General features: G+C 57.2%; 115 protein-coding genes, 3 tRNA genes, 1 other RNA gene and 3 pseudogenes (1 of these 122 cut by a window edge). 50 read left to right on the top strand and 72 right to left on the bottom strand.

The genetic code is table 11. The features are described from left to right. Positions 1-474, top strand: partial view of a MobF family relaxase gene (gene mobF / locus GOB83_RS06760; protein ID WP_165925601.1) — the end only. The gene continues 2,568 nt to the left of window position 1, outside the view; 474 of the gene's 3,042 nt are visible here — the last part of the coding sequence; the start codon falls outside the window, past its left edge; its stop codon occupies positions 472-474. Positions 475-489: 15 nt separating this feature from the next. Here mobF and GOB83_RS06755 read toward each other — a convergent pair whose 3' ends face one another. The 6 genes from GOB83_RS06755 to GOB83_RS06730 all read right to left on the bottom strand — a co-directional run bounded on the left by GOB83_RS06755 (position 490) and on the right by GOB83_RS06730 (position 4,941). Then, positions 490-1,281 (bottom strand): hypothetical protein, encoded by a 792-nt coding sequence (locus GOB83_RS06755; protein ID WP_206752410.1) that lies wholly within the window; start codon positions 1,279-1,281, stop codon positions 490-492. A gap of 297 nt (positions 1,282-1,578) precedes the next feature. After that, positions 1,579-2,220 carry a hypothetical protein gene (locus GOB83_RS06750; protein WP_165925599.1) on the bottom strand — a complete coding sequence of 214 codons (642 nt, stop codon included), beginning with the start codon at positions 2,218-2,220 and terminating at the stop codon, positions 1,579-1,581. Positions 2,221-2,255: 35 nt separating this feature from the next. Next, a complete protein-coding gene (locus GOB83_RS06745) occupies positions 2,256-3,242 on the bottom strand; it encodes a hypothetical protein (RefSeq protein WP_165925598.1) in 987 nt (328 codons plus the stop codon). Positions 3,243-3,271: 29 nt separating this feature from the next. Then, positions 3,272-3,922 (bottom strand): hypothetical protein, encoded by a 651-nt coding sequence (locus GOB83_RS06740; RefSeq protein ID WP_165925597.1) that lies wholly within the window; start codon positions 3,920-3,922, stop codon positions 3,272-3,274. 42 nt (positions 3,923-3,964) lie between these two features. After that, positions 3,965-4,339 carry a hypothetical protein gene (locus GOB83_RS06735; RefSeq protein ID WP_094755498.1) on the bottom strand — a complete coding sequence of 125 codons (375 nt, stop codon included), beginning with the start codon at positions 4,337-4,339 and terminating at the stop codon, positions 3,965-3,967. 59 nt (positions 4,340-4,398) lie between these two features. After that, the gene (locus tag GOB83_RS06730) at positions 4,399-4,941 is read right to left on the bottom strand and encodes a hypothetical protein (protein ID WP_165925596.1); all 543 of its coding nucleotides are present in this window, start codon (positions 4,939-4,941) and stop codon (positions 4,399-4,401) included. A 176-nt stretch (positions 4,942-5,117) separates the two neighbouring features. Between GOB83_RS06730 and GOB83_RS06725 the strand changes: the two genes are divergently transcribed. The 4 genes and pseudogenes from GOB83_RS06725 (at position 5,118) to GOB83_RS06710 (ending at position 8,704) form a co-directional block, all read left to right on the top strand. Further along, a complete protein-coding gene (locus tag GOB83_RS06725; RefSeq protein WP_165925595.1) occupies positions 5,118-5,717 on the top strand; it encodes a recombinase family protein in 600 nt (199 codons plus the stop codon). Between the two features lie 262 nt (positions 5,718-5,979). Further along, positions 5,980-6,984, top strand: coding sequence for a hypothetical protein (locus tag GOB83_RS06720; RefSeq protein WP_165925594.1), 1,005 nt, complete (start codon positions 5,980-5,982; stop codon positions 6,982-6,984). 294 nt (positions 6,985-7,278) lie between these two features. Then, positions 7,279-7,425, top strand: a pseudogene (locus GOB83_RS06715) (IS5/IS1182 family transposase); the annotation flags it as partial. 238 nt (positions 7,426-7,663) lie between these two features. Next, positions 7,664-8,704 carry a hypothetical protein gene (locus tag GOB83_RS06710; RefSeq protein WP_165925593.1) on the top strand — a complete coding sequence of 347 codons (1,041 nt, stop codon included), beginning with the start codon at positions 7,664-7,666 and terminating at the stop codon, positions 8,702-8,704. A gap of 56 nt (positions 8,705-8,760) precedes the next feature. Here GOB83_RS06710 and GOB83_RS06705 read toward each other — a convergent pair. Next, positions 8,761-9,105: pseudogene (locus GOB83_RS06705) on the bottom strand (transposase); the annotation flags it as partial. Between GOB83_RS06705 and GOB83_RS06700 the strand changes: the two are divergent. Together GOB83_RS06700 and GOB83_RS06695 are read left to right on the top strand one after the other, a co-directional pair. Continuing rightward, on the top strand, positions 9,106-9,702 hold the full coding sequence (locus tag GOB83_RS06700) for a hypothetical protein (RefSeq protein ID WP_165925592.1): 597 nt from the start codon (positions 9,106-9,108) through the stop codon (positions 9,700-9,702). Continuing rightward, a complete protein-coding gene (locus GOB83_RS06695) occupies positions 9,702-10,283 on the top strand; it encodes a GIY-YIG nuclease family protein (protein ID WP_165925591.1) in 582 nt (193 codons plus the stop codon). The genes GOB83_RS06700 and GOB83_RS06695 overlap by 1 nt, the downstream gene beginning before the upstream one ends. A gap of 619 nt (positions 10,284-10,902) precedes the next feature. Here GOB83_RS06695 and GOB83_RS06690 read toward each other — a convergent pair. Together GOB83_RS06690 and GOB83_RS06685 are read right to left on the bottom strand one after the other, a co-directional pair. Next, on the bottom strand, positions 10,903-11,790 hold the full coding sequence (locus tag GOB83_RS06690; protein ID WP_165925590.1) for an MBL fold metallo-hydrolase: 888 nt from the start codon (positions 11,788-11,790) through the stop codon (positions 10,903-10,905). Between the two features lie 52 nt (positions 11,791-11,842). After that, positions 11,843-12,175: a YciI family protein gene (locus GOB83_RS06685; protein ID WP_003626994.1), complete on the bottom strand. Its 333-nt coding sequence runs from the start codon at positions 12,173-12,175 to the stop codon at positions 11,843-11,845. Positions 12,176-12,290: 115 nt separating this feature from the next. Here GOB83_RS06685 and GOB83_RS06680 point away from each other — a divergent pair, with 115 nt between their 5' ends. Then, entirely contained in the window at positions 12,291-13,202 is a 912-nt protein-coding gene (locus tag GOB83_RS06680) for a LysR family transcriptional regulator (protein ID WP_075624966.1), read from the top strand. Between the two features lie 40 nt (positions 13,203-13,242). Here GOB83_RS06680 and GOB83_RS06675 read toward each other — a convergent pair whose 3' ends face one another. After that, positions 13,243-13,989, bottom strand: a complete 747-nt coding sequence (locus GOB83_RS06675; RefSeq protein ID WP_165925640.1) for an SDR family oxidoreductase — start codon at positions 13,987-13,989, stop codon at positions 13,243-13,245. 149 nt (positions 13,990-14,138) lie between these two features. On the opposite strand from GOB83_RS06675, the gene GOB83_RS06670 reads away from it, so the two are divergent. Then, complete coding sequence (locus GOB83_RS06670; protein ID WP_165925589.1) at positions 14,139-15,053, top strand: helix-turn-helix domain-containing protein; 915 nt, start codon at positions 14,139-14,141, stop codon at positions 15,051-15,053. Positions 15,054-15,072: 19 nt separating this feature from the next. Here GOB83_RS06670 and GOB83_RS06665 read toward each other — a convergent pair whose 3' ends face one another. Then, positions 15,073-15,555, bottom strand: a complete 483-nt coding sequence (locus tag GOB83_RS06665) for a DUF2938 family protein (RefSeq protein WP_003618947.1) — start codon at positions 15,553-15,555, stop codon at positions 15,073-15,075. A gap of 103 nt (positions 15,556-15,658) precedes the next feature. Between GOB83_RS06665 and GOB83_RS06660 the strand changes: the two genes are divergently transcribed. Next, complete coding sequence (locus GOB83_RS06660; protein ID WP_165925588.1) at positions 15,659-16,111, top strand: Rrf2 family transcriptional regulator; 453 nt, start codon at positions 15,659-15,661, stop codon at positions 16,109-16,111. A gap of 74 nt (positions 16,112-16,185) precedes the next feature. On the opposite strand, the gene GOB83_RS06655 is transcribed toward GOB83_RS06660, so the two are convergent. Then, a complete protein-coding gene (locus GOB83_RS06655; RefSeq protein WP_165925587.1) occupies positions 16,186-17,112 on the bottom strand; it encodes an aromatic alcohol reductase in 927 nt (308 codons plus the stop codon). Between the two features lie 39 nt (positions 17,113-17,151). Between GOB83_RS06655 and GOB83_RS06650 the strand changes: the two genes are divergently transcribed. Continuing rightward, entirely contained in the window at positions 17,152-17,631 is a 480-nt protein-coding gene (locus tag GOB83_RS06650; protein WP_194301313.1) for a winged helix-turn-helix transcriptional regulator, read from the top strand. Positions 17,632-18,210: 579 nt separating this feature from the next. Here GOB83_RS06650 and GOB83_RS06645 read toward each other — a convergent pair. Together GOB83_RS06645 and GOB83_RS06640 are read right to left on the bottom strand one after the other, a co-directional pair. Further along, positions 18,211-19,302 carry a putative phage abortive infection protein gene (locus tag GOB83_RS06645; protein WP_165925586.1) on the bottom strand — a complete coding sequence of 364 codons (1,092 nt, stop codon included), beginning with the start codon at positions 19,300-19,302 and terminating at the stop codon, positions 18,211-18,213. A 214-nt stretch (positions 19,303-19,516) separates the two neighbouring features. Then, positions 19,517-20,407 carry a 3'-5' exonuclease gene (locus GOB83_RS06640; protein ID WP_165925585.1) on the bottom strand — a complete coding sequence of 297 codons (891 nt, stop codon included), beginning with the start codon at positions 20,405-20,407 and terminating at the stop codon, positions 19,517-19,519. An 82-nt stretch (positions 20,408-20,489) separates the two neighbouring features. Here GOB83_RS06640 and GOB83_RS06635 point away from each other — a divergent pair, with 82 nt between their 5' ends. Beyond that, a complete protein-coding gene (locus tag GOB83_RS06635; RefSeq protein ID WP_194301312.1) occupies positions 20,490-20,822 on the top strand; it encodes a hypothetical protein in 333 nt (110 codons plus the stop codon). Positions 20,823-21,173: 351 nt separating this feature from the next. Here the strand turns inward: GOB83_RS06635 and GOB83_RS06630 are convergent, their stop codons facing one another. The 3 genes from GOB83_RS06630 to GOB83_RS06620 form a co-directional block, all read right to left on the bottom strand. Beyond that, complete coding sequence (locus tag GOB83_RS06630; protein WP_165925583.1) at positions 21,174-22,769, bottom strand: tyrosine-type recombinase/integrase; 1,596 nt, start codon at positions 22,767-22,769, stop codon at positions 21,174-21,176. A gap of 221 nt (positions 22,770-22,990) precedes the next feature. Continuing rightward, on the bottom strand, positions 22,991-23,404 hold the full coding sequence (locus GOB83_RS06625; RefSeq protein WP_165925582.1) for a PIN domain-containing protein: 414 nt from the start codon (positions 23,402-23,404) through the stop codon (positions 22,991-22,993). After that, positions 23,404-23,601 (bottom strand): AbrB/MazE/SpoVT family DNA-binding domain-containing protein, encoded by a 198-nt coding sequence (locus GOB83_RS06620; RefSeq protein ID WP_061498081.1) that lies wholly within the window; start codon positions 23,599-23,601, stop codon positions 23,404-23,406. The genes GOB83_RS06625 and GOB83_RS06620 overlap by 1 nt, the downstream gene beginning before the upstream one ends. Positions 23,602-23,800: 199 nt before the next feature. Here GOB83_RS06620 and GOB83_RS06615 point away from each other — a divergent pair, with 199 nt between their 5' ends. Beyond that, positions 23,801-24,574 (top strand): hypothetical protein, encoded by a 774-nt coding sequence (locus tag GOB83_RS06615; RefSeq protein WP_165925581.1) that lies wholly within the window; start codon positions 23,801-23,803, stop codon positions 24,572-24,574. A gap of 49 nt (positions 24,575-24,623) precedes the next feature. On the opposite strand, the gene GOB83_RS06610 is transcribed toward GOB83_RS06615, so the two are convergent. The 14 genes from GOB83_RS06610 to GOB83_RS06550 form a co-directional block, all read right to left on the bottom strand. After that, entirely contained in the window at positions 24,624-27,809 is a 3,186-nt protein-coding gene (locus GOB83_RS06610; RefSeq protein ID WP_165925580.1) for a type I restriction endonuclease subunit R, read from the bottom strand. Beyond that, entirely contained in the window at positions 27,806-29,056 is a 1,251-nt protein-coding gene (locus tag GOB83_RS06605) for a restriction endonuclease subunit S (RefSeq protein ID WP_165925579.1), read from the bottom strand. The genes GOB83_RS06610 and GOB83_RS06605 overlap by 4 nt, the downstream gene beginning before the upstream one ends. A gap of 29 nt (positions 29,057-29,085) precedes the next feature. Then, positions 29,086-29,394: a nucleotidyltransferase family protein gene (locus GOB83_RS06600; RefSeq protein ID WP_165925578.1), complete on the bottom strand. Its 309-nt coding sequence runs from the start codon at positions 29,392-29,394 to the stop codon at positions 29,086-29,088. Next, entirely contained in the window at positions 29,391-29,792 is a 402-nt protein-coding gene (locus GOB83_RS06595) for a nucleotidyltransferase substrate binding protein (protein WP_061470498.1), read from the bottom strand. The genes GOB83_RS06600 and GOB83_RS06595 overlap by 4 nt, the downstream gene beginning before the upstream one ends. Further along, positions 29,792-31,405 carry a class I SAM-dependent DNA methyltransferase gene (locus tag GOB83_RS06590; protein ID WP_165925577.1) on the bottom strand — a complete coding sequence of 538 codons (1,614 nt, stop codon included), beginning with the start codon at positions 31,403-31,405 and terminating at the stop codon, positions 29,792-29,794. Before GOB83_RS06590 ends, GOB83_RS06595 begins: the two co-directional genes overlap by 1 nt. A 125-nt stretch (positions 31,406-31,530) precedes the next feature. Continuing rightward, positions 31,531-33,267 (bottom strand): hypothetical protein, encoded by a 1,737-nt coding sequence (locus tag GOB83_RS14925; RefSeq protein WP_242005759.1) that lies wholly within the window; start codon positions 33,265-33,267, stop codon positions 31,531-31,533. A 19-nt stretch (positions 33,268-33,286) separates the two neighbouring features. After that, the gene (locus tag GOB83_RS06580) at positions 33,287-33,676 is read right to left on the bottom strand and encodes a MobC family plasmid mobilization relaxosome protein (protein WP_165925576.1); all 390 of its coding nucleotides are present in this window, start codon (positions 33,674-33,676) and stop codon (positions 33,287-33,289) included. Positions 33,677-33,853: 177 nt separating this feature from the next. Further along, entirely contained in the window at positions 33,854-35,470 is a 1,617-nt protein-coding gene (locus GOB83_RS06575) for a DUF6538 domain-containing protein (protein ID WP_165925639.1), read from the bottom strand. Between the two features lie 86 nt (positions 35,471-35,556). Further along, positions 35,557-35,642: transfer RNA gene (locus tag GOB83_RS06570), tRNA-Leu, on the bottom strand. Between the two features lie 65 nt (positions 35,643-35,707). Then, positions 35,708-36,454, bottom strand: a complete 747-nt coding sequence (locus GOB83_RS06565) for a M48 family metallopeptidase (RefSeq protein ID WP_264802609.1) — start codon at positions 36,452-36,454, stop codon at positions 35,708-35,710. Beyond that, a complete protein-coding gene (locus GOB83_RS06560; RefSeq protein ID WP_165925575.1) occupies positions 36,384-36,857 on the bottom strand; it encodes a YcgN family cysteine cluster protein in 474 nt (157 codons plus the stop codon). Before GOB83_RS06560 ends, GOB83_RS06565 begins: the two co-directional genes overlap by 71 nt. Further along, complete coding sequence (locus GOB83_RS14830; protein ID WP_206752409.1) at positions 36,854-37,276, bottom strand: spermidine/putrescine ABC transporter permease; 423 nt, start codon at positions 37,274-37,276, stop codon at positions 36,854-36,856. The genes GOB83_RS06560 and GOB83_RS14830 overlap by 4 nt, the downstream gene beginning before the upstream one ends. Beyond that, entirely contained in the window at positions 37,273-38,385 is a 1,113-nt protein-coding gene (locus GOB83_RS06555; RefSeq protein ID WP_165925574.1) for an extracellular solute-binding protein, read from the bottom strand. The genes GOB83_RS14830 and GOB83_RS06555 overlap by 4 nt, the downstream gene beginning before the upstream one ends. Positions 38,386-38,421: 36 nt before the next feature. After that, positions 38,422-39,543: an ATP-binding cassette domain-containing protein gene (locus GOB83_RS06550; RefSeq protein ID WP_242005757.1), complete on the bottom strand. Its 1,122-nt coding sequence runs from the start codon at positions 39,541-39,543 to the stop codon at positions 38,422-38,424. A 72-nt stretch (positions 39,544-39,615) separates the two neighbouring features. Between GOB83_RS06550 and GOB83_RS06545 the strand changes: the two genes are divergently transcribed. From GOB83_RS06545 to GOB83_RS06520, 6 genes are all read left to right on the top strand, one after another. Continuing rightward, positions 39,616-39,918: a hypothetical protein gene (locus tag GOB83_RS06545; protein ID WP_086646386.1), complete on the top strand. Its 303-nt coding sequence runs from the start codon at positions 39,616-39,618 to the stop codon at positions 39,916-39,918. A gap of 40 nt (positions 39,919-39,958) precedes the next feature. Next, positions 39,959-40,384 (top strand): phage holin family protein, encoded by a 426-nt coding sequence (locus GOB83_RS06540; RefSeq protein ID WP_086646385.1) that lies wholly within the window; start codon positions 39,959-39,961, stop codon positions 40,382-40,384. A 134-nt stretch (positions 40,385-40,518) separates the two neighbouring features. Continuing rightward, positions 40,519-41,013, top strand: coding sequence for a MarR family winged helix-turn-helix transcriptional regulator (locus GOB83_RS06535; protein WP_086646384.1), 495 nt, complete (start codon positions 40,519-40,521; stop codon positions 41,011-41,013). 22 nt (positions 41,014-41,035) lie between these two features. After that, positions 41,036-41,230 carry a DUF1656 domain-containing protein gene (locus tag GOB83_RS06530; RefSeq protein ID WP_025827705.1) on the top strand — a complete coding sequence of 65 codons (195 nt, stop codon included), beginning with the start codon at positions 41,036-41,038 and terminating at the stop codon, positions 41,228-41,230. Between the two features lie 26 nt (positions 41,231-41,256). After that, a complete protein-coding gene (locus GOB83_RS06525) occupies positions 41,257-42,168 on the top strand; it encodes an efflux RND transporter periplasmic adaptor subunit (RefSeq protein WP_086646383.1) in 912 nt (303 codons plus the stop codon). 22 nt (positions 42,169-42,190) lie between these two features. Then, positions 42,191-43,705: an efflux transporter outer membrane subunit gene (locus GOB83_RS06520; protein WP_179290169.1), complete on the top strand. Its 1,515-nt coding sequence runs from the start codon at positions 42,191-42,193 to the stop codon at positions 43,703-43,705. 127 nt (positions 43,706-43,832) lie between these two features. Here the strand turns inward: GOB83_RS06520 and GOB83_RS06515 are convergent, their stop codons facing one another. The 6 genes from GOB83_RS06515 to hpnA all read right to left on the bottom strand — a co-directional run bounded on the left by GOB83_RS06515 (position 43,833) and on the right by hpnA (position 50,277). Further along, positions 43,833-44,558, bottom strand: a complete 726-nt coding sequence (locus tag GOB83_RS06515; RefSeq protein WP_165925573.1) for a phosphorylase family protein — start codon at positions 44,556-44,558, stop codon at positions 43,833-43,835. Positions 44,559-44,790: 232 nt separating this feature from the next. Further along, positions 44,791-46,089 (bottom strand): hydroxysqualene dehydroxylase HpnE, encoded by a 1,299-nt coding sequence (gene hpnE / locus GOB83_RS06510; RefSeq protein ID WP_165925572.1) that lies wholly within the window; start codon positions 46,087-46,089, stop codon positions 44,791-44,793. A 19-nt stretch (positions 46,090-46,108) separates the two neighbouring features. Beyond that, positions 46,109-46,987: a presqualene diphosphate synthase HpnD gene (hpnD, locus tag GOB83_RS06505; RefSeq protein WP_086646413.1), complete on the bottom strand. Its 879-nt coding sequence runs from the start codon at positions 46,985-46,987 to the stop codon at positions 46,109-46,111. Positions 46,988-47,083: 96 nt separating this feature from the next. Then, on the bottom strand, positions 47,084-47,944 hold the full coding sequence (hpnC, locus tag GOB83_RS06500) for a squalene synthase HpnC (RefSeq protein ID WP_095350172.1): 861 nt from the start codon (positions 47,942-47,944) through the stop codon (positions 47,084-47,086). A gap of 108 nt (positions 47,945-48,052) precedes the next feature. Beyond that, positions 48,053-49,267 (bottom strand): glycosyltransferase, encoded by a 1,215-nt coding sequence (locus tag GOB83_RS06495; RefSeq protein ID WP_165925571.1) that lies wholly within the window; start codon positions 49,265-49,267, stop codon positions 48,053-48,055. A 14-nt stretch (positions 49,268-49,281) separates the two neighbouring features. Next, positions 49,282-50,277, bottom strand: a complete 996-nt coding sequence (gene hpnA / locus GOB83_RS06490; RefSeq protein WP_086646377.1) for a hopanoid-associated sugar epimerase — start codon at positions 50,275-50,277, stop codon at positions 49,282-49,284. Positions 50,278-50,493: 216 nt separating this feature from the next. Between hpnA and GOB83_RS06485 the strand changes: the two genes are divergently transcribed. Together GOB83_RS06485 and GOB83_RS06480 are read left to right on the top strand one after the other, a co-directional pair. Beyond that, entirely contained in the window at positions 50,494-51,567 is a 1,074-nt protein-coding gene (locus GOB83_RS06485; protein ID WP_086646376.1) for a lysylphosphatidylglycerol synthase domain-containing protein, read from the top strand. Between the two features lie 3 nt (positions 51,568-51,570). Next, positions 51,571-52,470: a prephenate dehydrogenase/arogenate dehydrogenase family protein gene (locus GOB83_RS06480; protein WP_086646375.1), complete on the top strand. Its 900-nt coding sequence runs from the start codon at positions 51,571-51,573 to the stop codon at positions 52,468-52,470. A 6-nt stretch (positions 52,471-52,476) separates the two neighbouring features. Here GOB83_RS06480 and GOB83_RS14920 read toward each other — a convergent pair whose 3' ends face one another. The 3 genes from GOB83_RS14920 to GOB83_RS06465 form a co-directional block, all read right to left on the bottom strand. Continuing rightward, on the bottom strand, positions 52,477-53,265 hold the full coding sequence (locus tag GOB83_RS14920; protein ID WP_242005756.1) for a tetratricopeptide repeat protein: 789 nt from the start codon (positions 53,263-53,265) through the stop codon (positions 52,477-52,479). 3 nt (positions 53,266-53,268) lie between these two features. Next, positions 53,269-53,394, bottom strand: a complete 126-nt coding sequence (ykgO, locus tag GOB83_RS06470) for a type B 50S ribosomal protein L36 (protein ID WP_003625637.1) — start codon at positions 53,392-53,394, stop codon at positions 53,269-53,271. A gap of 154 nt (positions 53,395-53,548) precedes the next feature. Then, a complete protein-coding gene (locus tag GOB83_RS06465) occupies positions 53,549-54,478 on the bottom strand; it encodes a hydrogen peroxide-inducible genes activator (RefSeq protein ID WP_086646373.1) in 930 nt (309 codons plus the stop codon). Between the two features lie 166 nt (positions 54,479-54,644). Here GOB83_RS06465 and GOB83_RS06460 point away from each other — a divergent pair, with 166 nt between their 5' ends. Together GOB83_RS06460 and GOB83_RS06455 are read left to right on the top strand one after the other, a co-directional pair. After that, positions 54,645-55,187, top strand: a complete 543-nt coding sequence (locus tag GOB83_RS06460; RefSeq protein WP_086646412.1) for a peroxiredoxin — start codon at positions 54,645-54,647, stop codon at positions 55,185-55,187. 199 nt (positions 55,188-55,386) lie between these two features. Beyond that, positions 55,387-55,914 (top strand): carboxymuconolactone decarboxylase family protein, encoded by a 528-nt coding sequence (locus tag GOB83_RS06455; RefSeq protein WP_086646372.1) that lies wholly within the window; start codon positions 55,387-55,389, stop codon positions 55,912-55,914. Positions 55,915-56,043: 129 nt separating this feature from the next. On the opposite strand, the gene GOB83_RS06450 is transcribed toward GOB83_RS06455, so the two are convergent. The 3 genes from GOB83_RS06450 to ppa form a co-directional block, all read right to left on the bottom strand. Beyond that, positions 56,044-56,120: transfer RNA gene (locus GOB83_RS06450), tRNA-Asp, on the bottom strand. 158 nt (positions 56,121-56,278) lie between these two features. Then, positions 56,279-57,097 carry a DODA-type extradiol aromatic ring-opening family dioxygenase gene (locus GOB83_RS06445; protein ID WP_165925570.1) on the bottom strand — a complete coding sequence of 273 codons (819 nt, stop codon included), beginning with the start codon at positions 57,095-57,097 and terminating at the stop codon, positions 56,279-56,281. 191 nt (positions 57,098-57,288) lie between these two features. Next, entirely contained in the window at positions 57,289-57,816 is a 528-nt protein-coding gene (ppa, locus tag GOB83_RS06440) for an inorganic diphosphatase (RefSeq protein WP_165925569.1), read from the bottom strand. 157 nt (positions 57,817-57,973) lie between these two features. Here ppa and GOB83_RS06435 point away from each other — a divergent pair. The 3 genes from GOB83_RS06435 to GOB83_RS06425 all read left to right on the top strand — a co-directional run bounded on the left by GOB83_RS06435 (position 57,974) and on the right by GOB83_RS06425 (position 60,359). Then, positions 57,974-58,047, top strand: a tRNA-Ile gene (locus GOB83_RS06435). A gap of 76 nt (positions 58,048-58,123) precedes the next feature. After that, on the top strand, positions 58,124-59,803 hold the full coding sequence (gene ettA / locus GOB83_RS06430) for an energy-dependent translational throttle protein EttA (protein ID WP_086646370.1): 1,680 nt from the start codon (positions 58,124-58,126) through the stop codon (positions 59,801-59,803). A gap of 58 nt (positions 59,804-59,861) precedes the next feature. After that, positions 59,862-60,359 carry a GNAT family N-acetyltransferase gene (locus GOB83_RS06425; RefSeq protein WP_086646369.1) on the top strand — a complete coding sequence of 166 codons (498 nt, stop codon included), beginning with the start codon at positions 59,862-59,864 and terminating at the stop codon, positions 60,357-60,359. 68 nt (positions 60,360-60,427) lie between these two features. On the opposite strand, the gene GOB83_RS06420 is transcribed toward GOB83_RS06425, so the two are convergent. The 3 genes from GOB83_RS06420 to GOB83_RS06410 all read right to left on the bottom strand — a co-directional run bounded on the left by GOB83_RS06420 (position 60,428) and on the right by GOB83_RS06410 (position 62,994). Then, positions 60,428-61,051 (bottom strand): MlaC/ttg2D family ABC transporter substrate-binding protein, encoded by a 624-nt coding sequence (locus GOB83_RS06420; RefSeq protein WP_086646368.1) that lies wholly within the window; start codon positions 61,049-61,051, stop codon positions 60,428-60,430. Between the two features lie 25 nt (positions 61,052-61,076). Then, entirely contained in the window at positions 61,077-61,925 is an 849-nt protein-coding gene (locus GOB83_RS06415) for an MlaA family lipoprotein (RefSeq protein ID WP_165925568.1), read from the bottom strand. A 241-nt stretch (positions 61,926-62,166) separates the two neighbouring features. Then, positions 62,167-62,994, bottom strand: coding sequence for a TerB family tellurite resistance protein (locus tag GOB83_RS06410; protein ID WP_086646366.1), 828 nt, complete (start codon positions 62,992-62,994; stop codon positions 62,167-62,169). Between the two features lie 117 nt (positions 62,995-63,111). Here GOB83_RS06410 and GOB83_RS06405 point away from each other — a divergent pair, with 117 nt between their 5' ends. Together GOB83_RS06405 and GOB83_RS06400 are read left to right on the top strand one after the other, a co-directional pair. Further along, positions 63,112-64,041, top strand: a complete 930-nt coding sequence (locus GOB83_RS06405) for a ketopantoate reductase family protein (protein ID WP_165925567.1) — start codon at positions 63,112-63,114, stop codon at positions 64,039-64,041. A 54-nt stretch (positions 64,042-64,095) separates the two neighbouring features. Beyond that, the gene (locus GOB83_RS06400) at positions 64,096-64,968 is read left to right on the top strand and encodes a PhzF family phenazine biosynthesis protein (RefSeq protein WP_165925566.1); all 873 of its coding nucleotides are present in this window, start codon (positions 64,096-64,098) and stop codon (positions 64,966-64,968) included. Between the two features lie 42 nt (positions 64,969-65,010). On the opposite strand, the gene GOB83_RS06395 is transcribed toward GOB83_RS06400, so the two are convergent. From GOB83_RS06395 to queA, 4 genes are all read right to left on the bottom strand, one after another. After that, positions 65,011-65,259: a ribbon-helix-helix domain-containing protein gene (locus GOB83_RS06395; protein ID WP_086646363.1), complete on the bottom strand. Its 249-nt coding sequence runs from the start codon at positions 65,257-65,259 to the stop codon at positions 65,011-65,013. Beyond that, on the bottom strand, positions 65,256-66,323 hold the full coding sequence (gene queG, locus GOB83_RS06390) for a tRNA epoxyqueuosine(34) reductase QueG (RefSeq protein WP_165925636.1): 1,068 nt from the start codon (positions 66,321-66,323) through the stop codon (positions 65,256-65,258). Before queG ends, GOB83_RS06395 begins: the two co-directional genes overlap by 4 nt. A gap of 90 nt (positions 66,324-66,413) precedes the next feature. Next, positions 66,414-67,574, bottom strand: a complete 1,161-nt coding sequence (gene tgt, locus GOB83_RS06385; RefSeq protein ID WP_086646362.1) for a tRNA guanosine(34) transglycosylase Tgt — start codon at positions 67,572-67,574, stop codon at positions 66,414-66,416. 36 nt (positions 67,575-67,610) lie between these two features. Beyond that, positions 67,611-68,672 (bottom strand): tRNA preQ1(34) S-adenosylmethionine ribosyltransferase-isomerase QueA, encoded by a 1,062-nt coding sequence (gene queA / locus GOB83_RS06380; RefSeq protein WP_165925565.1) that lies wholly within the window; start codon positions 68,670-68,672, stop codon positions 67,611-67,613. A 169-nt stretch (positions 68,673-68,841) separates the two neighbouring features. Here queA and GOB83_RS06375 point away from each other — a divergent pair, with 169 nt between their 5' ends. Next, a complete protein-coding gene (locus tag GOB83_RS06375; protein ID WP_086646360.1) occupies positions 68,842-69,054 on the top strand; it encodes a hypothetical protein in 213 nt (70 codons plus the stop codon). A 15-nt stretch (positions 69,055-69,069) separates the two neighbouring features. Then, on the top strand, positions 69,070-69,564 hold the full coding sequence (locus GOB83_RS06370) for a kinase inhibitor (RefSeq protein WP_165925564.1): 495 nt from the start codon (positions 69,070-69,072) through the stop codon (positions 69,562-69,564). Positions 69,565-69,605: 41 nt separating this feature from the next. On the opposite strand, the gene GOB83_RS06365 is transcribed toward GOB83_RS06370, so the two are convergent. From GOB83_RS06365 to GOB83_RS06340, 6 genes are all read right to left on the bottom strand, one after another. After that, on the bottom strand, positions 69,606-71,753 hold the full coding sequence (locus GOB83_RS06365; protein WP_165925563.1) for a hypothetical protein: 2,148 nt from the start codon (positions 71,751-71,753) through the stop codon (positions 69,606-69,608). A 73-nt stretch (positions 71,754-71,826) separates the two neighbouring features. Next, entirely contained in the window at positions 71,827-72,576 is a 750-nt protein-coding gene (locus GOB83_RS06360; protein WP_086646357.1) for a methylenetetrahydrofolate reductase, read from the bottom strand. Beyond that, positions 72,573-73,484: a bifunctional methylenetetrahydrofolate dehydrogenase/methenyltetrahydrofolate cyclohydrolase FolD gene (gene folD / locus GOB83_RS06355; protein ID WP_095349665.1), complete on the bottom strand. Its 912-nt coding sequence runs from the start codon at positions 73,482-73,484 to the stop codon at positions 72,573-72,575. Before folD ends, GOB83_RS06360 begins: the two co-directional genes overlap by 4 nt. Positions 73,485-73,618: 134 nt before the next feature. Then, positions 73,619-74,779 carry a GNAT family N-acetyltransferase gene (locus GOB83_RS06350; RefSeq protein WP_165925562.1) on the bottom strand — a complete coding sequence of 387 codons (1,161 nt, stop codon included), beginning with the start codon at positions 74,777-74,779 and terminating at the stop codon, positions 73,619-73,621. Between the two features lie 18 nt (positions 74,780-74,797). Then, positions 74,798-75,259 carry a RidA family protein gene (locus tag GOB83_RS06345; protein WP_086646354.1) on the bottom strand — a complete coding sequence of 154 codons (462 nt, stop codon included), beginning with the start codon at positions 75,257-75,259 and terminating at the stop codon, positions 74,798-74,800. Positions 75,260-75,295: 36 nt separating this feature from the next. After that, positions 75,296-76,843 carry a TSCPD domain-containing protein gene (locus tag GOB83_RS06340; RefSeq protein WP_095349663.1) on the bottom strand — a complete coding sequence of 516 codons (1,548 nt, stop codon included), beginning with the start codon at positions 76,841-76,843 and terminating at the stop codon, positions 75,296-75,298. A 178-nt stretch (positions 76,844-77,021) separates the two neighbouring features. On the opposite strand from GOB83_RS06340, the gene GOB83_RS06335 reads away from it, so the two are divergent. From GOB83_RS06335 to GOB83_RS06305, 7 genes are all read left to right on the top strand, one after another. Further along, a complete protein-coding gene (locus GOB83_RS06335) occupies positions 77,022-77,402 on the top strand; it encodes an NADH:ubiquinone oxidoreductase subunit NDUFA12 (protein WP_165925561.1) in 381 nt (126 codons plus the stop codon). Positions 77,403-77,458: 56 nt separating this feature from the next. Further along, positions 77,459-77,995, top strand: coding sequence for an outer membrane lipid asymmetry maintenance protein MlaD (gene mlaD / locus GOB83_RS06330; protein WP_095349662.1), 537 nt, complete (start codon positions 77,459-77,461; stop codon positions 77,993-77,995). Between the two features lie 32 nt (positions 77,996-78,027). After that, on the top strand, positions 78,028-78,261 hold the full coding sequence (locus GOB83_RS06325) for a hypothetical protein (protein WP_408737426.1): 234 nt from the start codon (positions 78,028-78,030) through the stop codon (positions 78,259-78,261). Further along, on the top strand, positions 78,258-78,905 hold the full coding sequence (locus GOB83_RS06320; protein ID WP_242005755.1) for a DUF2155 domain-containing protein: 648 nt from the start codon (positions 78,258-78,260) through the stop codon (positions 78,903-78,905). Before GOB83_RS06325 ends, GOB83_RS06320 begins: the two co-directional genes overlap by 4 nt. 97 nt (positions 78,906-79,002) lie before the next feature. Then, positions 79,003-79,746 (top strand): trehalose-phosphatase, encoded by a 744-nt coding sequence (gene otsB, locus GOB83_RS06315; RefSeq protein ID WP_095349660.1) that lies wholly within the window; start codon positions 79,003-79,005, stop codon positions 79,744-79,746. Between the two features lie 2 nt (positions 79,747-79,748). Beyond that, positions 79,749-81,092, top strand: coding sequence for an alpha,alpha-trehalose-phosphate synthase (UDP-forming) (locus GOB83_RS06310; RefSeq protein ID WP_095349659.1), 1,344 nt, complete (start codon positions 79,749-79,751; stop codon positions 81,090-81,092). Beyond that, complete coding sequence (locus GOB83_RS06305; protein WP_233129113.1) at positions 81,089-81,595, top strand: disulfide bond formation protein B; 507 nt, start codon at positions 81,089-81,091, stop codon at positions 81,593-81,595. The genes GOB83_RS06310 and GOB83_RS06305 overlap by 4 nt, the downstream gene beginning before the upstream one ends. A 130-nt stretch (positions 81,596-81,725) precedes the next feature. Here GOB83_RS06305 and GOB83_RS06300 read toward each other — a convergent pair whose 3' ends face one another. Beyond that, the gene (locus GOB83_RS06300; RefSeq protein ID WP_369823039.1) at positions 81,726-82,208 is read right to left on the bottom strand and encodes an NUDIX hydrolase; all 483 of its coding nucleotides are present in this window, start codon (positions 82,206-82,208) and stop codon (positions 81,726-81,728) included. A gap of 116 nt (positions 82,209-82,324) precedes the next feature. Here GOB83_RS06300 and GOB83_RS06295 point away from each other — a divergent pair, with 116 nt between their 5' ends. From GOB83_RS06295 to GOB83_RS06280, 4 genes are all read left to right on the top strand, one after another. Then, positions 82,325-83,308: an aldo/keto reductase gene (locus GOB83_RS06295; RefSeq protein WP_165925560.1), complete on the top strand. Its 984-nt coding sequence runs from the start codon at positions 82,325-82,327 to the stop codon at positions 83,306-83,308. A gap of 157 nt (positions 83,309-83,465) precedes the next feature. Then, positions 83,466-85,721 carry an excinuclease ABC subunit UvrB gene (uvrB, locus tag GOB83_RS06290; RefSeq protein WP_194301311.1) on the top strand — a complete coding sequence of 752 codons (2,256 nt, stop codon included), beginning with the start codon at positions 83,466-83,468 and terminating at the stop codon, positions 85,719-85,721. Between the two features lie 78 nt (positions 85,722-85,799). Next, positions 85,800-86,459, top strand: coding sequence for a 2OG-Fe(II) oxygenase (locus GOB83_RS06285; RefSeq protein ID WP_095349657.1), 660 nt, complete (start codon positions 85,800-85,802; stop codon positions 86,457-86,459). A 42-nt stretch (positions 86,460-86,501) separates the two neighbouring features. Then, positions 86,502-89,243 carry a M16 family metallopeptidase gene (locus GOB83_RS06280; protein ID WP_165925559.1) on the top strand — a complete coding sequence of 914 codons (2,742 nt, stop codon included), beginning with the start codon at positions 86,502-86,504 and terminating at the stop codon, positions 89,241-89,243. Positions 89,244-89,323: 80 nt separating this feature from the next. On the opposite strand, the gene GOB83_RS06275 is transcribed toward GOB83_RS06280, so the two are convergent. From GOB83_RS06275 to GOB83_RS06265, 3 genes are all read right to left on the bottom strand, one after another. After that, positions 89,324-90,286 (bottom strand): transporter, encoded by a 963-nt coding sequence (locus GOB83_RS06275; protein WP_242005769.1) that lies wholly within the window; start codon positions 90,284-90,286, stop codon positions 89,324-89,326. Positions 90,287-90,807: 521 nt separating this feature from the next. Beyond that, a complete protein-coding gene (dinB, locus tag GOB83_RS06270) occupies positions 90,808-91,887 on the bottom strand; it encodes a DNA polymerase IV (RefSeq protein ID WP_165925558.1) in 1,080 nt (359 codons plus the stop codon). 105 nt (positions 91,888-91,992) lie between these two features. After that, complete coding sequence (locus tag GOB83_RS06265) at positions 91,993-92,592, bottom strand: hypothetical protein (RefSeq protein ID WP_086646344.1); 600 nt, start codon at positions 92,590-92,592, stop codon at positions 91,993-91,995. A 164-nt stretch (positions 92,593-92,756) separates the two neighbouring features. On the opposite strand from GOB83_RS06265, the gene GOB83_RS06260 reads away from it, so the two are divergent. The 3 genes from GOB83_RS06260 to GOB83_RS06250 are packed head-to-tail and all read left to right on the top strand — an operon-like array spanning position 92,757 to position 95,109. Beyond that, entirely contained in the window at positions 92,757-93,830 is a 1,074-nt protein-coding gene (locus tag GOB83_RS06260) for a quinone-dependent dihydroorotate dehydrogenase (RefSeq protein WP_165925557.1), read from the top strand. Further along, entirely contained in the window at positions 93,827-94,702 is an 876-nt protein-coding gene (locus tag GOB83_RS06255) for a TIGR01459 family HAD-type hydrolase (protein ID WP_165925556.1), read from the top strand. The genes GOB83_RS06260 and GOB83_RS06255 overlap by 4 nt, the downstream gene beginning before the upstream one ends. A 5-nt stretch (positions 94,703-94,707) precedes the next feature. After that, positions 94,708-95,109 (top strand): NUDIX hydrolase, encoded by a 402-nt coding sequence (locus tag GOB83_RS06250; RefSeq protein WP_264802417.1) that lies wholly within the window; start codon positions 94,708-94,710, stop codon positions 95,107-95,109. 72 nt (positions 95,110-95,181) lie between these two features. On the opposite strand, the gene GOB83_RS06245 is transcribed toward GOB83_RS06250, so the two are convergent. From GOB83_RS06245 to GOB83_RS06225, 5 genes and pseudogenes are all read right to left on the bottom strand, one after another. Next, complete coding sequence (locus GOB83_RS06245) at positions 95,182-95,997, bottom strand: TIGR00282 family metallophosphoesterase (RefSeq protein ID WP_165925554.1); 816 nt, start codon at positions 95,995-95,997, stop codon at positions 95,182-95,184. A 33-nt stretch (positions 95,998-96,030) separates the two neighbouring features. Then, a complete protein-coding gene (locus GOB83_RS06240; RefSeq protein ID WP_165925553.1) occupies positions 96,031-96,615 on the bottom strand; it encodes a 5-formyltetrahydrofolate cyclo-ligase in 585 nt (194 codons plus the stop codon). Further along, a non-coding RNA gene (ssrS, locus tag GOB83_RS06235) (6S RNA) lies at positions 96,602-96,757 on the bottom strand. Before ssrS ends, GOB83_RS06240 begins: the two co-directional genes overlap by 14 nt. Positions 96,758-96,916: 159 nt before the next feature. Then, a pseudogene (locus GOB83_RS06230) lies at positions 96,917-97,105 on the bottom strand (cell division protein ZapA); the annotation flags it as partial. A gap of 3 nt (positions 97,106-97,108) precedes the next feature. Continuing rightward, positions 97,109-97,405 carry a hypothetical protein gene (locus GOB83_RS06225; protein WP_165925552.1) on the bottom strand — a complete coding sequence of 99 codons (297 nt, stop codon included), beginning with the start codon at positions 97,403-97,405 and terminating at the stop codon, positions 97,109-97,111. A gap of 55 nt (positions 97,406-97,460) precedes the next feature. Between GOB83_RS06225 and GOB83_RS06220 the strand changes: the two genes are divergently transcribed. From GOB83_RS06220 to GOB83_RS06210, 3 genes are read left to right on the top strand one after another with little or no spacing between them, the layout of a single operon-like run. Further along, the gene (locus GOB83_RS06220; protein WP_165925551.1) at positions 97,461-97,976 is read left to right on the top strand and encodes a hypothetical protein; all 516 of its coding nucleotides are present in this window, start codon (positions 97,461-97,463) and stop codon (positions 97,974-97,976) included. Beyond that, complete coding sequence (locus tag GOB83_RS06215) at positions 97,973-98,887, top strand: class I fructose-bisphosphate aldolase (protein ID WP_086638149.1); 915 nt, start codon at positions 97,973-97,975, stop codon at positions 98,885-98,887. Before GOB83_RS06220 ends, GOB83_RS06215 begins: the two co-directional genes overlap by 4 nt. Before the next feature lie 38 nt (positions 98,888-98,925). Beyond that, a complete protein-coding gene (locus GOB83_RS06210; RefSeq protein ID WP_165925550.1) occupies positions 98,926-99,510 on the top strand; it encodes a thiamine phosphate synthase in 585 nt (194 codons plus the stop codon). 42 nt (positions 99,511-99,552) lie between these two features. On the opposite strand, the gene GOB83_RS06205 is transcribed toward GOB83_RS06210, so the two are convergent. The 3 genes from GOB83_RS06205 to epmA all read right to left on the bottom strand — a co-directional run bounded on the left by GOB83_RS06205 (position 99,553) and on the right by epmA (position 101,918). Then, complete coding sequence (locus GOB83_RS06205; RefSeq protein ID WP_165925549.1) at positions 99,553-100,374, bottom strand: fasciclin domain-containing protein; 822 nt, start codon at positions 100,372-100,374, stop codon at positions 99,553-99,555. Between the two features lie 12 nt (positions 100,375-100,386). Then, complete coding sequence (locus GOB83_RS06200) at positions 100,387-100,797, bottom strand: hypothetical protein (protein WP_086646334.1); 411 nt, start codon at positions 100,795-100,797, stop codon at positions 100,387-100,389. A gap of 95 nt (positions 100,798-100,892) precedes the next feature. Beyond that, positions 100,893-101,918 (bottom strand): EF-P lysine aminoacylase EpmA, encoded by a 1,026-nt coding sequence (gene epmA, locus GOB83_RS06195; protein ID WP_165925548.1) that lies wholly within the window; start codon positions 101,916-101,918, stop codon positions 100,893-100,895. A gap of 20 nt (positions 101,919-101,938) precedes the next feature. Between epmA and GOB83_RS06190 the strand changes: the two genes are divergently transcribed. Further along, positions 101,939-102,988 (top strand): lysine-2,3-aminomutase-like protein, encoded by a 1,050-nt coding sequence (locus GOB83_RS06190; RefSeq protein WP_095349645.1) that lies wholly within the window; start codon positions 101,939-101,941, stop codon positions 102,986-102,988. Between the two features lie 20 nt (positions 102,989-103,008). On the opposite strand, the gene ggt is transcribed toward GOB83_RS06190, so the two are convergent. The 3 genes from ggt to GOB83_RS06175 all read right to left on the bottom strand — a co-directional run bounded on the left by ggt (position 103,009) and on the right by GOB83_RS06175 (position 106,889). Next, entirely contained in the window at positions 103,009-104,808 is a 1,800-nt protein-coding gene (gene ggt, locus GOB83_RS06185; protein ID WP_165925547.1) for a gamma-glutamyltransferase, read from the bottom strand. Positions 104,809-104,813: 5 nt separating this feature from the next. Further along, the gene (gene map, locus GOB83_RS06180; protein ID WP_086646330.1) at positions 104,814-105,614 is read right to left on the bottom strand and encodes a type I methionyl aminopeptidase; all 801 of its coding nucleotides are present in this window, start codon (positions 105,612-105,614) and stop codon (positions 104,814-104,816) included. A 114-nt stretch (positions 105,615-105,728) separates the two neighbouring features. Next, positions 105,729-106,889, bottom strand: coding sequence for a D-alanyl-D-alanine carboxypeptidase family protein (locus GOB83_RS06175; RefSeq protein ID WP_244896411.1), 1,161 nt, complete (start codon positions 106,887-106,889; stop codon positions 105,729-105,731). A gap of 292 nt (positions 106,890-107,181) precedes the next feature. Between GOB83_RS06175 and clpS the strand changes: the two genes are divergently transcribed. Both clpS and clpA read left to right on the top strand, forming a co-directional pair. Then, positions 107,182-107,559, top strand: coding sequence for an ATP-dependent Clp protease adapter ClpS (gene clpS / locus GOB83_RS06170; protein WP_086646328.1), 378 nt, complete (start codon positions 107,182-107,184; stop codon positions 107,557-107,559). A 353-nt stretch (positions 107,560-107,912) separates the two neighbouring features. Further along, positions 107,913-110,258 carry an ATP-dependent Clp protease ATP-binding subunit ClpA gene (clpA, locus tag GOB83_RS06165; protein ID WP_086646327.1) on the top strand — a complete coding sequence of 782 codons (2,346 nt, stop codon included), beginning with the start codon at positions 107,913-107,915 and terminating at the stop codon, positions 110,256-110,258. Positions 110,259-110,321: 63 nt separating this feature from the next. On the opposite strand, the gene GOB83_RS06160 is transcribed toward clpA, so the two are convergent. After that, positions 110,322-110,822: a DUF3465 domain-containing protein gene (locus tag GOB83_RS06160; protein ID WP_165925546.1), complete on the bottom strand. Its 501-nt coding sequence runs from the start codon at positions 110,820-110,822 to the stop codon at positions 110,322-110,324. Positions 110,823-110,943 lie beyond the last annotated feature (121 nt).

Raw genomic sequence — 110,943 nt, 5'->3', positions numbered from 1 at the left:
ATGGCGCTTCTTTATCAAAAGAACCAGATCCGGCGTGACGGGGTGGTTGTGGATATTGATGGCGCAGGTCGGTTGGAGGCGCCTGATGCGCTGGATCAGGAGGACGAACAAACGCAGACCCTGACACCAGAAATGGCCATCAGGCAGATTATTCTGGAAGGACAGCAGTCTTCAGGAAAACAGAATGCGGCTGATTTCGTGGTGAACCGGCAGGCATGGGCCGAGGCGCGTTCGGCTGAAGAGGCCGTGGCGCATGAGATCAGGACGCGGACGATCGCGTCAGAGGCCGTATTTGCCCAACCAAGACAAGATCCCTCTTTTCTGCCGCAAATTTCCAGGTCTTTTGCAAAACAGAGATCTGATGGAGTGTCACATCGTGTGTCTGCACAGGACCAAAGACAAGAAGAGGTGTGGAAGAAGGAAGCGATAAAAGAAACGCGGCCTCAAGGGCCGCGTCATGAACCAGGGTGGTAATATGGGGTGGTGTTATCACCACCGGGGCCTTGGAGAACGAGAACGGACTTGTTTGGGGCCTGGTCCTTTGCTGGTTGTTATTCTGCCACTGCTTCCCAGAGGGGGGCGTGTGAAATGTGTCGGCGGAGTCGTGAAGGGCTGGAAATAGCAGTGGGGAATTGTGTCCAGAATGCTGAAAAGACGATTTTCGATCTCCCCTGTTCTGTCGAGGAAACCTTTGGAGCGCTCTGCAACATGATAAGCATCCGGCAGGTTTTCCATGACAGAAAACAGGACATTGGCCAAAAGGAACGACAAACGCCCGATCCTGTTGTCTCCGATGTCTGTTGCGCGGGCAAAAGCATCCAGCAGATCTTCCCAGTTTGGGACCTCCTCGGGTCGTTCTCCCAGAAACGCCATAAGGGTCATCGTATTAGGAAGGGCCGGCAGGATCCGGTCGACATCAACCTGTGCCCGATAGGTATGAAGCGCACCAGGGCGTGCGCCCATGAACAGGCGGGCGGCGATCATGGCGATGAAGATGTTTTCACCGTTCTGATCAAGGGTTTTTGAAGCCCATTGGAGGATTTTGGTTTCATGGACGGTCAGGATGTTCTGCTCATCCTTAAAGTCGAGGGCGGTGTGGGGGTGGTTGAGGGAGACCAGACTGGCACCTGAGAGACTTGTGAGAGGTTGGATCAGCAGTGTGTTTTCTGGATCCGGACGCAATGCTTCCAGATTGCCCAGAAGCTTGCGGACAGGTCTGTCGTCAAGGGTGATGAAGAGCAGATCATTCAGGAACGCGTTTTCGGCAGCCTGTGTCTGCATGGCCTGAAGGGTCTGCTGTGTTGTGACAGACAGGCGCAAGTCGTAACCATTCCAGTTTGGGTAAGTATTAGACATGATATAGGCTTCCTTAAAACGTTATACACTCCTTGAGTCTAAGAGATGTGCGGTTGGATCTCATTTTTCGTGCAAATTTTTTCTGTCAAAAAAATTGTTCAGAGAAAATAATTTTTCAGAAAATGGCGGATTTCTGGGATATTCTGACCATAAAATTCTCGTTTCCCGGGTGCAGACGCGCGGAATCGAAAGTTCAGATTTAAGAGAATAAGGATGCTGTTTTCAGGCGGCCTGTGGGGTCAGGGCCGCCAAGGAAAGGAGCATCTTGAGGTTAGGAGAAAGAGGAAGGGGGCAAATGTGTATAAGCCCTGAGCCCTTAATATATTTTTTTGCTGCATCAACACTCATGCCGGGTTTCCCCACAGATGGCCCAAAGACTTGCGCGATATAGTCAGTCAGCCAGCGTTCGGCCACTTCCTCCTCCGTGGTGACATAGCCAGCAAAGTCGTGGTCTTTATCCAGCATTGCAATAAACAGAGTGTCACCAACAGTCTGACCAACGACTGGGACGAGGAGTGGTGAGACAAGAGCTGTTATTTTAATGTCCGGATTGCTGAAATAATCATCAAGCGCGTGCTGCATCATGTCATCGAGCATGTCTGGATCAAGAGTTTCGTCAGAAGCCAGTCTGCGTATCTCTGAGTTTGTATAAACGCCTGAATACCAATAAGGGCAGAGCAATGCGGTATCAGGATATTTGCGCTGATCTTCAGCATGCATTTCAGCCATGGAGCAGATGAATGTCGCAATCATCTGGAGACAACGCCGCTTGGTTTCGGCCCCAAAGGGATAACACTGCCCGTCAACCGTCAGCCACCCGGCATAGAGGTTCATCGGAGAGGACGCATGATCAGTCTGTGCCATGGTTATTCCCTCATTTTATTCCGGTGTCAGGAGGATCAATCGGGTCTTTTTTCTTGGATCGTGACGGGACGGGTCAGGAAACCGCCTCTCTGTGCAACAGGGCAATGTGCGCTGACGAGGTGATCTGGGACATTATGGGCCGTCATCTCCCGCATCAGCGTTGCAAACCAAAGATACTCGCGCACGGTTAAAGGGTGACCGTCGACACGGTAATGCGACCCAAGAGAGTGCTCCATCATGGAAGGCTTGCCCTGAGCCGCCCACAACGCGCGTGTCTGTTCCATTAACGAGAGGGCCAACAGGGGGGCGGATGAAAGCGCTTCATTGACTAGGCGGGCGTCTCGAAGATCATGAGAAAGGCTCAGATGCTCGGCCTCTTCCTCTTGTAGAGCCTGTTGGCTTCGCGCCAGATCAGATTTCAGGTCTTTGCATTTTTGTTCAAAATGATCAGCGGCAGACAGGAACGCCGCGTTGTCCTCATGAAGACGCTGACGATCGCTTTCTGCCGCAGAAAGTGTTGCCCTCAATTTTTCATTCTCTGCCTGAAGAGCCGCCACCTTCTGCTGTTCAGAGGTCAGAGCCGCATGTGTCGTATCCAGAGTGTTGCTAAACCAATTCCAATCCTGTTTAAGCTGCGCGATTTCGTTATCCTTGCCGGCCGAACGGGACTTCTCATCCGCCAGTTGCTGTTCTACCGCGCGCTTCGCGTTTGTTTCCGCTTTCCGACCGGCGATTTCTTCATCCAGAAGACGCTTCGCCAAGACAGCATAGTCATCATGCTTCCTGACCAGATCGTTCGCAAAGGCTTTCCATTTTGCATTTTGCTCGCGTGCGTCATGGAGAAGCTGGTGATTTACAACCGCATATCGAGCGTTGGCGACTTCAAACGAATGGCGATGCTGGGCCAGACGGTTCGCCTCTTGGGTGCGTTCGAGCATCCCATAATACCAGTCTTCACCTGCGCGGAATGTCGCGTTGATGAACTGGGGACGCATGATGATCGCTAATTCTCCAGGCCCCATGATTCTGTCCCCTTATTCTTTACCGTTGATCAGCGTGCAATCGCGAGAGTGCCATCATTGAATTGCTGGAAGATTTCTTCCCATTTCCTGCAGACGGCTTCGGCGTTCTTGTCCTTGCCTGTATTGTAGAACCATTGCGGATGATCGAGATTTTTGACGGTCAACCGGATACCACTGTTTTTCATGGCTTTGAGGGTGGGCGCCAGATTGGCAAAGGAGTCATTGACAAAACCCTGAAATGCGTGGCCTGGGGAGCCTCCGGTCGTGGTTTGCTTCTGTGGCGTTATAATTGCCCAGTCCCACTGACGGACATCACTCCATTTCAAAGAGACCATCTTGTTCTTTTCAATGATGTAGAGGAATTCACCATCATAACAGATGGCGGTGAGGTAATCATCCACATCAAGCCGGTAATTGATCTGGATAGGCGGGTGAGCAAAAATCTCCCCATACATCTTTGAAAATGAAACCAGAGGATCACCGCTGATCGCTCTGGCAATTTTGCGAGCAAGCCATCCGCCGCCCCCGACGCAGAAAATGCCGAGAATAACACCGACTGGCCCGCCGTTTGAAAGTCCACCAAGAAGGCAGGTCAGGAGAACAATGGCAACGAAGCCGCCAGCAACGGCAAGGTATCCTTTTGCTGTGTAGAATTTCAGGTCAACATCTCTGATCAGCATCAATCAAATTCCTTTTTTGTGACTGGCGGATAATAAATCGCCTTATTCTTCGTATTGGCTCCACTTCCCTTCGATTTTGACGTAATCGAGCTTCTGTTTCTGCTGATCTTCCCCCACTTTGAAAGTCACATCACAACGGAAAATTGGCAGTTTTTCACCGTGAAACTCATAGGAACCCCGCGCTTCACATGTCCGTTCCGTGACCTTTACGACCGGGGGTGTCGGATGATTGTGACCCAGAATGTCTCCGAATGACCGGTTCCCTTCCACAGCATCCGCATAGTTTTGAGAGATTATGGACTGAAGTTCTTCCAGAGAAGGGCCACTCTCGCCACACCCGGCCAAGGGGAACAGTGCGAGAAGTCCAAATACAGGAGCGGCCATTCTGGAGATGGTGAGTATAGAGCGAGCGTTCATGATTCTCTCAGCAGATTTCGATTTAAGTGTGGGGAAAAAGATTAAAGATTAAGGTGAAATCACCCTTGGCAAACGCCATCATCCAGCTTGCAGGCAGCGGGGATGGTCTTGCCGTTCTTCGTCAGGATTCCGGTCGTAAGGTCGTAAACATCGACTTCGGCCGGCGTGGTGACGTATTTCCCGATATTGCGCGGAAATTTCAGTGTGATCTTGCTCCCGGAAATGGACGGCTTGGCAGTTGAGCAATTCCCGAAGAATAGTGTGGGCGTCTTGATTCCGTTTGGCGTGACCTGCAGGATTGAATACTGAGCGTTACAAGCCTGACCGCCAACGGATGTTAAAAGAACGACATCAATGTCGCTGGATTCCGCGATTTTCTGGAGGAAAAGCGCACTATTCCCGGCAATCTTCGGCGTTGTGGGCTGGCCGTTAATCAGCAAGGTATTGAGCGGACCGGTTCCAGAGGCCAGTCCGTAACGGGTCTGGGCTTCTCTCGGTGATTCTGCCAATGCCAAAGTCAAACTCACCCCGCCCATAGTCAAAAAGAACAGGGCTGCAATCGAGAGGTGCATAAAACGGGATTTCTTTAAATCACGACACATTATTTTCTGACCTTTACCAACACACTATGAGACGGCGTGCCGTGTTCCGGAAATATGAAATCCTTCTCACGCCACACTACACTGAATGGTGTGAGCAGAATCCGTGGTTTTTGAACATCTCTCGCGTCATGCGGAAGATGTAAGAAATTCCGGGGCAAAAAGGGGGTTTATGGGTCATGCGACGTTATGGGTATGTCAGGGTGTCGACAGAGCATCAGACCAACGATCCGCAGATTTTGGTTTTGCGGCAGGAAGGTCTTTCTGATGAGCAGATTACACAGGATGTGATTTCAGGGGGTGTGCCGGCCCTTCACCGGCCTGGCCTCTCCTGTCTTCTGAAAATTCTTCAGTCAGGAGATTGTCTGGTTGCGGCTAAACTCGATCGCCTTGGTCGGGATACCGTGGATGTCATTGGTCTGATCCGGATCTTGAATGAGCGCGGTATCAAGCTGAGGATTATCAATATTGGTGTTGAAACGCATACGCCCAATGGGCGGTTGTTTCTGACCATTCTTGCGGGGTTTTCGGAGTTTGAGCGCGAGATTATCCGGGAGAGAACCATTGCTGGTCTGGCAGCCGCCCGTGAGGCCGGGGTGAGGCTTGGGCGTAAACCCAAGCTCACGGCGGCGCAGAAATCCCATGTCAGAATGCTGGCAACAACAGGTCAGACCAATGGTCAGATTGCTCAGGTCATGGGGGTGTCTGTCTCAACCATCCAGCGTCTGACAGCAGCAATCGACTCATCAAAAAGCCGCATTTTGGGTATGTCATCATGACTGACAAAGATGGGTGCTTGACGGCAATCCGAAAACCACCGTTTTTGACTCCTTCTTCTTCCAAAACGAAGTCTGTCAGAACGGGTTCCAGCACCCCGATACTCTGTGGCGTATCACTGGTGACTGTGTTTCGCACACTGTCCGGCTTGGGGACTTTATATCTCTCCGAGCTTCCCTTGATGCCGACAAATCCCCACAGGCATGACTTTGTTCTGATTGACCAAACTGCCTGTGTTCAATTTGAACGCGAGGCGTCCATATCATGATGCTTGATCTTGAACGGCTGCGAAAAATCTGGACCCTTGTTGAGCGTGGTGGTTCAGCAGGGGAGTGCGCTGCGGCAAAGGACAGAGCATGCGCGATTGCTGGGCGGCATGGTTATGTGCTGGAGGATATTCCAGTCCTTCTGGCCGGTGGAAATGTGCACAAGGCTCGGGAGGTTCGGGAACGACAGCAACGTGCAAAAGAAACCCAGAGGCAGGAGGCCGAGGAGGCCTTAGCCAAAAAGGCGGCACTTAAGGCGCACCGTCAGGCTTTGCGTGATCAGGCGAATGAGATCACAGGACGTTATGAGGGAAGGCTGTTCCATGTGATGCCTGACGAGCATATTCTCGTTGAAGCTGTGCAAAGCTACGCTCTGCCAGGATGGCGTGCAGGATATGAGTGGTCCTCAAGCGCGTTGGAGGCGTTGCGGTCCGCTCTTCCATTCCCGAAGACGATTGATAACGCTCTTGCGGAACTGAACCACTGGACCACACTGCGAGAGGATCGCCAGTTTGTAAGGCGTGCCTACAGACAAGCCAGTCAGGACGAGGATGTCATGCCAGAGGCTGTTTTGAAGCGTATGGTGATTCTCGCTGACCTTGTTCAATTTGAACTCCCCATCAACACGATTGATGATCTGATGAAGCGGGTCAGTTTTCAGATGGATACAGCGAAAGGCCGCCAGATGTCGGAGGCGACAAATCTGGAAGCGATCCTGCGTGATCTGGCAGCTGTTCGGCAGACCCATATCAGTGAGACCGAAGAGCTGAAAACGCACATCAGGGAGAGTGAGGCTCCGGGCTCCCCCGATCCTGTGCAAATGACATGTCCGTCCAAGCCCAGACACAATACGGCTACAGGGCGCAGGAAGGAGATTGAGGCCATCCTCGCTTCCCCTGATAGTCAGAAAATGACGTTGCGTGAGATTGCCAGTCTGGTCGGTGTATCGCCAGCAACGGTTCTGAATATTCGGCGCAGGATGGAAAGGGGGCGTTCAATTTGAACATGAGGTCACAGAGGGTGAGAGGTCAGTCATGTTTCTCTTTCTGTGATCTCGTGCTCCAATCATCACTCGCTGTGGGCCAATAATATTGGCGGTTATGGGATGGAACTGCGCAGCCATGGGGTATTGCGCTGATTGGTGGGCTGCTGGCAAGTCAGGCCCAGCCCATGTTCACAATCAAAGCGTTTGATGGCAGATATGGCGGGGGGGGAAGCGGAATGTCCGGTTCCAGAAGCGCGTGAAAGAAACCAGACGTCGATGATCTATGTCTTGCTACCGAGACGATCCTGTGTCTTTGTCTCGAAAGTCCATAGGAAAAATTCTCATCTCAATCCTATGCGCCGGCATATCCAGAGATCCAATGCAGGCAAGTCCAGTATCCGACCCCGCGTCGAGCATGTCTTTAGTTTCGGCGTTGATCGGGCCAGCTTGAGGATCGGTTGTCTATAATATGCGCCGCTTGCGCTGACTCAGGGTTTCAGACCGTTCTTTGACTTTTCAAACGGTCATTTACTCTCCCATGTTCGTTTGTCCGACATAATCAGCCTCCATAGAATACTATCCCACGAAGTCATCCAAGAGATGCGGTTGCCAGCATCGTAAACTTCCAGGAGGCTGCCCATTACACGAATTTTCAACCGGCGTTGGCGATGATAGCCGCACAGGAGAGACTTAAGGCATGTCCTACATCATCACATCTGGACACAGATCGCTCAATTGCACGGGATTCCCATCCGGCTTCTCCCAACTGTTAAAGGTGACGACCATCGACGCTACTCGCCTTGAGTTGGCCCGCTCGCTTATTACGCTTGGACCAAGTCACCGGTCGCATCATCTGAACGGACCGTTTTGGTGGTCGTTGCGCGGCGTTTCGACGATTTTCAGTCTGCTGTCCTGCAATCTCGCTCCAACGCACGGTTTCATGGGCCTGTCTGCATCCCAGAGGAAATCTGACGCGTTCCTCCTTGGTGAAGCGCTGACACATTGGTTCGCGCAAACACATCTTGGTGCTAAATTCGTTGTACCGCTTGAGGCGCACACCGGTTCTTGGTTGCCCGCATCAGTTACCGCTTCATATCCTAAGCCGATGCCAAAATATTTCCGGCATTCGGTGAAGCCTGGCGCGAAATCTGAGCCCGACTTCCTGGCCTTTTCAGGTTTTGGTCAGGTTCATGTCTTGGAGAGTAAGGGCCGTGCATGTGCCGGGGTGCACGGCGTGACGGAAAAGGACATCAATGCGGCGCGCAACAAGGCACTTCGCCAAGCCTGCAAGGTCGCCACAGTGAACGGTCTTTCGCCGGTGACTCGAACTGCATGCGTATTTGGATTCGATCGCTCGGGAATGGCGGGGCAGATCACCGATCCGCCTGCAAGCCGCCCCTATCATTACACTGCTGAATGGCCTCAACTCGTTCGACAGGCCTATGCGACAGTCTTGGATCCTCTCTTCGAGATTGCAGCCAGAGACATCGGAGACGGCTTTATCGGGATTGAGTTCATGCCAGGCTGGAAGTTTGGCATCGATCGGCATGTCTACAAGCTTGTGCAGGACGTCAAGAATCCAGAATCTGCGGGCGCTCTGCTCAACTTCCTCGGTGACTTCACGGATGACTCACTCGCGGCACGATCAGCTGAGAATCGAAGTGTAGGCAAAGATGGCCTGATACTGGTCGGCAGTCCCGATTATTCCGAGACGCCTTGGCACCGAGAACTTACCTGATGAATTCCATGAACATGGCTGAGTGCCGAGATACCCGGCACTCGTCATTGGATTACCTGCACCTTTGCTCTGGTGAACTTCAGTGTCCAGCGCGCATAACGGTCCTTGTGCGACAGTTTGGTGAGCTTATATCCTGCCAGTCTTCTGGGAATGCGCCCAGCCCGGAAATCAGCCTTCTTCGTATTGGCATTGCGCTGTTTGGGAGCCGCCACCAGCGTTGCGTCCTTGATCTAGCCTAACATCGGCAGATTAACAGTGTTCCGCAGAGGCGTGTCAAAACGATTGAACAGACTATCAATCGCACTCGCTTGGGTCAGACGCTCCCGGAACAGCCAGACGGTTTTGGCATCCGGCACGCGGTCAGACAGTCCCAGGCCAAGGAAACGCAAGAAGGAGAAACGATGTCGACCAAAGCGGATATATTCATCATCGAATCCTTGTCGCCCGACGACGAGGGCAACGGGCGGTTTGAAGGGCAGGTGATCAGCCATGTCGCACGTCTGCACGGCAAACAGCCGGCTTACCATTACGTACGCACCCGCGATGCGTTCGAGAAAGCGATCAAGACGTTCCTGCGCTCGGATTTCCGCTATCTGCACATTTCAGCACATGCCGATCACGAGGGGCTTGCGACCACCAATCAGGACGAGGTCGGCAACCGTGAGCTTGGTGAGATGCTCGGAAGGCGTTTCGCCGATCGGCGGCTTTTCCTGTCGGCATGCAGCATGGTGCACAAGAAAATGGCAGCCGACATCATCCCCGCCACAAACTGCTATTCGGTGGTCGGCCCGCGCCAAGACATCGGTTTCGCCGAAGCCGCGGTATTCTGGCCGGCGCTCTATCATTTGATGTTTGAGCACGCTACCCACGCGATGTCGCGTTCGGCGCTTGCCACGAACCTCAAGAAGCTTGCGATGCTCTTCGACGTCGAGATCGGATATTATGCACGGTCAGCAAACAGGAAGCCTGGCTTCTCCACAAACATATTGAAAGCCTGATGGCGGTCTATTTCATCCACCAGGAAGAGAGCGGTCAGTGGCTAATGAAGATCGGTCGTGCTACCGACATTAGGCGACGGCTCGCTCAACTCCAGACCGGCAACCCCAAGCAACTTGCGCTAGTTGGCTGGATCAAAACGGCGGACGATGCCCGAACAGAGAAAGCGCTTCACCGCAAATATGCAGGCGCGAACGTCGGTGGCGAGTGGTTTGCCCTCCAGCCCGCCGACATTCTGACCGACTTGCAGGCCGCAGGGATCGAGGGTTTTGTCGCGAAGAACGCTGATGCATTCGAAATCATCGGGCGCGACTGCAATGCCGTGGCCGAATATCTCGGAGTTTGGGTCTGGTCCGATCTTGAGATCGACGAATGCTGTCCGTTTTGCGGGTGCCTGTGCGGCATGGCGTTCCAAGATGCCTCCCAAATGTATCATTGCCTGAGCTGTGACGCGTTGACCGACTTCAGCGAGCTCTCGCCTGATTTCGACAGTGAGGAAGACTACCTCGCCTGGAAAGAACAGGAAGCTGCACGCAAGGCGCGATTGCCGCCTCCACCGCCTCGACGCCGGTTTGTAACGTGAGCCACGGGAGATCCGGTTTCGGTATTAGCCGACCTGGGTGGATAGAGCCGGTAGGAAATAGGAAAGGTTGATGGCATGGATCTGTCGGGCGCGAATACCGAAGCGATGTTACGGTTTCACCGCTTTCACGAGCGGTTCAACCGCTCGTGAAAGGTGCAGGCTATAGGCCTCGGGCTGCTCGCCGACGAAGTTAATGCGGGGACGCCGGCCGAAACGATCAGGGATCACTTCTACGCTCGCCCCGACTGGCGGTGGGGCGGTATGCCCGACTGGACCAACCCACGCATCGAGATCGATGGCGCGCTCCGCGCCGTCGGGCAAGCCGGCGTGTTGCGCGTTCGTCGACCGATCGTTGGGAGCTTTGGGAATGGCGGGGGGTGGATATAAACCTGCTATTCTCGGCCATGAATGCGAGCGGCGAGTTTGTCCCAAACACGGTCTATCGCGGTTCACCTAAAACGTCCGCTTTAGGGCAGGCACCGTCACCACTTCGATGTCTGACTTGGAGGCGACTACTGACTGTCTGTTTCCACATCTTAGAACAGATAGGCAGTTCAGGGGGAAAGCAGAATGTCCGTAATGGAATTGAACGAGGTGAACAGCGGACATAATGGTCGATCTAGAGGGAGGACCAACCCCTTTTCTGATTGTATGTCATGACTTTTCCTGCCGATGTCATCGGGAAGTGTGATGTGAATACTGCCGCGTCGTGTTCGACAGCGTAATTCAAAGCCCATTTTCGCGATATGATGGCTGTCTGAGGATCTGCATCAAACACGGCACTCCACTCCGGAATACATACCTGAATGGGGTGATGCATGACATCACCCGTGAAGAGCGCACGCTCCATACCTGATTTCAGCACGAGAGACGCGTGATGGGGCGTATGCCCAGGTGTGGGGTGAAAGGAGATTCCTTCAAGAACTTCGGATCCGTTTACGTCAATCTGATCCGCAAGATCCGCCGAGATAATCGGATCAACGCTATCAATGCGTGTCATGAAACTGGTTTTATTGCGGACGCTATCATGAGCCGGATTACTGAAAAAATCATATTCGGCTTTAGAAAAGACATATCGGGCATTCGGGAAGGTCGGAACCCAGATGCCATTTTGCAGGCGTGTGTTCCACCCCACGTGATCAACATGCAGATGGGTGAGAAGAACAAAATCGATATCTTCTGGTCGGACGCCAGCGCGCATCAGATTTTCAAGCCACATGGTCTGCAAGTGATCGAAAAACAGAGCAGCAGGTCGAGCCTTGCTATTCCCCGCCCCCGTATCCACAAGAATGTTCCGCCCGCGATCCTTGATGAGCCAGCTATGAACGCTCAAAAGGACTTTCGTTTCTGAAGCATCCAGCGTTTCAGGTAGATCAGAATAGGCCTGAAGTGCCGTTGCATCATTCCAGTCAGGAAGCAACTGTTCTGGAGTGAGTGCTGCCAGCGTAAGATCCTGTATTTTTAGTATGCGGGCATCCCCTACAGCATACCACTGAAGATCGTTCATAATCCCAAGGCTCTCTTTTCGTTTTTATTTCTCAAAAAACACAGCGCTGTCGTCATGAAGGGAAAAGAGACTTCAATTCTTGCGGGAGTTTGCCTGTTGCATGATTTGACAGGCACCCGAATAGTGGGTCCCATTCTTCAATCCGCAGATCACAAATCAAACCTTCGGATGCAAAGGGATCACCGGCAATCATCGCGTCGATCTCTTGCCGATTGGCGCCTTTCATAATCAGAAAGCCGGAGCGCAATGGGGTCCCTTTCAACGGACCGGACGCCAGCAGGCTGCCTTCCTGAATAAGGCGCCTGAGATACAACACGTGTGCTGCGACATGCTGTCCCCATCCCTCGCCGTCAGGGTGGTCCATGCGCACAAGATAAACAGGCATTTCGAAAGTCTCCACCAGAACTGGACTTGCCAATTACTCGAAGCCTTCAGCATATTCCTCTTTTCCGCTGGATAAATTGTCGATACGAGACATCAGTCACAACTGAGGAGGATGAATGCTTGACCGGTTAACCAGCATGAAGATTTTTATCAAGGTCGTGGAATTGGGGTCCTTTGCTGCGGCCTCCCAGCATCTGACTTTGTCGCCGCAGATGGTCGCCAAGCATATAGAGGCTCTGGAGCATCACCTTGGTGCTCGCCTGTTGCATCGAACGACACGTCGGCAAAGTCTGACTGAAACAGGTCGGCTCTATTGCGAGCAATGTCGGCTTGTTCTGCAGGCTGCTGAACGAGCTGACAGTCTGGCAGCCAATACGCTTGGCACACCGCGCGGCACATTATCTGTCAGCGTCCCAGTCACCTTCGGGCGAACGGTATTTCTATCATTTATTCACAGTTTTCAAAAAAGATACCCAGAAATTCAAGTGCATTTATCCCTGACAGACCAACTGGTTCACCCCACAATGGATGGTCATGAGGCTGTGATCCGAATTGGTGAACTGGAGACGGACCTTACAGCGGTCAGTCGTCCTTTGACGGCCTATCGTCGGGTCATCTGCGCGGCTCAAACCTATCTGGAAAAACACGGTTTTCCAGGGCAGCCCGAAGATCTGATGCGCCACGAGTGTCTCCTATATGAAAACTCCGGCGGCCCTGTAACCACGTGGCACCTTTCTCAGGGGAGCGTTACGCGACCTGTCACCGTGTCCGGGAAGATAATCAGTAATGATTCAAGTGTTCTGCATTCTGCAGCTCTTGGTGGCGATGGCATTCTGCTGGGATATGAGCAGGCTCTGCTTCCAGATATTAAAAGCAAACGGCTTGTCCGGCTTATGCCCAGGTGGAAAGTTCCGGACAGGCCCGTGCACCTGCTCTATAACGCAGGTCCGGTTATGACACCAAAGCTGCGGGTCTTTGTGACCGAGCTTCAAGAGGCTTTCCAGCCTGAAGCCTCTTTTCGACGGTAGGGTGCCTGACTCCTAAGCTCAGTTGGCAATCAGTTCCTGTTCACCATCCCTGTTCAGTCGGAAGAACAAACAGTTCTGCAACATCCATACGTGCAGGTGATTTCAGAGCAAAAAGGATACTGTCTGCTATGTCCTCGCCCTCGAGAAAGGTCATGGACGCTGCAAGGTCATCCATCTGTTTGCGGTAATCAGCATCTGTAATTTGATCGTAAAGCTCTGATTTTACGGCTCCCGGCTGAATGCAGGTAACGCGGATATTATGCTTTGGTCCGATCTCCATTCTTAGGCCGTCTGAAAACGCTGTCACCGCAGCCTTGGTGGCACAATAAACGGCGAGACCCGTAAAGACCTTCCGGCCTGCAATCGAGGACATGTTGAAAATATGACCCGAATGCTGTGCGATCATCTGCGGAAGAACGGCTGCCGTTGCATTGAGAGCACCGGATATATTGACGTCCACCATCTGCTGCCATTCGTCCACTTTCAGGTTGTCAACGCTGGATAGGGGCATTAGGCCCGCGTTGTTGACCAGAACATCAATCCTTCCAAATTGGGCGATCAAGCTCTTTGCCGCTTCTTGACACGAGACAAGATCAGTAACGTCCGTCACCAGAGGAATAGCGTGACCGCCAGCCTTGGTAATCTCACTGACAAGCGTTTCCAGGCGATCATGACGACGTGCCGCCAGACCAACTGTGATTCCTGCTGTTGCGAGTTTGCGCGCTGTTGCCGCACCAATGCCACTGGATGCTCCGGTCACCAGAGCAACTTTTCCTGCAATATTCATAATCTTCTCCACACGACGAGCCTTCAATCGGCCTTCATTGTCGAAGGAGATGTAAATTATGCCAGAAGATATCTCTCATGGCTTCTTGCTGAAACTATCGCGATTTTGCGCTATAGATAGTCGCGCATGGAAATGAGAGAGTGTAGCAGATGGTTTTGTCCTGCCTTCCTTCTCGGCGTGCTGCCAGTTTGACACTGGAGCAACTTCTCCCCGGGAAGAAAGTCGCGCAAAGTGAAGGGGATGTCTGGAAGGATGTTGACGTCCAGATATTCACTCGCCCGGTACAAGAAGACGAAATTCTTGTACCTGCCGTCGCAGAACCCCTGCTTGTTTGTGTTATCCGCGGAGAAGCAAATATTGAAGAGCGTGAACTGACAGGGCCTTGGGAACAGAGCAAGGCAAGAGCAGGAACATTTTACCTCACGCAGACGGACACACCCTATCTGATGCGGTGGCAGGGCAAGGGAAACACTTGTTTTGAAGTGTTGCATCTCTATCTTGGACTTGAGCTTGTCGATCGAGCTGCCAAGTCATTAAATCTGACTTCATCCCGTATTCGAATGCGGGATGTTTCGGGCGGGGAGGATGCTTTCATATCAGGCATTTTGAGTGGTCTGATAGCTGAAGTGCAATCTTCCGTTATTACAAATTCCTTATTTGTAAATGGCCTTCTGGAAAGTCTGACAGTTCATCTTTTAAGACAGTATGCTGATGCCAGAGCTAAGATAAAGCTACGATCCACTCTCTTGCCCACATGGAAACTGCGTAGAGTTCTTGATCATATGGAAGCACATCTGGCTGAGCCATTTGATTTGGATTGTCTTGCTGCTTTGTGTGGCATGAGCCGTTTTCACTTCAGTCGCTCATTCCGTACAACCACGGGACAAACCCCCTCTGGTTGGTTCATGCAGCACCGCGTCCAGAAAGCATCAGAAATGCTTCGTAAGACCAATCTTTCCATTATCGAGATTGCCTTGGGGATCGGATACGACAGTCCAAGTCACTTTGCTCAGGTCTTCCGCAGAGTGACAGGTGTCAGTCCTCGTCACTATAGAAAACTGTAATCACTCTCTGAATAAGGTTTCAGAAAAAACCTTGGTAAAAAAGTTCACCTAAATACAGTCCCATTCCAAAGACAGCATGAGCGCTTATACTGAGAAATAGTCCTTTTCCAGGATTGGGAGCCCTAAGCCCGAAAAAACCGCCGCCCAGAGCAGGTTTCATAAACAGAAAAGGGGCTAAAAGGGTAACAAGTCCGAAGAGTAGACCATTTAGCAGTGTGGGGACTGTCTTTGCTATAACCACCACAAAACTGAGGTACAGTGCGGCATAAACAGCACCAATCAGATAATGAAATGCCCAGCCAACAGTGGCCTCTCCTTTCAGGGAGGGTCTTTTTCCAATCATTGGGTCATAGATCCTGCCGTCACGCCACCCTATGACCCAGCGGCCGGTGACAGACCAGTTGGCTGCAGGAATTCCAGTCAATGGTTTCTGGGCTTGTTGCCAGATATCGGATGCAGCAGTCGCCACGACGCCGACTGTCAGAATTTCGAGCAAATTCATACAGCATGTCCTCGAAGTAAGAGTATTCGCGCACACTTTCATGTCACTTTTCGAGTTTCATGATATACTGACGAAATCGTACTCTAGCAACACATGAAGTTACATGAGACAAGATAACAGATTATCCTGTGTGCTCCACGTACTCCTGCATATGGCAGAAGCAGGTGGTCCCATGACGTCAGAAGCCCTGGCTCGCGCCCTTAACACCAACCCCGTGGTTGTGCGACGTCTTATGGGCGGTCTGCGTGAGCATGGATATGTGCACTCCGAGAAAGGACATGGCGGGGGGTGGACGCTTTCATGCCAGTTGGATCGGGTAACGCTGCGAGATATTTACGAGGCTCTTGATGCCCCAAGATTATTCGCCATAGGGAACCGGAGTGAAAAGACTGAATGCCTTGTTGAGGAAGCCGTTAACGATGCAATGAGTGGCGTCCTTGCGGATGTTACGGCCCAACTTCTCGCGCGTTTTGGCCAGATTACACTTGCAGCGCTTCATGCCGCCTTCCATCAGAGGCTAGCAGCGTGCCATGCTCCGGCCACGCTCTGCAAGTAGACCAAGGGCTGATGGCCAGGATTGATGCTGACCTTGTGCCTCCCGGAATTCAGATGTCGCAAACAGTGAGTGGTTTAAGCTACATGACGTTGCTGGTGTTTTAGCCAGGTCATGGCGTCGGTTACTTCAATGCCCTGTAAAGCGTTGAAAGTCTGTTTCTTGTCCCATGCCACGCCAGTATCGCGTGCAAACGCAAGACGATATTTCCGTATTCCGTCATCAGGGTGTGCGGCGACTTCTGCGCGTAGCCTATCCATATCCCACAGTTCCCGAATGACAGGGTGGCCAAGGTAGTGCTCCATCTTTTCGGCGAGTTGAGCGTAGGAGAACGTATCCCCGGCAACGTAAACCACCTCGTTCTGGATCGGCGGTTTATGGGCGAGGATGCTCGCTGTAAGTCGTCCTATATCTTCGGAAGTGGTCACCGTCAGACGGTTATCCCAACTGCCGAGTGCGCGAACCTTGGCGCCTTGAAGATCCACCAAACCGAAAGCTGGCTCAAACAGAAAGCTGGTGAAGATTCCTGTCGAAATGATTATCCATTGGGTCGCAGATTGACCGCGCAGCATGTCCCTTACGTCTGATTGCTCATCAAATACTGGCTGCCCGCTACCACGTCCAACAACATCGTAATCGACACCAAACTGCCACGGCACATAACGGTCCACCCCAGCCTTCAGGACAGCACTGGTAATTTTACGCTGTGTACCGGGGCCACCAACAAACCCGGTACAACATATAATTGTATTGAACTTGGCGAAGAGGGCGGAGAGGTCCTCTACCGTTTCCGTCGAAAGATCAGCATAAACGATCTGCAGGCCTTTTTGCTTTAATTGTCGCGCAATATCCGTTCTGGTGCTTCCGCTTGATGGTCTGAGAAGAACGCTGATTGACCGAGTGCATTCCGGGTTCTGTTCAAGCAGGCCGGTGATGACGGTCTGACCAAGCTCTCCGGCGCCGATGACAAGGGTTTCAATGACAGGGGTCTTCATCGCTGGCATCAGGAATTCCTTATGGTTATAAAGTTAAAATAAGACGCGATGCGGGAAAGCGAAGAAGGTACACGAGTGATACCGTTCTATAATCTGGACTTCGATGCCGTGATGGCTCAGTCGCAGGCAGCCTGTGCTGCTCTCAGTGACAACGATGGCGGGTTGAAGCGAGAAGTGCTTGCGCATGCCGGCAACAGATGGTCACTCGGTATTGTCCATATTCTTGGTGTTGCTGGTACTCTGCGGCACGCAGAGCTGGCGCGGCGGCTTGATGGGGTTACGCAGCGTATGTTGACGCGTTCTCTTCGTCAGTTAGAACGCGACGGTCTTATTATTCGCCATGATTACGGTGAGGTCCCGCCACGGGTGGATTATACTCTCACTCCGTTGGGAAAGGGGCTGCTCGTAGGAATGATGCCTCTTTGGCGGTGGATTATTGACAACGCTGCGGCATTCAGAACGGCACGCGATCGGTTCGACAGTGAGAGGAATAGCACTTTCGTTGAGCCTCGTGACGGTCTGAATTAAGATCACTGTATTGGGGCCAGCTTCTCCGGCAAACGCGTCTTTTGTCGTTTAGTCACCCGTTTTCTCGTGGCTCTTGTCACAGGGGCATCACTTGAAAACTGCTGACATCGAGCATGAAGCTGCCATTGGCTCCGGTCGTAGAATAGCACTTCACCTCTTCCGAGGTCGCCTGTTGTAGAGAACAGATAGTCACGACAGATTCAGGGAGGCGTCCGCGACACCCGGCTTGGGAAGTCCAAACGCAAACAATGGCTTCCGAAGGTTTGTAGAACAAAATCTGCTGTCCCAAAAAGGTCACTCATTCTGCTGCGGCACAATTATGGCTGTATGCAACCTTGTCAGGGACACGAGCCGAAATTAGCTGCGAACAAAAATAGTGGGGGCACAGCATACACGAGCATATCGGACTTGCTACGAGCGCATGTCCGGTTTGGGGAATTCTTTATGGCGCGTTGTATGTCTTAAAAGAGGCGACTGCCGCCTGTCTGCTCTACATCACTGAGCGGACAGGCAGATTAGGGGGGAGATGAGAATGTCTGCTTTCAATAAAATAGGCACTTATAAGTGTAAATAAAAAAATTATTTTTGAAGTCTCTTAATTGTCGATAACTTTTTCTTTTCGATGTATTTCTTTAAGAATAAATTTCTTATACTTTTTCTTTCAGAAAAAGCTTTTTCCGGATAGAACATTGCTAAATGTTTTTTAATATGTGGGTTTGTTACATACTTCAAAAGCCTAAAGTATATAACTATATCATATAAATCTTTCGAAAAAGGAGCTAGTGCGTTTATAGCTATAATACTACACTCTGGAGAAGACATTTGCCCTCGAATTAAATTTCCATATTCTTCCTTTTCTCTATTTGATAGATATTTTTCATTCATTATTTTTTCTAAAATATAGTATAGAGTTCTAAAATAAGCACCATTTTTATATTCATTATTTTTATGAAATGCATCTATGTATATGGAAACCATTGCCTGAGTATCTATTTTTTCTTTTTTCTTCTCTTTTTGGCTTATTTTTACTGATATATAATGCTCCAAAAGCCTAAGAGCTTCTTTTCCTTGAGATATTGATATATTATTTTTTCGTTTTGATATTATGATCGGAATTTCACCAAAAAAATATTTCTTCTCTCTATATAGTAAAGAAATAGGATTTACGCATATTTTAAATATTTTTTTCCCAAAAACGCTATACTCTACAACAACATCATCCTTTTTTTGCTTTGCAATAAAATATGTTATGCTTTTATTAAAATCGGAATCGTTATTTGGAAAAGAAAAAGTTATTTCCTTTCTAAGTTCGTTTATCACACTTATTTGTTTAAATATTAAAGACTCTATATTTTGTTTGTTTGTATTCTTTTTATCGTTTTTAAACGATATATATTGCAAAATAATTGTTATAACAATTCCTATAAAGCCTAATGCTGTTATAAGTGCATTAAACGCTCCAAATGTATCCCCCCACGCTCCAAATATAGAATAGTCGTCAAACTTAGATGTCGATTTTGTAATATAGTTGTAGATTAGGCTTTCATCTGCCCCCCAAAAAAGCCATACGAAACATATCAGAACAAAAAGAATTGGAGAAATTATAAAAATAAAAAAAGATAAAATTATACTATTTATTTTATCGAATAAGCATATGACCTTATAAATCATAAAAATAAACTTCCTTAAAAATACTATATTACAATTAAATTGCCAGTGAAAATACCTTATATCAACCAAAACAAACCATGAAAATAGGAATCATTTATGTCTGCTTTCCGAAGGTTATTGAGAGGTCCGAACGTCTAATATGAGGGCGATTGCCGCCTGTCTGCTGTTACCATGCCGAGGAATAAGGGAAGTGGGGAATGGAAAGGGGCGTGTTTCAGGCGCGGGCTGAGAAACGATCCCATGCGGTAATTTCACGGGTGAGCAGGGCGACCTCACGAAGATAGATTTCTGTTTTCAGGAAATGCTGTTCGTCTTCTTTTTGCGCCTGCGGCACTTCGGTAAACCACGCTTTGGGGCGACTATCTGTGCCGTCATTCCAGCGGTAGCCACGGGCCTTGAGCTTATCTTTAAGGTCAAAGGGGGCATTCTCCGCCCAGATCTGCCAGCGGGGTTGCCGCGCTTCCTGAAGCAGGGCGGAGAGGGCTGGGGTCTGTGTTTTAGGCAGACGTGTGCTGAGTAAGGTCACACCAGCCAGACAATCATCAGCGGCCCGGTGTCCCTCAAAAAACCACCCGGCCTGCATGACGAGATAACCAAGGCTGCGCCCTTCATAGCCTTCTGCCTGCCAAGGCACATCTTCCATGGAACAGGCCCAGGGTAGTGTTGAAAACCCCTCCCAGAAGCGTTCGGCAAACAGCCTGTCAAAGCGGGCGTTATGGGCGACGATGAGGGCTGCCTGGGCCGCGAACTGGGCGACCTCTTCAGGGGCGATGGTTTTACCTGCAACCATCTCCTGTGTGATGCCGGTAAGGGCTGTAATGTCGGAAGGGATGGGGTGGGAAGGCTCTCTCAGACGATTGAAGGGCGGTAAGGTGCCGAGAATATGCCCATCCAGCGTATAGACAAAGGGCACCATTCCGAATTCGATGATCTCATGACAGGCCGGGTCGAGGCCGGTGGTTTCAAGATCCAGAAAAAGGCCCACACGGGTCTGCTCACGCGGCACCTGTGTCTCAAGCGGAAGGGGCGCGATACGACGTAAAACCCGGTAAGCACCTGTGGCTTCCAAGGTGCGTGCCTGATCTTCCAGCGAGGTGTGTTGCACAGAAGCGCTCCCTTAACGCCTGGTGTGATAAACAGGGGGCAATCCGTTACAGGCTGTGACAGCATTAGAAGGAGGAAGTCTCATGCGCAAAGCCGGTTTTATGGTGATGATAGCCCTTGGTCTTTTAGGGCCGGTTTGTGGTTTTGCCCAGTCATCGGGGGACTGGCTGCCGCAGTCGGGTGTGAAATCCCCCTATAGTCCGTTGGCGGTTCCCACGACGTTGAAACCACTTGCGTTGTCTTTGACCGAGTTATTGAACAAGGGTTTCAAGGTCATCAGCACGACGGACTATTCGGGGCAAGGGGTTCTTTTAACAGTAGAGGGGCGTAAGCAAACTGTGTTGTGTGTGTTAACCGCACCCAATCCCCAGACAGATCAGAACGTGCCGACTTCACGCTGTTGGGCTTTGAATTAAGGGACTGATTTAACGTCATAAATTGATTGGGAAGAGGTGTCCGGTTGGGCAACAGCGCATCTTTTTGCGGACACTGTGAGGGGCGTTTTATGCGACCATTGGTCGCATAGGTTTCCTCTCAAAGCGACCAATGGTCGCATTTGAGGGTTTGGCCATGCGACCAATGGTCGTTGATGAAGGGAGGGTGATGCGACCGTTGGTCGCCTAGGTTTGCTTCCAAAGCGACCAATGGTCGCACTTGAGAGTTTGGCCATGCGACCAATGATCGCATGACGAGAAGGGACTGGTGATAAGAAACAGCACCAGTGTCCTTCATCCGGTCCCTAAAACCAGCGCAGGCCGGCTAGGCGTTCACCAGTTTGCAATGTCATCGGGATAGGTAATGGCCTCCACAACCCGCTGGAGATTTTGCAGATAAATAGCCGATGTATATTGGGTCGTGCCCTGACTTTTATGGGTGGCTTCATGGCCTAACAGGTCATCAATCCAAAGCTCTCGAATGTGACTGTCCTGATTTCTGAGCACGGTTGAAACCAGATGGCGGAAGGAGTGAAAGGTGACCTGCGTTGGCAGGTTCAGGCGCCGTTTATGTTTGGAAAAGATCAGTTCAAAATTGGCGCCCCGCACCCCGAAATTGGAGATAGGCAGTTCACTGAAGAAATAGGGGCCGGCGTTTCTGAATTCCTCAAGGATCCCTTTTTCCAGAAGTTTGCTGTGAATGGGCACGATACGGGTGCCAGCCGATGTCTTGGGAGACCATTCCCGAATTTTGCCGTCGATCTCAACCGTATGGGGCCGGATGTGGAAACAGGGAATACCGTTCAGGACTTCGATATCCTCATTCCTCAGATTGCAGATCTCGCCCAGACGCATGCCGGTATAAAGAGCAATGCGCACAATGCCCCGATAGGTGCGTTCGGGGAAAACACGTCCCAGCCATTTTGAAGTCAGGAGTGTTCTCAGTTCGTCTTCTGACCAGGCCCGGCGATTGGTCTTTTGTGTTAAATCGAAAGACCAGTTGGCCCAGGGGTTTTTGGGAGCGAGGTCTCGCAGGACCAGTTCGCTCCAGATCGCAGACATGCGCGAGAAATGGTTTTTGACGGTCTTGCCGGAGACGAGTTCTGCCCCATTCTCCTCAGCTTCTCTGACAGCATCCCGAAGGGGGAGGGTGACCTTACCTTTGCCATGGGTGGTCGGGAGGCCAGACAATAAGTCGTAAAATTCTCCAACCACGTCGCCGGTGATCTGATGAACCGGGATATCTCCGAACGCTTCGGTGAAGAGGGCGACAGTCTTGCCGGTTCCCTTGATGGTGCCAGCACTTTTGGATGGCACTGAGAAGACAAATTTTTCCGCCGCTGCCGACAGTTTCATGCTGCGCGGTTGTTTGGACGAGGATTTCTGCCCATCGGGTTTATCTTCATTGTGAGGCAGGCTGTTCTGGATCAGGCCACAAAGCGTGGTGATCTGGTTTTGTAAGCCCTGTTTTTCGGTGACAGCCCAGACCTCCCGTTTTTCGAGGGTGTGCCTGAGTTGTCCCAATCCCTTCAGAAGGCCTTCCATGTGAGGCAGGACCGTATTGAGGAAGGTTGATTGCTTGGTGACCAGATCGGCTTTTTCAATGAGATGCTGGGCGCGCTCGGCTTCGAGCACTTTCTCGGCACTCTCTTCCTGCGCTTTCAGAGCGGCCTCGTAGCTGTCAATCAGGTCGCGATAGAGGGCCAGAAGGTCGTCTTTGGTGGGGTGTTGCATCTTGCCTGCTCTGAAAAGCTGTCCCGTCCTGGCATACAGGGCGGCTGCACGTTCACGGGCGACCAGTTTATCAGAGGTATGGAGGACAAGGGAAATCTCGGTCTTGCCCAACAGGGGGCGGAGCAGTGCCGGGACGATGCGGCGGAAGTGATAACGAGGCTGTCCTGTGCGTCGGGACGGGATGGCGCGGAGCATGAAGTTTTCCCATTATGGGAAAATTCCCTCTCGGACAAAATACCTCTGTTTTTCAACAGTTTGTGGTGCGAACTGCGGGACTCGAACCCGAGCCAACCCGCAGTGACACGTTTCTAACCTCTTGAAACAGCAAAAAGAATGCGACTTGCTGTCTTCCGGTTAGTGTCTGAGTTCCCGGAACTGGTTAAACAGTCTGGGAACTTGGTATGGTGAATTTAACCTCACTCTGCTGGTTTCTGGAAGGGGTTTATGATGGTTATCATGTCAAAAATCCGCTGACCGTTCTGCATATCTTCGGACAAGAGGGTTTCAATACCATTTTCCATGGCGCAGGCCAGAATCATGGCGTCATAGGTCTGAAGTCCATACCGTTCGATAATGGCCCAGCCACGGCTGTAAACAGCTTCCGTGATGGGATGGATTGTGACCAGCCCCCGGAAGTCGGTAATCAATGTTTTGATGTCGTCTAGTGGAAGTCTGGTTTTACGCCTGAGCGTATTTGTGGCTTCGTTAAGTGTCTGAACCGAGATATGGCAGTCCTGATGCAGAAGGAGACTGTCAGCAATACCGGCCTTTTCTGTTCCTTCTTCCATCATGGCATAGAGAAGGATGTTCGTATCCAGAAAGAGAGACATTAGTCTTCGGGGCGTTCAAAACGGAACCCGGAAGGCAGTTTTTTCCCGATTTCTTTCAGGGAGCGGAGTGCTTCTTCGCGGGATTTCAGGCGTGTGAAAACAGCATCCACATTGTCGCCTTCCTGCAAACCAAGCTGTTTGACAATGTGGGAGGGAATACGCACAGCAAGGCTGTTACCCCATTTGGAAACCTGCATGAGAACCTCCTATGTTGGATATACGTAAATACAGAATGTTTATCTTACCTGCAAGGAATATTACGATATATAATCTATTGGGGTTGCTGGCTGGAACACCCCAAATTATCAGTCGAGATGGTCTGGAATCGCTTTGACGATAGCATGCATTTTTTTTGATATATGTTATAATGCATTTAAAGAGAACAAGAGTGATGCAATGACCGAAAGTAATTCAGTGGAGTGTGTACCGAAGAGTATCGTGCGCTACATTAAAGAGAATCCGCATATGGCTGTTTCCGTTGCTCTGTTCTGCGGCGGTGGGTTGGCTCTTCAGCGCGACGTTACATCACTTGCAGGCTCCTTGTTCGGTGCCGGTGGAGCGCTCCTTGGGGCTTGGATCACTGAATTGAACAAGCGTCGTTCTGAGGCTGAAGAGAAGGAAAAAAAAGAAACTGGTGCCGTTGCAGCACTTGCACCAGAACTACAACATACCATTGAACGAGTTCAGTATATTCTGGATAGATCAACAGTTAATTTTAGTTGTGAATCCGCTGTTGAGAGCGTGAAAACTAACGACCAGCAGGCGGATTTCCGACCTTATTTCCCGACGCTCTATCCGAGCGCGTCCCAAGTGCGTGATCTGCCTGATAAGAAAGTCATTGCCCTTATCCGTTACTATGATTCGTTGAATGAGATATCCCATTATGTTGACGACTGGTGGGAGCGGGAAGGACAGCTTGCCGTTAACATTTTCAATATGCTCATGCATGCCGCAGAAAAAAGTCTTCGGTTGGGTTTGATATGCGTCCGTGAGTTCGACCTTGAGGCACATTTTCCACCACCACACGAATCTTATGGTACATTGACGTCACGTATCGAACGTTCGCTTTCCCATGCGTCTCAAGCTCATAAGCGTCACTTGGATCGTGCTGAAGCACTTGATCTGAAATCTGGAAAATCCAAGGAGCCAATGCCCTTTCGAAAATACTAGATATGTGGCCTACAATTACTCTCTTGGTCTCTCCGCATAACGACAATATTTAAAGCTCTTTCTGGTTTGCCCAGATCGGAGCAAACTGTTCCGCCTGACGTAGAATATGTTTGACTGCTTCAGTTTCCATATCCGGCGGGTATCCATAGTGACGCAGCAGGCGTTTGACTGAAGTCCGCATTTTTGCGCGGGCCTGAGCCATCACGGTCCAGTCCACTGTGGCATTTTCCCGAATGGTCTTCACCAGTGCTGTGGCGATAACCCGTAGGCTGGGGTCGCCCATGGCCTCCTTGGCGCTCTGGTTCTGGGCCAGTGCGTCATAGAACGCGATTTCTTCCTGTGTCAGACCCAGTTCCTCGCCACGATCGCGGGCAGAGGCCATGTCTCGGGCCATGCGGATCAGTTCATCCAGAATTTGAGCGGATGTCAGGGCGTTGGCATGGTAGCGGGCGACAGCCTGTTCCAGCCGTTGTGAGAAGGCTTCGGCTTCCGTGATGTTGGAGCGGGTTCGGCTGCGTATCTGGCCTTCCAGCAGCTTCTTGAGCGCCTCAATGGCCAGATTGCGCTGGGGCATTTCCCGCACTTCCTGCAAGAAGGCGTCCGAGAGGATGGAAATGTCCGGCTTGCCAATGCCTGCGGCTTCCATGATGTCGATAATGTCAGTTGAAATGACCGCCCTGCTGACCAGTTGCCTGATGGCCAGTTCGCGTTCCTGCGCGCTCCGCCCATCGCTGCCGGTGCTTACACTCTTGACCAGAGCTGCTCTGACAGCCTCGAAAAATCCGATTTCATCGCGTAATCTGGCGGCTTCATCGCTGGCGGAAGCCAGCGCAAAGGCGACTGAGAGTGCCTTGACGGCATCCGGGTAGCGCTTCTGGGCAGCTTTACGCTCTTCATCATTTTTGGCGGATGCCATGGCGCGTTGCTGCTGGCCCAGAATATGGTCAAGCGCTCCCGCCATGATGGACAGCTTGGCCTTGGGCGTTGCGCCGTCCTGCAAGGCCGGACGGTAGTCAAAGCCGCCTGCCTGACCGGGATTGAACATGGCCCGCACGACTTCGTAGCGTTCCTGCAAGGCGCGGATGGCCTCGCCTTCGTCAATGCCGACCTGTTCGCGATCTCCGGCGGAATATTCACCCAAAGCCGCCTTCAGGTTCTGGGCGAGACCGATATAGTCCACCACCAGACCGCCGGGTTTGCCCTTGAACACGCGGTTGACGCGGGCAATGGCCTGCATCAGCCCATGCCCGCGCATGGGCTTGTCCACATACATGGTGTGCATGGAAGGCACGTCAAAACCCGTCAGCCACATGTCGCGCACAATAACCAGCCGGAGTGGGTCATTATTGTCCTTCATGCGCTTTGCCAGTAGTTCACGTCGTGCCTTGGACTTCTTGCCAATATGGGGCTGGAAACCGGCAGGATCAGACGAACTGCCAGTCATCACCACCTTGATGGCTCCTTCATTGTCATCGTCACTATGCCATGAGGGGCGCAGGCGGATGATCTCGTCATACAGAGCCACACAGATGGCACGGCTCATACCCACGATCATGCCTTTACCTTCAAGGGCAGTCAGGCGGTTTTCAAAGTGGGTCACAAGGTCTTCGGCAATCCGGCGCAGGCGGGGTTCCGAGCCGACCAGTGCTTCTACGCGGGAGTATTTCTGGCTGAGCTTGTGTTCTTCGTTTTCCGAAAGTCCTTCGACAATATCGGCCAGTTCGTCGTCCAGCTCTTCCTTGAGGTCTTCATCCAGTTCGATACGCACAAGGCGGCTTTCGTAATAGATGGGCACGGTTGCCCCATCTTCGACGGCCTGCGCAATGTCGTAAATGTCGATGTACTCGCCAAAAATACCGCGTGTGTTCACATCGGCATTTTCAATCGGTGTGCCGGTAAAGCCGATAAAGGAGGCATTGGGCAGGGCGTCGCGCAGGTATTTGGCAAACCCGTAGGTCATTTTGCCGGTCTTGGGGTTGAACTTGGCTTCCAGCCCATATTGGCTGCGGTGCGCTTCATCCGCCATGACCACCACATTGCGCCGGTCGGTCAGCATGGGCAGGCTGGTTTCCCCGTCTTCAGGCTGGAACTTCTGCAAGGTGGTAAAGATGACACCACCCGAGGTGCGCCGGAGGAGTTTCTGCAAGTCCTCCCGGCTGTCTGCCTGTTCCGGTGTCTGGCGTAACAGAGCCTGTGCGCTGGAAAAGGTGGCGAAGAGCTGGTCGTCCAGATCATTGCGGTCTGTCAGCACAATGATGGTGGGGTTTTCCATCTCCGGGTGGCGGGCAATCACACCAGCATAGAAGGTCATAAGCAGGCTCTTGCCTGACCCCTGCGTATGCCACACGACACCAACCTTGCGGTCTCCATCCGGTGCCGAAGCCCGCACAGTTTGCGCCACGGCTTTCCGGCAGGCATGGAACTGGTGATAGCCCGCCAGAATTTTGATGGGGCTGCCGTTCTTCTCGCCAAACAGCACGAAGTCACGGATCAGGCCCAGAAACCAGTGCGGGGTGAACACGCCCCGCAGAACGGTTTCCATCTCCTCATGGTTTTTGGCGATCAGGTCTTCGCCGTTGATCGTGCGCCATGGCATGAAGCGGTCACGGTCGGCTGTAAGCGAGCCAACGCGAGCCTGTGTGCCATCCGAAATCATCAAGGCTTCATTGAAGCGGAACAGCGATGGAATAAGGTTGCGATAGGTCTGGAACTGGTTCCAGGCTGAATCCAGCGTAGCATTCTCGGAACTGGGGCTTTTGAGTTCTACCACCCCAAGCGGCATACCGTTGACGAAGAGAACGAGGTCTGGCCTGCGGTTGGCCTCGTCCTTTTCAATGACGAACTGGCGCACGACCAGAAAGTCATTGTTCTCCGGGTTTTCAAAATCCAGCAGGTACACCCGGTCGCCTGACTGGGTGCCATCTTCACGCACCACATCCACCGGCACGCCATTGACCAGATAGTCATGCAGGCGGCGGTTTTCGTCCACATGGTCGGGTGTGTCTTCGCGAATCAGGGCCAGCAGGGATTCATCGCGTGAAGTTTGGGGAAGATGGGGGTTCAGGCGGTCTATAGCCGCCCGCAGGCGTTTTTCCAGAATGACGTCCGATAACGAGGTGCGTTCGGGCTTTTTGCCACCGGGGGCAATATCTGGCCCCCAGACAATGGTGTAGCCACATTCGCGTAGAATATCGCAGGCCCAGTCTTCAATCTCGTTTTCGGACAGAAAGCTCATGTCACGTCTTCCACCATTTTTTTGGCATCCCGGATGCTGATTTCGCCGGACATTAGCTTGGGAAGAAGGAGGTCTCGGAGTTGGGCGAGAGTGTGACTCTCAATATTGTTTGTAGATATTTTATTCATCCATGATGACACTACGGTATGAAATGCGCTGACTGTTTGTTCTGACAGAGTACAAGCTGTGTCAGCCACCACATCCGGCCTTACTGCTGGGTATGCTCCTCCATCAGCAAGATGTGTCAACCGATCAATATTTTCTTTATCGGTTAACGCAAAATATACAAACTCACGGAATTTTTTATCTTCGGCATAAAAGCATGCAAAGCCCGTGCTTCCGGTAAGTCCTTCACGATCAATATATGCGTATGAACCATTGCCCGGTCTTACTGTGCCAATGACGGTTTCACCTGTGCGCAAAATCCTTTGTGCACGACTAGGTGCTTCTTGAGCAGACATTTGAGAAATATCATTGATTATTCCATGCTTAACTGATGAAAGATCAAGATAATTAACAGTCTCTGGATAATTCTGACGCTTCCACGAAAGAGAGTTCAGGTTAGCCCAGTTGCCAATAGTGCCATCTAACCATTCTTCGGGCTTCCCCTCATCATCCAGCCTATCGGGGAAGAGTTCCCACAGTTCTGGTGCGAGATAAGGAGCTTCTCCGGCTATTTTTGCTCGTGTCGGACCAAAATCGACAAACCAGTCCCGAAACAACGCCCGCGCCATGGCTTCCAGCGTTTCGTTCATCCTGCGGTTGAGGTCTATTTTGTCGTCGAGGGAGCCGAGGATTGTAGTTATTGCTTCTCTGGCTGCATTCGGCGGCCATGATATAGGAATTTTCTTTATATCAGCAAGATTCAAGGTTGGTTGAACCGTGGTATTGCACCAATTTCTTATTGTATTTTTCACGTCAGGTGACGAAAAAGCGTATCGAAGGAAACGAGCGTTTTTTTGCTCCTTAAGTCGTAAAACAGCAACTGCTCTCGCTACGTTCCATCCAGCCATACTATGAGGAACTATGGCTGAAATACCCGGAGTGCCGACCAGAGTTAATAGACACTCTCCTCCTTCTAGAGCTGTTCGACGATACTCATAATGAACATTTTTCGATATTTTGAGTGTGGGCGTTTCGGAGATCCGACCTTCACTAATATCTGCAGCTCGTATTAGAGGAATACCTTGCTCATCGTGTGAGCCTGGATACATGACGCCGACAGAAATTCCGCGATCAGTCGACAATAGTTCTCCCACTGTTACGCTTCCAAACACTAGCCTTCTCCCAAGAGATTAGCACAAGTATGTAGGATTTTTCTAAACCCAGCATCTGCCTGTGCCCAATCCAGCACATCAACTTTCCACGGCAGTTCTGACTCAGAGAAAGCTTGTTCCAACCGTGCTCGCGTCTCCAAAGGCAAAGGTTCATCACCCATAATCGCCAGATCAAGGTCAGAAAACGGCTTGGCCTTACCTGTGACACGCGAACCAAACGCCCGTACTTCACGATTGGGCACAATCTCGTTGAGTATCCGCAGCACAATGGCCCGCTCTTCAGGCGTGATGTCGATCTGCCCTGTCACGCCGTGCGCTCTTTCAGCGTGGCCAGCAGAAACTCCGCTTCCGCGATAAAGTCCGGAATGGTGGCCACAACCTGTTTGGCAGTGGCTTCGTTATAAGTATGGCTGGTCAGGTTACGCATTTTGCGAAACACGCTCCACTGGGGCCATGCGCTTTTGAGCAATCCGGCCTCGTTGGCAGAGCGGATCATGTCCGGAAAGCCCATGCGGTCATATTCCTCGGGGGAGGCTGAATTGGCTTCCAGAAAGCGCTTCAGAGTCTTGTGGCTGAGTTCATAGGTAAACTCGAAACGCTGGATCAGACCGTCCCGCAACTGTTCGTCGTCGGGTTGGGCAAGATGCCGTGTCCAGCCTTCCTTCAGCCGGTCGAGAGCGCGTTCCAGTGGGGTGAGATACAGCATCACGCACTCTCCTTCTGCACGATCAGCTTCAGGGAGGCGGTAATTTTCGCGTTCAGTGCGTCACCCTGCGCAAACTGTTCTTTCAGGGTCTTCTCAAGGGCTGCAAAGCGTTCGGTAAACGGTACGCTGTCTTCCTCGGCTTCCTCTGCGCCCACATAGCGGCCCGGTGTCAGAACAAAGCCGTGCTGTTCCACCTCGTCCAGCGTGGCGGATTTGCAGAAGCCCGGACTATCCTCATAGGTGCCTGCGTCCTTTTCTCCACGCCATGCGTGGTAAGTGTCGGCAATGCGGGCCACGTCCTCGTCCGTCAGTTCCCGGCGGGTGCGGTCAACAAGCTTGCCCAGCTTGCGGGCGTCAATAAACAGGATTTCTCCGCGCCGGTCTCGCCAGTCTTTTTGCTTCTTGGTGCGGGTGAGGAACCATAGGCAGGCTGGAATCTGGGTGGAATAGAAAAGCTGACCGGGCAGGGCCACCATGCAGTCCACCACATCGGCTTCCACCATCCGGCGGCGGATTTCGCCTTCGCTGTTCTGATTGGAGGACATGGAGCCATTGGCCAGCACCACGCCAGCGGTGCCGTCGGGGGCCAGGTGCCACAGGATATGCTGGAGCCACGCATAGTTGGCATTGCCCGCAGGCGGCTTACCATACTGCCAGCGCGGGTCTTCCTCTAATGACGCATTCCACCAGTCCGACACGTTAAAGGGCGGGTTGGCCAGAATATAGTCAAAGCGCAGGTCTTTCAGTTCATCACGCAGAAAGCTGCCTTCATTGTTCCAGCGGATATCCGCGCCAATACCACGCACGGCAAGGTTCATGCGAGCCAGACGCCATGTGGTGTGATTGCTCTCCTGCCCGTAAATGGCAATGTCACCCAGCTTGCCGCCATGGGTCTCCACAAAGCGTTCAGACTGCACGAACATGCCACCAGAGCCACAGCATGGGTCATAGACCCGGCCCTTATAGGGTTCGAGCATGGAGACCAGCGTGCGCACCACGCTGGACGGCGTGTAGAACTCGCCCCCGCGCTTGCCTTCGGCTCCGGCAAACCCGCCAAGGAAGTATTCATACACCCGGCCCAGCACGTCCCGCGCCTTATCGTCCGTATCGCCCATGCCAATGTCGGAGATCAGGTCAATCAGTTCCCCCAGCATCACGCTATCAAGGGCAGGCCGTCCGTAATCCTTAGGGAGAACTCCCTTGAGCTGATCCGGGTTGGCCTTTTCAATGGCCAGCATGGCCTCGTCAATGAGTTTGCCAATGCCGGAGGAACGGGCGTTGTCTCTCAGGTGAGACCAGCGGGCAGTCTCGGGCACCCAGAAGATGTTTTCTGCCAGATATTCGTCCGGGTCTTCCGCTGCCGCCGGATCATCCAGCATCAGTTCAGCATGACGGGTTTCAAACGCGGTGGAGATGTAGCGCAGGAAGATCAGGCCAAGGGCCACATGCTTGTAGTCTGAGGGTTCAAGGTTCTTGCGCAGCTTGTCAGCCGCCAGAAACATTTGCTGTTCAAAGCCGAGTGTCGCGCTCGCTGCCTTGGCTTTGCTCGCCTTGGTGGTTTTCTTGGGAGCAGGGGCAGTATCAGGGTTCTTGCGAGGGCGACCGCGGGGCATAAAAGAAAGCCTTGTTTCTCAGAAAAATCAGATAATCCAGTTTGACGGAAACTGGCCATCTGGTCGAGAGGCAATGGCGGGATAGAGGTCTGTCTGGCACCGTGTGCAGGTGGTGAACCGGGATTTTATGGCGATGGTCCCATGGCCGGTTTGGGTTTGGCAATGTCAATGGTGTTTCTCAAGCCTTCTGGAATAGACAGTTTTGAGCGCAGGCGGGCGATTTCCTGTCTCGCCCTTTCTTTTTCAGCTTGGTGGGCCTTGTCCCATTGTCTGATACGGTCTGTTCTCGCCTGCACCAGTCTGTCAAAACGATGCTGGAGCCATGGTTCGAGTTTTTCTGGATCAGCCATGGCGGAAAATTCGGCATCATACTGTTTCCTGAATTCTTCAAGGGCAGGTCTATCCTGTTCTGTCAGGATAGACCGGACAGGTTCTGGCGGTGTTGAGCGCAACCCGACAATATGCAGCAACGCCTGTACAACAAACCGCAGGACTTCCAGAAATTTGAGCAAAAGCTGCTGGCAGACTTTTTCCAGTTTCCCGGCTCGTCCGGTCATGCGTTGCCAGCGGCTTTCGTCAGCTTGTTTCCACTCTTTTTTGGCACGATGGTAACGCGCAAAGCTGCTCCGCAGTTGCTTATGGTAGGGTGTGAGGGCTTTGCGCCATTTCGTGAGCATTTCTTCCCTCTTCAGCGGTGCCCAGCCCGCTTCTGGCGCTCTCTGGTCAAGGATAGCCTGCTGGGCCTGAATGGCCAGCCTGATCCGATGGCGGTGACGGGCTTCTTCCGCGCTGAGGATCAGCGGATACAGCGGTTTCGGAGGAATGTGTGGCACGACGGCTGGCCTGTCCACATCCTCCATCTGCCTGCGCCTGAGTGCGTCAATCGCTTTATTCCTGCGTGGTAGGCGGATACGTTTTGGGCTCCTGTTGGGGGCAGGTGAGGCGTCGGGGACGCAGAATATTCCAGTCTGGTCATTCTCTGATGTTATGCGGACGGGAACACGGGTGCTTCTGATATCCAGTTTCGACTTTTCGTCTTCTGCTGATTGTTCTTCTGCCAGAAGCTTTCTGAATTCCGCCATGCGTAATTTTGTTAGGCGGGTAAAGCTGCCAATCAGCGTTCCATCACTATCTTCAATGATATGAGCGCCGGGGCGTGTTTCTTTTCGATCACCTTCTCGCATGGTCAGGCCATGCTCCGCCAGCGCCGCCCGGAATGATTTTAACCCGTCCGACTGTGACCAGAGGGCGCTGACCTGTTGTTTCATCGTCGGGAGGTCAAGCCCCTGTCGTTCCGTGATCCGTCGGGCCTGCGATGTGTAGGCGGCGCGCGGTTTGGCGCTGTCAGAAACAGGGATCAAGGCTGTGACCTGTTCCGCTGCCTGATGATGGCCTTCCCGGCGTAGGGCCTTGGCAATAGTCCTGTCATGCCTTCCGGGCACGAGGGCATGCCCTAATCGTAGTTCTTCCAAGCGGGCAACTTTCTCTAGGCGCATCCATGTGAACCGGCTTTCCAGAACATGGTTGCACTGCCATTCGGGCAGGATCAGGTGCCCGTGCGTGCTACCGTCCTTCTGGTGAACCACAAGGGTGAGGTGTTCCGGGTCGGCATGGAGTTCTTCACACAGGCGACAGGCAAAGTCAGAAAGCTGGTCATCTGTCATGGCGTCATCTGGATTGAAAGCGATATGGCGTAGACCGTATGTCAGCCCCTCCCGTCTGGCTTCGCGCATATGGTCACGCATCAGCCAGTCTGACCCCGCCAGAACCCGGATGGCTTCATTCTTCGCACCATGCAGCACATGGCGGGACAAAGCACCCGCGCCACTTTTTGTTCTGATCCGGCTTTCTTTGACGATCATGGGGCATGACCACAAACGGTCAGTGCAGGGTCAGTGCTGGCCTGTCGCACCTGCGACGGGCAGACCTGCCATGGTGGTTTCTTCGTGAGTGGGGGAGAAGGTGGTCAAGATGCTGGATCAGCTTCTCAATCTCGTTCAGCACAGGCCCGCAATGCACCACATCGCCACAGTTGGCAGAATGGGCAAGCTGGTTGAGGTTATTCCCGACACGGGAAAGCTGATGACGTATCCCACGTAGTTCATCGGGAACGTGTGGTCCATCATGCCCGGCCAGTTCCGCACTGGTCAGGAGGGAGCGTATCCAGTGGGCAGTTGTGGCATGGCCATGAGTGCTGGCGATATGGTTCCAGCGCACCAGTTCATCGGGTGATGCACGGACGGAAAGGCGGGAAGTTCGGGCAATCGGCATAACAAGGTTCTCCTTAAAGAGGGGGTTAACGGGGGAGATTTCTCCCCCTTGCCAGCTTGTCGAATGCTACCCTTGGGTAGCCATTTGACACTGCTGGCTCCTCTCAAAGATAACCTATTGAGATGCCAGATTTCCGAACTTTCTTTTTATGCAAACAAGATCGACAATATGAACCGTTCAGAATGGCATGATGCACTCGGGCGGATAGCTCAGGGCTTCAATGACTTGTTTCAAATTGGCGACCTCAATCCCGCTTGTGTAGTTCATCGTGCCCTGTGATTTATGGGAGGCTTCATGTCCCAGAACAGTATCAATCCATAGTTCCCGAATGTGCGCTTCTTGGTTTCGAAGCTTGGTTGAGACGGTGTGCCGGAAGGAGTGGAATGTTACCGCGTCTGGAAGGCCAAGTCGTTTTTTGTGCTTTGAGAAGGATCGGGCAAAGTTATCGCCCCGTTCACCAGAAGTAGAAACGGTCAGGTCCGGGAACAGATATTTTTCACCATTGTCCTCAAGTAGATTCAGCCCCTCCATTCTGAGCAGACTGGAATGAATGGGAATGATACGGGTGCCCGCTGACGTTTTGGGTGACCAGCCATCTTCGGGGTGAGGGCGGACATGGAAGCAGGATACTCCGTCGATCACCTCAATATCCTGTCTGCGTAAATTGCAGATTTCGCCTAACCGCATACCTGTGAACATGCCAATGCTGATAATGCCAGTCCATGTCCGGTGAGAGACAGCCGTTCCCGACCACTGAGTGCGGGCGAGCAAAGCCAGTTCACCGTCAGTCCATCCCCGGCGGACAATCTTTTTGGTGACATTGAAGTCCCAACCGGCCCATGGATTCTTGTCGGCAAAGTCGCGTTTGACCAGATGTCCCCATAACGCGGACAGTCGGGAAAAGTGGTTTTTGACGGTTTTCCCGCCAACCGTTTCCAAGCCGCGTTCCTCAGCCTGTGCAATGACAACACGTAACGGGAGAACAGTCTTGCCCTTCCCATGTGTTGCGGGCAGGGAAGAGAGCAGGTCAAAAAATTCTCCCGCCACGTTGCCGGTAATCTGTCGCACGGGCATGTCGCCAAAAGCTTCAATAAACAGACCGATCGTCTTCTGGGTGGCTTTTATGGTGTCGGCACTCTTTGCTTTGTCAGAATAGATAAAGCGTTCCGCCATGGTTGAAAGAAGAGGCGATGAAATTTTCGGGGCGGGTTTGCGCTCTTCCTGTGCAGGTGGGGCCGTTGTCTGTGGCACCGGCTGGACAATATGGGCAGGCTGACGGCTCTGGATGTCAACGATCATGCCGGACAGGCGGTCGGCTTCCGCCTTGAGCATTTTCTTTTCCTGTTTGCTCAGGGCAACACCGGTGGTGAGCTGCTGACGCAGACTGTCAAAGCGCTGGCCGATCTCACGTATCTTTTTTGAGCTTTCATCGAGGAAAGCGTTTTCGCTCTGAATTCTTTCGAGCAGGGCCATGTTATGGGTGGCGTCGCGAATTTTGCGGTCAAGGGCATGGCACTCTTCGGCCAGGGCGAGCGTCTCTTCCTGATCCCGGATCATCTGGGCCTGAACGGCCAGCAGGTCTTTCATCAGATCGGTGTCAGGCTTCTCGTCCATCATCCTTGCCCTTTCAAACAGTGTGCCCGTGACTGCATAGAGGGCAGCCGCCCGTTCTCGGGCAATGAGCTTACTCTGAGTTTGCAGGGAAAGGGAGATTTCGGTTCTGCCGAGGCAGGCTTGCACGGCCTGAGGAACCGCGCGACGGAAGTGGTAATGTGACCCTATGAGTCGGAGCATGACGAGTTCCCAGTCTGGGAAGACAAACGGGAAAATCCCGCACACCCGTCAAATTCTCATTTTACTGTTATATTTCAACAGATTAGTGGTGCGAACTGCGGGACTCGAACCCGCACGCCCATACGGGCTGGAGATTTTAAGTCTCCTGCGTCTACCATTCCGCCAAGTTCGCATATGCTCTGTATGGCCTATGCGGCTATTCTTTAGCATGCTTCAGCTATTGCGCAAATCTTCGGTTCATCTGGCTTGTAGCAGGAGAGGTCCCTTCTGGCGGAGCCATGCTTCGGCCTGTGTTTTGTGTGGTGTAATGCTTCTCACACATTGCCAGAAGAGCGGACCGTGGTTCATGTGCTGGAGGTGGCTTAACTCGTGGGCAATCAGGTAGTGCCGTACCTGTTCTGGTGCCATGATCACGCGCCAGGACAGCATGATCCGGCCTGTTGAAGAGCAGCTTCCCCACCGGCTGGACGTGTCTCGGATATCCACCCGGGTCGGGCGCAGGCCAGTGTGTTGGGCCATTGCCTGCACTTCTCTTTTTAATACGGTCGCGGCATGGCTGCGGAGAAAATCGGTCACGCGCCTGTTAATGAATGCCGCATCCCCACTCACCATAAGGCGGTCGTTTTCAAGCCATGCGCCCCCCAGTTGTTCTGGGGAGTGGACAATCCGGTAGGGTGTTCCTTCAATCAGAATTGTGTTGTTGGCTGAAAAAGACGGTGCTTTTTCAAGTTTCTTCAAGCGCTCACTAATCCATCCGTGATTTTTCTGGACGAATGCAAGTGCCTGGGCAGAGGTGCAGCCTTGCGGGATGGTAACAACAAGCTTTTGCTCGTGTGGAGCAATGCGTAGGGCAAGGCGCCTTGCCCGCAAAGAGTGCTTCCAGATGACCTGTAAAGGCTCCTGAGCGGAAAGGTTAATTTCCGTCGGGAGTTGCCGCAGGCTCTGCTGGCCAGTCAACAATGTAATCCTCCAGTGCTCCTGCACGTCTTTCACTAATGCATCGCCCCGCAGCGGATGCGCCGGAGGTGATAACCGTGTTGGGGTCCCCAGTGATCAGCGGATGCCATGCGGGCAGGTCGAGACCGTCAGACAGTCGTTTATAGGCACAGTCCGGCGGAAGCCAGTCCAGGTCCGGGATCATGGTGGGGGTTAAGGTTACGCAGTCCTGCACTTTGCGGTGGCGTTTGAGGTAGTCTGTGCACTGGCAGGTTTTTACATCCAGAAGCCTGCATGCGACAGATGTATAGTGGAGTTCTTCCGTGTCATCATCACGGAGTTTGTGCAGGCAGCATCGGCCACAGCCATCACATAGAGACTCCCATTGTTCGGTTGTCATGTCCGCAAGGGGAGTGGTTTTCCAGAAGGGGGGAGGGGATGGAGGTGTCATTGTACGATGCTAAAGAGAAGTGAGAGAAAAAGACTTTGGCAGGCAGCATTTTTTAGGAGTGGCAACCAGAAAAAACGGAGCCTTGCCTGCCGGCCTGCGCCGAGTTCCCGTGCAGTAGCCGACCAGCCCTGCTGCAAGGTTCTGATAGGCAACGATAACGGAAACAAAAGGAGGGGAAGAAGGAAAAGGCCCTGCAAAAACGGTGTAGTTTGCGCATGGAAAAACAAAGGCAGCGCTACGGAAAGGACTGTGCAAGGAAGCAGAAGAAAAAGTGTGGCCGTATAAAGCCATTGTTCCACACGCAGGAGAATACTCAGTCCCAGAAGTGGGGCTGTAGCTACCAGACTGGTTGTGAGAATCAGCAGGCCATGGAGGCACGCTGTATGTGCATCAGCAAGGCCCCAGTAATACGGAATCATACGTGGTGAATCCATTGCTGGAAGCGGTCACTCAGCTTTTCCAGATTGGCCTCCCAGAAGGTGTCATCGACCATAATGGCAGGTGGAACGTGGCTAAGGCGTGGAGCCAGAGCATTCAGTTCCGTTATGGAGGGGAGAGAGGGCCAGGCATTGGCAAATGCCTGTTGTTGTGCCGGCTGTTCCAGCCAGGAGACAAAAGCCAGAGCCGCAGGGTTGCGTGCTGCAGCGGTGAGCACTCCCCAACCATATTGGACCAGAAAACGCTGCTGCCAGTGCAGGCCAAAACGCTGGCGGTCTGGTCCGGATATGCCAAGAATTTCCCCCGTGGGGACACAGCCCATAAGAGCGCCGCCCGAAGTCAGGATGTGTCCAGCTTCTTCCGGCGTGGACCACCAGACAATATAGGGTCTGAGCTGCTCAAGTTTGAGGAAAGCGCGATTAACCCCCTCGGTCGTTGCCAGAGCAGAGTAGAGCGCATTGGCGGGCACGCCGTCGGCTAGCAGGGCAATTTCCAGTGTCAGGCGGGGGTCACGGCGGAGGCTGCGGCGGCCGGGGTGGCGCGCAACATCCCAGAAATCGGGCCAGTTGGGGGCTGCGTCAAACCGGGCGCGGTCCCAGGCCATGGCGTAATCTATGGCGGCGGAGGGCTGACCGCAATTGCTGATGGAACTGTCGGTCTGGTGGCGTGACAGAAGCTTGAGGTTGCAGCCAATGCGTAGGCTGCTGCTTTCCATCATGGCAGCAGCCAGAGGACGGTGTGTCTGCTTTATAACGTGCTCCAGATCGCTGATCTGCCCGTTCCAGCCATGGGGTATAATGGTCTGGTGGGTAAGCTGTTCGTAAGGTTTGAACAGGATTTTGCTCTGTATCCCGGCAATTTTGCCCGAAAAGGTCAGGATATGCAGGCTTCTGGCGGCTTTGCTCTGCGGAGCGGGGTGCCGGGCCATGGCAGAAGCTGGGAGCAGGGGTGTCAGACAACCTAGCCCGGCCAGCAATGCGCGACGGCGCGATAAAACGCCAAGAGAAGGAGCCTGCCCTCGTTCCTGGGAGGACACTGCCTGCCTGTCGGGTGTGTTCAGGAAAGGGAAAGAGAACAGGGTAAACCTCATGCGTCGTTTTTGTTGGCCAGTTTTGCCAGCCTAAATCTAGCTGGTTTTTTTATCCATCGGAAAGGCTGTTGCGTTCCGTGTTTGCCAGGCCAGCAGGGCGGGGCGGCCGGCGCTGAGCTCGCGCTGTGTATGCACGGGGGGACGGTTAACGGTTATTTCCGTTCCATCCCGCAGGCGCATACGCATGGTAATGGTGTGACCAAGATGGTGGGCGGATACAAGTGTGCATGGCAGGTCGCCTGCTTCGGCAGCATTATCAGCCTCCACCTGCCGAGGAAAGAGAACGGAAAGCCGGTCTGGCAGAATACAGATGCTCGCCAGGTCATGCTCCGCCAGATCCCCATCGGCCATTGCCTCGACTGTTTCGCCCGATGGCAGCCGGAGTTCGGCGGTATCATCGTCAAGGCGCAGGACCTTGCCGGTCAGGATATTGGCGTCCCCCAATGCCAGCGCCACGGCAGGTGTGGCAGGGCGGTTGAGCAGGGTGGGGGCATCCGCCACCTGTAGTAAATGCCCCTGATCAAGCACACCAATGGTGTTGGCGGCCATGAAGGCCTCGGTCCGGTCCGAGGTGAGGAACAGGGAGGTCAGGCCAATGGCCTGGCGGAGTCGTTCCAAAAACGCCAGCGAGCGTTTTGCAGCCTGTGGGGGCATACCCTTTAAAGGCTGGTTGAGCACAAGCAGGTCGGGGGAGGTAATCAGGGCGCGCGCCAGTGCTGCGCGAAATGCCTGCTCGGTGGAGAGTGCTGGGGGTAAGAATGTGCGCACGGCATCCAGCCCTGTCAGGGCCAGAACCTCATCACGCCTGCGGTTGATCTCAGCGGGGGAGAGCAGGCCCGTGGCGCGGAGGGGGAACAGAATGTTGTCGGTTACGCTCAGGTGGTCGAACAGGGGCGCATGCCCCCCCACTGTGGCAATGCCGCGCCGCCCCTGCGGTTTATGGCTGACATCTATCCCGTATACGCATATCTGCCCCGATGCCCGGCTGCGCCCTGCCAGGGCTTCGGTCAGCGCGTTCAGGTCGTGCGTGGTGGGGCCGATTCCCAGCAGGGCCATGCAGCAGCCGGAACTCAGGCGTAAGGCAAGTGGAGGAGCTTCGGGCAGGACAGTAAAATCCGTAAGCGCCAAAGCCGGGAGTGAGCCATGCGCTGGCGGCATGCAACTATGTCCTTTTTTGTGGGTTACAATGGTGTTGTAATTTAAAACGGTAAAGTCAACGAGGTTTGTTTCATGTCATCAGATAAAATCAAAGACGTTAAGCTGGCTGGCGAAGCCGCAGCCGACACCGCGCGTGAAGAACTGGAGGCCGTTAAAGCCCATATCGAGCGTCTGGTTACACAACATATTGTTCCCGCATTGGGCCGGGCAGGCGGCAAGGCAGGTGATCTGACAGAACAGGCAGTTGCCAATGCCCGCGAACTGGCGGATCATACGCGCAACGATCTTGCAAAGCGTACAAGCGGTCGTTCGTCCTGGTTGTCCATTGCCATTTCCGGCGTGGTGGGGTTTATCATCGGGCGCATGTCTCGCTGACGCTTTGCGCGTCATCTGAACGAAGGTAGCTCCAGAGCCCATGCGCATCTTTGATCTTGGTAAATCCGCCCTATCTGCCCAGTCCTCCCTGATGCAGCAGATGGCCATCCGTTACGGTCGTCAGGCCGCGTTTTTGATCATGGCTGCGGTGTTTGGCCTTTTTGCCCTGATCACGGGGCATGGTCTGCTCTGGATTCTGCTTGTGTTTGTTGGCCACTTCGGGCCGGTTGGCGCATCCTTTACCGTTTTCGGGCTGGATGTGCTGGCCGCCCTTGTGTGCGTTCTGTTTGGCCGTCGCTCCTACCTGACCACGGATGAAGTGGAAGCCCGGATCATGCGTGACCGCTGCATGACCCAGATGCGCGACTCCGTAACCATGGCTGCGGTTACGGCCACCGTTGCAACCGCCGTTGGCCGCGGTGGCACCCGCAAGGTGTGGGATATTGTGCGCGGTAAAAAGGACTGAATCTGTCCAGTCTAGGTTAAGCCATAGGTTCCATTCCAAATTTGCATTGGCGCGCTGGATTGTTTCTGTAAATGATGGCGTCAGTCTTTTGTGAGTGTGCAAACTTTTTGCATACTCGCTAGTGTGAGCAGTGAATGGAACTTGAGCATAATCCTGTTGTGGACAACGAGACCCGCCGGTCCTTCGGTTACCGGCTGGCTCGACTTGCGTCCATGTGGCGGCGGGAAATAGATGCCGATCTGCGGGTATTCGGCCTGACCGATGCCACGTGGCGCCCCATTTACTATCTCAACTTTTCATCCTCATCCATGCGCCAGACCGATCTGGCCCGTTCCCTGTCACTCGAGGCCCCTTCACTGGTGCGGCTTCTGGATGTGCTGGAAAAACGCGGCTACGTCGTGCGTGAGACGGATGAGGAAGACCGGCGTTCCAAGCTTGTCAGCATCACGTCGGAGGGGCGGCAGGTGGCCGCTCTGGTCAGCAGCGTGGCAGATCAGGTTACGGCCCGGCTTATGGCTGGTGTGTCCGACCCGGAGCTGGAACAGTGCTGCGGTGTTCTCGACCGGGTAGAGCAGGCTGCTCAGGCCCATAAAGAGAGTTCCGATGCTGAAAAAAGGGACGCACGGTAATGCTGGTGTCCAGGGCGGTGTCATGCTGACGGAATTTAATCTCTTTGGTGTCTTTATGGCACCGATTGTTGTGTATGCGCTGGCAGCACTCCCGCTGACCATGTGTATCCGGTTTGCGTTGTGGTGGAGTGGCCTTTTGGGCTGGTTCTGGCATATCGCGCTGTTTGAAGTTTCGCTTTACGTCTGCATTCTCTGTCTGCTGATCCTCTACGTCTGACCTGAAAAGGCTTTTGAGTCTCTGCAATGCCCCTTCTGCGCACCCTGATACGAGTTGTTCTGACCCTGGCGGTCGTCTCTCTTGCGATTGTTCTGGGGATCACTCTCTGGAACGTCTACATGATCGCCCCCTGGACCCGCGACGGGCGCGTGCGTGTTTACGTGGTCGACGTGGCCCCCGAAGTTTCTGGCACCGTGGTGCAGATTCCGGTGGTGGATAACCAGTTTGTCCATAAGGGCGACCCGCTCTTTGTGCTCGATCCGGTCCGTTTCCGTCTGGCTATCCGCGAGGCACAGGCCCGGCTGGATGGCGCATTGGAAGACCTGAAGCTCAAACGCAATGACGCCAAGCGCCGTATGGGCCTGGGTGGTATTGTGTCGGCCGAAGAGCAGGAAGTGTTCAACTCCAACGTGGCAACCCAGATTGCCGCAGTGGACGCAGCCCGCGCCGCACTGGACGTGGCCAAGCTGAACCTGCAGCGCTCGGTTCTGTATTCTCCCGTCAATGGTTATGTGACCAACCTGAACCTGCGGGTGGGCGATTACGCAGCCGCCAGTCAGGCACGTATGGCCGTGATTGATGCCGACTCCTACTGGGTTTACGGGTATTTTGAAGAAACCAAGATGTGGGGCGTGCATGTGGGCGATGTCGCCCGCGTCAAGCTCATGGGGTATAAGCCAATCCTCACCGGGCATGTTGTCAGCATTGCGCGTGGTATTAACGATACCAACGGCACGCCGGACAAGCTGGGCCTACAGGATGTGAACCCAATCTTTACATGGGTCCGTCTGGCCCAGCGTATTCCGGTGCGTATCCATCTTGACCATGTGCCCGATAGCGTCACCCTCGCGGCAGGTATGACAGCTACGGTCAGCGTGGGGCCAGAGCCAACCGGGCGCAGGGGTACGTTGACCACCTGGCTGCAAGATCATCTCTGAGCGTGGGCCAAGGATGAAGCGCATGAAGGCTCGCCGTCGCTTTGGGTTATGTGCCGCAACAAGCATGTTTCTCTCCGCCTGTACTGTTGGGCCCAATTATCAGCCTGACCGTATGAAGTTGCCTGCCCAGTTCAAGGAGGCAGCGGAGGAACATGTTGCCACCCCTGAAGAGATTGAGCGCACAAACAAGGAAATGGTCGAGTGGTGGGCCCTGTTCAAGGACCCCCTTCTTTCCCGCCTTGTGCAGGACGCCATAAAGGGGAACTACGACCTCCAGATTGCGGGGCAGCGTATTCTGGCCGAACGCGCCATGCGTGACCGTTCCGCCGCGCAATGGTACCCGCAGATGGATGCCAACATGGGGGGCGGGGATGTCCGCTACTCCCTGAACATTGATAACTGGCCGTTGCGTCCGGGTAACCCGGCAAACCGGCCAGAAGCTTCCATGCTGACCTACGGTGCCACGGCATCGTGGGAGCTGGACATGTTCGGGCGTATCCGGCGTGATGTGCAGGCCCGTGAACATGCAGTTGAAGCCACAATTGAAGCCCGCCGTGCGGTGCTCATGGGGCTTTTGTCCGAGCTGGCGTCGGATTACATGCTGCTGCGCGTAACGCAGTTGCAGATCCAGATTGCCACGGACAATATTCGCGTTGCCAAGGACGCCGTGGACCTGACCAACAAGCTGTATCTGGAAGGTGTGGGGAACACCTTGCAGATCGCGCAGGCTCAGGCGGAACTGGATGCCCAGATCGCAGCGCGCGAACCGCTTAAAACCCGTGTTTCTCAGGTCACGCATGCGATTGCGGTGTTGCTGGGTAAAATGCCGGGTGAGCTGGAAGACGAACTGAAGCAGCAGCGTCCGCTGCCTGTTGTGCCGGAGTTCCCGGCGGTTCTGCCTTCTGTTGTCATTGCCAACCGCCCGGATGTGCGTATGGCGGAGCGGCGTTACGCCGTCGCCACGGCCCAGATTGGCGTTGCCGTTGCCAATCTGTATCCGCATTTTGTGGTGCCGCTGACCTTCAACCCCAATGCCTCTGCCATGTATCAGGCGTTTCAGGTCAATGCCATGAGCTGGCAGTTCCTGCTTATGGCCAGCCTGCCGCTGATGCACGGTGGTAAAATGACGTCTGAAGTCCGCGCAACGCAGGCTTCGGCTGAGGCAGCACGCCTGACATACCGGCAGACAGTGCTGACGGCCTTCAAGGAGGTCGAAGACTCCATGGCGGCCTGGCATGATGATATTGAATATGCCGAGCAACTGCACAAAGCGGCGGAAGATAGCGCAACAGCCAGTGACCGTGCGCGTAAACTGTATGGCGCGGGGCTGGTTGGCTTTCTGGAAGTGCTGACAACCGAACGCACCACACTGAACGCGCAGAACATGGAAGCTCTGGCCCGCCTTGAACGCCTGCGCGATGCGGTGAACCTTTACACAGCCCTTGGTGCGGGGTGGAAGGGTGTGGCCCTTACCAACTCTACCCTGCCTGTGTCGCTTGAAACGCAGAATATTCTGGCAAGAGCTTTCTCGCAGTAAGACATTCTGGTTCGTAGGCTTTAAAAAAAACCGCCCGGTTATTTGCCGGGCGGTTTTTTTGTTGTGGGTCGGGGCTAAGCCTCGGGGCGTAAAGTTGCGGGCCCGGATTGTCTGGCCTGTGGCCGTGTCAGCCCAGTGTGGTGCGGGCGGTAAGCTGCTGGAATGCGGGACGGGTGGCCTGCTCGTGCAGAAAACGCAGCATGGCTTTGCGTGCCAGCCCGGCATCCCGCCCCAGAGAGATCAATCCACCAATCTGGGAAGGGTGGCGGAGCAGGGAGCGCAGCAGCAGGCCGATTTGCAATCCACCATCGGGGGACAGAACACAGGCCGTAATGGGGGGGAGGGAGCGTGTTGCCGGGTCGCACACAACCCGTAGCACGGCAAAGGGCAAACCTGCTTCATGGGCTGCACGGGCTAAAAAGCCACTTTCCATATCCAGTGCTGCACAGTGCGTAGCAGCAAACAGGTCGGCTTTGTGCCGGGCCTGCAATACGACCTGATCACTGTGGAGGAGAGGCCCGCTGATAACCCCGGCTTGTTCCCCGCCCAGAATATGGCGCAAGGTTGGCTCACTCGGCCAGACATTGTCCCATGCCTGTACGGCACTGGGAATAACAATGGTCCCGGGTGGCAGAGCCGGGTCCAGCCCTGCTGCAAGCCCGAAGGATAACAGGCAGTCTGCCCCACATGCGGCAAGCCGGTTGGCCTCACGCTGTGCGCCAGCACTGGTGGCACCACTTGCGGCAATGGCTGCGTGGGGGAATACCCCCCGGATCAACTGTGCTTCCGCTTTAAGCCCGACCAGAATGCCAGGGCGTGTTGGGGCGCGGTGCGTGGTGGTTGACTGTGTCATGGATCAGAACCCAGGCCTTGGTGGAGACGAAAAACAATCGGATTAAGCTGGTAAAATGGCCCCGGCCAGCATGCAGGGTTCTGAACCCTCACAGATGGCCGGCATGGTTGCCTGCAATATTCTGGCCCCGGATCTTTGCTGAACCGCAGAACATATGGCTAGGGGCAACACACTCCCCGCAACCCGGATAACGCGCAGCGGGGGCAGAATAACAGCCGTAGTCTTTGTGTGTTCAGGACGGTGTTTTCAGGCCCAGTGCGTGTACGGCGCGCAGGCCCGAGCGCATGGCCCCTTCCAGCGTTGCAGGCAGGCCAGTGTTGGTCCAGTCCCCTGCCAGTGCCAGATTAACCAGAGGAGTGGCCGAGCCGGGGCGGCGGCGCTTCTGCTCCGGGGTGGCGGCAAAGGTTGCGCGCTTTTCCCATACAATACGCTGGGCATCCGGTGCGGAGGGGAGGGGCTGCTCCAATACCGCATCACACGCGCTGCGTAGCTCGGACCAGATGGTACGGGCTAGCTCCTCGTGGTCATGCTTGGCGTAGCGGTTGGCCGCACTAACGGTCACAGACAGGATATTCCCGCGCAGGAACACCCATTCGGTCACGCCGCCAATAACCCCCATAAATCCGCATTGGGCAAAAGAACCAACAGGGCGTGGGGCCTCTGCCAGACGGAAATGCAGGTTCAGAATGCTCTCAAACGCATTGGGGGTTGTCAGCCCGGCCATGTGCTGGCTCAGCAGCCCTTCGGCAACCGGTGCCGTGGTGGCGACAATCACCTTATCATGCTCGGACAGGGCAATGCTGTCCTGCGCGGTATGGAGCGTGGTTACGCGGCCTTTGGCAACGTCCAGCCCCGTAATACGGGTTTGTGTGCGGATTTCGGCGTTCATGGAGGCCAGGTAAGCAACGGCCGGGTCCACGAGAGACTCGGAAAGACCGTCACGCGCAAACCACGGCACGCAGGCATGCCCCCCGAGCGAGAGCGATTCCCGCACCACAGCGCCAAGCAGTGCCGCGCTGCCTGTATCGCTTAGGGTGTTCAGGGCGGAGATGGAAAAAGGTTCAAGCAGCCTGCGGGTAAAGGCACCGGGCAGCAGGCAGTCGGCCACTGTTGTCTGGTCGTCTGCGCGGATCAGGCGGTAGAGGCTCTGCAACTCGGGCAGGCGCATGTCCGGCACGCGGCGGTGAGGCTGGAAAACCCATAGAGGCAGACGCCCGCGGGACAAATCCAGCGTCCAGCGTGCATCCTCGGCCAGATCAACAAACGGGAAAATCGGCTTGCCCGGTCCGCTGAGCGTATCCAGTGCTCCCGTTATGCCAAGGTAGCGGAACACCGTGCTATTGGCGGACAGGAGCAGGTGGTTGCCATTATCTATGCGGCAGTCCAGATGCCGGTCATGGTAGGAGCGGGCGCGCCCGCCGCATGTCCGCCCGGCTTCGTGCACGATCACACGCGTGCCGGTGCCCGCGACTTCTACCGCAGCGGCAAGGCCAGCCATGCCACCGCCAATAATATGCAAAATACCAGACATGCCGCGTTTTGCCGTTATCTCAGGACGTGTAGGAAAGGGCAAACCACCGGGCTTTGCCAAGAAGGGAGGTATGGGGGCGTGCGCGCAGCACGTCTGCACCCCAGCCACGCTTGCACAGCGCCTTGAGAATGGACTCGTAGCTTGCACCCATAATGCGGGCGGGGAGCATGGAGCGGGGCTGGCAGATTTTCATGGTGGCAAAGGCAGTGCGGAAGTGGTCCTGCGCACGGGCAGCCATAACGCGGGCGACCAGTTCCAGCCCTGGAGCGGACAGAGCCTTGATCGGGTCTTTGGGCACGTCAAAGCGTTCCAGCAGATCAGCCGGCAGGTACAGCCGCCCACGGATTGCATCTTCGGGAATGTCACGCAGGATGTTGGTGATCTGCAAGGCCCGACCCAGATGGAAAGCCACGAGGTCACCATTTTTGGAGCTGTCGCCAAAAATGCGGACAGACAGGCGGCCCACGGCGGAGGCTACGCGGTCGCAATACAGGTCCAGCGTTTTTTCGTCCGGGGCAACAATGGCGGTCTGCGTGTCCATCAGCATGCCATCAATCACGGCATCAAAATCAGCCTGCTGGAGAGAGAAAAAGTTGATGGTCGCCAGCAGAACCCGGTCCAGCGGTTCGGTCGGGAGGACAGCCCGCTCTGCAAAAAGCTCGGCAATGCGCTGGTGCCAGTCTTCCAGACCTTTGGTGCGTTCGGCCAGCGGGGCCGTGCCATCTGCAATATCGTCCACTACGCGGCAGAAGGCGTAAATGGCGTACATGCCGTAACGCCGCATGGGCGGCAGGATACGCATGCCAGCGGCAAAGGAGGTGCCTGCCTGTTTGACGGTGCTTTCCACCCAGGCAAGATCAGCCGGATCGCATCCGAGCGGGGTCGGTTTGTCGTGCATCTGGATGTTTACGGCTGTCACGCGCTTTTCACCTGTTTTTCGTCAAGATTGAAGAGAACGGGTTTCTTTTTACAGAACTTTCACCGTTCGGGAAGGTCATGCCCATGCCCGCAGGGCCGCAATGGCTGCATGCATGGCGTCCGTCCGGCGCAGGGCCACCCGCCCGGCCAGCGGGTCTTCGCGGCGCAGGCGCTGTGTCAGGCGGTGGGCGAGTTCTACAATGGCCGCACATTCCATACGGAAACGCCGGCCCTTGATATGGGCTGGCAGGGCGCTGGCCTGCCGGTTAAGGGCATCCACCCCGTCTAGCAGGGTGTTGAACACCCTGCGCATGGCAGGGCTGGTCTGGCCTGCAAGCAGGTCCTGGGCGGAGGTGCCGGCACGTTGCATCAGCTCTGTGGGCATGTAGCAGCGCTGGAGCCGCTCCAGATCCTTGGCGCAGTCCTGCAGGTGGTTCAGAATCTGCAAGGAAGTGCACAGTGCATCCGATGGGCCAAAGGCTGCCGGGTCTTCCCCATGCAGGCAGATCAGGTAGCGCCCGACCGGGTTGGCGGAATATTTGCAGTAATGCAGCAAGTCATCCCATGTGCGGTATTCATGGCCGCGTGAATCATCACGGAAGGCGATCAGCAGGTCTGTTGCGGTTTCGAACGGCACGTTGGTCTGTATGAGCGAAGCCCGCAGCCGTGCGGCACTGAGCGCATCGGCCCGGTTAATGGCGCTGCGCTGGCCAAGGAGTACCTCCTCCATGGCATTCAGCCGGGTGATCTTGTCTTCGGGGGAGAGGGTTTCACAGTCTGCTATGTCGTCAATAACACGGGCATAATCGTAATAGGCATGCACATGCGGGCGCAGTTTGCGGCTGAGAAGGAGGGAGCCTACGGGAAAGTTCTCGTCAGACGCACCCTTGCCGGATGAAACGTCAGCTTTTCCCCAGATGCGTGTATCGTCAGTCATGCCGTGCCGTGTTCAAAAAAAGGGACCCCAAGGGCAGCTTGGTGTTTACATGAGCCCGCCTGCCATGCCTATCCCTTAATGCCGGAGGGCAGGTAACGGCAAAAAAACCTACCGCCCGGGTATCTGTATTTTCTGCTCTGCGTCCGGGGGGCTGGCCCGCCCATTGTGGGGAATGGCCTCGGTATAGGCCCGGTTCTTCCACACCACACCGCGCCCGCGGTGGTGGTTAAGGGCGGAGCCAAGGGTGGCTGCGGTATAAAAGGCGGCAATCAGGGGCAAGCCTAGCGCCCAGAGGGGTGAAAGCCGAAAACGCCTGAGCGTAGGCAAAAAGGACAGGGTGGAGGCAAGCCACACCCCGGCACCAATCCATTGTGCAGCGCCGTGGGCGCACAGGGCCAGTGCAAGAGGTGCCATCCAGACCACAAACATGGCCACAACGGTTAGCACCAGCAGCAGGGGAGAAAAATTAAGCTGCACGTAGGCCGTGCGCGTGATCATGCGCCAGATATCGGCAGCGGATGGATAGGGGCGAATGGAACGGGCAAGGCAGGAGTGGCCAAGGTAGAGCCGCCCCCCGGCCTGCTTGACGCATGTGGCCAGTGTGCAGTCATCAATCAGGGCTCCTTTTAAGGCTTCAATCCCCCCGATCTGGCGGAGCATATCGCGCCGGAGCAGGATGCTGCCCCCCGCTGCCCCAGCGGTTTTATCCTTTGGGTTGTTGACCTTGGCAAAGGGGTAAAGCAGCGCAAAAAAGAAGACAAAAGCAGGTACCAACGCCCGTTCGGCCAGTGTGATGCACTGAAGTTCCACCATTTCGGAAACCATGTGCAGCCGGTCGGCCTGTGCCTTGGCAACAAGGGTGGAAATATGGGCGGGGTCGTGAATAATGTCGGCATCGGTCAGGAACAGGTAGCCACTGCCATGTGGGGTCTGTCGCTCTGCCTCGTGTACACCCTGTGCTACGGCCCATAATTTGCCGCTCCAGCCTGCCTCGGGGTTTGCACCGTCCAGCACACTCAGCCGGTTGTGGGTATCGGGCAGGGCTCTGGCCAAAGCCCCTGTACCATCAGTGCTGCGGTCGTTGACTAAAATGACCGAGAGCGCGCCGGGGTAGTCCTGTTGCAGAAGGGAGCCAAGTGCCGCCTCAATAGACTTCGCCTCATCACGGGCGGGTACAACCACGGTAACATCGGGGGCAATATCCGCCGGTGCGTCTGCCATGCTGGCGGGCTGGAGTATGGGACCAGCCTGCCAGAAGTGTCCGTGGCAGAAAATAAGACCCATCCAGATTAAGGCGCATAGAATAGCCAGAGCCAGAATCATGATGGACCGCCCCCTTATTTCAGCATGCCGTTATTGCGGAACCATGTAATGGCGTCTTCCACCGCCATGCGGGCGGGGCGCGGGGCATAACCCAGCTCGCTCATGGCTTTTGCGGAGGAGAAGAACATTTTCTTGCGGGACATGGCGAGCATCTCCCGCGTGACACGGGGCGAGAAGCCAAAAGCGCGGGACAGCCATTCGGATACAATAGCCACCGGCCAGATAACCTCCTGCGGCAGGCTGATCTTGGGCGGGGGTACATGCGCGATTTCAGACACCATGGCAAACAGGTCGCGCAGCAGATAGTTCTCGCCACCCAGAATGTATTTTTCGCCAATTCTGCCCCGTTCAAGGGCCAGTGCATGGCCTTCTGCCACGTCATCCACATGCACGATGTTAACGCCCGTATCCACGTAAGCGGGCATGCGGCCTGCCGCGCAGTCCAGAATCATCTGGCCTGTGGGGGTGGGTTTGATGTCGCGCGGGCCAACGGGGGTGGAGGGGTTTACAATAACTGCGGGCAGATTCTGCTCGCGCACAAGGCGCAGCACTTCCTGCTCGGCACGGTATTTGGAACGTTTGTAAATGCCAATAACGGCATGTTCTTCTACCGGTGTGTTTTCGTCCGCAATGGTGCCATCACCAATCAGGCCAAGGGCCGCCACGGAGGAACAGTACACAATGCGTTCAACCCCTGCCTGCTGGGCTGCCAGCATAAGCAGGCGGGTGCCTTCCACGTTGGCGGTCATCATGGGGGCGGGGTCGGGTACCCACAGGCGGTAGTCGGCCGCGACATGAAAAACATACCGGCAACCTTTGACTGCACGCGCAAATGTGTCCGGCTGTGACAGGTCGCCTTCCACCAGCTCGGCCGGAATGTCGGCAATGTTGCTACGGTCGCTTCCTTCTCGCACCATAAGGCGCAGGGAATGGCCGCGTTCCAGCAGTGTGCGAGCCACGGCGGAACCGACAAAACCAGTTGCGCCGGTTACGAGCGTATGAGCAGTCATGAAGGATGCGCTCCCGGTAGAGGGCTGAAAGAAAAACAGGTGTTGGGCATTAAGCCCGAACGGCTGGTCTGTTTCTTTATCCTGACACCCGAGGTGGCGCCAGACCCCGTGGTAGTGTAAGGGGGCGGAACATTCACACATGCGCCCGGTTGGGCTTCGGGCGTGCCCATGGGCGTGACGGAGCCGCGAGCGTAACAGGCGGACAGAGCTGAGGCCTTGAAGAAGCTTACGGTTTTTCTCACTTTTCTTGGACTCGTGGTCGTTACGGCAGCAATGGCGTGGAGCGGTTTCGATTCTGTTTTACGTGCTGTTATGCGTATTGGTCTTGGCGGCTTTCTGCTTATGGTATGCTGCCAGCTGGCCGTGGATGGCCTGCTGGGCATGGCCTGGCATGCTGCTTTTCCTGAAATTGGGTACATGCGCCTGCTGCTGGCCCGCATGGTGCGTGATGCGGCTGCAACCTGCCTGCCGTTTTCGCAGGTTGGGGGCATTGTTATTGGTATTCGCGCGACCTGCTCGGGCCATGGCGTGCACCGCGCCACCGACCGGGAAGTAGAACTGCCCGAAGCCGCCTGCGCCAACCTTGTAGATATTACAACCGAGGTCATGGGGCAGGTGGCATTTGTGCTGCTGGCCGTGGCCTGCCTTGTTGCGCACCAGCGTTCCAGCCCGTTTGTGGTGCCGGTGGTCGGGGGGACCCTGTTCCTGATCGCGGGAACCGCAGGTTTTATCTGGACCCAGACGCATGGTGGCAACCTGTTCCGCAAGTTCGGGGGGATGTTTACCCGCAGTCTGGCCTCCCAGTGGCGGGATAGCATTCTGGCGGGTGCGGATAACCTGCAGGAACGTATGGAAGCCGCCTGGAGCCGCCCGTGGCATATCTGCCGTTCTGCCAGCTACCATCTGCTCGGCTGGCTGGGTGGTGCTGGCATGCTGTGGCTGACAGCGCGCTTTTTGGGTGCGCAGCTGACGTTCCCCGGCGCTGTGGCGGTGGAAGGCGTAACCTGTGCCATTATGTCTGTCGGGTTTTTGGTCCCCGGTAGTCTGGGCGTGCAGGAGGGGGCTTATATGGCGCTTGGCCATGCGTTTGGCATAGACCCGTCCCTGTCCCTTGGTATTTCCCTGCTCCGTCGTGGGCGGGAAATTACCATTGGTATTCCCGTTCTGCTGTTGTGGCAGTTTATGGAAATGCGCGGCCTGCGCCAGAATGCACCCCAGCAGCCTGCAGCTCCGGCACAGGGCGAAAATATTGGGTATTCTGCCCCTTCCAACACAATCAAGGATAGCTGAGCCGTGGCGGAAGAGCATCTTCAGGTCGTGTTTGACACGCTTGTTGTGGTTGGGCCGGGGCTTATCGGTTCGTCCGTGCTGCGGCGTGCCAAAGTCCATGGTCATCTGGCCCGCAGACTGATCGCGGTGGACAACAGTGCGGATGTCTGCGCACGGGTCATGGAGTTGGGGCTGGCGGATGAGGCAACAACAGACGTAGTCGCTGCTGCCGCACAGGCGGATTGTGTTATGCTGTGCGTGCCGGTCGGGGCCATGGGGCCCGTTGCCGCGCAGGTTATTCCCGCCATGAAGCCGGGCGCAGTGCTGACCGATGTGGGGTCCACCAAGGTTTCGGTCACCGAGGCCATTCTACCCAGCCTGCGGGCCGATGTGCCCTATGTGCCTGCACACCCCATGGCTGGTACGGAGTTCTCCGGCCCGGATGCGGGGCTGGCGGACCTGTTTGAAAATCGCTGGTGCCTGCTAACTCCGCTGGAAGCCACAACGCCAGAAGCCCTGCAACAGATCCGTGAATTATGGACCCGCTGTGGTGCCCGCCTGCGGGAAATGACCCCCGCTCACCATGACCGTGTATGCGCCATTGTGAGCCACCTGCCGCATCTGCTGGCCTTTACCATCTGCGGCACGGCTGATGATCTGGCGGAAGAAACCCGCTCGGAAGTGCTGGACTTGGCGGCTTCGGGCTTCAGGGATTTTACCCGGATTGCGGCATCCGACCCCATTATGTGGCGCGATATTTTTCTGGCTAACCGTGAGGCCCTGCTGGAAATGCTGGGGCGCTTTATGGAAGATGCTCAGGCCATGGCCCGCGCGATCCGCTGGGGAGATGCGGATTATATTGTGAACAAGATCGAGCGTGGCCGCGAGATCCGCAAAAGCCTGATTGAAAACCGGCAGGCCTGAGCCTGCTCAGGTTGGCTGGCCAAACGCCTTGATGCGCAGGGAATCGGAGCGTTTGTGGCTCCTGTCCAGCATGGGGTTGAGAGCAGTGGCCTTTTGCCATGCTTTAAGTGCGGCCTGACCATCGTTCAGGTGTTCTTCCACACTGGCCAGCAGGCTCCAGCTCTGGGCGTCCTCTGCATCACGCATCAGGGCCTCCCCCAAATCCGCCACAGCACCCTTCAGGTTGCCAGCAACAAGGCGCATCTGGGCACGGGTACGCCACAGAATGGCTTGATCGGGCTGAAGTGCCAGTGCATCCCCCATATCGTCCACGGCATCATCCGGTTTTTCGGATATCAGGTCTTTTTCCGCACGGCGGACCAGAAGTTGCGTGGTGGGGGAAAGGTGCGCTGCCCGTAAGGCCTCAAGCCTTTCTTGCAGGGTATGGGCCTCTTCGGGCGTTGGGGCTTGGGCAAGCTGCTTGACCAACAGGGCAATCTGTTTTGCAGTGCCAGTGCCAGTGCCAGTGCCAGTGCCAGTGCCAGTGCCAGTGCCAGTGCCAGTGCCAGTGCCAGTGCCAGTGCCAGTGCCAGTGCCAGTGTCAGTGTCAGTGCCAGTGCCAGTTGCTGGAGCAGGCGCTGCCAAGGGGGCAGGCTGGGTTTTGGGCGCTGTATCCGCCCATGCAGCAGGAACAGCCGTAATGCTGAGGGCTGTGGACAGGCCTAAAAACAAAAACCCGTTCCTTCGGGGACCGAGGGAACGGGCTTTATGCATGATCATCATGATAAGCTTGCCCGTAAGGGCCAGACCAACCATGAATTAGCCCTGACGGGCCTTCATGCGGGGGTTCTTTTTGTTGATGACGTAAACCCGGCCACGACGACGAACCACACGGCAGTCTTTGTCGCGCACCTTGGCTGACTTCAGGCTATTTCTGATTTTCATGGCCCGTATTCTCCGTCGATGCCGCTCAATGCATAAATAAGTTGGCTCGGCACATACCGGCCCCGTGCGCCTGAGTCAATATTCCGCGCATTTTTCTTGCGGATTTTGCCGCCTATAGTGCGTTTTATCGCATGGAGGCGGGCAGATTGGGTGCTTAAGCCGGGTCCAGTGCGAGTGTGAGCAGCGTGCTGGCCAGAGTGGAAAAATCGGCAGCACGGGGGGAACGGGGCCGCCAGGCCAGACCAATGGTGCGCCATGCGGCGCCATCTGCAAGGGGGCGGGCGGCAATTTTACGGTTTTTAAGAATACCCCCGTTAATGGCTAGCGCTGGCATGATGGCGATTCCCAAACCCAGTTCCACCATTTCTGCCATGCTGTGGAGCGACATGGCGGTAAAGGTGGGTTCGCTTTCCCCTTCCGCGCCACTGCGGCTGGGGCTTTGGCGGCAGATGGCCAGTGTCTGCTCACGCAGGCAATGCCCGTCTTCCATCATAACCATGTTGTATTCGGACAACCGCTCCACGGGCACGCTCTCCAGCGCCGCAAAAGGGTGGTTGGAGGGCATGATCACATAAAAGGGGTCCTGCCACAGGGGGTGGGTTTCCGTGCCATCACACAGGCAGGGCATGGCCAGCACCAGCATGTCCAGCTGCCCAAGGGAGAGCTTTTCCAGCAGGTGTTCTGTGGTGTCTTCTGTCAGGGACAAAAGCAGGCGGGGGAAGTGCTCGCGCAGGATATGCACCGTGCGGGGGATAAGGAACGGGCCAATGGTGGGAATAACCCCGAGTCGCAATGGACCAGTCAAAGGAGTACGGGCTGCGGCGGCCAGTTGGGGCACGGCCTCCAGCGCGGCCAGTGCCTGCCGGGCTTTGAGTGCGATCTCGTGCCCCAGAGGGGTAAAAACCACTTTTTTGCCCACGGTGCGGTCCAGCAACGGGGTATCCAGCTGGCGCTCCAGTGTCATAATCCCGGCAGACAGGGTGGACTGGGTTACGGCACAGGCTGCCGCGGCCCGGCCAAAGTGGCGCAGTTCGGAAAGGGCGATCAGGTAGCGGAGCTGCTGTGCGGAGGGGAGTGGAAGCATGGCCAAGTCCTACCTGAAAACCCGAGAATGGTTAATCGATACTTTCAATTGTTCTTATATAAAATATTCATTGGATTAAATGAAAAAGGCGGGCCATACATACCTGCACCGCCTGACCCAGCCTAAAGCATGGTCAGGCACTGTGCCAGAAACAAGGAGCAAACATATGCTGACCGTTGGCGATAAGTTTCCCAGCTTTGATCTGACCTCCGTTCCGGGTGGGCCGGAAGGCCTGAAGGGCGAATTCGTTCAGATTTCCGACAAATCCGATGCCGGTAAGTGGAAAGTGGTGTTCTTCTGGCCGAAGGACTTCACCTTTGTCTGCCCGACCGAAATCGTGGCTTTTGGCAAGATGTCCAAGGACTTCGCAGACCGTGATGCGGTTGTGTATGGCGTGTCCATCGACAGCGAGTTCGTGCACCTCAACTGGCGTCTGCACCACGCTGACCTGAAGGATCTGCCGATCCCGATGCTGGCCGACATCAAGCGCGAGCTGACCGAAGGCACGGGCGTGATGGCAAAGGACGCTGGCGTTGCCCTGCGTGCGACCTTCATTGTCGACCCGCACGGTGTGATCCGTCATGTGTCCGTCAACGACCTGTCTGTTGGTCGTAACCCGCAGGAAATCCTGCGTATCCTTGACGGCCTGCAGAGCGATGAGCTGTGCCCGTGCAACTGGAAAAAGGGCGAAGACTTTATCAAAGTCTGAGTCTGACGCACTGCCCGGTTCGCGTTTGCGGGCCGGGGGTGGTTGCGGTGGCATACCTGCGTATTCTGCCGCAACCACCACTCATCTTTCAGGGCTGTTTAGCCCGCTCCCAGCCAGTTTCTGGCTGTGCCTTGTGCTCCAGGTTCCATGTATTGGTCTGGCACAGATTTTTCCAAAATAAATCATAACGGAAAAAGCCATGTCTATAGATGCACTCAAAGACCGTATTCCCGATTACGCCAAGGACCTGCGCCTGAATCTGGGGTCTCTGGCAAGCGATATTACCCTGACCCCGCAGCAGCTTGGCGGCACGTTCATCGCCTCCGCCCTCGCTGCGCGCAATGATGATGTGACGCGTGCAATTGTGGCCCAGTTCCGCGATACGCTGTCCGAGCAGGCATTGGCTGCTGCGCAGTCTGCCAACGCCATTATGGGTATGAACAATATCTACTACCGCTTTGTGCATATGGCGGGTGGTGAATACGCCAAAATGCCAGCACAGCTGCGCATGAGCGTGATTGGCAACCCCGGTGTGGATAAAGCGGATTTTGAGCTGTGGTGTCTGGCCGTTTCCATCATCAACGGGTGCGACCTGTGTGTGACCAGCCACGAAAAAATCGTGCGTGATGCACTTGGCGCTGCTGCGGTGCAGACTGCGGCACGTATTGCCGCAACAGTGCATGCGGTAGCCGTAACATTGCAGGGTGCAGATGCTTTGCAGCAGTAAGCATTACCCAGCGTAGGGGCAGTGTATAAAAAACCGGTCGTTCTGGCGGCCGGTTAGAGGGGGAGTTTGTGGGGAGCGCACAAGGGCGCTCGGCGCCACTTTCTGATACGATTGACTTGTAAAGGAAAGTGGCGCGAGTGACGGGGCTCGAACCCGCGACCTCCGGCGTGACAGGCCGGCGCTCTAACCAACTGAGCTACACCCGCATTTTCCAACGCTCACCAGTTGTGTGCGTCGGTATGTGGGGCTTTATAACGATGTTTTTTTCTTTGGCAACAGGCATTTCATAAAAAAATGCAAAGAAGTGCATTTTTGCGCAGGCGGTCTTGTACGGTCGTATAAAATTGGCCGCACAGGAGCCGCTTCAACCAAAACGGTAGCCCGAGAGCGCCTTGCCCAGCACTGTATCGCTGTAAATCTGCTGGCCGTAATCCTGCCCGGCGGCACCGGCGGCCACCATCAGCGGGAGCAGATGCTCCTCGCGGGGGTGGCACAGGCGTGCACCGGGGGCCTGTGCCCAGTGGGTCAACTGCGCGGTGCGCTCTGGCGGCGGCGCACAGACGCTACGCGTCAGCCACGCATCAAATGCCTTTGCAGGCGCGTCGGTTGCGGGGGAACCGCTCATGAAGTGGGGCAGGTTATGGTAGCTCAGACCCGTGCCCATGATCAGCACGTTGTCTGCCCGCAGGGGGGCCAGTGCTGCGCCAATGGCCAGATGCTCGGCCGGGTCCAGCGCCTTTTGTAACGAGAACTCCACAACGGGAATATCGGCCTGGGGAAAAGCCAGCATGAACGGGATGAACACACCGTGGTCAAACCCCCGTTCGGCATTCTCGGCACTGGCAAATCCTGCCGGCTCCAGCAGGGTCCGCATGTGGGCTGCCAGTGCGGGGCTGCCGGGGGCGGGGTACTGCAGCGTGTAGGTGTGGGGGGGAAAGCCGTAATAATCGTAGATCAGGCCCGGTTTTGCACCGGACATGAGCGTGGGAACCTGCTCCTCCCAATGGCCGGAAACCACCACAATGGCATCTGGTTTTTGTGGGAGCGTGGCGCTTAGCCCACGCAAAAAGGCGGCCATGTGGTCCCATGTCTGTGGCCAGTCCATAAAAAAGCACGGACCACCCCCATGGGGGATGAACAGGGTTGGCTGTTTGGGGTGCTTTGCGGCAGCAGGGGTGGGCATGAACATCACCATGACAGAATGAAAGGGTCGGAGGTGTTGTTCAGAGCATGGCGCAAAACTGGTGGGCTGATAATCCGCGCGATACGGAATATATTTCACACTCAGGGTGTGATGCCGGGTGTGCAGGTGCGCTGCAACAGACACGGCGCACTATACGGCCATGCCTGTTGCAGGTCAGGAGAAAGCGCGCCTTATTTGGCTTTTGCAGCTTCCAGAGCCTTGAGAATAAAGTTTCCGGCTTCTTCCTTCGTGCCCCAGCCAGTCACTTTAACCCACTTGCCTTTTTCAAGGTCCTTGTAGCGGGTGAAAAAGTGCTCAATGGCCTTGATCGTGATTTCGGGCAGGTCGTCCGTGGTTTCAACTTTGGAGAACTCGGGGTGCACCTTGTCGTGCGGGACGCAGATGATTTTTTCGTCCTGCCCGGATTCGTCTTCCATCTTCAGCACGCCAATGGGGCGGGCCCGGATCACGCTGCCCGGCACCACGTTTGTGGGGGTCAGGACCAGAGCATCCGTGGGGTCACCATCGGCTGCGAGCGTGTTGGGGAGAAAGCCGTAAGCCGTGGGGTAGGCCATGGGCGTGAACAGGAAGCGGTCCACGAACAGAGCGCCGCTTTCCTTGTCAATTTCGTATTTGACAGAGGAACCCTGCGGGATTTCAATAACAACGTTAATGTCGAACGGCACGTCCTTGCCGGGAGAAAGTTTGGAAACGTCCATGAACACTGCTCCAACCGATAAACAAAGGGAATGCAGCAGACCCTATCCGCCCACCTGCGGCTTGCCAAGAGCCGGATTTTAAACGGGCGATATATGGATTTTCCTGCCCCAGACCCTTGCCAAATGGCTCTGGTTGCGTAATCAGATACTCGCCTGCGCGCCCGTAGCTCAATTGGTTAGAGCGGGCCGCTCATAACGGCTTGGTTGCGGGTTCAAGTCCTGCCGGGCGCAGGCTGTCCCAGCCGGCAGCGCAACCTGTAGCCGCTTCATTTTTTCAGTTTATTCCGCATAACGGGAGTTCATCATCATGGCATCCTATCAATACGTCTATGTGATGAAGGATCTCACAAAATCCTATCCCGGTGGGCGCGAAGTGTTCAAGGGCATCACCCTGTCCTTCATGCCGGGTGCCAAAATTGGTATTCTGGGTGTTAACGGCGCTGGTAAGTCCACCCTGCTCAAGATCATGGCGGGGATTGATAAGGAATACGGCGGCGAGGCCTGGGCGGCTGAAGGCGTGCGCGTTGGCTATCTGGAACAGGAGCCCCAGCTCGACCCCAAACTGACCGTGGGCGAAAACGTTGCTCTGGGCTTTGGCGACCTGAAAAAGGCAGTTGATCGTTTTAACGAGATTTCTGCCCGTTTTGCCGAGCCCATGGAAGACGACGAAATGAACGCCCTGCTGGCCGAACAGGCCGAATTGCAGGAAAAAATTGACGCAGGCGACGGCTGGGAGCTGGACCGCAAGCTGGAAATCGCGCTGGACGCCCTGCGCTGCCCGCCTGCTGACAGCTCGGTAGAAAAACTCTCCGGGGGGGAATGCCGCCGCGTGGCCTTGTGCCGCCTGCTGCTGGAAAAACCCGACCTGCTGCTGCTTGACGAACCAACCAACCACTTGGACGCAGAAAGCGTTGCATGGCTGGAAACAACCCTGCGGGATTACGCCGGCACGGTTATGGTCATCACCCATGACCGTTACTTCCTGGATAACGTGACCAACTGGATTTTGGAAATCGAGCGTGGTCGCGGTATTCCGTTTGAAGGCAATTACTCCTCCTGGCTGGAACAGAAGCGCAAGCGCCTGTCGCAGGAAGAAAAGGAAGAAAGCTCCCGCCAGCGTGCCCTTGCCGCCGAGCAGGAGTGGATTAACGCCAGCCCCAAGGCTCGCCAGAGCAAAAGCAAGGCCCGTATTGCCAAGTATGAGGAAATGCTGGCCGCCAGTGCGGAAAAAGTGGGTGGTGTGGCCGATATTGTCATTCCTCCCGGCCCCCGTCTTGGCGGCACGGTTATCGAGGCCGACAACCTGACCAAAGGGTTTGGTGACCGGCTGTTGATTGATAACCTCAACTTCAAACTGCCACCGGGCGGTATTGTGGGGGTTATCGGGCCAAACGGTGCTGGTAAGTCCACCTTGTTCAAAATGATTATCGGGCAGGACAAGCCAGATTCAGGCGAGCTGAAAATCGGGGAAACCGTAAAGCTCGGCTACGTTGACCAGTCGCGTGATGATCTGTCCCCCGATAAAACCGTGTGGGAAGAAATTTCAGGCGGGACGGATGTCATCTATCTGGGCAAGCGGGCCGTACCGTCGCGCGCCTATGTGGGGGCCTTCAACTTCAAAGGGTCCGACCAGCAGAAAAAAGTTGGTGTCCTTTCGGGTGGTGAGCGTAACCGCGTGCATCTGGCCAAGATGCTCCGGCAGGAAAGCAACGTGATCCTGCTTGACGAACCGACCAACGATCTGGACGTGGATACCCTGCGTGCGCTTGAAGATGCACTGGCCGAGTTTGCCGGTTGCGCCGTGGTTATCTCCCATGACCGCTGGTTCCTTGACCGTCTGGCCACCCATATTCTGGCGTTTGAAGGTGATTCCCACGTTGAGTGGTTTGAAGGTAACTTTCAGGCTTATGAAGAAGACAAGCGCCGCCGCCTTGGCCCGGATGCGACCGAGCCAGGCCGCATCCATTACAAACCGCTTGCCCGTTAACGGCATGCCTGTGCGAAGGCTCCCCTGCGGAGCCTTCCTCTGTTACGGGGGCTGAGCGGTGGATTTACGCTCAGTCCGTACACCTCGCCTTCTTCTTCAGCCCGTGACATGGCGGGATATGGAAGATATGGCGCGCCTGAAGGCCGATGGCGGCGCTTTTGGTCAGATGCTAGGGGGTGTTTGCACCCGCCAGCAGGCCGAGCGTGAGATGGCGGATGACATTGCTTTTTGGGCCTGTCACCGTGTTGGTATTTTTACCATTCATGAAAATAACCAGTTTGTCGGCATGACCGGCATTCACGACCGGCCAGATGGTCGCGGGTTCGGGTTACGTTTTGCTCTGTTTGCCAGCGCAAGGGGGCGTGGCATTGCGCGTGAGGCTGCCAACGCAGCCCTTAACTTTGCGCATGATGCCGGTTTGCACCGGGTTATTGCCGTAGCATCGGAAAGCAATGTGGCATCGCGCACCATTCTGGGCAGTATCGGGATGCATGTCTGCGAGACTTTCACCAGAAATGGGCAGACCATGATGGTGTATGAAAGCAAGCGGGCATAAAAAAGGCACCCTCATGGGTGCCTTTCTGCCAGACTGGCGGTTGCCCCGCCAGACCGGGCTTTAGCGGTTTAGTTGGTGGACTGGTTGTGGCGGTCCAGCTGCTTCTGCAGGGCGGAAAGCAGTGTCGCGACACTCCCACCATTCCGGGCAATAAAGGAGGAGTAGTCATTGCGCTGGGTCAGGCGCAGGCTGGCCCCTTCACCAATAACGTCTACAACCTGTGGCTGCCCGTTGTCGTAACCGACAACCCACTGCATGGAAGCCGGGGGCTGTTGCGGACGCATCAGAATGGCGTTGACGGAATCTTCATTACCGGACTTGCTGACATCACCAATGGTAAAGCTGACACCACGGTACTCGCCCAGCTTGTCGGTAATGGCATTGACCAGCACTTCATGGAAAAGGGCCAGATAATGCTGCCGCTGCTCAGGGGTGGCAATTTTCCAGTAACGGCCAAGGCAGTAGCGGCCAATACCATCAATATCCACATTCTTCTGAACCAGAGGAAGAACCTTGGTCTTTTTTTCAGACAGGGGAACAGGGCTGTTAACAATGGCAACAAGCTGCGTGCCAAAGCTCTGAATGAACTGCTTGGCGTTATCCGCTGCGCGGGCAGGCAGGGCAAACAGTCCGCTGGCGCATGTCAGGGCCAGAGTGGCAAGAACAATACGGCGACCAGAAAGGAGTTTCATGTTTGCGCTACCTTCTTGTTGTTAGTTATTGATACCAGTCTGGCACGGTGGCGCGGCGGTCATTCTTGATGGCCTCGGCCTGTGCCTTCCGCTGCTGCTGGTAAGCGCTGCGAATGGTGGCATATGGGTCCAGAGCATCACGCTGGAGAGCATCCAGATCTTCCAGATGCTCGGAGCGGCCATGCACAACACCCATCATGTTATAGGCCCAGTTGAAACTGACAAGCCCATAACCGCGTGGCACGTAATCCCACGGGGAAAGACCCTGATCAATGCCGTAACCAATCCCGTCACGGAAGGAGGACGGCCCCATGGGCAGGAACAGATAAGGCCCGGAGGAAATGCCCCAGTTGGCCATGGTCAGGCCTGCATCGTTGTCATGGTGGGGGAAGCCCGCCATTTTTGCAACGTCAATCAGCCCGCCAACACCCACGGTCATGTTAATGCACCAGCGCACGAACGAATCCCCCGCACGGCGTGGCTTGCCGGCCCCGACGTCGTTAAAAAAGACGGAGGGCTCGTTCATGGTCGTGATCATGTTGCCAAGCGAGTTACGTACGGGGCGGGGTACGGCCCACACATAGGCTTTGGCAACCGGGCGCAGGGCCCATGTATCGAACTTCATGGTCAGGTTGAACATTTTGCGGTTCAACGGTTCATACGGGTCGTTTGCGGCTTTGTATTCGGCCAGGGCATCCGGGTCCGTGGGAACGGGGGCTTTAATGGAGCTACACCCCGTTGCGCCAAACAGCACCAGACCAAGGCAGAGTGTTCCCAGACGGAAACGGCGATGTACCGAGGAACCTTCCCGCGCCTGATCGTGCTGATCCTGTGCGCGAGGGCGGAGCCATGAGCCGTTCCGTCCTGAAATCATTGCCACCTTTACCTTTGCCTTGTGACGTCCGCATGGCCTGCCGGGCAGACCTGTTTATTGCTGCCTTCTCTACCATGAGAAACGCAGGGTGCAATGGCAGGGCTTCTCTGCGTAGAGGGCAGGGGACAAAAATAGCCCTTTGCAAGTTACCTTTTTGCCGGGAAGAACAGATTTTTGCAATCTCTGTTGCCATAAAGTCGCACATCCTGCTCGGGATGTGATGGCCACAGGGAATCCGGCGTTACAGTCCGCGCTCGCGTTTGATTATGTCCCATGCGGCGTTGATTCTGGATATACGGACCGAGGCAACCTGCACCTCTTCGGGGCTGGCATTGCGGGCGGCCATGACATCCGGATGGTACTGCCGGACAAGTTTTTTCCAGTGTGCTCGCAGTTCCTCGTTGGAGAGGGAGGCACTCACCCCCATAACGGTATAGGCGTCATCTTCCCCCATGGCCGCACGGGCCCGGCCCTGTTCGGCCCGCTCCCATGCCCCGCGCCCAAGCCCGAACAGGGCATGCACACGTTTGAGAAAACGCAGCTCTTCGGGGGCAAGAGGTTCGTCCGCTGCCAGATCGGCACGGGCAATGGCAAACAGGATTCCCATTAGGTCTTCGAGCGGGGGTTTGTCAGTGCTGTAGGCCTGCCCGAGTTCACGGGCAAAGGCTTCATAGTCGTCTGTTCTCTGGCGGGCCATGTCAAACAGGCGACCGATGTCGCGCATGTTCTCGTCCGGCACCCGGAAGCGGGTCTTGAAGGCGTTGATCTCCCGCCGGTTAACCGGGGCATCGCACTTGGCCAGTTTGGCGCACAGAATAACGCAGGTCAGCCCGTAAAGCTGGTCTTTTTTGCCCAGTGTGGCAGCCAGTTTGGCAGCGACAAAGGCTGCCGCTCCGTTGGGGTCTGGGCGCGCGCGGGCGGCCCATCGGTCGCTCCAGCCAACAGCGGGTGGTTGCAGCAATGTGCCGCTGTCTGCGGCATGGCCCAAAGCCGTGCCCAACGCCGCACCTAGTGGACCGCCAACGGCAAAGCCGGTTACGCCACCAAATATTTTGCCCCATATCGCCATAGGGGTCTTTTATCATGTTCTGGAGCGGAACCCTAGCCTGTGCCGGGTGAGTGCCAGAGCTTGGCTGCAATGTGCCACTATCGCATTTGCTGCAAACGGTACCAGAAAGGACAAGGCATGCACACAAACACACCCCCTGAGCAGGTTCCTGCGCCGCCTGCTGTTGCCCTGATTGGCGCAGGGGCGGTCGGGCTTGTTGTGGCCGCAGCCTTTGCCCGCGCTGGGTGGGAGGTATGGGTCTGTGGTGCGCGCAGCCCGTTTGGCCGCCTTTATGTGCAGGAGGCCGGGCAGGGGGTGGAATACCCGGTCCGGCATGCCCGCAGCCCGGCCGAACTTGGCCCGTGCACAGTGGCTGTGGTGGCGGTCAAGGCGCATCAGACGGGGGATGTGGCGGAGTGGATTGCGGCATTCAACCGGCCAGATGCGCGTATTCTGGCCGTGCAGAATGGTCTGGAGCACCGTGAGCGGATTGCCGCCTATGCGCCTGTGGCCGTGGCATTGCCTGCCATTGCCTATTTTAACGCCGAGCGGTCTGCCCCGGGGTGTTCGGTCCTGCGCCGAATCGGCCAGGCGGACCTGTGCCTTCCCGCAGAGGCACCTGTGCAGGATGTGGCAGCGGCTTTGCAGGCAGGCGGGCTGCGGGTTGTGCTTGCCGCGGATATGCTGAGCATGGTCTGGATCAAGCTGCTCACCAACAGTGCGGCCAACCCGCTGACTGCCCTGTGCGGCAGGCGCACGGGGGTTATGCGTGAGCCCGCCTGTGCGGCCAATGCCCGGCAGATCATGGCTGAAGTGGTGCAGGTCGGGCAGGCCGAAGGGGCCGCCCTTACAGCACAACATGTGGAGGACGCTCTGGCGTGGCTGCAGAGCGTGCCGCCAGAGAGTGCCACATCCATGTTGCAGGATCGGCAGGCAGGCCGCCCTCTGGAGTACGATGCCATAACCGGGGCCATTGTGCGCGCAGCAGACCGGCATGGTCTGGATGTGCCGCTTAATCGCTTTGTTCTGGGCCTGCTATCGGCCATAAAGCCCATGCAGCCCTCATAAGCATAGCCCCTGCCAGCAGAGCATTGCCAACACCGAATTCAGGCGAGAACTCGCATGCAACGTACTTACAAAGTTGTGGATGTTTTTACAAAAGTGCCGTTTGCGGGCAATCCGGTTGCCGTTGTGCTGGACGCGCAGGGGCTGGATACACAGGCCATGCAGGCCATTGCTAGTTGGACAAACCTCTCGGAAACCACGTTTCTGCTCCCCGCTCAAAGCGATAAGGCAGATTACCAGCTGCGTATTTTTACCCCCCGGAACGAGCTGCCGTTTGCAGGCCACCCCACACTGGGCAGTGCGCACGCTGCGCTGGAGGCAGGGCGCGCCGTGCCAAGGCAGGGGCAACTGGTGCAGGAATGCGGGGTTGGCCTTGTGACGCTGCACGTTAATGGCAGCGGGGAGGATCGCTCCCTGTCTTTTGCTTTGCCGCCCTCCCGGCACGTTACGCTGGATGCAGCCGATAGAGCGGAACTGGAAGCTATTCTGGGCGTGCCCGTGGACCATACGGCCCCACCGATGATGGTGGATGTCGGCCCGGTCTGGATTGTAGCGTGCGTGAGCAGTGTGGAGCAGCTTCTGGCACTTCGGCCGGATTTTGGGCGCTCGCAGGTTTTTGAGCAGCGCCTTGGCGCAATCGGGATCAGTGTTTTTGCAGCTCATGACCCTGACGGGGTGGATATTGAGGTGCGCTCCTTTGCTCCATCGCAGGGTGTGAACGAGGACCCGGTCTGTGGTAGCGGCAATGGCAGCGTGGCTGTGTTCCGCCATGTGCGGGGTATTCTGCCGTCTGGGCAGGGGGGGTATCTGGCCACGCAGGGGGGCTGTGTTGGGCGCGCGGGCCGTATTTTTGTGCGCGTTGGCGCAGATGGTGCGGTGGACGTGGGCGGGCAGTGCGTGACCACCGTGGAGGGCCGTCTGGCTGGCTAGCCGCGCAGGGGGCTCCGTGCCTGTGTGCGGGTAGTGCGTGGGTTAGAGCGGTTCTTTTAAGCTCTGGCTCTGTATGTGCTGTTGCAGCCATTCCACAGCATGGACCCGCAGGGCGGAAGCAAGAGACTGGTCGGGCACACGGGTTGCATCCACCTGTGTTACCAGTTGGACCAGCGTGACATTCTGGTGGGCAATCATGCGTTCTAGCACGGCCCAGAAGGCGGGCTCCAGCGCTACACTTGTGTCATGTCCGGCCAGTATCAGGCTGCGTTTGCGCAAATGTCTGCTCATGCCGTGGGGCTTTCAAGCTGAGTCATGGCCCAGTCTGCGGCGTCACGCACAACCGGGTCGGGGTCTGTGGTCAGGGCGCGGGCATGGGGTAACAGGTGTGCCCTGCCGGAATTACCCATGGCAACCAGCACATTACGGATAAAGCGGTTGCGCCCGATCCGCTTGATGGGTGAGCCTGAAAACAGGGCTCTGAACGCCGCATCGTCAAGTTGGCTCAGGGTGGCAAGGTCCGGGGCTATCAGGTCTGCTCTGGGCTGGAGTTTGATATTACTGGCCATTTTGGCAAACCTGTTCCACGGGCACACGGCCAGGCAGTCATCACATCCGTAAATATGGGTGCCCATCAGGGGGCGTAGGGGCAAGGGTATGGGGCCTGCGTGCTCTATGGTCAGGTAGGAAATGCACCGCCGTGCATCCATCTGGTAAGGGGCGGGAAAAGCCTGTGTGGGGCAGGCGTTCAGGCAGCGGGTGCAACTGCCGCATCCCCCGCCGGAAGGGGGGGAGGCAGGCAGGTCGAGCGTTGTGTAGATTTCGCCCAGAAACAGCCAGCTCCCGTGCTGGCGGGAGACAAGATTGGTATGCTTGCCCTGCCACCCCAGCCCGGCTTGGTGCGCCAGAGGTTTTTCGGCCACGGGGGCGGTATCCACAAAGACCTTGACCTCCGGAGCGGCCGGATGGGCCAGCCTGCCCTCGCGCACAACAAACTGGGCCAGATGTTTGAGCATCCCCTTGAGCACATCGTGGTAATCCCGGTGGCGGGCATAGACGGAAATATTGCCACAGTCGGGGTTTTGCAGGGTGGCCAGCGCATCGCCCTCCGGGGCGTAGGACAGGCCAAGGGCAATAACCGTGCGGGCTTCGGGCCACAGGGCCGTGGGCTGGCTGCGCTGCTCCGTACGGTCGGCCAGCCAGCCCATTTCACCGTGGTATCCGTTTGCCAGAAAATCCTGCAGGCGCACACGTGCCTCCGGCCCCAGTGTGGCCGGGCAGAAGCCAATGGCGTCAAACCCCAGTTCCAGCGCCTTGTCCCGGATGCGCGCACTCAGGCGGCTGCCCGGATGCATGGTGCTGGCCGGGGGAGCTGGAGCGGAAGGTGTGGCCTCTGTCATGCGTAAAGGGCTGGTTCGGAGAGTACGGTCAGGGGGATGCGTGCTTTAGGGAATGGGCGGAATGTGGGGTTGTGGCATTTCATCTTCCGTCCAGTCCTGTGCTGCCCATTCGCTGCGCATGCGCGCGGCTGTGGCCTCCAGATTTTTGTCCATGATCGCCTGACGGATCTGGCGCATGAGCCGCTGGTAGTAGGCAATATTATGCCATGTCAGCAGCATGGGGCCTAAAATTTCGTTCGCGCGGAACAGGTGGTGCAGATAGGCGCGGCTGTGGCGCGTACAGGCCAGACAGTCACAATGGGGGGAAATGGGGCGGGCATCCGTGGCGTGGCGGGCGTTGCGCAGGTTGAGTGTGCCCCGCTCGGTGTAAGCACGCGCGGTGCGGCCTGCGCGGGTGGGCATAACGCAGTCAAACATGTCCACCCCGCGCTGCACGCTGCCCAGCAGGTCGTCTGGCGTGCCAACCCCCATAAGGTAGCGTGGCTTGTCCTGCGGCATAAGCGGGGTTGTGGTGTCCAGCGTTGCAAACATGAGCTCCTGCCCCTCGCCTACGGCAAGGCCGCCAATGGCGTAGCCTTCAAACCCGATATCGGTCAGGGCTTTTACGCTTTCAGCGCGCAGGTCGGTTTCCGTGCCGCCTTGCACAATGCCAAACTGGCCATAACCCGTGCGCTGCACATAGGCCTCGCGCGAGCGGGCAGCCCAGCGCATGGACAGGCGCATGGATGCGGCAATGGCCTCGGGTGGGGCTGGCAGGGCCGGGCATTCATCAAAACACATGGTGATGGTGGCATCCAGATCATGCTGGATGCCGGTCGAACTTTCTGGTGTCAGCCGGTGTTCGGACCCATCAATATGCGAGCGGAAGGTGACGCCATCCTGGTCCAGCCGCCGCAGTGCTCCGAGCGACATGACCTGAAAGCCCCCCGAATCGGTCAGGATCGGGCCGGACCAGTCCATAAAGCGGTGCAGCCCCCCAAGTGCCCGCACCCGTGCCGCGCCGGGGCGGAGCATAAGGTGGTAGGTATTGCCCAGCACAATGCCCGCACCGGTGGAGCGCACGGCATCCATGGTCATGGCCTTGACCGTGCCCACCGTGCCTACGGGCATAAAGGTGGGGGTAGCCACGGGGCCGTGGGCTGTATGCAGCATGCCTGCGCGGGCTGCGCCATCGGTGCTTTCACACGTCCAGTGGAAACGGCTCATCGGGTGGTCCTTGCTGGGTGGAACGGAGGTAGGGGGTTAGCGGGCATGGATGCTGCTTGCGCATTCAAGCAGGCAGGCATCGCCGTAGGAATAAAAACGGTAGCCGGTGTTCAGCGCATGGGCATAAACCGCCTTTGCACGCTCCTGCCCCGCAAAGGCACAGACCAGCATGAACAGGGTGGAGCGTGGCAGGTGGAAGTTGGTCATCAGCACATCCACCGCCCGGAAGCGGTAGCCGGGACGGATGAAAATGGATGTCTCCCCTGCAAAGGGGTGCACAATACCGTGCTCGTCAGCCGCACTTTCCAAAAGACGCAGGGTTGTGGTGCCAATGGCAATAATGCGCCCCCCCGCAGCCCGTGTTGCGTTAATGCGCTCGGCAGTCTGGGGGGTGATGACCCCGTGTTCGGAATGCATGTGGTGGTGGGCAATATCATCCGCGCGCACGGGCAGGAATGTGCCTGCCCCTACGTGCAGGGTTAAGGTGCAGCGCTCGGCCCCTGTGGCGTCCACTGCGTCCAGCAGGTCTGGCGTAAAGTGCAGCCCGGCAGTGGGTGCCGCCACAGCCCCTTTGTAACGCTCAAAAATGGTGGCGTAGTCCTTGCTGTCCTGCGCCGTGGGGCCATTGGGGCGGTGGATGTAGGGCGGGAGTGCCAGCGCCCCCGCAGTTTGCAAAAACGTGTCAAACGCATCGCCCTCGCATGAAAAGCGCAGGTTGGCGCCCCCGCCGGGCTCCAGAGCCACGACCCGCGCTGTCTGGTCCGAGTGGGCGAAGGTAAGCGTATCCCCCACCCTGAGCCTGCGGGCGTTGCGCACCAGAACATGCCATGTGCCATCGGGGCGGATCTGGTCGAGGGTAATGCCAATTCTGGCCTCCCCCCGCAGGGCATGCAGCTGTGCCCGGATAACCGCGGTATTGTTGGCCACCAGCAGGTCGCCCCTGCGCAGCAGGGTGGGCAGGTCGCGCACATGGCGGTCAACCAGCGTGTGCGGGGCTGTTGCATCCAGCAGGCGTGCGGATTCACGCGGGCGGGCAGGCTCCTGCGCGATCAGGGATTCGGGGAGGTGGAAGTCAAAATCTTCGGTGCGGTTGCTCATGGTGTGCCGGGTTTACGCAATAGGGTAGCGCAATGCCAGAGGGAAAGGGAGGGCAGCCTCCATCAGGCAAGGGCTTGCGCTGATGGCTGCACAGGGCCAGATTCTACCCTACGCCGCCAGAACATTCCCAGTCTGGCGCACAGTTTATGATTTAAGGAGAGGTTCCAGCATGTCCTATGCTCTGCTTGATGCCGCCCGTGTGGCCAAGGCTTCCGGTGTTTCACTTGGTGTTCTTAAAACCAGTGCTGAAACATCCGAAACCCATGTCCGCAAGGTGGTCATGATTGAACGGATTGAAGCACTGGCCAGTGCAGCCGCCGACTCCGGCGAACGCGTGACCCTGACATCCGAAGAGTTCTGGCTGATCAGCAAGAACTGGTAGGGAGGAGCTTCCGGCATGGCATTTGTTCTGACAAGTCCGGCTTTTGCCAATGGGGATGTTCTGCCTCAGGCTCAGGTCTATAATGGTATGGGCCAGAGCGGGCAGAACCTCTCCCCCGCCTTGCAGTGGCATGGCGCGCCGCAGGGGACCAAAAGCTTTGTGGTTACGGTCTATGACCCCGATGCCCCCACAGGTTCTGGCTGGTGGCACTGGGTTGTGGTGAATGTGCCTCCAACCGTAACATCCCTGCCTCAGGGAGCGGGGTCGGGCAAAGCTGGCCTGCCCGACGGGGCTTTGCAGGTCCGCACGGACTTTGGCGTACCCGGTTATGGCGGGGCTGCACCGCCAGCAGGGCGGGTGCACCGGTACGTGTTTACGGTTTATGCGCTGGATGTGCCCACGCTGGACGTAACAGCAGATGCAAGCCCTGCTCTGGTCGGGTTTATGGTGCACCACCATCAGTTGGCTTCGGCCAGCCTGACTGCCCTGTACGGTAGCAGCAAACATTAACCCCCTGTGTATGGCTGGCCCGCGTGTTGCGGGCTGGCCACTCAGGCGTTCGGCGGGGGGAGTTTTGCGGGTCTGCGGGGCGTGTGCACCGCCAGATCATGCAGGACATCCGCCTGCGAAATCAGCACTGTGCTGGTGGCAACGCTCCCAGCCGGCATGACCAGAATATCCGGCCCTTTGTTCAGGAACCGGATGGATAGCTCGTTCCATCGGGGCAGAATGAAGTGGCGCAGCATTTGTGCCAGCGCGCAGCGGTCCATGGCGGTATGGGCCCTGCTGCGGGGTGTATAAACGGTGTTCAGGTAATCATTCATGAATGCCGCAATGGCTGGCAGGCGTTCGGGTTCGCCAAAATAGGCGGTGTCCGTGCCAATGCTCCACGGTGTGCCGCTGTGCTGGCGACCATTCTGGTCGAACAGGGGCAGATCAAACCCGTAAGAGGCCGTGTTTTTGAGCGTGCGCAGCAATGTGGCCGTATTGGCGGGAAAATACCCGGCACAATCCCCCGTAAGCACCGGGCAGCGAAAGCGGGCCACAATGTCGGGCAGGATTAAGTAACGCAAGGCGGGTTCAAGGGCTGTGTCCTGCTCGGCTGCGGGGCCATGGCCAAAGCTCAGGCGCAGGCTGGTGGCGTAGAGTTCCAGCCAGTCGGCAATGGTGCGTAAAAAAGCTAGCTGCTCGGCATTGGGGTTGGCCACGCCAATGCAAAGCTGCACAGGCCCGAAGGAACGATCCTGCCGGTATGCCTGAAGCAGGGACAGGATAAGGCCGGGCAAAAGGTGGAAGTGTGCACTGTCGCACGCAAAGACCAGACACAGGGCAGGGGCTACCTCCGCCCTGCCAAACTGCCACTCCCAGCGGGAAACACCCGTGCGGTCGGGCACGGCACGGCTGGCAAGCTGGCGGCATTCCTGCGCCCCTAGCCAGGAAAAAATACCAGTATTGTCCGGCGCTGGCATGGCTCCTTCTTGCAAGGCCAGACGGCGGGCAATGGCATAGTGGGCGTCGGCCTCGGCCATAAGCCCGGCTAGCCAGCTTGTGTGGCCCATGGCGGTTTCTGTCCACCAGCTCAGGCCGTTCAGGCGGGCTTCTGTTTCCAGCAGGCGCAGGTCTTTGGTGGTGTTGAGCCGCTGGTAGGCGTTTTCGAATAGCATGGCGTAGATCTGGCGGATGTCCGGGCCATTGCTGGCGGCCAGCCGCATGGGCACCAGCAGGGTATCAAATCGCTCGTCAAAACCGGGCAGGTCGTGCTCGTACAGCATGTCGGGGATCAGGAGCAGCGCATCCTCACCTTGCCGCAGGCGGGTCAGGAGTGCGGGGAGTGAGTCCGAAAAATCATGTCTGGGGTAGCGCTCACGCAGGGCAAGGGCCAGCAGGTTTGCCGCGCGGTCATGGTCGTGCAGGCGCAGGGCTATAAGGGCCTGCAACCACACCAGATCGGCTATCTGGGCAAAAGACTGCGCATAGGCGGCAAATTGCGCGGCCAGTTCCCCCTGCCCGAACTGACAGCAGAGCTGGGCCAGACCAATACACGGAGCAATGGCCGAAGGGGTAATGCTGAGTTTAAGCACCTGTTCGCGCACGTCATCCACCGTGGCCCATGGGCTGAGTGCGTGGCGGAAGGCCCCGATCTCCAGCAGCTCGGTCACGTTTTCGATCAGGTTTTCCAGAGCGCGGGACGGGCATACCCGGAGTGTGACCCGCCGGGGGGCCGCATGGGTCCACAGGGTGAGTGTGTCGGCCCGGATTTCGGCCTGTAGCTGCTCCACAGGCCATGTGTGCGGGCCAAGCCGCAGTTCATGGCCGGTGCAGGTAGGTTGCCCCACAAAGGTCTGGCCATCATGCCAGGTGCTGCGCAGCAGGGTGCGGAGCAGGTCAGCACTTTCGGGGGGGATGAGCAGAAAATGCTCCCACGTGGCGCACAGGGGAACAACATCAAACTGGGTAGGACTGCGGCTGGAAAGATACGCATTGCCAGCCCTGAGTGCGACCAGAGGGCGCGTGTGGGCCGCCGTACCCAGTGGCTGGGCGCGAGCAAAGGCTCCGCCGGGGGTAAGTGTGTTGTGCTGCATGTCCAGCGCAACAGGGGCGGTTGTGCGGCTTGTGCCCATTGTGGGGCAGAGCGGGTGCAGGCGCTGGCCGGTAAAGCCAACCAGAGCGCCATGAAAGGAGAGAAGATAAAACGCCATGCCTACCCCGTTGCTACTAGCGGCCTGCCCGGCACCACACATGTTAAATGCTTGTTGGGAACAGTGCGCCTGTTCAGGCCACCGCATCAAGCAGGGCAGGCAGGTAGTGTTCGAGTTTAACGCGTACGGGCATAAGGTAGGCCGATCCCTTGTCCTGTCCAAGTTCACGCAGGACAGTCTGGGCAAAGGCTATGTTGGATTCAAGCGTTGTGGAAAAATCCTTGGGGAACACAATGTGGTTTGTGGTTTCCCAGTATGAGCGTGAACGCGGGCCAATAACGGGGGACAGACCCCAGAACACGTTTTCGCCCTGCAACCATTCGCGGCACAGGTCGAACAGTTTGTAGTCAAAGACCGGCTGGGTGAAAAAACCACAGGCTCCGGCTTCCTTTTTGCGGGCTACGTCTTCCAGTTCCTTCCACGGTGCGCGGCGGTAGGGGTCGAACGCGGCATAAACATTCAGGTGCGGCGCTTCCTTGCGGTAGCGGCGGATAATGCTTTCCGTGCTGTTGGGGTATGTGCGCATGGACAGGTCGGCCGGAGGGTCCCCGTGCACGACCAGAATTTCCTCCAGCCCGTCCTGCTCGGCTCCGGGCAGGGGGGCGTGGGGCGCAATGTCTATGGCGCGGATATGCGGAATAACACGGGGGAAGACCGGGCGCAGCTGGGCTGCGGCATCCCAGCTGCGCAGGGGAAAGCGCATGAGGTCGGGCACATTGAGCGTATCCGCCGCGGGAAAAACCGTCTGAACGGTTTTTACGTCCTGCTCCAGAGATTCGGCGGAGCGGGGGATCAGTTCAACGCACAGGCGGTTCAAGCTCATTCGGTTTTTCCCTCGATCTGCATCTGGGCCGCGGTGAGTGTGTTTTTGAGCAGGCAGGCAATGGTCATGGGGCCAACGCCCCCCGGCACGGGTGTAATGCGCCCGGCAACCTTTACGGCCTCGTCAAATGCCACATCCCCCACAAGGCGGCTTTTACCACTTGCAGTCTGGGTGCGGGTAATGCCCACGTCAATAACCGTGGCCCCGGGTTTGATCCAGTCGCCCCGCACCAGCTCGCGGCAGCCGGTTGCCACAACCAGAATATCTGCCTCGCGGGCAAGGGCTGCGGTATCGCGCGTGTGAATATGGGCGATGGTGACCGTGCAGCCTTCTGCCAGCAGCAGCAGCGCCATGGGTTTGCCCACAAGGTTGGACGCGCCAATAACCACGGCGTGCTGGCCCTTCATGTCTCCCAGCTGGTCGCGCAGCAGCATCAGGCAGCCCAGTGGGGTGCAGGGCACAATGCCGGGCAGGTTTACGGCCAGACGGCCTGCATTGACCTCGCCCAGACCATCCACATCCTTTTCAGGCAGAATGGCGTTGGTAATGCGGCGTGCATCCAGCCCGTTGGGCAGGGGGAGCTGCACCAGAATACCATGAATTTCCGGGTCGTTGTTCAGCCGCCCGATCAGGGTCAGCAGTTCGGCCTCCGACGTGGTTTCGGGCAGCATGTGCATAAAGGAGCGCATGCCGGCATGGTGTGTCTGGATCGCCTTGTTTTTAACGTACACCTCGCTCGCCGGGTCGTTGCCCACCAGAATAACGGCCAGTCCGGGGGTTACGCCGTGCTGGTCGTGGAAGGCCAGAACATCCTCACGGATCTGCTGGCGCACGGTTGCGGCAAAAGCCTTGCCATCAATCAGGCTGGCCTGATGTTCGGGGGGGAGGGTGTGGGATGTGCTGCTCATCAGTTCTGTGCCGGTCCGGTCGCGTAAACAGGTGGGAAAAGGGTCAGGCGGGCATACGCAAAAAAACGCCTGCCGACAATGTTTGCAACCCTTGCCCGCCCGCTTTACCAAGGGGCCGGGAAGGGTCTGGGGGGCTAGGGGTTCTGGGGCGGGAGGTCCTGCCTGTAGGGGGTTAATGTGCTCAGGGCCTGTGCTTCGGCCAGTATGGCGGGGCGTTCGGCCTGCAAAAAACGGTCCACCGCATTGCGCAGGCCGGGGCTTTGCAGCCAGTGGGCGGAGTGGGTGAGGGTTGGCTCGTAGCCCCGCTGGATTTTGTGCTCCCCCTGCGCGCCGGCTTCTACCCGTTGCAGGCCGTGGGCAATGGCAAAATCTATGGCGCGGTAATAGCAGAGTTCAAAATGCAGGAAGGGCCAGTTGCCTTCGCACCCCCAGTTGCGGCCATAGAGCGTATGGGTGCCCATCAGGTTCAGGGCCGCGGCCACGGGGGTTGAGCCGTTGCGCGCCAGTATAAGCACAACCCGCTCGCCCAGCCGTTGCGCCATAAGCGGGAAGAACTCGGCACTCAGGTAAGCGCTGCCCCATTTGCGGTCGATTGTATTGCGGTAGAACTGGTAAAACGCCTGCCAGTCCGCCTGCGTTATGCTGGCGCCTTGCAGGGTTTCAAATGTCAGTCCCGCAGCGTTGGCATCGCGCCGTTCGCGTTTGATGCTCTTGCGCTTGCGGGCGGAGAGCGTGGCCAGAAAATCGTCAAACGTTGCGTAGCCTCTGTTGTGCCAGTGGTATTGCAGGCCAAGGCGGGGCAGCCAGCCCTGCTGGTGCAGGGCCGTACTTTCCGCTTCGGTGCAGAAGGTCACATGGGCGGAGGACAGACCCGTATCCGCACAGATCTGGCGCAGGGCATCAGCCATAACGGCGGTGGTCTGCGGTGGGGCAGCAGGGTGGAGGAGCACTCGGGGGCCGGGTACGGGGGTAAAGGGGATGGCAATCTGGAGCTTGGGGTAGTAGCGGCCCCCCGCGGCTTCAAACGCACGGGCCCAGCCCTGATCAAAGACGTATTCGCCCCATGAATGGCCTTTAAGGTAGGCGGGGCAGACAGCGGCCAGTTGCCCATCGGAGCTATGCAGGCACACATGCCGTGGCACCCACCCGCTTTGTTGGCCGGTGGAGCCGCTATCTTCCAGTGCGCTTAAAAACGCATGACTGACAAAAGGGTTATCCGGCCCTGCGCATTGCGCCCATTCCGCAGCGGGAATGTCGTGAATGCTGTTGTGCAGGGTAACGGACCAGTCAGCCATGAGTTTTTTTCCGCTTGGTCAGGCGATCTCGAACAGACCTTCCACTTCCACCGGGGCATCCAGCGGCAGGGAGGGTACGCCAACGGTGGAGCGGGCATGGCGTCCGGCATCCCCAAAGACGGCCACAGCCAGATCAGACGCCCCGTTCATGACGGAAGCATGGGCTGTAAAATCTGGCGTGCAGGCAATAAAGCCGCCCAGACGCACTACACGCTTGACGCGGGAGAGGTCACCCACTGCCGCTTTAACCTGTGCGATCACGTTGATCATGCTGTAACGCGCGGCTTCCACCGCTGTTTCCACACTCACAGCGTCCCCCAGCTTGCCGGTGGCGAACAGCTTGCCATTGTGCAACGGCAACTGGCCTGAAACTACAAGGAGCGAGCCTGTCTGCACACAGGCAACATAATTGGCCACGGGGGCTGCGGGTGTGGGCAGGTCAATACCCAGTTCGGCCAGACGGGATTGGGGAGTGCTCATGGCGTTGTGTTCCGTTCCTTGTAAAAAAACCGGGACCTAGCAGACCAGGCGCAGGTTGCGCCGTGGGCGTGTGGGTTGCGTATCATCTCCATCCGGCAGGTCCAGCGGAAGCAGCGGGTCCGGTTCGGACGTGCTGTCCTGATGGGGGCCGTCGGGCAGGCGCCTGTCCAGATAGGTGTCGGACAGGGCCCTGAAGGCATAGTCCAGCATGGAAGTGGCGTAGGAGGCAACCGGGTCACCTTCTACCGTGCCAGCCGGGCCAAAGCAGGAATAGGCAAAGTTTTCCACATAGGCTTCCAGCGGCGCGCCGTATTGCAGGCCAATGCTTACGGCATCCCCAAAGCTTTCCATCAGCCCGCGCACCATACCACTTTCCCGCGTGGGGGTCAGGGACAGCTCACCCAGTGTGCCATCTTCATACTCCCCTGTGCGCATGAACAGGCGGTGCCCGCCAATGGTGGTTTTTTGTGTAAAACCGCCATGCCGTGCGGGCAGAATCCGCCGCATGCCCCGCTCGAGCCGGAGCTTTACAGGGGTGGGCAGGGTTTCTGGGCGTGCGGGCATGCGGTCCGCAAAGCCGGTAAGTGCGCGGTACATGGCCAGATGCGCCTTGGGGCCGGGCTGGGGCAGCACAGTCTCGCCCGCAAGGGCTGCGGCCAGTGCGGTTTCTACCGTAAAGCCGCGTATGTCCAGCCGTTGCCGGGTGCTGTTGGCCAGCCGTCCATCGGGTCGGAGCATGGAAAAAACAGGGGCCAGACCGCACGCTTCCACCCCAAGCAGGCCATCTACGGGGTTGGGGGTGGAAAACCCTGTTTCGATCGGGGCCAGAGGAGCATCGGTTTCTACCGCGGCTTCGTTCCAGACCGCGCGCAGGGTCTCGCCCAGCCCGGGTAGTACGGTGCGTACGGGCGGCAGGGGCAGGGACTCCGGGCCGCGTCCTGCATGGGCAGTCAGTGTGGCCAGTGCGGTAATGGCACAGGCGGCGGCACGGCCATCTTCGCTATCATAATCCAGACCAACACCGGCAAGGCAGGCATCCATGTTGGTCAGCAGGATGTCCCCCGCAGTTGCGGCCTGCATGGGTGGGGCATCTGTGCCAGCGGAGGGGGTGGGCACAAACAGGTCGGGCAGCAGCAGGTCGCCATTGCGCTGGTCGGCCATGTTGAGTGCCGTCTGGCGCAGTACCGCGCAGATCAGCTTGAGTGCGGCTACAAAGGTGCGCGCGGCAAACCCTTCCCCGGGGGAGACAAAGGCTGCCAGGTTGACCACAAAGCCCGCAGGGCGGTCGAACGCGCAGTGCCACACGGCTTCCACCGGTGCGGCCTGGCGCGTTAGCAGCAGCCATACCAGTGAGCGGGCAGAGGCCTCGTCCAGCGCAAGGGCCGTAATCCAGCGTGACGCAAGAGTAGGCAGGTCAAGCGGGCCGTCGCCCGGCATAAGCTGGGCAAGTGCGGACGCGGCATCCACATCCCACTCTGCGGGCAGCGTTACGGAGCGGAGCGGTGCGTCCGGGTCTGCTGCGGCGTCCAGTGTGCTCATCAGCACACCGTTCCAATGGCGTCTGGCTGTTGTCATGAGTGGCATGTTACCGCTGCGCACACACACCGCGTAACCCGACAAAACACGTCCGGCACTCCGTTATCACCCTGCAAAATGAGGATATGGGGGATAACTTTTGCATCCTCCCGCTCGCGCGCGGTTGATCGGGGAGTTTGCGATAAAACATGGACCGCGGGGTGCGCGGAGTCCTATCATCGCTTCCATGGCAAATTTCGGAACATGGCTGCATACGCGCCGGAAGGGTCGGCTGTTTGGCAAGGATGCCGATGGTCGCTGTTATTACGAATCCACCGGCCCGGCCCGCAAGGGTGGGGGCACGGAGCGCCCCGAGCGCTGGGTTATCTACCTGAAAGGGGAAGATGCCTCCGCTGTGCCGCCGGAATGGTGGGGCTGGCTGCACCACACGCTTGATGCCCCGATTGCCGAGGCAGAGCGCAAGCCATGGCAACTGCCCCATCAGGCGAACATGACCGGCAGTGCACAGGCCTATCACCCACAGGGCAGCCTGTACGCAACGGGCCAGCACCCGCCCGCAACCGGTGATTATGAGGCATGGACACCCGAGAGTGTTCCCAAGGCGTGATTTGCGGCACATTCCCTGTTAGAGTGGTTTGTCTTATCAGGGAGTGTACTTAGTTCATGGCATCGGCAATGGCGGAAAAATCACGGCGCAGTCTGGCGGAGCTTCTGACTGGCGCAGCCGTGCTGGTGGCTCTGGCAGGCATGCTGGCCGCAGCAGTGGTCGGCGAAGGCCGCAAGACAGATACGGTTGGCTACCAGCTTGGGGCCGACTTCTCGCACGTAGACGGGTTGAGTGTTGGCTCGGACGTGCGGCTGGCCGGGGTAACGGTTGGCACCGTGCAGAGCGAAAGCGTAAACCCGCAGACCTTCAAGGCGCATGTGGTTTTTACCGTGCGCCCGGACATTCATCTCTCGGCTGATACAGCGGCTATTATTACCAGCGACAGCCTGCTTGGTGGCAAATACATTGCCCTCTCCCCCGGTGGCGATGACAAAACCCTGCCCGCAGGTGGCACCATCAGCCAGACACAGGGTTCGATTAGTCTGGAACAACTCCTGAGCAAGTTTATTTTCTCTGTGACCGATACGCTGACCCGCGCCAACAAGGATGCTGCAGCCGGGCAGAATGAGGGCAATGGCGCAAATCTGCCCTGAAACAGACATAAAAACGGTTTAGCAAGACGAACATGATTAAGGCGGACACAATGACGGCGTTGCGCATATGGCCGCAAGAAGACGGGCAACCCGTTACGTGCCAGGAAAAACTGCGCATGCTGGAAGAAAACTGGCAGGAAGTGCAGCAGGTGCTGGCCGACGCGTTTGAGGATGCGGTGCTCATGGGGGTAAGTGAACAGGTTATGCGTGAGCGTCTGGCAGAGCTTGTTACCTCTCTTTCCTCTCCCAAGGTGGCAGGCGCATGATGTTGCTACTCCGTGGGCGGTGTGCCCGTATGCTGGCCGCGGGTCTGCTTGGGCTGGCTGGTTATGGTGGTGCAGCCTGTGCCACGGGTACGCCACTTGCTCCCCCGGCCGTTTACCCGGCTGGCACATGGCAGGGTAAGGGTACGGCAGTTGTGCGTGTGCTGGACCGGTTGGACGCCCATGTGGAGGTCTTGTCCGTGCCGGTTGGGGGCGAGGCCATACATTACAAAAATCTGGATATTCTGGCCCGCCGCTGCCTCCAGCGCCCGCCAACCCGGGCACCCGATGCCGCCGCCTGGCTGGAAATACAGGATACACACCCCGGAGGGGCTACCTTTAAGGGCTGGATGCTGGCCGCCGAGCCCGGGCTCGGGGTGCTGGAAAGTTCGGTTTATGATGTGCGGATGGTCAAGTGTGCCGGGGATGACATGGCCCCCTTCCTGCCCGCCTTGCCAAAACCCGTAGCCCCCCCACCCCTGCCAGAAGCCGCCCCGGTTGATGAGGGTGCCGGCATGGGCCAGGGCTCGCAAACCCTGCCGGCCCAGCCAACTCCGCCGGGCCTTGTGGCGCCACCTGCTGCCCCGCGCCCTGCCGCGCCGGATAATGCCAACCCGTTCCAGCCGGATAGCGATGGGGCCTATTAAGGGTAAGGCTGCGGGTTAAATCATATTCATTGCGTAGCGCAACACACGGCATGCGGGTTTTGCCCAGCGCTGCAAACAGACAATCAAGAGGTGCGTTGTGTTTGGTTCCTCCTTTGCGCAGGATAGCCGTTTTAAAATTCCTCCTTTGAGCCAGACAGCTTTTCTGCTGGATTTTGATGGTACTCTGGTGGACATAGCCCCAACGCCCGAAGCTGTGGTGGTTCCCCCCGATTTGCGGGAAACCCTGAGCCGCCTGCGTGCGGCCTGTGGGGACGCACTGGCGATTATTTCTGGCCGCCCGATTGACCAGATTGACCAGTTTTTGGGTGATGTTCCATTTGCGGTTGCAGGGGAACATGGCGTGGCCATCCGCCATCGCCCCGGTGGCCCTATTGAGCGTGCTGTGCTGCCGAGCATGCCGCAGCGCTGGCTTGTGCAGGCATCCGACCTGCTGGCGACCCTGCCGGGCACTCGGCTGGAGCATAAGCAGGGTGGTTTTGTGCTGCATTACCGTGCAGCGCCCGAAAAAGCAGAAGTATTGCGCCAGACTGCCGAGCGTTGGGTTAGGGAATCCGATGGGGCCTTTACGCTCCAGCCAGCAAAAATGGCATGGGAAATCCGCCCGACCGGGGTGGATAAAGGCTATGCGGTTTCCCTGCTGATGGAAACCGCACCCTTTGCGGGGCGTAAACCTGTTTTTGTGGGGGACGACGTAACGGATGAGGACGGCATGGCCGCAGTCCACCGTATGGGCGGTGCCTTCTTCCGTATTCCAGCAGATTTTCCAACACCTGCGGTGTTCAGGGCCTGGCTGGCGTCCCTTGTTGCTGGAAGGGGGTAAGCATGCAGAGGCTGGTCATTGTTTCCAACAGGGTACCAGCAGTACGTGACCGCAAACAGCCAGCAGGTGGTCTGGCTGTGGCACTTAGGGCTGCTGTTCAGGACCACCCCTGTCTGTGGTTTGGGTGGTCCGGCCAGCAGATAGGCGGAGACGGCGCGGACAGAACACTCAGCGTGGACACGGTAGGCAACGTAACCTACGCCACCATAGGGCTGACCCATAAGGAATATAACGGGTTTTATCAGGGGTATTCCAACGGTATTCTTTGGCCGCTGTGCCATTACCGGGCCGGGCTCATGAACTATAGCCGGCATGACCAGCAGATTTACGCCAGTGTGAACACCCTGTTCGCGACCAGACTGGCCCCCATGCTTAAACCCGATGACATGGTCTGGGTGCATGATTACCACCTGTTCCCGCTTGGCAAGGCCCTGCGTGATTTAAAAGTCAAAGCGCGGATCGGCTTTTTTCTGCATATCCCTTTTCCGCCATGGAGCCTGATGCGCTCTCTGCCAGAGGCCCCGGCCCTGATGCGCGACCTGCGTGCCTATGATGTGATTGGCGTGCAGACCGAAGATGACGCGCGGAATATGAATGAGGCCTTTGCGGTTCTGGGTATTCCTGCCAAGGCGCGGGTGTTCCCCATTGGCATTGATCCGGACAGTTTTGCAGCCTGTGCGCGTGAGGGGCAGAGCCTGCCACAGGTGCAGCGCCTGCGTCAGGACCTGCGCGGTCTACCGCTGATTATTGGTGTGGACCGCATGGATTATTCCAAAGGCCTGCCGGAACGACTGCGCGGGTACGATACATTCCTTAAGCGCTACCCTGAATACAGGGGTAAGGTTACGTATCTCCAGATCACGCCGGTTTCACGCGGGAGCGTGCCGGAATACCAGAGCCTGCGGGCCGAACTGGACCAGATTGTGGGGCATATTAACGGCACATACGGCGCGTTTGACTGGACCCCCGTGCGCTACCTGACCCACCCGCTCCCGCGGGAACTGCTGGCGGCTTTTTTCCAGCTTTCCAGTGCGGCACTTGTCACCCCCCTGCGCGACGGGATGAACCTTGTGGCCAAGGAGTATGTGGCTGCGCAGGTCCCCGAGAATCCCGGCACACTTATTTTGTCCCGTTTTGCCGGGGCTGCGGCGGATATGGAAGATGCCCTGCTGGTCAACCCGCATGATTCGGATGAAATTGCAGCAGCCTTACATAAAGCGTTAAGTTTATCCGGCTCCGAGCGCCGGGTGCGCTGGGAGCGTCTGCGGGCGGAAGTATGGCGTGTTACGGCGGCAAGCTGGGCGCGGTCGTTTATTGCGGCGATGTCTGAGGTAAGAACAGCATGAAAAAAACCATGCGGCTGAGCACGGTTGCGCTTTTTATGATTCTGGCCGGTTTTGCCGCACTTGGCGTTGCCTGGTGGACGCAGCACAGGCTTGGAATTATGCCGTGTGAGCTGTGTCTGTGGGAACGCTGGCCCTGGCGGGTGTTGATTGTTCTGGGGGTTGTAGCCCCTGTATTGCCTGCCCGCATGGGGCGTGGTGCCTTGTGGGCATGTGTGCCTGTTCTGCTAGCGGCGGAAGGGCTTGCAATCTGCCATGCAGGCGTTGAGTGGAAGTGGTGGCCAAGCCCATTCCCTGCCTGCCATGCGGCCCATGTTGTGGGGCGTACACTGGCCGAGCGCTGGGCCTCCATGCCACTGGTGCCATCCAAACCGTGTGATGCCCCTACATATCTGATCCCCGGCCTGCCTGTTTCCATGGCTGTTATGGGGGCAGTGTTTGCACTGGTTGTGCTTGCCGGGTTGTGTGTGGGTATGGGGCGAATTAAAAAAAGCAACTGGATTTAAGGTTTTTTCAGGTTTTTCCAGAATATTTACCACATATTCCGTGCGGTGTTGAAAAGCCCTGCGTTCAAAAGCAGATGTCTGGTGCAGAGTGTATGCAGCGCGCGTTACTCTGAATGCTGGTTTTTTACGATCATGGCTGTGCCTGCATGATAGTTTTTGCAAGTGTGTGCAGGCGTGCGCTGGCTTTTGGGCCAAGCTGGGCGATTTCCTCGTAACTGAACCACCTTACTTCCCGTGCATCATCCCCCGCAATGGGGGTGGTCAGGGCTGGTTGTGGTTCGGTGCAGAGCACGGCAAGAATAAGGTAATGAAAAGCGAGCGTGCCATCGGGCGCATAATGCAAGCTATCAAACACATCCACCAAAGATGTTGCATGGGCCTGTAAGGAAGTTTCTTCCATAAGCTCCCGTTCCGCAGCGCGGAAAAAGGTTTCTCCCCCTTCCACCTTGCCACCGGGAAAGCCCCATAAGCCCGCATCGGGCGCATTGGCCCGCCGGACAAGCAGAAAATTACAGCCACGGCGCACAATGGCCAGCACGCCAACGCGGGGTAATACGGGTAAGGGGGGAGCGTTCATGGCCCTGTAGTGTAGGGGGGTGTGCATGCAGGTCAACCCATCTTTGCTGCAAAACACTGCATCTCTATCCAGATGCGGTGTTTAATGGGTAAGATGTGGCAATGGTGCCGTAACAGGCCTGTTGGTGCAGAACATAGTCAAGGAGAGTAAACGTGACGGCGGAATTTATAAAAATTGAAGGTATTCCCAAACCGGCCTCGCGTATTGCCCTGGGTACATGGGCCATGGGTGGCTTTATGTGGGGCGGCCCTGATGATGCCAATGCCGCAAAAACAATAGATAAAGCACTCGATGTTGGCATAAACCTGATTGATACCGCACCGGTCTATGGGTTTGGTCATTCGGAGGAAATTCTGGGCAAGGCGCTGGAAGGGCGGCGTGACCGGGTGGTGCTAGCTACCAAGGTAGGCTTGGACTGGCAGGATGGCCACGTATTCCGCGATAGCAGAAAAGCACGGATTGAAGAGGAACTGGACGCATCGCTCAAACGGTTGCGCACAGACCATATTGATCTTTATCAGGTGCACTGGCCGGACCCCAAAACCCCGTTTGAGGAAACCGCACGGGCACTGGAAAAAAGTGTGCAGAGTGGCAAGGTTCGCGCACTCGGGCTAAGTAATTTTTCCCCCGAACAAATGGATGAGTTTAGGAAGTTCGCACCAATTGCGGCTATTCAGCCACCTTATAATCTGTTTGAACGGGAGATTGAAAAAGACATTCTTCCTTATGCCGTAAGCAATAATCTGGTTGTTCTGGCCTATGGTCCGCTCTGCCGGGGGCTGTTGTCGGGTAAAATGGCAGCAGATCACGTATTTACGGGGGATGACCTGCGTAAGGTGGACCCCAAGTTCCAGCCGCCTCGCTTCGCACAGTATCTGAACGCGGTGGAAGGGCTTAAAACCATTGCCGAGCAGCACGGCAAAAGCCTGCTGGCTCTGGCTATTCGCTGGGTGCTGGACCGGGGCCCAACCATTGCCCTGTGGGGGGCCAGAAAGCCCGAGCAGATTACCGGTGTGCAGGATGCTTTTGGCTGGACACTCAGCAAGGACGATATGGCCGCCATTGATGCCATTCTGGACAAAGCTATTACCGACCCTGTGGGGCCGGAATTTATGGCACCTCCCGCCCGCTCATAAAACCGGACCTGTGTCCTTGCCTATGGTGGGGGCACAGGTGCTGCAATGCAGGGGAGGGGGCATCTCTCCCTCCCCTGCAATGGGGGATTGTGGAATTGTGCGGGGTCGTTACCGCTGCTCTCTTGCATAGGGGAGCAGAGTTGCCCATCTTGTGGGCATGGGTGCTTCATCTTCTTCCGCCGCGCCGCCCGCGCGTGGCAAAAAACGGGCTTCTCTGAGCGAGCGGGCAGCAAGCTTGCCGCCTGTTACGTTTGTGCCGGAGCAGCAACCCGCCCGCCCGCGTTTGCGCCGGATGGAGGTTGTCTCCGAATATGAACCGGCAGGGGACCAGCCACAGGCGATCAAGGAACTGGTCGCGGGCGTGGAAGGGCAGGAGCGCGATCAGGTTCTGCTCGGGGTTACCGGCTCGGGCAAAACCTTCAGTATGGCCAAGGTGATCGAGGCCACCCAGAAGCCCACCCTTATTCTGGCACCCAACAAAACACTGGCCGCGCAGCTTTATGGGGAGATGAAGCAGTTCTTCCCCAACAATGCCGTGGAGTATTTTGTCAGCTATTACGACTACTATCAGCCCGAAGCCTACGTGCCGCGTTCTGATACATATATTGAAAAAGACAGCCAGATTAACGAGCAGATTGACCGTATGCGGCATGCCGCCACGCAGGCGCTGCTTGAGCGCAATGATGTGATTATTGTTGCCTCTGTCTCGTGCATTTACGGTATTGGCTCGGTCGAGACTTACTCCCGCATGGTGGTCAAGCTGGAGCTGGGGGGCGAGATTGACCGCGACAAGCTGATCAAAAGTCTGGTGGAACTGCAATACCGCCGGAACGATGCAGCCTTTGCGCGCGGGGCGTTCCGTGTGCGGGGGGAAAGTGTGGATATTTTCCCTGTCCAGAACGAAGACAGGGCCTGGCGCGTCTCCCTTTTTGGCGATGAGGTAGACGGCATTATAGAGTTTGACCCGCTGACAGGTGATAAAACGGCTGATTTGCAGGAAATTACCATTTACGCCAACAGCCATTACGTTACGCCACGGCCCACGCTTAATCAGGCCATAAAAGGCATAAAGCACGAACTGCGCACCCGACTGGATGAGTTTACCCATGCAGGCAAACTGCTGGAGGCCGAAAGACTGGACCAGCGCACCACGTTTGATCTGGAAATGCTGGAAACAACAGGTGTGTGCAAGGGAATTGAGAATTACTCACGCTACCTCTCCGGGCGCAAACCGGGCGATCCCCCGCCAACCCTGTTTGAATACCTGCCAGAAGATGCCTTGCTGATTGTGGATGAAAGCCACGTGACCGTGCCCCAGATTGGTGGCATGGAGCGTGGAGACTTTGCCCGTAAATCCATTTTGTCAGACTTCGGGTTTCGGCTTCCGTCCTGTCTGGATAACCGGCCGCTTAATTTTGCGGAGTGGGACAAGTTCCGCCCCCAGACCATCTTTGTCAGCGCCACACCCGGCCCGTGGGAAATGGAGCGCACAGGCGGTGTGTTTGCAGAGCAGGTTATTCGCCCCACGGGCCTGATCGACCCTGTAACGGTTATCCGCCCTGTGGAACACCAGGTGGACGACCTGCTGGCCGAGTGCCGCGAGACCATAGCCAAGGGCAGCCGCGTGCTGGTAACCACCCTGACCAAGCGCATGGCCGAAGACCTGACCGATTACATGAACGAAGCCGGTATTCGGGTGCGTTACCTCCATTCCGATGTGGATACGCTGGAGCGGATCGAAATTATCCGTGACCTGCGTATGGGCGCGTTTGATGTGCTGATCGGCATTAACCTGCTGCGCGAAGGGCTGGATATTCCCGAATGTGCGCTTGTGGCCATTCTGGATGCGGATAAGGAAGGCTTTTTGCGCTCGCGCACATCGCTCATCCAGACCATAGGCCGTGCTGCGCGTAACGTGGATGGGCGCGTGTTGCTGTATGCTGATAAAATGACCGACTCCCTGACCTACGCGGTGGAAGAAACCGCGCGCCGCAGGGAAAAGCAGATGGCCTGGAACGCAGAGCACGGCATTACACCCCAGAGTGTGCGCAAGCATATTGGGGATATTGTAGGCTCCGTGTTCGAACAGGATTACGTGACCGTCGCCCCGGATGAAGATACCGGGGTGGCCGAGTTTGTGGGGCAGGACCTGAGTGCCACCATTGCCGGGCTGGAAAAGCGGATGCGCGATGCCGCAGCCGAGCTGGAGTTTGAAACAGCAGGCCGCCTGCGTGATGAAATTAAAAGGCTGGAAGCCTTGCAACTCGGGCTGGACATGCCGCCCCCTCCGGCCCCAAAGGCCGGGGCCGGGCGTAAAGGCGCTGGCAAAGGGCAGGTCCCGCGTCCCTTGGGGCCGGGTGGCGGGGGGTATGAGCCAAAACCCGGAAAGGGCCGCAGTAAACGGCGCTCGTAACGGCTGGCTCTTGTTTATGCCGCGCAACCCTTCTACCGTTTCGGCGGTTAACAGGTTCACTTTTGCGGACAACAGGGTATGACCACGTCAGAATCCACCATCCGGCCCGATTATGCGGCATTAACGCAGGCTCCTGTCTGCGCAGAGCCATTTACACATATTATGGTGCCGCACTTTATTCGTCAGGATGACTTGCCCAGACTGTTCGCCAGTCTGCCTGCCATTCATTCGGGCGGGTCTTTCCCTCCACAATCACTTAAGCTTGCCCCGCTGGTGCAGGCACTGGTGCGCGAGATGGAAGGCCCGGAGCTGCGCCGGATCATTGCCCAAAAGCTGAACCTTGACTTGGATACAGCACCTTCCATGCTGACCATTCGTGGCCGCACGCGGGAAAAGGATGGCCGCATCCACACGGACTCTCTGGCCAAGCGCGTAACCATTCTGCTTTACCTGAACCCTACAGGCCCGCATTGGGAAAAGCAGGAAGGTTGCCTGCGCCTGCTGCGTGGTCCGCATGATATTGAGGACTACGCAAAGGAAGTGCAGCCTGTGGATGGCACACTGCTCATCTTCCCCAACGGGCCGACAACATGGCATGGGCACAAGCAGTTTGTGGGGTCGCGCTATACCATTCAGCTCAATTACATGACCGAGGATGCCAAAGCCCGCTCCGAGCTGCGGCGGCACAAGCTGTCTGCTCTCGCCAAAAAACTGCCTTTGCCTGCCATGGGGTACTAGGCATTTTTTCTTTGCCGTTTTCCACAGGACACAGGATTTTTCATGATTTTCCGTAAAATGACCATCTCCCGCGTGCGGGGTGCCGCACTGGTTGCCGGGCTGGCCCTGTGTGGCAGTGCGCTCTCGCCCGTTGGTGCCTTTGCGCAGGCGGCAGCGCCTTCCATGCCATCGGAACTGGTGCCGCCTTCGCTCAGCAGTGCGCAGGTCGTGCGGGCAACCCTGCCTAATGGCTTGCGGGTTGTGATCGTGCCCAACAAGCTGGCACCGGTGGTCACAACGGAAATCAACTATCTGGTTGGGTCGGCAGAGGTGCCAAAGGGTTTTCCCGGCACGGCGCATGCGCTGGAACATATGATGTTCCGTGGCAGCAAGGGGCTGGACAAGGACCAGCTCGCGGCCGTGGGTACACGCCTCGGCGGCAGCTATAATGCGGACACGACCGAGGACGTTACCCAGTATTTTTACACTGCTCAGGCACGTGACCTGCCGGTGCTGCTCAGGATTGAAGCCCTGCGCATGAACGGGCTGACCCTGTCCGAGGCAGACTGGAACAAGGAGCGGGGTGCTATTGAGCAGGAAGTCTCGCGCGACCTGTCCAGCCCCGCCTACCGTTACCTTGAACAGCTGCAGGCCATTTTGTTCGCAGGTACACCGTACGAGCATGATGCGCTGGGCACGCGCCCGTCGTTTGATAAAACAAAAGCCGCTGACCTGCGCGCATTTTACGAAAAATGGTACGCGCCCAACAACGCCATTCTGGTTATTGTGGGGGATGTAAACCCGGTTACCGCCCTGCAACAGGTAGAAGATGCGTTTGGCGGTGTTCCACGTAAAACATTGCCAGCACGGCACAAGGTTTCCCCCGTGCCACCACCGGCCAAAACGCTTACGCTGGCAACGGATTACCCTATAGGGTTTGCAACACTTGCCTTCCCCATGCCGGGTTCTTCCGCTGCGGATTACGCTACGGCGGATATTCTGTCCGATGTGCTGGCCAGCCAGCGTGGGGCACTGTACGACCTTGTGCCACAGGGCAAGGCGCTATTTGCCGGATTTGAATACGCCCCCAAAAAGGAAGCAGGGTTTGGGCTTGCTCTGGCGGCGTTCCCCAAAGGGGGGGATGCGGCAAAAGCCATGGCGGATATGCGGGGTGTGCTGGAGGCTATTCGCAAGAATGGCGTTCCGGCTGATCTGGTAGAAGCCGCCAAACGGCGTGAGATTGCCCAAATGCAGTTTGCTGCCAATTCGGTCAGCGGTCTGGCTTCCACCTGGTCCACGGCGCTGGCTTTTCAGGGGCTGGACGCACCGGGGGATCTGGTTGCCGCGTATCAGGCCGTAACACCAGAGGCGGTGAACAAACTGGCTGCCACCCTGCTTAACCCGGCCCATGCGGTTTCTGCCGTACTCACGCCGGAAAGCTCTGGTAATCCTGTGTCGGGCAAAGGGTTTGGCGGGGCTGAGTCCTTTGCGTCTTCCCCCGATAAGCCGGTCAAACTGCCGGACTGGGCAGAAAAAGCCCTGCTCAAGCTGGACAAGCCTGAACCCACACCCCAGCCTTATGTGAGCACCCTGTCCAACGGGATCAAGCTGATCGTCTGGCCGGCCCATGTCAGCCATACCATTCAGCTCAGCGGTCAGGTCCGGCAGACACCCTCCCTCCAGCAGCCCGCAGGGCAGGATGGGGTGAATGACGTTACCGAAGCCCTGTTCTCCTACGGGACCACGCAGTATGACCGGCTGGCTTTCCAGAAAGCGCTGGACGATATTCCTGCATGGGAAAGTGCGGGGAGCAGCTTCTCCCTTCAGGTTCTGACACCCGATTTTGCAAAAGGTGTTGCCCTGCTGGCTGATAATGAGCTGCACCCGGCTTTTGCAGACAAGGATTTTCAGGTTGTGCGCCAGCAGACGGCACAGGCACAGGCAGGGGAACTGCTCTCGCCTGACCATCTGTTCAACCGGGCCATAAAAATGGCTGTGCTGCCGCCCAAAGACCCCACTTTGCGCGAAGCCACACCGCAATCCATCATGAGCGTGACGCGTGATGACGTGCAGACCTATTACAAAAAAGTCTGGCGGCCAGACAGAACAACCATTGTTGTGACCGGGGACGTAACCCCGGAAAAAGCACAGGCTGTGCTGGAACAGGCGTTCGGGGGCTGGAAAGCCGATGGCCCCGCACCCGATATTGACCTGCCTGCAGTGCCCCTAAGCAAGGCATCCCACGCACAGGTGCCAGATAAGAGCAGTGTGCAGGACGAAGTGGTTCTGGCCGAAACACTGGGCCTGACTGCGGCCCAGCCCGACCACTTTATGCTCCAGTTGGGGAATGAGGTGCTGGGGGGCGGTCTGTTCTCCTCCCGCCTGTACCGCGACCTGCGTGTTAAAACCGGGTATGTTTACACAGTGGGGAGCGCGTTCGAGTGGGGGCGCACCCGTGGCCTGTACACGGTCAATTACGGCGCAGACCCCGATAAGGTCGGCAAGGCACAGGCCGCTGCGGTGCGGGATATCAAGGCCATGCAGTCGGCTCCTCCTTCGGATGATGAACTGGCTCTGGCCAAGGCGTCACTTCTGCGGAGTATTCCTCTGGCCCGCGCCAGTCTGGACCGGATTGCAGCGCAGTACCTGCATCTGACCGATCTGGGGCTGCCGCTGGATAATGCGGACCGCGGGGCACTGGCCTACTACAATGCAACCGGCGCAGATGTGCAGGCCGCATTCCGCCAGTGGATCCGCCCGGATGATCTGGCATCCATTGTTAAGGGGCCTGCTCCGTCTTTGTAAAAGACATAGAATATACAGGTGTTTTATGCAGGCGGCGGAAAGTTCTCTTTCCGCCGTTCTGTTTTGTATTGCATTAAGTGTTAGAAGACACTGTTAAACGCAACCTGGGGTGATACGTCCAAACCCGTGTTGTGGCCGGCAAAGTAAGTGGACACACCTGCAATAACCCCAAAGCGGGGGGACCAGTTATACTCAATGGCAGGAGCAATCTGCCAGTCACCGGAGGACTGGGCTATGGTATCAACCTTTTTGCCTGTGGCGGTTGTGCCCCGCAAATGGGAGCCGTTGGACCAGTCCCGCGCCAGATCAAGGGCCAGAACCCACTTCTGGTTAATGCCGAATTCGAGCGAAAAACCACTCTCGCCATACATGCCCGGCTGTGCCCGGCCTTTAAAACCTGCTGATGTGCCATAGCTGGTTACGTCATGCAGGTGTGCAGTTGTGACCGCACGCCGGAAGGTGCTCCATACCCGCAACCGTAGCTCATGCTGGCCGGGCAGGGTGTAGGTGGATTGTTCTGTTAACGCCAGCCGAAAAGTGTAGGTGCCAGCGCCCACACCATCCTGCACGCGGCCCAGCCGGTTATAATCCCCCGTAGGCATGGCCATACCTGCAAAAACGCTCAGGGCGGGTATGTAGCGTTTGGGGTCTGCATCCACATAACGCCACATCAGGTCCACCGGCAGGTCACCAAACTTTAAACCGCTGCTGGTGTTGTCACCTTTTTTCCAGCGATACTCGATAACGGGGGTCAGCTGGATACTGATCGCATCCGTAATTGCGTATTTATACAGCGTAAAATTACTAACGGCCTTTTGCCTTGGGTGCATGGGCTGGCTCACACCATTGCTGTTAAACTGCCCAACCGGTTGGCTGTAGGTCATGTACGGTTCCCACGCGATCATGCCTTTTTTGGTCATGGCCCCGGAGGGGGAGACAAGGGAGCCAGTGTACCACTGCGGTTTTGCCTCCTGCTCACTCTGGGTCTGTGTGGTGGTGGTGGTGCTGTTTGCATTGGCTGCCCAAGTGGGCGTGGCGGCCATGGCAAGGGCTGGCACGCCAAGTGTGGCAGGTAAACGCCAGTGCATGGAGCCATATAGGCAGGTGCGGGCAAAAAGCCGCTTGGCCTGCTGTATCAGCAATGTGCTCATGGGGGCGTCTGCTGTGCCGTTCCTGCCCGGCAAGTCTGCCGGTGCTGGTCCGGTTTTGTGCCCACATGGGCGCTTGTGTGCGGGTTTGACTGCGCCAGTGGGTACGACGTTGGAAAACGGGGAGGGGGGCGCAGTCATTCAGCCAACCTTACAGAGACACTGTTTTGTAATGGAACTGTATCGGTTGCCCTGAATTATCGCGGGTGTAAAGATGCTTACGGGATCAAAATTAGTGTATCTGCTGGGTATCGGGTTTTGTTGTTTGTCCTGTAGTCTTTGCGTATCCGCAATTTTTGGCGGGTTTTCCTTGTGATGAAGGAATGTTGACTTTCAACACATTTTGAAATCAAAACATTTTCTGTGTTGTACTGGATGTGGTCAATCTGGCAGCGGATTATGCTGCGCGTGTTGCCTTATGGCAGCAGGGAAAGCTGGCGGTCTGCCGCAGGCTGCCCCGCTACACTCAGCCCGGCAAGCGATATGCCCAAAAGCCGGACGGGTTTGGCAAGGGGGAGCAGGGGGGCCAGCAGCCGGCTCCCGGCGTCTCGCAAGGCGGCTTCGTTCTGGATGGGATGGGGGAAGGACTGGCTGCGCGTCAGTTGTGTAAAATCCGAATGGCGGAGTTTGAGTGTGACCGTGCGCCCGCTGATCTCGCGCTTAAGGCAGCCAGCCCAGACCAGCGTTACAAGTTTGTCCATCGCCTGTTCCAGCTCGGGGGTGGCATGCAGGTCCTGTAAAAAGGTTGTTTCTTTTCCAAGGGATTTTCTTGGTCTGTTGGGTTCAACAGGTCGGTTGTCCACGCCGCGGGTAATGCCATGGTAAAACGTGGCGGCCTTGCCAAAATGGTGTTTGAGAATATCCAGTGCACAGGCGCGCAGGTCTGCCCCGGTATGAATGCCCAGACCGTTCATGCGTCGGGCCGTGGCCGGGCCGATGCCGTGGAAGGTGCCAACCGGCAGCGGTGCGACAAAAGCCTCCCCCATGCCCGGTGGAATAACAAACAGGCCGTTGGGTTTGCGGTAGTCCGATGCCAGCTTGGCCAGAAACTTGTTGTAGGAAACCCCGGCAGAGGCGGTTAGCCCGGTCTGTTCAAAAATGCTGGCCCGGATTTCCTCCGCAATGGCGGTGGCGGAGGCACGGCGGAGTAAGGGCTGGGTGATGTCCAGATAAGCCTCATCCAGCGAGAGCGGCTGAACAAGGGATGTATAGCGTGAAAAAATGGCGTGAATCTGGGCCGATACAGCCCTGTAGGCCTCAAACCTTGGGGGAACAAAAACCAGTTCGGGGCATTTGCGCCGCGCAATAAGGGAGGGCATGGCAGAGCGCACGCCAAATTTGCGGGCTTCGTAACTGGCGGCGGCTACAACGCCACGTTCCTGGTAATGGCCAACGGCAACCGGTTGCCCTTTAAGGGCCGGGTTGTCGCGTTGTTCGACCGACGCATAAAATGCATCCATGTCGATGTGGATAATGCGGCGTATGGGCGTAGGCATGGCCCGGCCACTATGGCATGAACTGCACCAAAATGGAACAGAAAGAGAACGTATCTTGCGGGCTCATTCCTGCGCAGTGCTCAAGCTATGGTGTGCCCGGCAGGCTTAACCCGGGTTGTGTTGCGCAAAATTGCGGCGTGGTGGCGCATAACGCCACGAATGGGCGATGCTCATATCCAGATCATGCCACCGTGCGACCGAAAGGGCTGCGGTTGCAGGGTAGGCGGCACGGCTCATGCGCGGCATGGCTACGGGCTGCTGCAAAGGGCGCGCCGCATGGTGGGAGAGCCAGTAGCCCGCGCCCGCAAGGCATGCGCCCAGAGTGGTCAGGGCCGCCACCATGCGCTGGCGCAGGCGCGCAAAGGGGAGCAGGGGGCTCAGCAGGGCCTGCATGTCCGTTTCCCGCTCATTCTGTGCGGCTTCGGTGGCGAGGAGCAGATTATATTCGGTTTCGGTTACGGCCAGTGTGCTGCCTGCGCAAATATCCAGTGCGGGCATTTCATGCGCGGCCATGTCGGTTAGCGCATCCTGAAAAGCTTGGGAGACAGCCATAAACTCCTGCCGGAAGCAGGGCAGGAACAGGCTGCCCGATGCACCCGGTGCAGCCCCGCAGGGGGGAGGGGCACCAGCAAGGCGGCGGATGGTCCACAGGGTCAGCCGTTCACTTGCGGCAAGGTCGGTAAGGTACACAGGTGTATGCTGCATGGCGTGATCCGGAGGCAACGCCTCCCTCCCTAGCTATCGGTCATGGAGGATCATTAAATGAGAATCACTCTTAGTTGCAAGTAAAACTTTGGGCAATAATCGTGTGGTCGCGGGGCTGGTTTTTTCTCTTTCCTTAGGGGGCGGCTTGGGGCAGTACAAAGGGCATGTCAGTGCTAGCATCCCTCTCCCTGCCGCTTGTGCGCAAACTTGATCCCGAAAAAGCGCATGAGCTTGCCATAGATGCCCTTACGCTGGGCATTTCCGTCCCTTTCAAGCGCCCCGAGGATGACCCGGCCCTTGCCACGCGCGCGCTGGGTATGCGTTTTTCCAACCCCATTGGCATAGCCGCCGGGTTTGACAAGAACGCCCGCGTGCTGCGCCCGCTCGCCCGTTTGGGTTTCGGGTTTGTTGAGGCAGGGACCGTGACCCCCCGCCCGCAGCCGGGCAACCCCAAGCCGCGCCTGTTCCGGCTGGAGGAGGACCGGGCGGTTATCAACCGCATGGGGTTCAATAATCAGGGGATAGACCGCTTTGCCGTGCGCCTTGCCCGCCTGACCCGGCCGCTGCCATCTGGCAGGGCAGGGGGGGCCGGTGTGCCGGTGGGGGCCAATATTGGCATCAACAAAACCGGTGCAGACCCCGAGCGGGACTACCCGGCCCTTGTGGCGCGGGTCAAACCGTATGTGAACTACATTGTGCTCAATGTCTCTTCCCCCAATACGCCGGGTTTGCGCGGGTTGCAGGATGCGGCAAGGCTCAAGGGGATTCTGGACGCCATTGCAGCGCGCCACCCCGAACGCCCGCCCCTGCTGGTCAAGCTGGCCCCGGATCTGGAAGACGATGCCCTTGCTCCTATTGTGGAAGCCGCAATTCAAGGCGGTGTGCAGGGGTTGATCATCAACAACACCACACTGGCCCGCCCCGATAGCCTGCGTAGTCCGCACAAGGGCGAATCCGGTGGGCTTTCCGGCCGGCCGCTGGCTGCGCGCTCAACCCAGATGCTGCGGCTTGTTGCCAATATTGCCGCTGGCCGTCTGGCTCTTGTTTCCTGCGGGGGGATCGAGAGCGGGCAGGATATTCTGGACCGTATCCGCCTTGGGGCCGATCTGGTGCAGGTTTACACGGCCTTTGCCTATGAAGGGCCAGCCCTTATTGCCCGCCTTAAGCGGGAGATGCTTCAGATCATGCGCGCACAAGGCATAGAATCACTGGATGATGTGCGTGGGGTGGACCTGTGAGCACCACCACAGACTGGTCACTCCCCCAGATTGCCGGGCTGGAAGTGCTGGCTGATCGGTATGATGGCTACATCATAGACCTGTGGGGCACCGTGCATGATGGCGTAAACCCTTATCCCGGCGCTCTGGAATGCCTGCGTGCACTCCATAATGCGGGCAAACGGGTTGTCATGCTCTCCAACGCGCCCCGGCCTGCTGCGGTAATCGCCACCCAGCTGGAAGGGTTTGGCGTGGACCGCACCCTTTACAACGGGGTCATGACCAGTGGGCAGGAAACCCACCGCCAGATGAAGGAGAAGGCAGACCCATGGTTTGCCCGCCTTGGCCACAAGGTGCTCCATATTGGCGGTGTGCATGATCTGGGGCTGTACGAAGGGTTGAACATCCAGCGCGTAACAGACGTGGAACAGGCCGATTTTGTGATGAACACAGGGCCGGATCTGGAGCGGGGCGTTGCAACGCTGGACCCCTACCTGCCCGAACTGCGTGCCTGTCTTGCCCGCACCCTGCCCATGATCTGCGCCAACCCCGACAAGGTGGTGGTCAAAGGGGGTAATCGGCAGATCTGTGCTGGTGCTCTGGCTGCGTTTTATGCCGAACAGGGCGGGGATGTCCGCTGGATTGGCAAGCCATACCCCGGTGTGTACCAACCCGTGTTTGATATGCTGGACGTGCCCCGCACACGTATTCTGGCCATTGGGGATGCGCTGGGGACAGACATCAGGGGGGCTGCCGCCGTGGGTGTGGACAGCCTGTGGATTCTGGGCGGCATTCATCAGGAAATGGTGGGCAATGACATGGCTCTGGCCACGGCCGAGGCTCAGGCGGCTGGTCTGCGGCCAACGGCTGCGGTGCACAGGTTGGTGTGGTAACACCCGTGCAGCCAGCGGTTGGGTGTGGCGCGTTTATTCTGCGTGATGGCTGCCTGCTGCTGATCCGGCGGGTCAAGGCGCCAGAGGCCGGGTGCTGGGGTTTACCCGGTGGCAAGGTGGACCTGTTCGAAACCGCAGCGCAGGCCGCCATGCGTGAAGTGCGCGAAGAAGTGGGGCTGGAACTGCAACCCGGTCCCCTTTTGTGCGTGGTGGACCAGATTGACCGTGCCGCAGGCACGCATTGGGTGGCCCCGGTTTACAGAACAGGCCCAGTGCAGGGCGAACCCCAGTTGTGCGAGCCCCATAAACATGATGGTCTGGGGTGGTTTGCCCTGAATGCCCTGCCACATCCGTTAACCACTGCCACGCAGGTTGCCGTGCAGGCTTTTAACGTGCAGGCGGAATAGGCGCCTCGCCACCAGCCCGCCGTATGGTGTGGTGGGCTGGTGGGTTTGCCTGTGGCGGATGTTTTTGGTGGTTCAGAAATCCGGCAAGGTCTGGGCCAGTAGTCCCCCCTGCCGCAAGGGGGCAAGGCGGCGGGCCAGACCGGTTGCATCGTCCGTTTCCACCATAATGCCGCAGATCGTGGCCTCACCCTCGGAGGGTTGGAGCCGCTCGCCGGGCATTTTGCGCACAAAGCGGGCAACGGCGGGTTCCTTGGTCATGCCGATCACGCTGTTATAGTCCCCGCACATGCCGGCATCGGTCTGGAAGGCAGTGCCAGCGGCCAGAATACGGTGGTCTGCGGTGGGGGTGTGGGTATGGGTGCCCACAACAAGGGATACCCTGCCATCGAGCATATGGCCAAAGGCCCATTTTTCGCTTGTGGCTTCGGCATGAATATCCACCACAATGGCATGTACCGTGGCACCCATGCGGTGCTTGCCCAGCAAGTCGTTGGTGCAGCGGAAGGGGTCGTCCAGCGGGTCCATGAACAGCCGCCCCATTACATTGACCACCAGCGCCTTGCGGCCATCGGCCAGCGCCACCACCACACTCCCTTGCCCCGGCGTTGCCGGCGGGTAGTTGAGCGGGCGGATAATGCGGGGCTCGCCATCAATATGGCCGATCAGGTCGCGGCGGTCCCATGCGTGGTTGCCAAGAGTAATCACATCCACGCCGCTTTGCAGCAGGGTTGTGGCAATGGCGGGGGACAGGCCAAAGCCGTGGCTTGCGTTTTCCGCATTGACCACCACAAGGTCCAGCCCCAGTTGTGTGCGCAGGCCACTCAGGCGGGAAAGAACGCCATCACGCCCGGTGCGGCCGACAATATCGCCCAAAAACAGAATTCTCACGCGTGGGTCTTTCGCACTGTGCAGGGGTGTGGGTTAGCCAAAACGAATAACCTCCTTTTCGGTTACAATACAGTTCAGGGGCTGGTCATGGGGGCCACGGGGGAGGTGTGCCACCTCCTGTGTGGAGGGAGCATAGCCTATGCTGGCGGCATGGGGCAGGGCGGCCAGTGTGCGGTCGTAATAACCGCCGCCGTAACCCAGTCGGTTGCCGCTGCGGTCAAACCCCAGCAGGGGGACCAGCACAAGGGCAGGCTCCATAATCGGGCCATCGGGGTGGTGTGTGCCAAAGCGGCCCGCCCGCATGGTGGATTCGGGCTGCCACTGACGAAAAACCAGTGGGGAACCCCGCGCTGGTGTCTGGGGGAGTACAACGGTTTTACCCCCTTGCGCCAGAGCGTGGCAGAGCGGGCGCAGGTCCACCTCGTGCGGGAGCGGCCACACGCAGGCAATGGGGCCGGTGCTTGTGCGCAGTAAAGGCTCCAGCCGGTGGATAATCCCCCAATCCCGCGCGTAATCGCGCGCACGCATGGCGGCAAGGCATTCAACCCGCAGGTTTTTTTTGCGCTGCGCAATGTCAGGCGGGTCATTGCAGGGGGGGGGAATGTGCGGAGCCACCATGGACCGTGGGTCTTTCAACCTCCAGGACCTGCTAGTGCAGGTGGGCGCCGGGTAATGTGACCAGGGCCACAACAGAGCCAGCTCCCTAGGAAGTGCTTATCGGCCCAGGGGATGACTTGCCTCACGCGTCGGGCAGCCCCGCATCTTCTATGTAGGCGCGCTCCATCTCCGCTGCAAGAGATTCCGCAGTATCGGCCAGATCAGCCAGCCGGGTGTTGGTCAGGGCCAGTTCCGCCCGCAGGCGTTCTGCGTCCAGGGCTGCCAGTGCCGTGCTCTCTGGCACGCGGCTGCCTGACAGGTCCTGAATTTCGTCCGCCATCAGCAGTGCAGCCAGTACTAGCACGCGGGTTTCACCGCTAAATCCCAGATTGCGGACCTGCTGCACACGGCGTTCAACCTGATGCGCCATGGCCTGAACGTGGCGTTCCTGCCCGTTTTCGCACCCGACTGTATAGCTGTGGCCGTTGATATTGACCGAAACAAGCGCCATGGGTCAGTTCCCTTCCTCATGCCGGGGCAGGAGCGGGTCTTGGCCATGTGTGGCCTGGCCCGTCTGGTCCAGAATGTCCCGCACGCGCATGATCAGCGCATCTATGTTGGCCAGCAGTTCCTGCCGGTCGGTTTCCGGTCGGTTCTGTTTTGCCTGCTGTTGCTTATCAAGAGCAAAGGAAATGCGCTGCAACGCACGGTCCAGCCGGGTAATGGACTCTTCCGCAGGTCTTGCGCGGGTGTGCATGCTGGCATAGCTGTTGCCTTGGGGTGAGTGCGGCTCCACGTCTTGATCCTGCATTCCTTTTCCCTTCTCTTGGGGTAAGGAATCACCTGCAAAAGCGATTGCGTCAAGCATGCTCACGGAAAACAGGCCACTTTTCTCATCTTCTTCGGCGGGTATCCGCTATGTGTGCGTCCATGACCGTGCTGGTGTGCATATGGCTTTGCGTGCGGCGGGGCTGGCGGAGTATGGTGGTTGCGTTGGCCTGCTCTCCTCCCCCGGTGCGGTGGCATACATGGGGGTAGGCTGGTGGCATGCCCTGATGAACGATGCCGCAGAATCGGCCCGGCAGCCTTTTGTGCACGTGCTCGATTGTGACAGTAGTCCTGCTGGTGCGCTCATGGCGTTGCGTTGTGGCCAGCAAACTGCCATTCTGCGCCCGCAAAACCCACAATATGAGACAATCCGGGCCTTGTATGCACAGGAAAAAGCGACACTTCTGCCACAACGCCCGCCATCATTTAACCTTATCATGCCGTTAAGTGCCATATCGTCTCTTGTCGGGTATTTCGCCCACGGTTATTGCCAACACCAGCATCCGGAAAATAATGTGCCGGACACAAGGCAAAAGAAGGACTGTTCCCCATGACGCTTACCCCGAAGGTTAAGGCTATTCTCAATCAGTATGAGAGCGATAACCCCGGTACAAAGACGAATCTGGCCCGCCTGCTCAATGCTGGCAAGCTGGGTGGAACCGGCAAAATGGTCATTCTGCCGGTGGATCAGGGGTTTGAGCATGGTCCTGCCCGCTCTTTCGCAGCCAATCCGGCCGCCTATGACCCGCACTACCACTTCCAGCTTGCGATCGAAGCCGGGCTGAGCGGCTATGCAGCGCCCCTGGGCATGCTCGAATGTGGGGCCGCAACGTTTGCGGGTGAAATTCCGCTTATTCTCAAGTGCAACAGTTCCAACAGCCTTGCGACCGAAAAAGATCAGGCCGTTACCGGCACCGTGGCGGATGCGCTGCGTCTGGGTTGTGCGGGCATTGGTTTTACCATTTACCCCGGCTCCGAATACTGCTTCGACCAGATGGAAGAACTGCGTGAACTGGCGGCAGAAGCCAAGTCCGTGGGTCTGGCCGTAATCGCATGGAGCTACCCGCGTGGCCCCGTGCTGGACAAGAAGGCCGAAACAGCCGTGGACGTATGCGCCTATGCCGCGCATATGGCCGCCCTGTGTGGTGCCCACATCATCAAGGTCAAACCCCCGACCGACGTTGTGGCACTGGATGCCTGCAAGCCTGTGTACGAAAAGAACAAGGTTGATGTGGCAACGCTTGCCGCGCGCATTAACCATGTTGTGCAGTCCAGCTTTGCCGGTCGTCGGATTGTCATCTTCTCTGGTGGTGAACACACCGGCACGGACAACCTGCTGGCCACCATTCAGGGTATTCATGATGGTGGTGGCTTTGGCTCCATTATCGGTCGTAACGTGTTCCAGCGCCCCAAGGCAGAAGCGCTGGCCCTGCTCGACCAGATTATCACCATCTTCAAGAGCTGAGCCTAGCAGGTGCGCATCGTGCGGAAAGGATAGTCGCAGTGTCGGAACTTTATCTTGTTACGCCTGCACTCTTGCATGCCGATGCGTTTTTGCCTGTGCTGGAGCAGCGTCTGGCCAACCACCAGCCCGCAGCATTGCTGCTGCGTCTGGCGGATGGCATAGCCCCTGCTGCCGCCATAGCCCTGATCGGGGCTATTCGCCCGCTTGTGCAGCATGAGGGCATTGCCCTTATGCTGGAAGACGCACCCGAACTGGCTGTGCAGACCGGGTGCGATGGGGTTCATCTCTCCCAGTCCTATACTGCGGCTAGTGTGCGCGACGCACGACGCCAGATTGGTGATGAACTGCAACTTGGTGTGGCCGTAGGCAGCAGCCGCGACGGTGCCATGCGCGCGGGGGAAGAAGGGGCGGATTACGTCTGCTTTGCGCCGGATGCCGCGCAGAATGCAGAGGCCACACAGGCCGTTCTGGCTCTTGCCCAGTGGTGGTGCATGATGATGGAACTGCCCGCCGTAGCCTGCGCCGCAACCCCCGAAGACGCCCGTGCACTGGCCGGGTGTGATACGGATTTTGTCATGCCCGATACCAACTGGTGGGATGACCCTTCCCCGTGGGTTTTTTAACTCCAGCTATCCAGTAGCCCCGCGCCGTATGGGCCAAATCCCTTAAGGGGTGTTAGGGCGCACAGCCGCCTGTTCCGCGGGTGGCAGAACCAGCGTGTGCGTAAAATACAGCACACCGTTGGATTGTGGAATCCCCATGACCCAGAGCGGGCTGCTTTGCCCATGGGGTGGGCCAATCATGACCTGCTCTGTTTGTGTGTCCAGCCAGATGGGCAGCGCCTGCCCGTTCAGGGTGGGGAGCAGCAGGCTATGGCCCGGTGCGGCAGCAAGGGCTGCACGCAAGGCCTTGTGGGGCCATTTTCCGGTGACAATTGTATAGCCTAGCAGGGTGCGTACCCTGCCGGTGCTGGCTGGGTCCAGAAGCTGGCCACCAGTTTGCGCGTTATAGGTTTCCAGCGCCGTATTGGGTAGGGCGAACACCGTAAAAGGCCCCGCCTGCTGCAAGGTCGGGAACAGGCCGGTCCTGTCCAGCAGATGCGTGTAGTCGGCCAGCTCTATGGAACTGCGCAGGGTGTCGGACAGGGGGCGGTCGCAGAATGCGGGTGTTTGCGGGTTGCCGTAGGCAACGGCACTATCAATTGGATTGTTCTGCCCGGACTTGCCACTGCGCCCCTGTGTATAGGTGCGTGTGCCCGAGACTGTTGGCATCATATACGCGCAGGTAGAGATTGGCGTTGTGTATGTGTCCTGCCGCGCGGGGCTCTGCGCGCAACCACCCAGCAGGAACATGCCTGCCAGCATAAGTGCCGGGGGAGCCACAAACCCACGCCAGCGGTGTTGTGCGCGGCGTGGGGTGTGGTGACGCAAAGGAGCCTCATCCCGGGTAGTCGTGGTGTTGAACGGTAAGGGCAGGAGGCTCAGCATGATGCGTGTGGTCTAGCAGCCGTCGCCCCGCATTGTCCAACTGATGACAAGGCCTTTTACGAGTTCAAAGTTGGTCTGGCAGCTATAGGTGTAAGCGGTGCCCATACCGCCGCCCCAGCCGCCATAACCCCAACCACCGTAGCCCCAGCCACCATAGCCGCCCCAGCCGCCACCCCAACCTGGGCCATACCCCCAGCCACCGCCCATGGGCATGGAGGTGTAGTCGGTCTCCTGCGTGATGTAGGCAAGAAAAGTGTGATCCCCCGTGGTGAACTGGCGCGTAGGCACGCCAAAGGTGCGGATAACATCCACGGTTGGCCGCCCGATCATGGAATCGAGCTTGCGTCGTTCCTCCGCGCTGGGAACCTGGCAGGCGGCAAGGGCTAGAAGCCCGATCAGTAAAAATCTGTTTGCGTATGTCATGGCACCGACTTGCCCCTTGGTGGAATACGCCTGCGGTGTGCGTCGTACGAGTGGAAGATAAGCAAAAAACACCTGTTAAGGCTAAATGTTGCAGACTAATCCTGTATCCACAAGACATCCTGTATCTGGCGGGCTCCACTGGCCAGCATAACCAGCCGGTCAAAGCCCAGCGCAATGCCTGAACAGGGGGGCATGTGGGGCAGGGCGTGGAGGAGTTTTTCGTCCATCGGCCAGGTGGGGCGGGTCGGGTAAAGCTGCTGGCGTTCGGCCCTGTCATGGGTAAAACGCTGGCGCTGCTCTACAGGGTCTGTCAGTTCTTCAAACGCATTGGCCAGTTCCATGCCTGCGGCGTAAAGCTCAAACCGCAGGGCCACGCGCGGGTCCGTTGGGTCCTTGCGCGCCAGTGCGGCCTGGCTTGCTGGCCAGTGCGTTAAAAACGTGGGGCGGGTCTGGCCAATGGCGGGTTCGATTCGCTCCAGCAACAAGCGGAAAAACAGGTCTTCCCAGTGTTCACCATCGCGCAGGGTGCAGCCTGCTGCATAGGCCAGTGCCTGCGCATTACCTTGGGTTGGAAGCAGGTCAACACCAGCATGGTGGCGGAATGCATCTTCCATGCTCAGTCGTTCAAAGGGCTGGCTCAGGTCCAGCGTGCAGGCGTTGCGGTGCACAACAGGGGGCAGAATGGCTTTGAGCAGCGCTTCTGTCTCGTCCATCAGGCCGTTCAGGGGCATGCCGGGCTGGTACCATTCCAGCATGGTGAACTCGGGGGCATGGGTGCCGCTGGCCTCACCATTGCGCCAGACACGGGCAAACTGGAACAGCGGCAGCCCGGTGGCGGCGATAATCCGCTTCATGGCGAATTCGGGGCTGGTGTGCAAAAACAGCGGTTGGCGCTGGCCGTCGGGTGTTTCCCGCTCGGTCTGGAAGGGGAGCAGATGCACCTCTTCCCCCGGTACAGGCACGGCGCAGGGGGTTTCCACCTCCACGCAGCCACGGGATTCCAAAAACGCGCGCACACCCCGCATGGTCAGGTTGCGGCGGATTAAAAATGGCAGCCGGTCGCGAATACGCTCGGGGTCCGGGCCACCAAAGGACAGATGAGATGTTGCAGACACAGACATGGGCAGAGTAGAGCCGGTACATGTCTTCCCCGGTCAAGCCCCCTTTTGCGACCAGCCGAACGCTGCGCACCCCAGATGAACTGATTGCCGCCGGTATGGCCACGCCCGCGCAAAAAGCGGACCTGCAAGCCATAGCCCGGCAGTATGCCACGGCCATACCGCCCGCTTTTGCGGAGCTGATGCACAGCCTGGACGACCCGATTGGCGTGCAGGTTGTGCCCACCATGCAAGAACTGGTGGTCACGCCGGAAGAGCGCTCTGACCCGATAGGAGATGATGCGCTCTCCCCCGTGCCCGGTATTGTGCACCGTTACGCGGACCGCGCCTTGCTTAAGCCCCTGCTGGTATGCCCGTTATACTGCCGGTTCTGCTTCCGGCGGGAGCATGTGGGGCCAGATGGCGGTGTGCTGGATGATGAAGCCCTGAGCCGCGCGCTGGACTGGCTACGCACGCATGAGCAGATCCGCGAGGTTATTCTGACCGGGGGGGACCCGCTCATGCTCTCGCCCCGGCGGTTGGGGGAGATTGTGCAGGCCCTTTCCGGCATGGCGCATGTAACCACCATCCGGGTGCATACGCGTGTGCCAGTAGCCGCACCCGAGCGTGTGACAGACGCATTGCTGGATGCGCTGGAAACGGACAAAGCCATGTGGATGGCCGTACACATCAACCATGCGCGGGAAATGGCTCCACCCGCACGGAACAGCCTGCGCCGTATTGCCCGGCGGGGCATACCGCTGTTGGGGCAGTCGGTGCTGCTGCGTGGGGTGAATGACAGCGAGGAGGCACTGGAAGACCTGTTCCGCACCATGGTGGAAAACCGTATGCGGCCGTATTACCTGCACCAGCTCGACCCTGCGCCGGGTACGGCCCATTTTCATGTGCCGGTCGCACAGGGCCAGCGCCTGCTGGCTGGTCTGCGGGGGCGTGTTACGGGGCTTGCCTGGCCTATTTACGTGCTGGATATTCCCGGAGGCTACGGCAAGGTTCCTCTGGGGCCGGAGTATATTACGGGCGAGCGGCAGGTGCGTGACCCACAGGGCGGCACCCATAATCTGGACCGCCTGTAGGCGCTGCGGGGGAGGGGACCTTACTCTCCTATCGCAGCCCCGCCGGGGTGGCGGTGGTCGGCCCCACCATAAAAACGGGCTGGTCCGTGGCTGTTCAGGCCGGGGCCCCCTACCAGAATCCCCTCGGGAATGCCCCACGGCGCATGCAGGACAAAGCTGTACCCCTCCTGCTCCAGCGTTTGCTGCACCTGCGGGGTCAGGGCGTTTGCCTCAACCTCCACACTCTGTGGCATCCACTGTTCGTGCAGGCGGGGCAGGTCTATGGCCTGCTGGATGTTCAGCCCGTAATCCACAACGCCCAGAATAACAGAGAGTATAATGGTGGGAATGCGCGACCCACCGGGGCTGCCAATAACCATGACCGGCCTGTTATCGCGCGAGATAATGGTCGGCGCCATGGAGGAAAGGGGCGTTTTGCCCGGCGCAATGGCATTGGCCGCACTGCCGGGAATGCCAAACATGTTCAGCGCCCCGGGTTTGATGGAAAAATCATCCATTTCATCATTCATGATGATCCCGGTGTCCCCTCCCATCACCTTGGCGCCAAACCAGCCGTTCAGCGTATAGGTGGTGGAAATGGCAAACCCGTTCTGGTCGATTACCGAAAACTGGGTGGTTTCGGGTTTTTCGGGCGAGGCAACACCTGCACGCAGGTCAGCGGAGGGAATGGCTCTGTTGGGCGGAATATGCGCGCGTATGCTGGCAATATAGGCCGGGTCCAGCAGGCTGCTGACCGGGTTATGGACAAAAGCCGGGTCGCCCAGATCCCGCCGGTCGGAATAGGCGTGGCGCATGGCCTCTATTTCACGCTGGAGAGCGGGGGCGGTGTGCAGGCCAAGGGCGTGCATGTCATACCCGGCCAGAATTTCCAGCATTTCGCACAGGGCAATGCCGCCTGCACTGGGGGGGGGGGCTGTTTCTACCAGTAACCCACGGTAGGTGCAGCTTATGGGGGGCAGTTCGCGCGGCTGGTAGTGTTCAAAATCTTTGGCCTGCAAAATGCCGCCATGGGCTTTGGACTGCTCCAGAATACTGGCGGCGATGGGTCCTTTGTAAAAGGCATCCGCCCCGTTCTGTGCGATCAGTTCGAGCGAGTGTGCCAGATTTTTCTGTACCAGCCTGTCACCGGGCTGGAAGGGGGAGCCATCGGGGCGCAGGAAAACCTTGCGGGCATAGGGGTCCTGTGCCAGCGCAGCGGTGGAGGTGTTCAGGAGCTGCACATCCCCTTCCCCCAGTACAAATCCATCGCGGGCGAGCTGAATGGCAGGGGCCATGACCACTGCTCGGGGCAGGTGGCCCCAGCGTTTATGCACGGCCTCCAGCCCGGCCACAGTGCCGGGCACGGCTACGGCCTTCCAGCCCAGAAGGGACAGGTCGGGGATAACATTGCCCTTACTGTCCAAAAACATATCCGGCGTGGCTGCCAGAGGGGCCTTTTCCCGGAAATCGAAAAAAATCGCAGGCTTGCCCGGTGGGCGCAGCATCATAAACCCGCCACCCCCCAGATTGCCCGCGGCAGGGTACACCACCGCCAGTGCATACCCCATGGCAACGGCAGCATCGGCAGCATTGCCCCCTTTGGCCAGAATGCGCGCCCCTACCTCTGATGCCAGCTTCTGGGCAGAAACCGCCATGCCGTGCTGCCCGGGTACGGGAGCAGCCACGGCTGCATTAGCCGGCACCGCTGCCCCGTAGGCCAAGGGGTCGGCCACGGGTGCCGCGTAGGCTGGCAGGGTGGCAAAGCCTGTGCTCAGGCAACAAACCACCTGCACCACATGGCGCGCAACACGGGAGAACAACGTGGTGGGGGTGGTTTGCATGGCGCTTATCCTTCGGTTGGGTAAGGGGGGCAGTCGTACCCTGCGGGGGAGCGGGTAAATATTTCATACCCGGTCTGGGTTACGGCCAGCATATGCTCAAACTGTGCGGACAAGGAGCGGTCACGCGTTACGGCGGTCCACCCGTCTTCAAGAATTTTCACTTCGGGTTTGCCAATGTTAAGCATGGGCTCAATGGTAAATACCATACCGGCCTTCAGCTTCATGCCCTCGCCGGGGCGGCCGTAGTGCAGGATGTTTGGTTCGGCATGAAAAACCTGCCCGATCCCATGCCCACAAAAATCTTCCACAATGGAGTAGCGGTGTTTTTCGGCGTGGCTCTGAATGGCGTAGCCAATATCGCCCAGAGTGGCACCGGGGCGTACAACCTCAATCCCGCGCATCAGGCTTTCATACGTGGTGGTGATCAGCTTGGCAGCTTTGATGGACACCTTGCCCACGGTGTACATGCGGCTTGTATCCCCGAACCAGCCGTTAAGCTTGGGGGTGACGTCGATATTGACAATATCGCCCTCAATCAGTGGCCGGTCCCCCGGAATGCCGTGGCACACAACATGATTGACCGAAATACAGCACGACTTGGGGTAGCCACGGTAGTTCAGTGGGCCGGGGGTGGCGCCATGCTCAAGCGTGTAGGCATGAATAATGCGGTCCAGTTCGCCCGTGGTTACGCCGGGTTTGACGTAAGGCGTAATCATGTCCAGCGTTGCTGCGGCCAGCTGGCCTGCCGCCCGCAGGTGCTTGAAGTCTTCTTCGGTATGGAGAACGATTCCGCCTCTGCCCGCCATTCTGCACTTCCTCATCGTTGTTGGTGCTTTTGAGAAAGCAGCAAGATGAAGAGTGCAGGCCACAAAGGCAACCCGCTTTGGTTATAACGGGCTGCCTAAATGGCCATAAAATGTTCAGGTCCGGTTATGGGCGGTTGTGTGGCGCACCATGCTGCGGCGGATGGTGGGCGTGGCAATGGTATGGACCTTGGCCCCGATAACCGCAGTATGGCGGCCATGGCTGACATTGGTAATAGCCGCGTGGTGGCGGCGGGTTGCAGGTGCTTCCGCCACTTCAAGTGGTGCGTGCCTGTGGTTGGCGGCGGCCATGATCAGCGCGCCACGGCGGCTGCGGTGGCGCTGGCTGCTGGTAGCCTGTGCTACAAGAAGCGGGCGGGCAACAGGAGCTACGCCTTCGGCATCAAAGCCGTGGTCCAACTGGTTGGCCATGACCAGCGAGCGCTGGGTATTGCTGGATGCACCCATAACCACACCAACCAGCCGCACATTGTCACGCAGGGCGGAGGTCACAAGGTTACGCCCGGCTTCCTGCGTGTATCCCGTCTTCATGCCGTCTGCCCCGGCATAGACCTTGAGCATGGGGTTATGGTTGGGGATGTAGCGGCCATGGAAGCGGAAGGATGGGGTAGCAAAGTAATGGTAATATTCGGGAAAATCGGCAATCAGGCGGCGGCCGAGAGTGGCCAGATCCCGCGCGGTTGTCATCTGGTCGGGGTCGGGCAGGCCGGATGCGTTGCGGAACAGGGTCTTGGACATACCCATGGCGTGGGCCTGCTGGGTCATCATGGCGGCAAACTGGGGTTCGCTCCCGCCCCCGATCAGCTCACCCAGGGCACAGGCGGCATCGTTGGCGGATTTGGTGACCAGCGCAAGCACAGCCTGTTCAACAGTCAGGTGTGTGCCGGGAACCAGCCCGAGTTTGGAAGGTTCCATGGTGGACGCATGGATGGAAACCGGCACGGACTGGGTCAGGGAGATAGCCCCGGCACGCAGTGCGTTGAAGGTCATGTACAGTGTCATCAGCTTTGTCAGGCTGGCCGGGTAGCGCCGCAGGTCCGGATCGGTCTGGGAGAGCACGGCCCCGGTATTGGCATCCATGACAATGGAACTGATCTGTCCGGCATACTGCGCACGGGCCTGACTGGCCGTAGTAAATGCTGCAAGGGTTACACCAGCAAGCAGACCTGCCCATTTACGCAAACGGAGGGTTTTTGTGCTGCCCGATGTTAGTCTGTTGTGTTCCGTTATCTGCCGTAACGCCGGTTTGTCTGCCACTGCTACCCCCACCTGTGCCTTATGGAGCACTATTCCGCCTACTGTCAGGAATCGCAAGAGCATGGCGGCAAAAAACTGGAACTCTGGCGCATGGAATCCAACATAAGCTGTTCCCGCGTCTGTTCTGCCATGTTGTGCCCATGTGTGGCATAAATATGGCGCGCTGGTTCCATATTGGGCACGCACACCAGCTATTCTGTCGTTCCGCTCTCTTTTATTGTACTTTGGCTTTGCCAATATGGTGGTAAGGAACACCACTCGTTTTTCACCCTGCCTCGGGAGTTTGGTTGCCATGGCCTCGTTTCATCTTCCTGTTCTGCATACAGGCAACGGGCCGTCGCGGCGTGATGGAGGCATGGATTCGGACCGGGATGATGTGGAAATTGGCGTGGTTGTGCGGGCCAAACCCAAAACCCGCAAACCCGCCATGTACAAAGTGCTCATGCTGAACGATGACTACACTCCCATGGAGTTTGTGGTTTACGTCCTTGAACGCTTTTTTCAGAAGAATCGTGAAGAAGCGACAGACATCATGCTCAACGTCCACCGCAAGGGTGTGGGTGTCTGTGGTGTGTTTACGTATGAGGTGGCGGAGACCAAGGTTTCTCAGGTCATGGATCTGGCGCGCCAGAACCAGCATCCCTTGCAGTGCACCATAGAAAAAGACTGATACCAGAACCTCTAGCGTTTTCCTGAACACAGTCTGGCTGCCAGCCGCGCTCTGCGGTGTTTGGCGTGTGCGCAAGCCCGTGGTCGGTGGGGTGTAAGCCCCGCTTCTGGCCTGCAAATGCCGCTTTGCAGGCACAACACGCATATTTTTGCGATGGAGCGCTTGGGTAAAAAGCGCGCAAAACCAGCATTCTTGCCAGAGATGAGAACGAAAAATGCGTGAACATGCGTTTTTTGCGTGGTTATGACTCGCATTTCTTGCCGAAGCAGCCAAATATGTTTGCAGGGCACCCGATCATGGTCCCGAGGTTGTTTTGCCGTGGTCGGAAAGTCCGGGGAAAGGAGCGTCTCGTCATGTTGTCACGCAATCTTGAGCAGACGCTGCATCGGGCGCTTATTCTGGCCGGAGAACGGCATCATGAATATGCCACGCTAGAGCATCTGCTTCTTGCCCTGGTTGATGATGCGGATGCCGTAACGGTGTTCCGCGCCTGTGGGGTTGATCTGGACCGGTTGCGGACAGACCTGACAGGCTTCCTCGACAAGGACCTTGCCGGTCTGGCGTCTGAGCGCCCGACCGAACCCAAACCAACAGCCGCGTTCCAGCGTGTTATCCAGCGCGCCGCCATTCATGTGCAGTCCACCGGACGCGATGAGGTGACAGGCGCTAACGTGCTGGTCGCCCTGTTTGCCGAGCGTGAAAGCCACGCCGTGTACTTCCTGCAACTGCAGGATATGACACGTCTGGACGCCGTGAACTTTCTCTCCCACGGGATTGCCAAAGCCCCCGACCGCGCCACCCGGCGCCCGGTTGCAGGCAGCAATACCGGTGCGGAAAAAGGGGAAGAACCAGAACGGGCCGAAACCAAGGCACAGAAAAGCCAGGATGCGCTGTCTACCTACTGCGTCAATCTGAACGACAAGGCGCTGGCTGGTAAGGTTGACCCGCTGATCGGGCGGGATACCGAAATTGAACGCACAATCCAGATTCTGTGCCGCCGTACCAAAAACAACCCGCTATATGTGGGCGATCCCGGTGTAGGCAAAACCGCCATTGCGGAAGGGCTTGCCCGCCGGATTGTGGAAGGCAGCGTGCCCGAAGTGCTGCTGAAATCCACCATCTATTCGCTGGATATGGGCGCATTGCTGGCTGGCACCCGCTACCGCGGTGATTTTGAGGAACGCCTTAAAGCCGTTGTGACGGAGCTGGATCAGGACCCGCACGCCATTCTGTTTATTGATGAAATCCATACCGTTATCGGTGCGGGTGCAACATCGGGCGGGGCCATGGATGCGTCCAATCTGCTCAAACCCGCTCTGGCGGCTGGCACGCTGCGGTGCATTGGTTCGACCACCTACAAGGAGTTTCGCCAGCACTTTGAAAAAGATCGTGCTCTTGTAAGGCGGTTCCAGAAGATTGATGTGCCTGAACCCAGCATTGATGATGCGGTCAAGATCCTGCGCGGCCTGAAAGGCAGCTACGAAAAGCACCACAAGGTCCGCTACACGGAAGAGGCTATTCGTGGGGCTGTGGAACTTTCCGCACGTTATATTCATGACCGTAAATTGCCCGATAAGGCGATTGACGTGATTGATGAAGTCGGGGCTTCGCGCATGCTCCAGCCTGAAGGTCGCCGCCGCAAGACGGTCAACCTGAAGGATGTGGAAGACATTATCGCCCGTATTGCCCGCATTCCGCCCAAAAGCATTTCTGCTGATGACAAGGAAGTGCTGCGTTCTCTGGAGCGTGACCTCAAGGGCATGGTATTCGGGCAGGATCAGGCGATTGATGCACTTTCCGCCGCCATCAAACTGGCGCGTGCTGGCCTGCGTGATCCGGAAAAGCCGATTGGCAACTATCTGTTCTCCGGCCCCACAGGGGTTGGTAAAACGGAAGTGGCCCGCCAGCTTGCCAACGCGCTGGGTATTGAGCTGATCCGCTTTGATATGTCCGAATACATGGAGCGGCATTCCATCTCCCGCCTGCTGGGTGCGCCTCCGGGGTATGTCGGGTTTGATCAGGGCGGTCTGCTGACCGATTCCATCGACCAGCACCCCCATGCCGTGCTGCTGCTGGATGAGATCGAAAAAGCCCATCCCGACCTGTACAACGTGCTGCTACAGGTTATGGATAACGGCCGCCTGACGGACCATAACGGCAAAACGGTCGATTTCAGGAATGTTATCCTGATCATGACCACCAACGCCGGTGCGTCCGATATGAGCAAGGAAGCCGTAGGCTTTGGCCGCAAGGTGCGTGAAGGCGAGGATGAAGAGGCTATCAAGCGTCTGTTCACCCCCGAGTTCCGTAACCGGCTGGATGCGGTTATTCCCTTCGCTCATCTGACGCAGGAAATTGTCGGGCAGGTTGTTGAAAAGTTCGTGCTGCAGCTTGAAGCACAGCTGGCTGACCGGCACGTGACCATTGAACTGTCTTCGGCAGCCAAGGAGTGGCTGGCAGAAAAAGGGTATGACCGCCTGTATGGTGCCCGTCCGCTGGGTCGGGTTATTCAGGAATCCATCAAAAAACCTTTGGCCGAGGAACTGCTGTTCGGGCGTCTGGCCAAAGGGGGGGCCGTTAAAATTGGCCTCAAGAATGGTGAACTGGCGTTTGATATTGTGGAGAGCAATGCCAACGCTGCCTCCAGCTCTGGCGAGGATGAACGCGGGAGCGAAAAGGAAGAGGAAGCCGCAGACTAACTTTTGCGCGCACTGTGAAAAACATATTTGGCTGGCCAGTTTTTCTGGTCAGCCATTTTTTGTTCAGTCGTATTTTGTGCCGTTGACAATAACGTAGCCCGGAATGCCCCATGAGCGGCCAGTGCCACGGTGTGTCCAGTCCACGCCCTGCTGGCGGGCTGAATCATAATAATACCGTCCTACCACTTCGACCTTGTCGCCCTTGGCGACCCATGGCCAGGCGGGGGTGTGCATTTCGTCCAGGTTGGTCACGATGCGGATGGAAATATTGGGTGCAACCGTTATGTAAAAATAGCCATGTCGGCCGCTACGGGTCTGTCTGGCGGTTTTGGAAAGAGTTAGAACAGTCCCGCAAATATGCACTGCGGCATCGGCTTTTGGCCCACCGTTTTCAAACGCCTGCTGTTTGCTCAGAAAATCCTGATTATCGCATGTGGCGGACACGGAGGCAGGCAGGTTGGTATCTGCATGTCTGTGCCGGGCCTGTGCCGGGGTGTTCAGGGTAGGCAGGGCCAGCCCGGCGCATAGGGCCAGCAGGGACATGCGGCGTGTAAAGTCGAACATGGGAATCCTTGTACGGGGTCAGCAGGTTTATCTGGCTGTGTTCATGACCGGGCGGTAACCTTGTGTCAAATGCACGTGATAGGGATGGAACAGGCTTATAATCAGGAGTTTACAGACCTTA

Source organism: Acetobacter fabarum, from assembly GCF_011516925.1.
GTDB classification, from domain to species: domain Bacteria; phylum Pseudomonadota; class Alphaproteobacteria; order Acetobacterales; family Acetobacteraceae; genus Acetobacter; species Acetobacter fabarum.
The sequence above is the reverse complement of the archived record's forward strand: the minus strand, read 5'-3'. Positions and strand labels throughout refer to the sequence as shown.

Coding starts and splice junctions, on each gene's coding strand:
- GOB83_RS06755 (WP_206752410.1), bottom strand. CDS start 1,281: ATGCAGACACAGGCTGCCGAAAACGCGTTCCTGAATGATCTGCTCTTC.
- GOB83_RS06750 (WP_165925599.1), bottom strand. CDS start 2,220: ATGGCACAGACTGATCATGCGTCCTCTCCGATGAACCTCTATGCCGGG.
- GOB83_RS06745 (WP_165925598.1), bottom strand. CDS start 3,242: ATGGGGCCTGGAGAATTAGCGATCATCATGCGTCCCCAGTTCATCAAC.
- GOB83_RS06740 (WP_165925597.1), bottom strand. CDS start 3,922: ATGCTGATCAGAGATGTTGACCTGAAATTCTACACAGCAAAAGGATAC.
- GOB83_RS06735 (WP_094755498.1), bottom strand. CDS start 4,339: ATGAACGCTCGCTCTATACTCACCATCTCCAGAATGGCCGCTCCTGTA.
- GOB83_RS06730 (WP_165925596.1), bottom strand. CDS start 4,941: ATGTGTCGTGATTTAAAGAAATCCCGTTTTATGCACCTCTCGATTGCA.
- GOB83_RS06725 (WP_165925595.1), top strand. CDS start 5,118: ATGCGACGTTATGGGTATGTCAGGGTGTCGACAGAGCATCAGACCAAC.
- GOB83_RS06720 (WP_165925594.1), top strand. CDS start 5,980: ATGATGCTTGATCTTGAACGGCTGCGAAAAATCTGGACCCTTGTTGAG.
- GOB83_RS06710 (WP_165925593.1), top strand. CDS start 7,664: ATGTCCTACATCATCACATCTGGACACAGATCGCTCAATTGCACGGGA.
- GOB83_RS06700 (WP_165925592.1), top strand. CDS start 9,106: ATGTCGACCAAAGCGGATATATTCATCATCGAATCCTTGTCGCCCGAC.
- GOB83_RS06695 (WP_165925591.1), top strand. CDS start 9,702: ATGGCGGTCTATTTCATCCACCAGGAAGAGAGCGGTCAGTGGCTAATG.
- GOB83_RS06690 (WP_165925590.1), bottom strand. CDS start 11,790: ATGAACGATCTTCAGTGGTATGCTGTAGGGGATGCCCGCATACTAAAA.
- GOB83_RS06685 (WP_003626994.1), bottom strand. CDS start 12,175: ATGCCTGTTTATCTTGTGCGCATGGACCACCCTGACGGCGAGGGATGG.
- GOB83_RS06680 (WP_075624966.1), top strand. CDS start 12,291: ATGCTTGACCGGTTAACCAGCATGAAGATTTTTATCAAGGTCGTGGAA.
- GOB83_RS06675 (WP_165925640.1), bottom strand. CDS start 13,989: ATGAATATTGCAGGAAAAGTTGCTCTGGTGACCGGAGCATCCAGTGGC.
- GOB83_RS06670 (WP_165925589.1), top strand. CDS start 14,139: ATGGTTTTGTCCTGCCTTCCTTCTCGGCGTGCTGCCAGTTTGACACTG.
- GOB83_RS06665 (WP_003618947.1), bottom strand. CDS start 15,555: ATGAATTTGCTCGAAATTCTGACAGTCGGCGTCGTGGCGACTGCTGCA.
- GOB83_RS06660 (WP_165925588.1), top strand. CDS start 15,659: ATGAGACAAGATAACAGATTATCCTGTGTGCTCCACGTACTCCTGCAT.
- GOB83_RS06655 (WP_165925587.1), bottom strand. CDS start 17,112: ATGCCAGCGATGAAGACCCCTGTCATTGAAACCCTTGTCATCGGCGCC.
- GOB83_RS06650 (WP_194301313.1), top strand. CDS start 17,152: ATGCGGGAAAGCGAAGAAGGTACACGAGTGATACCGTTCTATAATCTG.
- GOB83_RS06645 (WP_165925586.1), bottom strand. CDS start 19,302: ATGATTTATAAGGTCATATGCTTATTCGATAAAATAAATAGTATAATT.
- GOB83_RS06635 (WP_194301312.1), top strand. CDS start 20,490: ATGCGCAAAGCCGGTTTTATGGTGATGATAGCCCTTGGTCTTTTAGGG.
- GOB83_RS06630 (WP_165925583.1), bottom strand. CDS start 22,769: ATGCTCCGCGCCATCCCGTCCCGACGCACAGGACAGCCTCGTTATCAC.
- GOB83_RS06625 (WP_165925582.1), bottom strand. CDS start 23,404: ATGTCTCTCTTTCTGGATACGAACATCCTTCTCTATGCCATGATGGAA.
- GOB83_RS06620 (WP_061498081.1), bottom strand. CDS start 23,601: ATGCAGGTTTCCAAATGGGGTAACAGCCTTGCTGTGCGTATTCCCTCC.
- GOB83_RS06615 (WP_165925581.1), top strand. CDS start 23,801: ATGACCGAAAGTAATTCAGTGGAGTGTGTACCGAAGAGTATCGTGCGC.
- GOB83_RS06610 (WP_165925580.1), bottom strand. CDS start 27,809: ATGAGCTTTCTGTCCGAAAACGAGATTGAAGACTGGGCCTGCGATATT.
- GOB83_RS06595 (WP_061470498.1), bottom strand. CDS start 29,792: ATGCTGTATCTCACCCCACTGGAACGCGCTCTCGACCGGCTGAAGGAA.
- GOB83_RS06590 (WP_165925577.1), bottom strand. CDS start 31,405: ATGCCCCGCGGTCGCCCTCGCAAGAACCCTGATACTGCCCCTGCTCCC.
- GOB83_RS14925 (WP_242005759.1), bottom strand. CDS start 33,267: ATGATCGTCAAAGAAAGCCGGATCAGAACAAAAAGTGGCGCGGGTGCT.
- GOB83_RS06580 (WP_165925576.1), bottom strand. CDS start 33,676: ATGCCGATTGCCCGAACTTCCCGCCTTTCCGTCCGTGCATCACCCGAT.
- GOB83_RS06575 (WP_165925639.1), bottom strand. CDS start 35,470: ATGCTCCGACTCATAGGGTCACATTACCACTTCCGTCGCGCGGTTCCT.
- GOB83_RS06560 (WP_165925575.1), bottom strand. CDS start 36,857: ATGACACCTCCATCCCCTCCCCCCTTCTGGAAAACCACTCCCCTTGCG.
- GOB83_RS14830 (WP_206752409.1), bottom strand. CDS start 37,276: ATGATTCCGTATTACTGGGGCCTTGCTGATGCACATACAGCGTGCCTC.
- GOB83_RS06555 (WP_165925574.1), bottom strand. CDS start 38,385: ATGAGGTTTACCCTGTTCTCTTTCCCTTTCCTGAACACACCCGACAGG.
- GOB83_RS06550 (WP_242005757.1), bottom strand. CDS start 39,543: ATGCCGCCAGCGCATGGCTCACTCCCGGCTTTGGCGCTTACGGATTTT.
- GOB83_RS06545 (WP_086646386.1), top strand. CDS start 39,616: ATGTCATCAGATAAAATCAAAGACGTTAAGCTGGCTGGCGAAGCCGCA.
- GOB83_RS06540 (WP_086646385.1), top strand. CDS start 39,959: ATGCGCATCTTTGATCTTGGTAAATCCGCCCTATCTGCCCAGTCCTCC.
- GOB83_RS06535 (WP_086646384.1), top strand. CDS start 40,519: ATGGAACTTGAGCATAATCCTGTTGTGGACAACGAGACCCGCCGGTCC.
- GOB83_RS06530 (WP_025827705.1), top strand. CDS start 41,036: ATGCTGACGGAATTTAATCTCTTTGGTGTCTTTATGGCACCGATTGTT.
- GOB83_RS06525 (WP_086646383.1), top strand. CDS start 41,257: ATGCCCCTTCTGCGCACCCTGATACGAGTTGTTCTGACCCTGGCGGTC.
- GOB83_RS06520 (WP_179290169.1), top strand. CDS start 42,191: ATGAAGGCTCGCCGTCGCTTTGGGTTATGTGCCGCAACAAGCATGTTT.
- GOB83_RS06515 (WP_165925573.1), bottom strand. CDS start 44,558: ATGACACAGTCAACCACCACGCACCGCGCCCCAACACGCCCTGGCATT.
- hpnE (WP_165925572.1), bottom strand. CDS start 46,089: ATGTCTGGTATTTTGCATATTATTGGCGGTGGCATGGCTGGCCTTGCC.
- hpnD (WP_086646413.1), bottom strand. CDS start 46,987: ATGCACGACAAACCGACCCCGCTCGGATGCGATCCGGCTGATCTTGCC.
- hpnC (WP_095350172.1), bottom strand. CDS start 47,944: ATGACTGACGATACACGCATCTGGGGAAAAGCTGACGTTTCATCCGGC.
- GOB83_RS06495 (WP_165925571.1), bottom strand. CDS start 49,267: ATGATTCTGGCTCTGGCTATTCTATGCGCCTTAATCTGGATGGGTCTT.
- hpnA (WP_086646377.1), bottom strand. CDS start 50,277: ATGACTGCTCATACGCTCGTAACCGGCGCAACTGGTTTTGTCGGTTCC.
- GOB83_RS14920 (WP_242005756.1), bottom strand. CDS start 53,265: ATGGTTGGTCTGGCCCTTACGGGCAAGCTTATCATGATGATCATGCAT.
- ykgO (WP_003625637.1), bottom strand. CDS start 53,394: ATGAAAATCAGAAATAGCCTGAAGTCAGCCAAGGTGCGCGACAAAGAC.
- GOB83_RS06465 (WP_086646373.1), bottom strand. CDS start 54,478: ATGCTTCCACTCCCCTCCGCACAGCAGCTCCGCTACCTGATCGCCCTT.
- GOB83_RS06460 (WP_086646412.1), top strand. CDS start 54,645: ATGCTGACCGTTGGCGATAAGTTTCCCAGCTTTGATCTGACCTCCGTT.
- GOB83_RS06455 (WP_086646372.1), top strand. CDS start 55,387: ATGTCTATAGATGCACTCAAAGACCGTATTCCCGATTACGCCAAGGAC.
- GOB83_RS06445 (WP_165925570.1), bottom strand. CDS start 57,097: ATGCCCACCCCTGCTGCCGCAAAGCACCCCAAACAGCCAACCCTGTTC.
- ppa (WP_165925569.1), bottom strand. CDS start 57,816: ATGGACGTTTCCAAACTTTCTCCCGGCAAGGACGTGCCGTTCGACATT.
- ettA (WP_086646370.1), top strand. CDS start 58,124: ATGGCATCCTATCAATACGTCTATGTGATGAAGGATCTCACAAAATCC.
- GOB83_RS06420 (WP_086646368.1), bottom strand. CDS start 61,051: ATGAAACTCCTTTCTGGTCGCCGTATTGTTCTTGCCACTCTGGCCCTG.
- GOB83_RS06415 (WP_165925568.1), bottom strand. CDS start 61,925: ATGATTTCAGGACGGAACGGCTCATGGCTCCGCCCTCGCGCACAGGAT.
- GOB83_RS06410 (WP_086646366.1), bottom strand. CDS start 62,994: ATGGCGATATGGGGCAAAATATTTGGTGGCGTAACCGGCTTTGCCGTT.
- GOB83_RS06405 (WP_165925567.1), top strand. CDS start 63,112: ATGCACACAAACACACCCCCTGAGCAGGTTCCTGCGCCGCCTGCTGTT.
- GOB83_RS06400 (WP_165925566.1), top strand. CDS start 64,096: ATGCAACGTACTTACAAAGTTGTGGATGTTTTTACAAAAGTGCCGTTT.
- GOB83_RS06395 (WP_086646363.1), bottom strand. CDS start 65,259: ATGAGCAGACATTTGCGCAAACGCAGCCTGATACTGGCCGGACATGAC.
- queG (WP_165925636.1), bottom strand. CDS start 66,323: ATGCATCCGGGCAGCCGCCTGAGTGCGCGCATCCGGGACAAGGCGCTG.
- tgt (WP_086646362.1), bottom strand. CDS start 67,574: ATGAGCCGTTTCCACTGGACGTGTGAAAGCACCGATGGCGCAGCCCGC.
- queA (WP_165925565.1), bottom strand. CDS start 68,672: ATGAGCAACCGCACCGAAGATTTTGACTTCCACCTCCCCGAATCCCTG.
- GOB83_RS06375 (WP_086646360.1), top strand. CDS start 68,842: ATGTCCTATGCTCTGCTTGATGCCGCCCGTGTGGCCAAGGCTTCCGGT.
- GOB83_RS06370 (WP_165925564.1), top strand. CDS start 69,070: ATGGCATTTGTTCTGACAAGTCCGGCTTTTGCCAATGGGGATGTTCTG.
- GOB83_RS06365 (WP_165925563.1), bottom strand. CDS start 71,753: ATGGCGTTTTATCTTCTCTCCTTTCATGGCGCTCTGGTTGGCTTTACC.
- GOB83_RS06360 (WP_086646357.1), bottom strand. CDS start 72,576: ATGAGCTTGAACCGCCTGTGCGTTGAACTGATCCCCCGCTCCGCCGAA.
- folD (WP_095349665.1), bottom strand. CDS start 73,484: ATGAGCAGCACATCCCACACCCTCCCCCCCGAACATCAGGCCAGCCTG.
- GOB83_RS06350 (WP_165925562.1), bottom strand. CDS start 74,779: ATGGCTGACTGGTCCGTTACCCTGCACAACAGCATTCACGACATTCCC.
- GOB83_RS06345 (WP_086646354.1), bottom strand. CDS start 75,259: ATGAGCACTCCCCAATCCCGTCTGGCCGAACTGGGTATTGACCTGCCC.
- GOB83_RS06340 (WP_095349663.1), bottom strand. CDS start 76,843: ATGCCACTCATGACAACAGCCAGACGCCATTGGAACGGTGTGCTGATG.
- GOB83_RS06335 (WP_165925561.1), top strand. CDS start 77,022: ATGGCAAATTTCGGAACATGGCTGCATACGCGCCGGAAGGGTCGGCTG.
- mlaD (WP_095349662.1), top strand. CDS start 77,459: ATGGCATCGGCAATGGCGGAAAAATCACGGCGCAGTCTGGCGGAGCTT.
- GOB83_RS06325 (WP_408737426.1), top strand. CDS start 78,028: ATGATTAAGGCGGACACAATGACGGCGTTGCGCATATGGCCGCAAGAA.
- GOB83_RS06320 (WP_242005755.1), top strand. CDS start 78,258: ATGATGTTGCTACTCCGTGGGCGGTGTGCCCGTATGCTGGCCGCGGGT.
- GOB83_RS06310 (WP_095349659.1), top strand. CDS start 79,749: ATGCAGAGGCTGGTCATTGTTTCCAACAGGGTACCAGCAGTACGTGAC.
- GOB83_RS06305 (WP_233129113.1), top strand. CDS start 81,089: ATGAAAAAAACCATGCGGCTGAGCACGGTTGCGCTTTTTATGATTCTG.
- uvrB (WP_194301311.1), top strand. CDS start 83,466: ATGGGTGCTTCATCTTCTTCCGCCGCGCCGCCCGCGCGTGGCAAAAAA.
- GOB83_RS06285 (WP_095349657.1), top strand. CDS start 85,800: ATGACCACGTCAGAATCCACCATCCGGCCCGATTATGCGGCATTAACG.
- GOB83_RS06280 (WP_165925559.1), top strand. CDS start 86,502: ATGATTTTCCGTAAAATGACCATCTCCCGCGTGCGGGGTGCCGCACTG.
- GOB83_RS06275 (WP_242005769.1), bottom strand. CDS start 90,286: ATGGCCGCCACGCCCACTTGGGCAGCCAATGCAAACAGCACCACCACC.
- dinB (WP_165925558.1), bottom strand. CDS start 91,887: ATGCCTACGCCCATACGCCGCATTATCCACATCGACATGGATGCATTT.
- GOB83_RS06265 (WP_086646344.1), bottom strand. CDS start 92,592: ATGCAGCATACACCTGTGTACCTTACCGACCTTGCCGCAAGTGAACGG.
- GOB83_RS06260 (WP_165925557.1), top strand. CDS start 92,757: ATGTCAGTGCTAGCATCCCTCTCCCTGCCGCTTGTGCGCAAACTTGAT.
- GOB83_RS06240 (WP_165925553.1), bottom strand. CDS start 96,615: ATGGTGGCTCCGCACATTCCCCCCCCCTGCAATGACCCGCCTGACATT.
- GOB83_RS06225 (WP_165925552.1), bottom strand. CDS start 97,405: ATGCAGGATCAAGACGTGGAGCCGCACTCACCCCAAGGCAACAGCTAT.
- GOB83_RS06220 (WP_165925551.1), top strand. CDS start 97,461: ATGCTCACGGAAAACAGGCCACTTTTCTCATCTTCTTCGGCGGGTATC.
- GOB83_RS06215 (WP_086638149.1), top strand. CDS start 97,973: ATGACGCTTACCCCGAAGGTTAAGGCTATTCTCAATCAGTATGAGAGC.
- GOB83_RS06205 (WP_165925549.1), bottom strand. CDS start 100,374: ATGCTGAGCCTCCTGCCCTTACCGTTCAACACCACGACTACCCGGGAT.
- GOB83_RS06200 (WP_086646334.1), bottom strand. CDS start 100,797: ATGACATACGCAAACAGATTTTTACTGATCGGGCTTCTAGCCCTTGCC.
- epmA (WP_165925548.1), bottom strand. CDS start 101,918: ATGTCTGTGTCTGCAACATCTCATCTGTCCTTTGGTGGCCCGGACCCC.
- GOB83_RS06190 (WP_095349645.1), top strand. CDS start 101,939: ATGTCTTCCCCGGTCAAGCCCCCTTTTGCGACCAGCCGAACGCTGCGC.
- ggt (WP_165925547.1), bottom strand. CDS start 104,808: ATGCAAACCACCCCCACCACGTTGTTCTCCCGTGTTGCGCGCCATGTG.
- map (WP_086646330.1), bottom strand. CDS start 105,614: ATGGCGGGCAGAGGCGGAATCGTTCTCCATACCGAAGAAGACTTCAAG.
- clpS (WP_086646328.1), top strand. CDS start 107,182: ATGGCCTCGTTTCATCTTCCTGTTCTGCATACAGGCAACGGGCCGTCG.
- clpA (WP_086646327.1), top strand. CDS start 107,913: ATGTTGTCACGCAATCTTGAGCAGACGCTGCATCGGGCGCTTATTCTG.
- GOB83_RS06160 (WP_165925546.1), bottom strand. CDS start 110,822: ATGTTCGACTTTACACGCCGCATGTCCCTGCTGGCCCTATGCGCCGGG.